The sequence below is a fragment of the Acinetobacter sp. 18QD2AZ41W genome (assembly GCF_009829025.1).
GTDB lineage: Bacteria > Pseudomonadota > Gammaproteobacteria > Pseudomonadales > Moraxellaceae > Acinetobacter > Acinetobacter pseudolwoffii.
This window is the reverse complement of record NZ_WURP01000007.1, coordinates 1-115,343: the sequence shown is the minus strand read 5'-3', so window position 1 is coordinate 115,343 and position 115,343 is coordinate 1. Positions and strand designations below refer to the sequence as shown.

At 40.6% G+C, this 115,343-nt stretch carries 99 protein-coding genes and 2 pseudogenes (1 of these 101 running past the window's edge); 41 read left to right on the top strand and 60 right to left on the bottom strand.

All coding sequences use genetic code 11. The features are described 5' to 3' along the window. On the bottom strand, window positions 1-25 hold the 5' end (the start) of the coding sequence (locus tag GVV58_RS11270) for a transposase (RefSeq protein ID WP_159516586.1). 404 nt of this gene lie to the left of the window's left edge; 25 of the gene's 429 nt are visible here — the first part of the coding sequence; it begins with the start codon at window positions 23-25; its stop codon lies beyond the left edge, outside the window. Between the two features lie 70 nt (window positions 26-95). On the opposite strand from GVV58_RS11270, the pseudogene GVV58_RS11265 reads away from it, so the two are divergent. Beyond that, a pseudogene (locus tag GVV58_RS11265) lies at window positions 96-335 on the top strand (transcriptional regulator); the annotation flags it as partial. Window positions 336-383: 48 nt separating this feature from the next. On the opposite strand, the gene GVV58_RS11260 reads toward GVV58_RS11265, so the two are convergent. Continuing rightward, the gene (locus tag GVV58_RS11260) at window positions 384-1,475 is read right to left on the bottom strand and encodes an ATP-binding protein (RefSeq protein ID WP_074383713.1); all 1,092 of its coding nucleotides are present in this window, start codon (window positions 1,473-1,475) and stop codon (window positions 384-386) included. A gap of 346 nt (window positions 1,476-1,821) precedes the next feature. Here GVV58_RS11260 and GVV58_RS11255 point away from each other — a divergent pair. Together GVV58_RS11255 and GVV58_RS11250 are read left to right on the top strand one after the other, a co-directional pair. Beyond that, window positions 1,822-2,011 (top strand): annotated as a pseudogene (locus GVV58_RS11255) (type II toxin-antitoxin system HipA family toxin); the annotation flags it as partial. Window positions 2,012-2,126: 115 nt separating this feature from the next. Next, window positions 2,127-2,363 (top strand): VF530 family protein, encoded by a 237-nt coding sequence (locus tag GVV58_RS11250; RefSeq protein ID WP_005173763.1) that lies wholly within the window; start codon window positions 2,127-2,129, stop codon window positions 2,361-2,363. A 269-nt stretch (window positions 2,364-2,632) separates the two neighbouring features. Here the strand turns inward: GVV58_RS11250 and GVV58_RS11245 are convergent, their stop codons facing one another. Continuing rightward, complete coding sequence (locus GVV58_RS11245) at window positions 2,633-4,333, bottom strand: NAD-dependent malic enzyme (protein WP_159516585.1); 1,701 nt, start codon at window positions 4,331-4,333, stop codon at window positions 2,633-2,635. Window positions 4,334-4,699: 366 nt separating this feature from the next. Here GVV58_RS11245 and GVV58_RS11240 point away from each other — a divergent pair, with 366 nt between their 5' ends. The 9 genes from GVV58_RS11240 (at window position 4,700) to glmS (ending at window position 14,654) form a co-directional block, all read left to right on the top strand. Then, window positions 4,700-5,662 (top strand): alpha/beta hydrolase, encoded by a 963-nt coding sequence (locus GVV58_RS11240; RefSeq protein ID WP_100535342.1) that lies wholly within the window; start codon window positions 4,700-4,702, stop codon window positions 5,660-5,662. Window positions 5,663-6,010: 348 nt separating this feature from the next. Then, window positions 6,011-7,522, top strand: a complete 1,512-nt coding sequence (locus tag GVV58_RS11235) for an aldehyde dehydrogenase family protein (RefSeq protein ID WP_005094691.1) — start codon at window positions 6,011-6,013, stop codon at window positions 7,520-7,522. 404 nt (window positions 7,523-7,926) lie between these two features. After that, entirely contained in the window at window positions 7,927-9,042 is a 1,116-nt protein-coding gene (ribBA, locus tag GVV58_RS11230; protein WP_004728811.1) for a bifunctional 3,4-dihydroxy-2-butanone-4-phosphate synthase/GTP cyclohydrolase II, read from the top strand. A gap of 18 nt (window positions 9,043-9,060) precedes the next feature. Next, window positions 9,061-9,531 (top strand): 6,7-dimethyl-8-ribityllumazine synthase, encoded by a 471-nt coding sequence (gene ribE, locus GVV58_RS11225; protein ID WP_044109358.1) that lies wholly within the window; start codon window positions 9,061-9,063, stop codon window positions 9,529-9,531. A gap of 4 nt (window positions 9,532-9,535) precedes the next feature. After that, the gene (nusB, locus tag GVV58_RS11220) at window positions 9,536-9,985 is read left to right on the top strand and encodes a transcription antitermination factor NusB (protein WP_004280924.1); all 450 of its coding nucleotides are present in this window, start codon (window positions 9,536-9,538) and stop codon (window positions 9,983-9,985) included. Between the two features lie 17 nt (window positions 9,986-10,002). Continuing rightward, entirely contained in the window at window positions 10,003-10,920 is a 918-nt protein-coding gene (gene thiL, locus GVV58_RS11215) for a thiamine-phosphate kinase (protein WP_159516584.1), read from the top strand. Next, a complete protein-coding gene (locus tag GVV58_RS11210; protein ID WP_159516583.1) occupies window positions 10,898-11,419 on the top strand; it encodes a phosphatidylglycerophosphatase A in 522 nt (173 codons plus the stop codon). Before thiL ends, GVV58_RS11210 begins: the two co-directional genes overlap by 23 nt. A gap of 20 nt (window positions 11,420-11,439) precedes the next feature. Continuing rightward, window positions 11,440-12,804 (top strand): bifunctional UDP-N-acetylglucosamine diphosphorylase/glucosamine-1-phosphate N-acetyltransferase GlmU, encoded by a 1,365-nt coding sequence (gene glmU, locus GVV58_RS11205; RefSeq protein ID WP_159516582.1) that lies wholly within the window; start codon window positions 11,440-11,442, stop codon window positions 12,802-12,804. Window positions 12,805-12,815: 11 nt separating this feature from the next. Next, window positions 12,816-14,654 carry a glutamine--fructose-6-phosphate transaminase (isomerizing) gene (glmS, locus tag GVV58_RS11200; RefSeq protein ID WP_159516581.1) on the top strand — a complete coding sequence of 613 codons (1,839 nt, stop codon included), beginning with the start codon at window positions 12,816-12,818 and terminating at the stop codon, window positions 14,652-14,654. Between the two features lie 602 nt (window positions 14,655-15,256). Here the strand turns inward: glmS and GVV58_RS11195 are convergent. Together GVV58_RS11195 and GVV58_RS11190 are read right to left on the bottom strand one after the other, a co-directional pair. Beyond that, window positions 15,257-15,745 carry a GNAT family N-acetyltransferase gene (locus GVV58_RS11195; RefSeq protein WP_159516580.1) on the bottom strand — a complete coding sequence of 163 codons (489 nt, stop codon included), beginning with the start codon at window positions 15,743-15,745 and terminating at the stop codon, window positions 15,257-15,259. Further along, complete coding sequence (locus GVV58_RS11190) at window positions 15,735-16,001, bottom strand: DUF1778 domain-containing protein (RefSeq protein WP_039890759.1); 267 nt, start codon at window positions 15,999-16,001, stop codon at window positions 15,735-15,737. The genes GVV58_RS11195 and GVV58_RS11190 overlap by 11 nt, the downstream gene beginning before the upstream one ends. 428 nt (window positions 16,002-16,429) lie before the next feature. On the opposite strand from GVV58_RS11190, the gene GVV58_RS11185 reads away from it, so the two are divergent. From GVV58_RS11185 to GVV58_RS11160, 6 genes are all read left to right on the top strand, one after another. Further along, window positions 16,430-17,233 (top strand): heteromeric transposase endonuclease subunit TnsA, encoded by an 804-nt coding sequence (locus GVV58_RS11185; RefSeq protein WP_060513852.1) that lies wholly within the window; start codon window positions 16,430-16,432, stop codon window positions 17,231-17,233. Beyond that, window positions 17,220-19,340, top strand: coding sequence for a Mu transposase C-terminal domain-containing protein (locus GVV58_RS11180; RefSeq protein WP_159516579.1), 2,121 nt, complete (start codon window positions 17,220-17,222; stop codon window positions 19,338-19,340). The genes GVV58_RS11185 and GVV58_RS11180 overlap by 14 nt, the downstream gene beginning before the upstream one ends. Beyond that, a complete protein-coding gene (locus GVV58_RS11175; protein WP_159516578.1) occupies window positions 19,337-21,019 on the top strand; it encodes an AAA family ATPase in 1,683 nt (560 codons plus the stop codon). Before GVV58_RS11180 ends, GVV58_RS11175 begins: the two co-directional genes overlap by 4 nt. A 26-nt stretch (window positions 21,020-21,045) precedes the next feature. Then, entirely contained in the window at window positions 21,046-22,587 is a 1,542-nt protein-coding gene (locus GVV58_RS11170) for a TnsD family Tn7-like transposition protein (protein WP_005268147.1), read from the top strand. After that, window positions 22,580-24,169, top strand: a complete 1,590-nt coding sequence (locus tag GVV58_RS11165) for a Tn7-like element transposition protein TnsE (protein ID WP_159516577.1) — start codon at window positions 22,580-22,582, stop codon at window positions 24,167-24,169. The genes GVV58_RS11170 and GVV58_RS11165 overlap by 8 nt, the downstream gene beginning before the upstream one ends. Before the next feature lie 196 nt (window positions 24,170-24,365). Continuing rightward, window positions 24,366-25,736 carry a phosphomannomutase CpsG gene (locus GVV58_RS11160; protein WP_159516576.1) on the top strand — a complete coding sequence of 457 codons (1,371 nt, stop codon included), beginning with the start codon at window positions 24,366-24,368 and terminating at the stop codon, window positions 25,734-25,736. A 79-nt stretch (window positions 25,737-25,815) separates the two neighbouring features. Here GVV58_RS11160 and galE read toward each other — a convergent pair whose 3' ends face one another. The 19 genes from galE to tviB all read right to left on the bottom strand — a co-directional run bounded on the left by galE (window position 25,816) and on the right by tviB (window position 47,672). After that, the gene (gene galE / locus GVV58_RS11155) at window positions 25,816-26,832 is read right to left on the bottom strand and encodes a UDP-glucose 4-epimerase GalE (protein ID WP_159516575.1); all 1,017 of its coding nucleotides are present in this window, start codon (window positions 26,830-26,832) and stop codon (window positions 25,816-25,818) included. Beyond that, on the bottom strand, window positions 26,825-28,492 hold the full coding sequence (gene pgi / locus GVV58_RS11150; RefSeq protein ID WP_159516574.1) for a glucose-6-phosphate isomerase: 1,668 nt from the start codon (window positions 28,490-28,492) through the stop codon (window positions 26,825-26,827). Before pgi ends, galE begins: the two co-directional genes overlap by 8 nt. Continuing rightward, a complete protein-coding gene (locus tag GVV58_RS11145) occupies window positions 28,492-29,748 on the bottom strand; it encodes a nucleotide sugar dehydrogenase (RefSeq protein WP_159516573.1) in 1,257 nt (418 codons plus the stop codon). Before GVV58_RS11145 ends, pgi begins: the two co-directional genes overlap by 1 nt. 25 nt (window positions 29,749-29,773) lie before the next feature. After that, window positions 29,774-30,649, bottom strand: coding sequence for a UTP--glucose-1-phosphate uridylyltransferase GalU (gene galU, locus GVV58_RS11140; protein ID WP_159516572.1), 876 nt, complete (start codon window positions 30,647-30,649; stop codon window positions 29,774-29,776). Window positions 30,650-30,661: 12 nt separating this feature from the next. After that, window positions 30,662-32,536: a nucleoside-diphosphate sugar epimerase/dehydratase gene (locus tag GVV58_RS11135; protein WP_159516571.1), complete on the bottom strand. Its 1,875-nt coding sequence runs from the start codon at window positions 32,534-32,536 to the stop codon at window positions 30,662-30,664. A gap of 130 nt (window positions 32,537-32,666) precedes the next feature. Further along, window positions 32,667-33,836: a DegT/DnrJ/EryC1/StrS aminotransferase family protein gene (locus tag GVV58_RS11130; protein WP_159516570.1), complete on the bottom strand. Its 1,170-nt coding sequence runs from the start codon at window positions 33,834-33,836 to the stop codon at window positions 32,667-32,669. A 282-nt stretch (window positions 33,837-34,118) separates the two neighbouring features. Beyond that, window positions 34,119-35,090, bottom strand: coding sequence for an ATP-grasp domain-containing protein (locus GVV58_RS11125; RefSeq protein WP_159516569.1), 972 nt, complete (start codon window positions 35,088-35,090; stop codon window positions 34,119-34,121). After that, a complete protein-coding gene (locus tag GVV58_RS11120; protein WP_159516568.1) occupies window positions 35,087-36,100 on the bottom strand; it encodes an NAD(P)-dependent oxidoreductase in 1,014 nt (337 codons plus the stop codon). Before GVV58_RS11120 ends, GVV58_RS11125 begins: the two co-directional genes overlap by 4 nt. Window positions 36,101-36,113: 13 nt before the next feature. Beyond that, window positions 36,114-37,304, bottom strand: a complete 1,191-nt coding sequence (locus GVV58_RS11115) for a diaminopimelate decarboxylase (RefSeq protein WP_159516567.1) — start codon at window positions 37,302-37,304, stop codon at window positions 36,114-36,116. A 1-nt stretch (window position 37,305) separates the two neighbouring features. Continuing rightward, window positions 37,306-37,908 (bottom strand): sugar transferase, encoded by a 603-nt coding sequence (locus GVV58_RS11110; RefSeq protein ID WP_159516566.1) that lies wholly within the window; start codon window positions 37,906-37,908, stop codon window positions 37,306-37,308. Window positions 37,909-37,988: 80 nt separating this feature from the next. After that, a complete protein-coding gene (locus GVV58_RS11105; RefSeq protein WP_159516565.1) occupies window positions 37,989-39,119 on the bottom strand; it encodes a glycosyltransferase family 4 protein in 1,131 nt (376 codons plus the stop codon). Then, complete coding sequence (locus GVV58_RS11100) at window positions 39,116-40,186, bottom strand: hypothetical protein (protein ID WP_159516590.1); 1,071 nt, start codon at window positions 40,184-40,186, stop codon at window positions 39,116-39,118. The genes GVV58_RS11105 and GVV58_RS11100 overlap by 4 nt, the downstream gene beginning before the upstream one ends. A gap of 10 nt (window positions 40,187-40,196) precedes the next feature. After that, window positions 40,197-41,354 carry a glycosyltransferase family 1 protein gene (locus GVV58_RS11095; protein WP_159516564.1) on the bottom strand — a complete coding sequence of 386 codons (1,158 nt, stop codon included), beginning with the start codon at window positions 41,352-41,354 and terminating at the stop codon, window positions 40,197-40,199. After that, window positions 41,351-42,412, bottom strand: coding sequence for a UDP-N-acetylglucosamine 2-epimerase (non-hydrolyzing) (wecB, locus tag GVV58_RS11090; RefSeq protein WP_159516563.1), 1,062 nt, complete (start codon window positions 42,410-42,412; stop codon window positions 41,351-41,353). The genes GVV58_RS11095 and wecB overlap by 4 nt, the downstream gene beginning before the upstream one ends. After that, on the bottom strand, window positions 42,409-43,713 hold the full coding sequence (locus tag GVV58_RS11085) for an oligosaccharide flippase family protein (protein WP_159516562.1): 1,305 nt from the start codon (window positions 43,711-43,713) through the stop codon (window positions 42,409-42,411). Before GVV58_RS11085 ends, wecB begins: the two co-directional genes overlap by 4 nt. Window positions 43,714-43,716: 3 nt before the next feature. Continuing rightward, window positions 43,717-44,802, bottom strand: coding sequence for a DegT/DnrJ/EryC1/StrS family aminotransferase (locus tag GVV58_RS11080; RefSeq protein ID WP_159516561.1), 1,086 nt, complete (start codon window positions 44,800-44,802; stop codon window positions 43,717-43,719). Beyond that, a complete protein-coding gene (gene wbpD / locus GVV58_RS11075; RefSeq protein ID WP_159516589.1) occupies window positions 44,799-45,386 on the bottom strand; it encodes a UDP-2-acetamido-3-amino-2,3-dideoxy-D-glucuronate N-acetyltransferase in 588 nt (195 codons plus the stop codon). Before wbpD ends, GVV58_RS11080 begins: the two co-directional genes overlap by 4 nt. Before the next feature lie 14 nt (window positions 45,387-45,400). Beyond that, on the bottom strand, window positions 45,401-46,345 hold the full coding sequence (locus GVV58_RS11070) for a Gfo/Idh/MocA family oxidoreductase (protein WP_159516560.1): 945 nt from the start codon (window positions 46,343-46,345) through the stop codon (window positions 45,401-45,403). A 28-nt stretch (window positions 46,346-46,373) separates the two neighbouring features. Beyond that, a complete protein-coding gene (tviB, locus tag GVV58_RS11065) occupies window positions 46,374-47,672 on the bottom strand; it encodes a Vi polysaccharide biosynthesis UDP-N-acetylglucosamine C-6 dehydrogenase TviB (RefSeq protein ID WP_159516559.1) in 1,299 nt (432 codons plus the stop codon). 299 nt (window positions 47,673-47,971) lie between these two features. On the opposite strand from tviB, the gene GVV58_RS11060 reads away from it, so the two are divergent. The 4 genes from GVV58_RS11060 (at window position 47,972) to GVV58_RS11045 (ending at window position 53,322) form a co-directional block, all read left to right on the top strand. Further along, window positions 47,972-49,075, top strand: coding sequence for a polysaccharide biosynthesis/export family protein (locus GVV58_RS11060; RefSeq protein WP_159516558.1), 1,104 nt, complete (start codon window positions 47,972-47,974; stop codon window positions 49,073-49,075). Beyond that, window positions 49,075-49,503, top strand: coding sequence for a low molecular weight protein-tyrosine-phosphatase (locus GVV58_RS11055; protein ID WP_159516557.1), 429 nt, complete (start codon window positions 49,075-49,077; stop codon window positions 49,501-49,503). The genes GVV58_RS11060 and GVV58_RS11055 overlap by 1 nt, the downstream gene beginning before the upstream one ends. A gap of 35 nt (window positions 49,504-49,538) precedes the next feature. Beyond that, the gene (locus GVV58_RS11050) at window positions 49,539-51,722 is read left to right on the top strand and encodes a polysaccharide biosynthesis tyrosine autokinase (RefSeq protein ID WP_159516556.1); all 2,184 of its coding nucleotides are present in this window, start codon (window positions 49,539-49,541) and stop codon (window positions 51,720-51,722) included. Between the two features lie 145 nt (window positions 51,723-51,867). Continuing rightward, complete coding sequence (locus GVV58_RS11045) at window positions 51,868-53,322, top strand: capsule assembly Wzi family protein (protein WP_159516555.1); 1,455 nt, start codon at window positions 51,868-51,870, stop codon at window positions 53,320-53,322. Window positions 53,323-53,857: 535 nt separating this feature from the next. Here GVV58_RS11045 and GVV58_RS11040 read toward each other — a convergent pair. The 12 genes from GVV58_RS11040 to rfbB form a co-directional block, all read right to left on the bottom strand. Next, complete coding sequence (locus tag GVV58_RS11040) at window positions 53,858-54,508, bottom strand: sugar transferase (protein ID WP_159516588.1); 651 nt, start codon at window positions 54,506-54,508, stop codon at window positions 53,858-53,860. Between the two features lie 925 nt (window positions 54,509-55,433). Next, on the bottom strand, window positions 55,434-56,387 hold the full coding sequence (locus GVV58_RS11035; RefSeq protein ID WP_159516554.1) for a GNAT family N-acetyltransferase: 954 nt from the start codon (window positions 56,385-56,387) through the stop codon (window positions 55,434-55,436). 81 nt (window positions 56,388-56,468) lie between these two features. Further along, on the bottom strand, window positions 56,469-57,623 hold the full coding sequence (locus GVV58_RS11030) for a glycosyltransferase family 4 protein (RefSeq protein ID WP_159516553.1): 1,155 nt from the start codon (window positions 57,621-57,623) through the stop codon (window positions 56,469-56,471). Further along, window positions 57,623-58,489 (bottom strand): glycosyltransferase family 2 protein, encoded by an 867-nt coding sequence (locus tag GVV58_RS11025; RefSeq protein ID WP_159516552.1) that lies wholly within the window; start codon window positions 58,487-58,489, stop codon window positions 57,623-57,625. Before GVV58_RS11025 ends, GVV58_RS11030 begins: the two co-directional genes overlap by 1 nt. Before the next feature lie 2 nt (window positions 58,490-58,491). Continuing rightward, entirely contained in the window at window positions 58,492-59,634 is a 1,143-nt protein-coding gene (locus tag GVV58_RS11020) for an O-antigen ligase family protein (RefSeq protein ID WP_159516551.1), read from the bottom strand. Between the two features lie 141 nt (window positions 59,635-59,775). After that, window positions 59,776-60,663 (bottom strand): glycosyltransferase, encoded by an 888-nt coding sequence (locus GVV58_RS11015; RefSeq protein WP_159516550.1) that lies wholly within the window; start codon window positions 60,661-60,663, stop codon window positions 59,776-59,778. Continuing rightward, a complete protein-coding gene (locus tag GVV58_RS11010; protein ID WP_159516549.1) occupies window positions 60,660-61,919 on the bottom strand; it encodes an O-antigen translocase in 1,260 nt (419 codons plus the stop codon). Before GVV58_RS11010 ends, GVV58_RS11015 begins: the two co-directional genes overlap by 4 nt. Continuing rightward, the gene (locus GVV58_RS11005) at window positions 61,920-63,035 is read right to left on the bottom strand and encodes a DegT/DnrJ/EryC1/StrS family aminotransferase (protein WP_100355444.1); all 1,116 of its coding nucleotides are present in this window, start codon (window positions 63,033-63,035) and stop codon (window positions 61,920-61,922) included. Between the two features lie 98 nt (window positions 63,036-63,133). Next, window positions 63,134-64,225 (bottom strand): acyltransferase, encoded by a 1,092-nt coding sequence (locus GVV58_RS11000; protein ID WP_100355479.1) that lies wholly within the window; start codon window positions 64,223-64,225, stop codon window positions 63,134-63,136. A gap of 114 nt (window positions 64,226-64,339) precedes the next feature. Then, window positions 64,340-64,756 carry an FdtA/QdtA family cupin domain-containing protein gene (locus tag GVV58_RS10995; protein ID WP_252721267.1) on the bottom strand — a complete coding sequence of 139 codons (417 nt, stop codon included), beginning with the start codon at window positions 64,754-64,756 and terminating at the stop codon, window positions 64,340-64,342. Between the two features lie 2 nt (window positions 64,757-64,758). Continuing rightward, window positions 64,759-65,634 carry a glucose-1-phosphate thymidylyltransferase RfbA gene (gene rfbA / locus GVV58_RS10990; RefSeq protein ID WP_100355445.1) on the bottom strand — a complete coding sequence of 292 codons (876 nt, stop codon included), beginning with the start codon at window positions 65,632-65,634 and terminating at the stop codon, window positions 64,759-64,761. Beyond that, window positions 65,634-66,698 carry a dTDP-glucose 4,6-dehydratase gene (gene rfbB / locus GVV58_RS10985; protein WP_100329659.1) on the bottom strand — a complete coding sequence of 355 codons (1,065 nt, stop codon included), beginning with the start codon at window positions 66,696-66,698 and terminating at the stop codon, window positions 65,634-65,636. Before rfbB ends, rfbA begins: the two co-directional genes overlap by 1 nt. Window positions 66,699-67,438: 740 nt before the next feature. Between rfbB and GVV58_RS10980 the strand changes: the two genes are divergently transcribed. The 11 genes from GVV58_RS10980 (at window position 67,439) to GVV58_RS10930 (ending at window position 77,796) form a co-directional block, all read left to right on the top strand. Beyond that, window positions 67,439-68,515: a polysaccharide biosynthesis/export family protein gene (locus GVV58_RS10980; protein ID WP_005173647.1), complete on the top strand. Its 1,077-nt coding sequence runs from the start codon at window positions 67,439-67,441 to the stop codon at window positions 68,513-68,515. A gap of 435 nt (window positions 68,516-68,950) precedes the next feature. After that, window positions 68,951-71,134 carry a polysaccharide biosynthesis tyrosine autokinase gene (locus GVV58_RS10975; RefSeq protein ID WP_159516548.1) on the top strand — a complete coding sequence of 728 codons (2,184 nt, stop codon included), beginning with the start codon at window positions 68,951-68,953 and terminating at the stop codon, window positions 71,132-71,134. Between the two features lie 165 nt (window positions 71,135-71,299). After that, window positions 71,300-72,004 carry an FKBP-type peptidyl-prolyl cis-trans isomerase gene (locus GVV58_RS10970; protein WP_005094756.1) on the top strand — a complete coding sequence of 235 codons (705 nt, stop codon included), beginning with the start codon at window positions 71,300-71,302 and terminating at the stop codon, window positions 72,002-72,004. 48 nt (window positions 72,005-72,052) lie between these two features. Further along, window positions 72,053-72,742, top strand: coding sequence for an FKBP-type peptidyl-prolyl cis-trans isomerase (locus tag GVV58_RS10965; protein ID WP_159516547.1), 690 nt, complete (start codon window positions 72,053-72,055; stop codon window positions 72,740-72,742). A 164-nt stretch (window positions 72,743-72,906) separates the two neighbouring features. Then, complete coding sequence (locus tag GVV58_RS10960; RefSeq protein WP_159516546.1) at window positions 72,907-73,641, top strand: dienelactone hydrolase family protein; 735 nt, start codon at window positions 72,907-72,909, stop codon at window positions 73,639-73,641. A 94-nt stretch (window positions 73,642-73,735) separates the two neighbouring features. Next, on the top strand, window positions 73,736-74,095 hold the full coding sequence (locus tag GVV58_RS10955; RefSeq protein ID WP_100329716.1) for an HIT family protein: 360 nt from the start codon (window positions 73,736-73,738) through the stop codon (window positions 74,093-74,095). 160 nt (window positions 74,096-74,255) lie between these two features. Beyond that, on the top strand, window positions 74,256-75,284 hold the full coding sequence (gene mutY / locus GVV58_RS10950; RefSeq protein ID WP_100355450.1) for an A/G-specific adenine glycosylase: 1,029 nt from the start codon (window positions 74,256-74,258) through the stop codon (window positions 75,282-75,284). Between the two features lie 69 nt (window positions 75,285-75,353). Next, complete coding sequence (locus GVV58_RS10945) at window positions 75,354-75,896, top strand: M23 family metallopeptidase (protein WP_171294123.1); 543 nt, start codon at window positions 75,354-75,356, stop codon at window positions 75,894-75,896. Between the two features lie 15 nt (window positions 75,897-75,911). Next, window positions 75,912-76,157 carry a hypothetical protein gene (locus tag GVV58_RS10940; protein WP_100329654.1) on the top strand — a complete coding sequence of 82 codons (246 nt, stop codon included), beginning with the start codon at window positions 75,912-75,914 and terminating at the stop codon, window positions 76,155-76,157. Between the two features lie 24 nt (window positions 76,158-76,181). Continuing rightward, window positions 76,182-76,763 (top strand): DNA-3-methyladenine glycosylase I, encoded by a 582-nt coding sequence (locus tag GVV58_RS10935; RefSeq protein WP_159516545.1) that lies wholly within the window; start codon window positions 76,182-76,184, stop codon window positions 76,761-76,763. 4 nt (window positions 76,764-76,767) lie between these two features. After that, window positions 76,768-77,796 (top strand): NAD(P)-dependent alcohol dehydrogenase, encoded by a 1,029-nt coding sequence (locus GVV58_RS10930; RefSeq protein WP_159516544.1) that lies wholly within the window; start codon window positions 76,768-76,770, stop codon window positions 77,794-77,796. A 50-nt stretch (window positions 77,797-77,846) separates the two neighbouring features. On the opposite strand, the gene GVV58_RS10925 is transcribed toward GVV58_RS10930, so the two are convergent. From GVV58_RS10925 to GVV58_RS10905, 5 genes are all read right to left on the bottom strand, one after another. After that, window positions 77,847-78,491, bottom strand: a complete 645-nt coding sequence (locus GVV58_RS10925) for an START domain-containing protein (RefSeq protein WP_159516543.1) — start codon at window positions 78,489-78,491, stop codon at window positions 77,847-77,849. A 56-nt stretch (window positions 78,492-78,547) separates the two neighbouring features. Continuing rightward, window positions 78,548-79,369: a 4-hydroxy-tetrahydrodipicolinate reductase gene (dapB, locus tag GVV58_RS10920; protein ID WP_005108275.1), complete on the bottom strand. Its 822-nt coding sequence runs from the start codon at window positions 79,367-79,369 to the stop codon at window positions 78,548-78,550. A 350-nt stretch (window positions 79,370-79,719) separates the two neighbouring features. After that, entirely contained in the window at window positions 79,720-79,917 is a 198-nt protein-coding gene (locus GVV58_RS10915; protein WP_159516542.1) for a hypothetical protein, read from the bottom strand. A gap of 69 nt (window positions 79,918-79,986) precedes the next feature. Continuing rightward, window positions 79,987-80,214 (bottom strand): hypothetical protein, encoded by a 228-nt coding sequence (locus tag GVV58_RS10910; RefSeq protein ID WP_159516541.1) that lies wholly within the window; start codon window positions 80,212-80,214, stop codon window positions 79,987-79,989. A 110-nt stretch (window positions 80,215-80,324) separates the two neighbouring features. After that, window positions 80,325-80,540 carry a cold-shock protein gene (locus GVV58_RS10905; RefSeq protein ID WP_004280856.1) on the bottom strand — a complete coding sequence of 72 codons (216 nt, stop codon included), beginning with the start codon at window positions 80,538-80,540 and terminating at the stop codon, window positions 80,325-80,327. Between the two features lie 635 nt (window positions 80,541-81,175). Between GVV58_RS10905 and GVV58_RS10900 the strand changes: the two genes are divergently transcribed. Further along, on the top strand, window positions 81,176-81,373 hold the full coding sequence (locus GVV58_RS10900) for a hypothetical protein (protein WP_159516540.1): 198 nt from the start codon (window positions 81,176-81,178) through the stop codon (window positions 81,371-81,373). 129 nt (window positions 81,374-81,502) lie between these two features. Here the strand turns inward: GVV58_RS10900 and dnaJ are convergent, their stop codons facing one another. The 4 genes from dnaJ to GVV58_RS10880 form a co-directional block, all read right to left on the bottom strand. Beyond that, the gene (dnaJ, locus tag GVV58_RS10895; RefSeq protein WP_005094779.1) at window positions 81,503-82,621 is read right to left on the bottom strand and encodes a molecular chaperone DnaJ; all 1,119 of its coding nucleotides are present in this window, start codon (window positions 82,619-82,621) and stop codon (window positions 81,503-81,505) included. A gap of 104 nt (window positions 82,622-82,725) precedes the next feature. Further along, entirely contained in the window at window positions 82,726-83,103 is a 378-nt protein-coding gene (locus tag GVV58_RS10890) for a hypothetical protein (protein WP_005245471.1), read from the bottom strand. Window positions 83,104-83,234: 131 nt separating this feature from the next. After that, window positions 83,235-86,372 carry an efflux RND transporter permease subunit gene (locus GVV58_RS10885; protein ID WP_159516539.1) on the bottom strand — a complete coding sequence of 1,046 codons (3,138 nt, stop codon included), beginning with the start codon at window positions 86,370-86,372 and terminating at the stop codon, window positions 83,235-83,237. A 2-nt stretch (window positions 86,373-86,374) separates the two neighbouring features. After that, on the bottom strand, window positions 86,375-87,478 hold the full coding sequence (locus GVV58_RS10880) for an efflux RND transporter periplasmic adaptor subunit (RefSeq protein WP_159516538.1): 1,104 nt from the start codon (window positions 87,476-87,478) through the stop codon (window positions 86,375-86,377). 148 nt (window positions 87,479-87,626) lie between these two features. Between GVV58_RS10880 and GVV58_RS10875 the strand changes: the two genes are divergently transcribed. From GVV58_RS10875 to GVV58_RS10865, 3 genes are all read left to right on the top strand, one after another. Further along, window positions 87,627-88,250, top strand: coding sequence for a TetR/AcrR family transcriptional regulator (locus GVV58_RS10875; protein WP_159516537.1), 624 nt, complete (start codon window positions 87,627-87,629; stop codon window positions 88,248-88,250). A 150-nt stretch (window positions 88,251-88,400) separates the two neighbouring features. Next, the gene (gene ppc, locus GVV58_RS10870; protein WP_159516536.1) at window positions 88,401-91,085 is read left to right on the top strand and encodes a phosphoenolpyruvate carboxylase; all 2,685 of its coding nucleotides are present in this window, start codon (window positions 88,401-88,403) and stop codon (window positions 91,083-91,085) included. Between the two features lie 296 nt (window positions 91,086-91,381). Then, window positions 91,382-92,677, top strand: coding sequence for a solute carrier family 23 protein (locus GVV58_RS10865; protein ID WP_159516535.1), 1,296 nt, complete (start codon window positions 91,382-91,384; stop codon window positions 92,675-92,677). A 266-nt stretch (window positions 92,678-92,943) separates the two neighbouring features. On the opposite strand, the gene GVV58_RS10860 is transcribed toward GVV58_RS10865, so the two are convergent. The 6 genes from GVV58_RS10860 to ilvD (GVV58_RS10835) form a co-directional block, all read right to left on the bottom strand. Further along, a complete protein-coding gene (locus GVV58_RS10860) occupies window positions 92,944-93,123 on the bottom strand; it encodes a hypothetical protein (protein WP_004280844.1) in 180 nt (59 codons plus the stop codon). Window positions 93,124-93,431: 308 nt separating this feature from the next. Next, window positions 93,432-93,719 (bottom strand): chorismate mutase, encoded by a 288-nt coding sequence (locus GVV58_RS10855; RefSeq protein ID WP_159516534.1) that lies wholly within the window; start codon window positions 93,717-93,719, stop codon window positions 93,432-93,434. Next, entirely contained in the window at window positions 93,700-95,022 is a 1,323-nt protein-coding gene (locus GVV58_RS10850; protein WP_159516533.1) for a hypothetical protein, read from the bottom strand. Before GVV58_RS10850 ends, GVV58_RS10855 begins: the two co-directional genes overlap by 20 nt. 150 nt (window positions 95,023-95,172) lie before the next feature. Continuing rightward, window positions 95,173-96,858, bottom strand: a complete 1,686-nt coding sequence (ilvD, locus tag GVV58_RS10845) for a dihydroxy-acid dehydratase (protein ID WP_159516532.1) — start codon at window positions 96,856-96,858, stop codon at window positions 95,173-95,175. Window positions 96,859-96,984: 126 nt separating this feature from the next. Beyond that, a complete protein-coding gene (locus tag GVV58_RS10840; RefSeq protein ID WP_159516531.1) occupies window positions 96,985-98,292 on the bottom strand; it encodes an RNA-guided endonuclease TnpB family protein in 1,308 nt (435 codons plus the stop codon). A gap of 196 nt (window positions 98,293-98,488) precedes the next feature. Next, window positions 98,489-100,318, bottom strand: coding sequence for a dihydroxy-acid dehydratase (gene ilvD, locus GVV58_RS10835; protein ID WP_159516530.1), 1,830 nt, complete (start codon window positions 100,316-100,318; stop codon window positions 98,489-98,491). 408 nt (window positions 100,319-100,726) lie between these two features. Here ilvD (GVV58_RS10835) and fmt point away from each other — a divergent pair, with 408 nt between their 5' ends. Then, window positions 100,727-101,689, top strand: coding sequence for a methionyl-tRNA formyltransferase (gene fmt / locus GVV58_RS10830; protein ID WP_100329643.1), 963 nt, complete (start codon window positions 100,727-100,729; stop codon window positions 101,687-101,689). Continuing rightward, complete coding sequence (rsmB, locus tag GVV58_RS10825) at window positions 101,686-102,993, top strand: 16S rRNA (cytosine(967)-C(5))-methyltransferase RsmB (protein WP_159516529.1); 1,308 nt, start codon at window positions 101,686-101,688, stop codon at window positions 102,991-102,993. Before fmt ends, rsmB begins: the two co-directional genes overlap by 4 nt. 84 nt (window positions 102,994-103,077) lie before the next feature. Here rsmB and zupT read toward each other — a convergent pair whose 3' ends face one another. The 4 genes from zupT to GVV58_RS10805 all read right to left on the bottom strand — a co-directional run bounded on the left by zupT (window position 103,078) and on the right by GVV58_RS10805 (window position 107,610). Beyond that, complete coding sequence (gene zupT / locus GVV58_RS10820; protein ID WP_159516528.1) at window positions 103,078-103,887, bottom strand: zinc transporter ZupT; 810 nt, start codon at window positions 103,885-103,887, stop codon at window positions 103,078-103,080. A 90-nt stretch (window positions 103,888-103,977) separates the two neighbouring features. Further along, window positions 103,978-104,088: a methionine/alanine import family NSS transporter small subunit gene (locus tag GVV58_RS10815; protein ID WP_005173576.1), complete on the bottom strand. Its 111-nt coding sequence runs from the start codon at window positions 104,086-104,088 to the stop codon at window positions 103,978-103,980. A 10-nt stretch (window positions 104,089-104,098) separates the two neighbouring features. Next, window positions 104,099-105,574, bottom strand: coding sequence for a sodium-dependent transporter (locus tag GVV58_RS10810; RefSeq protein WP_074383770.1), 1,476 nt, complete (start codon window positions 105,572-105,574; stop codon window positions 104,099-104,101). Between the two features lie 587 nt (window positions 105,575-106,161). Beyond that, window positions 106,162-107,610: an aldehyde dehydrogenase family protein gene (locus GVV58_RS10805; protein ID WP_159516527.1), complete on the bottom strand. Its 1,449-nt coding sequence runs from the start codon at window positions 107,608-107,610 to the stop codon at window positions 106,162-106,164. A gap of 135 nt (window positions 107,611-107,745) precedes the next feature. On the opposite strand from GVV58_RS10805, the gene GVV58_RS10800 reads away from it, so the two are divergent. Then, window positions 107,746-108,435, top strand: a complete 690-nt coding sequence (locus GVV58_RS10800) for a TIGR04219 family outer membrane beta-barrel protein (RefSeq protein WP_159516526.1) — start codon at window positions 107,746-107,748, stop codon at window positions 108,433-108,435. A 379-nt stretch (window positions 108,436-108,814) separates the two neighbouring features. Next, on the top strand, window positions 108,815-109,366 hold the full coding sequence (locus GVV58_RS10795) for a type 1 glutamine amidotransferase domain-containing protein (protein WP_159516525.1): 552 nt from the start codon (window positions 108,815-108,817) through the stop codon (window positions 109,364-109,366). Between the two features lie 45 nt (window positions 109,367-109,411). On the opposite strand, the gene GVV58_RS10790 is transcribed toward GVV58_RS10795, so the two are convergent. The 5 genes from GVV58_RS10790 to GVV58_RS10770 all read right to left on the bottom strand — a co-directional run bounded on the left by GVV58_RS10790 (window position 109,412) and on the right by GVV58_RS10770 (window position 115,109). Further along, window positions 109,412-109,735, bottom strand: coding sequence for an ankyrin repeat domain-containing protein (locus tag GVV58_RS10790; protein WP_159516524.1), 324 nt, complete (start codon window positions 109,733-109,735; stop codon window positions 109,412-109,414). 17 nt (window positions 109,736-109,752) lie between these two features. Continuing rightward, window positions 109,753-110,427: a hypothetical protein gene (locus GVV58_RS10785; protein ID WP_159516523.1), complete on the bottom strand. Its 675-nt coding sequence runs from the start codon at window positions 110,425-110,427 to the stop codon at window positions 109,753-109,755. 95 nt (window positions 110,428-110,522) lie between these two features. Next, on the bottom strand, window positions 110,523-111,872 hold the full coding sequence (locus tag GVV58_RS10780; protein WP_100535500.1) for an aromatic acid/H+ symport family MFS transporter: 1,350 nt from the start codon (window positions 111,870-111,872) through the stop codon (window positions 110,523-110,525). 336 nt (window positions 111,873-112,208) lie between these two features. Then, the gene (locus GVV58_RS10775; RefSeq protein ID WP_171255752.1) at window positions 112,209-113,573 is read right to left on the bottom strand and encodes an MFS transporter; all 1,365 of its coding nucleotides are present in this window, start codon (window positions 113,571-113,573) and stop codon (window positions 112,209-112,211) included. Window positions 113,574-113,861: 288 nt separating this feature from the next. Then, window positions 113,862-115,109: an esterase-like activity of phytase family protein gene (locus tag GVV58_RS10770; RefSeq protein WP_159516522.1), complete on the bottom strand. Its 1,248-nt coding sequence runs from the start codon at window positions 115,107-115,109 to the stop codon at window positions 113,862-113,864. Between the last annotated feature and the right edge of the window lie 234 nt (window positions 115,110-115,343).

Sequence of the window (115,343 nt, the reverse complement as noted above, 5' to 3'; positions counted from 1 at the left end):
TGTCTATAACTGTCTTTAAATCCATAAATAGGTGTCCACTTAAATTTTAGTGGACACTATCGCGGTATTAATGAGTTAGAAAAAGTGGGGCTCAGCGGACGCTTACCGGCATTTCAAGACAGCAGTACCAAAAACTGGAAAGTCAGGGCAATCCACGATTAGAGACCTTAGAAATTATCGCGGCAGGATTAAATGCTCAACTGATGCTCATTCCAGATGATAAAGTTCATTTAATCAGACAATTATTGAATGATGAAATTAAAATCACGATCGAAGATCAGGATGACTTAATGACCAACCCATGGAAGGGTCTTCTCGGAGATGAGGAATCATGAATCCTCTTAACGAGGTATTTTACCGGGTACTGACCATTATTAAAAAATTTATGCTTCATCCATAATCCATTCTTTAAAAAGAGCATCCTCGATTTCATAAGTACCATTTTCTGGTTTAAAAATAATTTGTTTTTTTGATAAAGAACGTAGGGCAGATTGAATACTTGATACTGCAATGCTGTCTACACCGATGGAGTCAGCAAGATGCTGTCTAAATTGAATACTATAAAGTTCAACTTGTGATTCAGCTATGGCTTTTAAGAGCAGCTGTTCTAATAACTTAAACTCTCCCCATAATCCTGAAAAGTCACGGTGCCCCATTGTATCGGCTATAAGCTGTTCCTTTGCAAAATCTATAGCCAGCATTGGGTTTAATGCTAAACGCTCAACCAATGACCTCACCAGTTGAGGACTTTGCTTCATATCTAAAAAAGCACACCATAAAATTTCTTTATCCAAACTACGTCCTGTTGTTTGATTAAATACATCTGCCAGATGATCTGTAAATGCTTTTGTTAGATTTGGAAAAGGTAAATTCTGCCCATAATGAAAAAATGGAGCACTACTCACAGAAAACATTTGTCTCAAGCCCTCTCGACTTGAACCAGTAAAAATTACCTTTATCGTTTCTTTATGCATATCTAAAGCAGTACGCAAACTGGCAATAGTTGTTTTATATTTTGAACTAGCTAAAGCCTGAATCTCATCAAGTAGCAATAAAATAGGTTTACCCTGCTGAGCCAGTTTTGTAATACTAGATAAAATACTGGAATTCACTTGCCCTTGTGCAAGAGTCACTTCGGCTTTTACACCTGCCACCTCTGTACTTAAAGAGCCAATATTTTTAATCCAATGATTGGCTTTACCAATCAAGCCATTTTGCTGTGAAAACTCATCAAGAGCTTTTACAAACTGTCCTTCACTATGCAGGCCTGCATCTAAAAAACTGAAATAAAAAACGCGCCATCCAAGCTGTTCTGCTAAGGGCGTAATATCTTTTCGTAAAAATTCAGTTTTCCCCATCCGGCGTGGGGCAAAAAAAGTCAGAGAACTAGCTAGTCCAGTCTCAAACATGCCTAAAATTTGTTTAGCTAGTTCTGTACGTGGAAAATGCCAAGGGTCATTGGAGATGCTACTCATTTTAATTACTCAGCAATGATTCTTTATTGCTATAGATTGTATTAGATTCCATTAGATTGTAAATGTCTAATTAGACTTCTTTAATCTAATAGGATCTAATCATCCAATAAAGCACCTTTGCACCGATCAACCGACACATTTTATAACTCCATTATTTTGTGGCTTAATAGCCACATCTGAACATAAGACCCAATATTATGGATTTAAGATTCAGAAAAACCTGAAGAAGTTGTTGCGTTTTATGTGAGAGGCTTCGTAAAGAACGACTTTATCTGGAAATAAATCCACGCTCAAAAAACTTAATGCTTACTATAATTGATGGGATGAATATTGGCTTTGGGGTACACTGGTCTCCTCAACAGCAATCACAGGTCGACCATTAATTGCCTTTGAATACAGTGCTGAAGCGATCCGTAAAGGTTTAGAACGCTCCTCGTACCTACTCCCATTAAGAAGGTGACCCATTAAGAAAAAACTTTCCTACACAGCACATGGGATTACCAAGTCATATATATGATGCCTCACCCGATTGCTGGGCGTGCTCCAGAATTTTGATGGTTATTCAGTCCATCATTACCTACATTCAAACGCTCTAGTTTTCCAATTAGCTCAGGTTATAATAATGGTCACCCAAAATACGATTGATCTATTATGAACACCCCCAATGACCCTTTACACGGCAAAAAACTTGCTGACATTTTGGATGAATTATTGGATTACTACGGTGGCTTTGAAGGTTTAAGTCGTAAAATTGAAATTAGATGTTTTTGCATAGACCCAAGTGTTAAATCATCATTGCGATTCTTGCGTACCACACCATGGGCACGTGAAAAAGTAGAAAGCTTATATTTGTACGTCTTACGCCAAAAGGCAAAACAGAAACCGTAGACCCAGGCTCCTCTCTTATCATCAAATTATACCAGTCAGTAAAATATTTTACATTAAATCATATATTTAAAATTAATATTATTTAATAAAATAAATCTCAGCGACTTTATCGAGATTGGAATCAGAGAGCTCGAGTCTCCTTTCCCGCTCCAGATTCAAAAAAGCCCTGATCGAAAGATCGGGGCTTTTTTTAGGCATTGCCTATTTTAACCAATAAACGCTGACCAGCCCAAAACGAGTGCTTAGTCAGAGTTTGTCTTCATTTAAAATTAGAAAGTGACCCGCTGATAATCACGATATTGCGGTGTCCAGAAATTATGCTCAATCGCTAACTGCAAGTCCTCAATACTTACTTTAGGCGCCACCCCATCCTCAATGGCAGCAAGGGCTACCTTTAATGCAATCTGCTTTGAAATAGACTGCAAATGATCGAGACTTGGCAATAAATCCGCTTGTGGGTCTTGCAACTTAGGCGAACAATCCGCCAGAGCATTACTAGAAGCCATCAGCATATTATCTGTAACACGCTTCGCACCCGAAGCAATCACCCCCAACCCAATTCCGGGGAAAATATAAGAATTATTGCATTGTGAAATATGATGGATTTTTTCCTGATAATTCACCGGTGCAAAGGGGCTACCTGTGGCAATCAGCGCTCTACCCTTAGTCCATTGCAAAATATCTGCCGGTACTGCTTCTACCTGTGAAGTCGGATTGGATAAAGGGAAAATAATTGGCTGCACGCTATTCTCAGCCATAGCTTCAACCACTTCCTGCGTGAATAATCCCGGTTGCCCCGAAACCCCAATCAGTACTGTTGGCTTGGCATGCTTCACGACATCTGTTAATGAAATCATGGCTTCAGCATCTGCCCAGCTTTCTACATGTTCAGCAGGCTGTGCTAATTTACGCTGAAAATTCAGTAAATTTGGCTGATTTTCAGTGATCAGACCAAAGCGGTCAACCATAAATATCCGTGCACGTGCTTCGCTATCGTTCAAGCCTTCCGCAATCATTTGTTTAACAATCTGTTCCGCAATCCCGCAACCAGCTGAACCGGCCCCCAGAAATGCCACCACCTGATCTTTCAACTGCTTGCCTGCTGCACGTGAAGCGGCAATTAAACTTCCGACCGAAACCGCAGCGGTTCCCTGAATATCATCATTAAAGCAGCAAATGCGATCACGGTATTTTTCCAGCAAAGGCATGGCATTTTTCTGCGCAAAGTCTTCAAACTGGATCAATGCATCCGGCCAGCGCTGCTGAATGGCCTGAATTACCATTTCGACAAAAGCATAGTATTCATCGCCGCTGATCCGCGGTTCACGCCAGCCCATATAAATTGGATCATTCAGCAATTGCTGATTATTGGTGCCGACATCGAGAGTGATCGGTAAGGTATACGCTGGGCTGATTCCACCACAGGCAGTATAGAGCGCCAATTTACCAATCGGAATCCCCATTCCGCCAATCCCCTGATCGCCTAAACCCAAAATGCGTTCGCCATCGGTAATCACAATCACTTTCACGTTCTTTTTATTAATATTGTGAATAATCTGCTCGATCTGATCGCGATCCGGATAGGAAATAAAGATCCCGCGATGACGGCGATAAATATCAGAAAAGCGCTGACATGCCTCCCCTACAGTCGGGGTATAAATAATCGGCATCATCTCGCTAAGGTGATTTTCAATCAGGTGATAAAACAGGGTTTCATTGGTATCCTGGATATTACGCAAATAAATATGCTTGTTGATATCACTATTAAAAGCACAATATTGCTGATAAGAGCGCTGACTCTGTTCCTCGATGGTCTCGGTCACATGAGGAATTAAACCATGCAAATTAAAGCTTCTACGCTCTTCTTCAGTAAATGCAGAACCTTTATTGAGTAACGGGAGTTCTAATAAGGTATTTCCGGCATAAGGAATATATAAAGGGCGTTTACTGTTCAAATTTTCTCTGGGCATTATTTAACTCTTCTAATCAATCCTCGGCACTTCGCCGAAAACAATGACATCACTATCGTTATTTTATATAGCCTATCCTGATTTTAGCCTTTTGGGGTATTTAGTAAATTGATAATACTTTTAGCAGGATTTTATAATCTGATAACGTAGCGTGATAGGAGAGATTTTGGTTAATTTTGTAATAAATTTCTTTTATCCATCAAAAATGCTTGTTCTATTTTAAAATCTCACTGATTTAAAATGGGTTATGGCCTATTTATATAGTGTTGATCTTTTTCATACTGCTAAGGCAGAAGATTGATTTGACAAAAAGTCAAAGCTCATCAAGGATAAAGTATAAATTCAATAATATAAATGAGTATAAAAATGAGTGAATTCCAGCCCCTTTATCAAGCTGATATTTTAGGCATCGGCTATGAGCAAGCCACCTTGAGCTTTCCAGATGACTATGAGGGCAAAGTTGTAGCAACCCTGATACGTAAAAAAGCAGCGCAGCCTACTCCTAAAGCAGTTTTGTATATTCACGGATTTATTGATTATTTTTTTCAGACTGAAATGGCGGAACGCTTTAATCAGCAGGGTTTTGATTTTTATGCGCTGGATTTAAGAAAATATGGCCGTTCGATTCTGCCGCATCAGAACTATTATAATGTGCATGAGCTGTCTGAATATGATGCAGAAATTAGCCAGGCACTGGATATTATCGCAAGCGAGGGCCATGATGCTGCCCTGCTCTGTGGTCATTCTACCGGCGGCCTCATCACCACATTGTACGCGGCACATCACCCTAATCATCGGTTAATCAAAGCACTCTGGGTCAACAGTCCATTTTATAACTTTAATATGAATCCGATAAAACGTGCGCTCGGCATCCCGCAGTTAAGCAAACTGGCAAAAAATTTTCCCGACCTTAAATTTCCGAGTGAGTTAAATAAATGGTATGCCACCAGTCTGCACAAGGATTTAAAAGGGGAATGGGACTTCAGTCTGGACTGGAAAAAGACCCGCTATCCAAGGGTACGGATCAGTTTTATTCGTGCCATCTATGAAGCACAAAAAGAAATTCATCGCGGCATCGAACTCGATATTCCGGTTCTGGTCATGCATTCGCATCAGACTTTATATCCCAAAAAATGGGGCAAGGCAGCGCAAACTAGTGATGTGATTTTGGGAGTTAAAGACATTCAGAAATATGCCAAAAAAATCAAAGCTGATGTCACGGTTCAAAGCATTCAGAATGGTTTACACGATCTGGTACTTTCAGACAAATCTGTACGTGAACAGGTTTATCAGCAGCTGTTTCAATGGCTCAACAGCAAAGGACTATAATGCTGGCAAACAGGAAAGATTATTTTAGGCTCCTGTTTTCTGTTAAGTGTTTTGATTGAATAAAATAGCCCTCTTGAATGTAATCCGCAACCATCAGAAATACATGAATCCTTCGATTTTTTTAAGCGCCAGTTAAATGCTTATTTCTTAGGATAAGCTTCGATTAAATATAAAATTTAATTCCTATACTTCATATTCCAAATGTTGTCTTTTGTAGCAAGCGTGTAATCAAAGCACCACCTGTCTTTTTCCCTCTTTATAGTAGAGCTGACTGCTGAAACTGTAGCATTTTCAATTGAGAAAATAGGGTCAGCGTGTACCAATAACAATCATATAAAGGAATAGATTATGCGTTATGCAGACCCCAATACTGACGGTGCAAAAATTCAATTTAAAGCCCAATACGACAACTTCATTGGCGGCGAATGGGTCGCTCCAGTTAAAGGCGAATACTTTGACAATATCTCTCCGGTAGATGGCAAAGTCTTTACCAAAGTGCCGCGCTCTTCTGTAGAAGACATTGAGTTGGCCTTGGATGCAGCGCACAAGGCCAAAGCACAGTGGAATACATCCTCAGCCACCACCCGTTCCAATATCCTGCTAAAAATTGCAGATCGTCTGGAACAAAATCTGGAACTGCTGGCGGTGGCAGAAACCTGGGACAACGGCAAGCCGATCCGTGAAACCTTAGCGGCCGATATTCCGCTATGTATTGATCATTTCCGTTATTTTGCCGGCTGTATCCGCGCTCAGGAAGGCGGCATTTCCGAGATTGATGAAGATACCATTGCCTACCATTTCCATGAACCATTGGGTGTGGTGGGTCAGATCATTCCGTGGAACTTCCCGATCCTGATGGCGGCCTGGAAACTCGCACCTGCCTTGGCAGCAGGCAACTGTATCGTGCTGAAACCTGCGGAACAAACCCCGGTCAGCATTTTAGTTTTAGCTGAACTGATTCAGGACATTTTGCCGCCGGGTGTACTGAATATTGTCAATGGTTATGGTATCGAAGTCGGTCGTCCACTCGCGACCAATCCGCGCATTGCCAAGATTGCCTTTACCGGTTCAACCGCAGTCGGTCAGCAAATCATGCAATACGCCACCGAGAATATTATTCCGGTAACACTGGAACTTGGCGGAAAGTCACCGAACCTGTTCTTTGCCGACATTATGGATCAGGAAGATGATTATCTGGACAAGGCACTGGAAGGCTTTGCCATGTTTGCTCTGAATCAGGGTGAAATCTGTACCTGTCCTTCTCGTGCCTTGGTGCAGGAAAGTATTGCCGATGAGTTTCTGGCGCGTGCGGTAGAACGGGTACAACGCATTAAAACCGGTCATCCACTCGATACCGACACCATGATTGGCGCACAAGCTTCGCAGGAACAGCAGGATAAAATCTTAGGCTGTATTGCCACTGGCCGCGAAGAGGGTGCGCAAATTCTGACCGGCGGTGAAGCACGTCAGGAAGTGGGACAAGGTTTTTATATTGAACCGACCATTTTCAAAGGCACCAATGACATGAAAACCTTTCAGGATGAAATCTTCGGGCCGGTGCTGGCGGTGGCGACATTTAAGGACTTTGATGATGCCATTAAAATCGCCAATGACACCATTTATGGTTTAGGAGCAGGCGTCTGGTCACGTTCAGCACACACCTCTTACCGTGCAGGACGCGCGATTCAAGCGGGTCGGGTCTGGACCAACTGTTATCATATTTATCCTGCACATGCGGCTTTCGGTGGCTATAAAAAATCAGGGATTGGCCGTGAGAATCACAGAATGATGCTGGATCATTATCAACAGACCAAAAACCTGCTGGTGAGTTATTCAACCAAACCGGCTGGTTTCTTCTAAGTATGAATTTTCTCAAAAGCGAACTGCGGTTCGCTTTTTTGTTTTATTCAAGTTTTTTAATATCTGGTAAATTTTTCTGCTCTTGATCGTTGACCAGCAAAATAAAAATCTGAAAATCACAAAAACAGGAATAAAACTGTATAAAAAACAAATTAATACTTTAACTTAGAAGGACTTCGCCTAAGTTTTTCATTTTTTATGCATTTTGACTGTTCAAAAAACCTGCATAAAGCCCTGGCTTTCATTTAAAGTCGGCTTTTCATGATTCCCAAGACTGTGTATAACATTGAACCACTATAGGGAAACTAATAAGCATAGGCAAAATTGCTTAAAAAGCGTTAGACTATGTACCCAATAATGTCATGATTCGGTCTGATCAAGATCAAAAAAGAAGGTGAAGGTTGATGCCGCTCAATACTGTTGAAGAGCTTGTAGCAGATATCCGTGCAGGAAAAATGGTCATCCTGATGGATGATGAAGATCGTGAAAATGAAGGCGACTTAGTGATTGCTGCCACGCACGTACGTCCTGAAGACATCAACTTCATGATCACCCATGCACGTGGTCTGGTCTGCCTGACTTTAAGCAAAGAGCGTTGCCAGCAGTTGAATCTGCCTTTGATGGTCGATGCAAACGGTGCCCAGCATGGAACCAATTTTACCCTGTCAATTGAAGCAGCCAAAGGTATTTCTACCGGGATCTCACCGGCTGAACGTGCGCACACGATTCAAACTGCGGTGGCTGCTCATGCCAAACCGGCAGATATTGTACAGCCAGGACACATCTTCCCGCTGATGGCGCAGCCGGGTGGCGTATTGCACCGTGCCGGGCATACCGAGGCAGGTTGTGATCTTTCTCGTTTAGCAGGACTGGAACCGGCTTCGGTGATTTGTGAAATCATCAATGAAGATGGCACCATGGCGCGCCGTCCGGATCTTGAAGTTTTTGCTGAAAAGCATGGTTTGAAAATTGGCACCATTGCCGACCTGATTCATTACCGCATGACCAATGAGCAAACGGTTGAGCGTCTCGATCATCAAAAACTCGACACCGAATACGGCACATTTGATTTATATCGTTATCGTGAACTGGGCAACCCGGATATTCATTTGGCCCTGGTCAAAGGCGAGCCTAAACAAGGCGTGACCACCGTTCGTGTACATGGTTTTAATCCGACCCGTGATTTGCTCAAACTGAAAAAACAGGACGGCGAACCGGCCTGGAATTTAGACCGTGCATTAAAAGAAATTTCCAATAGTGATCGTGGTGTACTGGTCTGGATTGGGCAACGTCATTTACAGGATTTGGGTCCAGCTTTAGATACCTTAAATACACCAAAAAATGTAAAATCAAATTCTGCACTGTCTCAGCAGTATCAGACCATTGGTGTCGGTGCACAAATTTTGCGTGATCTAGGCGTTGAAAAAATGAAGCTGCTCAGCTCTCCATTGCGCTTCAATGCACTATCAGGCTTTAACTTAGAAGTGGTGGAATACATCACCGCACAACAAACATCTTAAGAAATCATCGAGGTTGCTATGGCAGTTCGCCGTATTGAAGGTATGTTACATCTCGCGAACGAAGACCGTTATGCGATTTTAGTTGGTCGTTTTAACAGCTTTGTGGTTGAACATCTGTTAGAAGGTGCCATTGATACATTGAAACGTCATGGTGTATCAGAGGATAATATCACTGTTGTTCATGCCCCTGGTGCCTGGGAACTTCCTGTAGTTGCGAAAAAACTGGCAACTTCAGATCGTTTCGATGCCATCATCGCGCTTGGCGCCGTGATTCGTGGTAGCACGCCTCACTTCGATTTCGTTGCAGGCGAATGTGCCAAAGGTTTAGGCGTGGTTGGCCTGGACACTGGCTTACCTGTCATTAACGGTGTACTCACTACGGACAGTATTGAACAAGCGATTGAACGCTCTGGAACAAAAGCAGGCAATAAAGGTAGCGAAGCTGCCCTGACTGCGATTGAAATGGTTAACTTGTTAAAGGCTATTTAACGCTATGTCGCAAACACTTCAAGCAACTTATGCAGCAAAACGTAAAGCACGTCGCTTTGCTGTACAAGGAATTTATGAATGGCAAATGAGCCACAATCCGGTGCATGAGATTGAAGCACGTACGCGTGTGGAAAATGCCATGCACAAAGTGGATCTGAGCTATTATCATGAATTGTTGACTCAAGTGGTTGCCAATCATGAAGCATTGGATGCGCTCTTAATCCCGGTACTCGATCGCGAACTTTCAGCACTGGATGGTGTTGAACTTGCGACCCTTCGTCTTGGTGCATATGAACTCAAAGAACATCTTGAGATTCCATATCGCGTGGTTCTAGATGAAGCGATCGAGCTGGCTAAACATTTTGGCGGTGCCGATAGCCATAAATACATCAATGGTGTATTGGATCGTTTAGCGACAACTTTGCGTGCAGCAGAAAAACAGCAGTCTAACTAATAGCGTAGATTCGTTGTATGGCTGAATTTTCGATTATCGACACCTATTTCAATCGCAAGAATGCCAATTCTGTCGATCTGGGCGTCGGTGACGATTCAGCCTTGCTCACCCCTCCGCCTCAGCAACAACTGGTCATCTGTGCCGATACACTGGTTGCTGGACGACACTTTCCTCTCGATACAAATCCGCATGCCATTGGCTGGAAATCGGTTGCTGTTAATCTTTCCGATATTGCCGCGATGGGTGCAAAACCGCATAGTATTCTTCTGGCATTGAGCCTACCCCAAATTGATCATGACTGGCTCAAAGCCTTTAGTCAGGGTTTGTATGATTGCTGCGATCAATTTGGCGTGAGTTTAATCGGGGGTGATACCACCCAAAGTCCGCATCTCACTTTATCTGTGACAGCCTTAGGCTGGGTCGATATTGGCCAAGCGGTGCCACGCTCAGGTGCAAAACCAGGTGATCTGATCTGTGTCAGTGGAACTGTCGGCGATGCTGCTTTTGCCTTAAATCATTTAGGTCATCCGCTACAGAAACGTCTGGACTATCCGACGCCACGTTGTCAGCTCGGTGCCTCCTTAAAAGGTCTGGCACATAGCATGATTGATGTCTCGGATGGTTTGGCCCAAGATCTTGGACATATTCTCAAAGCCTCGCAAGTCGGTGCCAAGCTACAACTGGAACACTTACCGATCAGTCCTGCCCTGCAGGCCTTAAGCGAGGCACAAAAATGGCAGTATGCACTGGCAGGTGGTGATGACTATGAATTATGTTTTACAATAAGCCCGCAAAATTACGAAAAATTATTGCAAAAACAACTTGATGTTTCGATTAGTATAGTCGGCACAATTCAGCAGCAGCACGGCTTAACTTTTGAAAAAGATGGCGTAGATCATTTGCTTCAATTTAATGGGTATCAACATTTTGCATAAACCTGCGATCAATTTTAAAGCCATGTCATGGACCGACCGACTGATTGTGTTTATTGGCGTTGGCTTCGGCTCAGGACTGATGCCTAAAGCACCGGGGACCTTTGGTTCGGCCTTTGCACTTTTATTTATCCCGATTTGGCTGCATCTTGATTTTCTAAACAGTCTTTTTGCCATTGCCATCATGTCCCTGATTGGCATATATATCTGCGGGCATACTGCCAAGGTCATGGGCGTTCATGATGATGGCCGTATTGTCTGGGATGAATTCGCCGGACAATCCATCACATTTTTACCCCTGATCTATCTCGGCCAGATGAACTTTCTCTGGCTGCTGGTCGGTTTTGCGCTATTCAGATTATTTGATATCTGGAAACCGTGGCCGATTCGGGTCATTGACCGTCAGGTCGACGGCGGTTTTGGCATCATGCTGGATGACATCATTGCTGGCCTGTGGGCGGCTCTTTGTATTTTGATTTATTTTTACTTCACCGTGGCATAAGCCATATTTAGGATTAGAACATGTCAACGACTGTTATTATTCTTGCTGCAGGTAAAGGCACGCGCATGCGTTCAAGCTTACCGAAAGTATTACAACCGCTTGCAGGACGTCCTTTACTGGGTCATGTCATTGACACAGCAAAAAAATTAAACGCAGATAATATTATTACCATTTACGGGCACGGTGGCGAGCAGGTTCAAGCTGCTTTTACAGCGCAAAAAATTAAATGGGTTGAACAGAGCGAACAGCTGGGTACCGGTCATGCCGTACAAATGACTTTACCTGTCCTGCCCCAAGACGGCGTATCGTTGATTCTTTCTGGTGATGTACCCTGTATTAACCCGCTCACCTTGCAAAAATTACTCGATGCCACTGCAGAAACTGGCATTGGTCTGGTCACGCTCACCTTGCCAGATGCCAATGGTTATGGTCGCATCGTGCGTAAAAATGGTCAGATTCAGGCCATTGTTGAACATAAAGATGCAACGAACGAGCAACGTCAGATCCAAGAAATTAATACTGGCATTTATGCGGTCAGCAATGCCAAGTTGCATCAATGGCTGCCAAATTTAAGCAATGAGAATGTTCAGGGTGAATACTACCTGACCGATATTGTGGCGATGGCTCTGGCCGATGGTATGCAGGTTGCTTCGGTAGAACCTGAACAAGCCTTTGAAGTTGAAGGCGTAAATGACCGTGTGCAACTGGCAGCATTAGAACGTCAGTTTCAGGCATGTCAGGCCAAACAGCTGATGCAGCAAGGTGTGCATCTGATTGATCCGAGCCGTTTTGATTTGCGTGGTAATTTAACTGTCGGTCAAGATGTACAGATTGATATCAACGTGATTATCGAAGGTGATTGCGAGCTGGGCGACCATGTTGAAATTGGTGCCGGCTGTATCATCAAAAATACCAAAATTGCAGCTGGGACTAAAGTGCAGCCTTATAGCATTTTTGACAATGCTATCGTTGGTGAAGATACCCAGATTGGCCCTTTTGCACGACTGCGTCCGGGTGCGAAGCTTGCTGCCGAGGTGCATATCGGTAACTTTGTAGAAGTGAAAAATACCACAATTGGCGTAGGCTCTAAAGCCAACCACTTCACCTATCTCGGTGATGCTGAAATCGGTGCCGGTTCTAATATTGGTGCAGGGACTATTACCTGTAATTATGATGGTGCAAACAAATTTAAAACGATTATTGGTGATCAGGCCTTCATTGGTTCGAACAGTTCATTGGTTGCACCTGTGAGAATTGGCAACGGTGCCACAGTCGGTGCAGGCTCAACGATTACCCGTGATGTGGAAGACAATAGTTTGGCAGTAGAGCGCTCTAAGCAATTTGCCAAAGAAAACTATCCACGTCCGCAAAAAATCAAGAAATAAGGGGAACAAATATGTGTGGTATCGTTGGTGGCATTGCAGAACGTAGCATTACCAATATTTTGATCGAAGGCTTAAAACGCCTGGAATACCGTGGTTATGATTCAGCAGGTTTGGCACTGATTAACAACAGCCAAGTTCTACGCGAACGCCGTGTCGGTAAGGTCGCAAACCTTGAACAAGCTGTGAATGAATCACAGATTAGCGGTTCACTCGGTATCGCGCATACACGCTGGGCGACTCATGGCAAACCGACTGAAGAAAATGCCCATCCGCATATTTCTGAAAATGTGGCAGTGGTCCATAACGGAATTATCGAAAACTACCAAGAACTCAAAGATGATCTTGAAGCTTTGGGTTATGTGTTTACCTCACAGACCGATACTGAAGTGGTTGCCCATCTGATCAATGATGCGCTGAAATCTACCTCGAGCCTGTTAGAAGCTGTACGCCAAGTGGTTCCGCAACTGAAAGGTGCCTATGCACTCGGTATCTTACATACTGATCATCCGGATGAACTGATTACCGTACGTGAAGGTTCTCCGCTCGTCATTGGTGTCGGTATTGGTGAAAACTTTATCAGTTCTGACCAGCTGGCTCTGCTCCCGATTACCAACCGTTTTATTTATCTTGAAGAAGGTGATATTGCCCGTTTGACCCGTACCACAATTGAAGTCTTTGTCGATGGTCAACTGGTTGATCGTCCGGTCAAGGAACTGGATGCTGCGGTCAGCAATGCGTCTAAAGGTGAATACAAGCACTATATGCTCAAAGAAATTTATGAGCAGCCTGAAGCGATCAAACAGACCATTTCCCAAGCCTTAAATGGTAATGACTTGCGCGAAGACTTCCTTGCCAGTGCAGAACAGGACTTCGCAAAAATCCAGCAAATCCAGATTATTGCCTGTGGTACCAGTTATCATGCCGGCATGATTGCCAAATACTGGTTTGAACAGCTGATTGATCTGCCGTGTCAGGTCGAGATTGCCAGCGAATTCCGTTATCGTACGCCAGTCATTGTGAATCACACACTCTATGTGTGTATTTCCCAATCCGGTGAAACTGCCGATACCTTGGCTGCATTACGTGATACACAGAAACGTGCGGCGGCCAAAGGGCTAGACATCACTACGATGACTATCTGTAACGTAGCAACCTCTTCGATGGTGCGTGAAACTCAGCATAGTCTGTTGACGCTGGCAGGTCCTGAAATTGGTGTGGCTTCAACCAAAGCCTTTACCACCCAGCTTGCTGCATTGATGCTGTTGGTACTGAAAATCGGTTTTGTGAAAAATACTATTTCTACAGAACAAATGACGGAGATCACCACAGAGCTATGGCATATGCCTAAAGTGATTCTAGATACCTTGCGTCATGATGATGAAATTTTAGGTCTGTCTGAGCTGTTTGTTGAGAAGCAGCACTGCCTGTTCCTGGGCCGTGGTACCCACTTCCCGATCGCACTGGAAGGCGCACTCAAGCTGAAAGAAATTTCCTATATTCACGCTGAAGGTTATGCTGCAGGTGAACTGAAACACGGGCCATTGGCATTGGTTGACAATGACATGCCAGTGGTGATTCTGGCACCGCAAGATGACATGCTGGATAAGCTGAAATCCAATATGGAAGAAGTTCAGGCACGTGGTGGCGAACTGTTTGTCTTTGCCGATGAAAACAGCGGCATTAAAGCCAAAGAGCGTCAGCATGTGGTACATATTCCGGCAGTCAATGCAGTGCTGGCACCGATTGTATATAGCATCCCGGTGCAGTTACTGTCTTATCATGTGGCAGTGCTGCGTGGTACAGATGTCGATCAGCCACGTAATCTGGCAAAATCGGTTACGGTAGAATAATTAAAATTGAATCAGGGCTGGGGAACTGTGTTCGTATAATTAAGTTTGTACCAAATAATTAAGTTTAGATTTAATTATTTAAGTTTGGATATTAATGAAGTAAACGAACAAAACCCTACCCTGTAGACCCAGTGATTCTTCACCAAGTCTACAGGGTTTTTAATATAAATAAATTCAAATTAGAATCACACCAGAAATATAAAATTATTACTAATATATTCAAAGATATAGATATATAAAAATCTCACCCTAGATTCAAAAAGCATCCCTTTTGACCTCATCTTGAAAACATTTCATTTTTATTTAAAGTATGCTTCGCCTTTCTGAGCAAGAATTCGTATTTTAAAGTGGAAGAATCCAATACTTAATACAAACTTAATTTCATCTAAAATTCAGGATACCAAATTCTAATACAAACTTAATTTTAAAATTGAAAAACAATGAATAATATATATCAACAACTTATGATCAAAAATAAAACAAACTTAATTAAATTACCATAATTAGACGCAGTATTTGGTCATAAAGCAAAATAAGGGATAAGGAACTATGTGCAAACTCTGAATAAATCTATTAGCTATTCCTGTTACTAGCAACCCACCTTATTTAAAATGAGGTATTTCATTCACTGGATATATTAATGTTAATGGATTTGATGTTAATGAGATAAAGCCAAACCGCTGATAAAACTCCATAGCTTTTTGATCCTTAGCATGTATTACAACAAAATTAACACCAATAATTTGAGCAACTTTTGAAACTTGTTTAAGAGCATGTGCCAAAAGTACTTTTCCAACTCCTTGCCCCTGTGCAGCTTGATCAACGGCAAAGCGCCCCACAACCACACAAGGTAAGGGATAACGAGGTAATCGTTTAATGAGAACAGCATCAACCCCATCAAATCCTATAGAGGTACTTGATAGACAATAAAACCCCCTCACCTGTGCATCATCATCAATAGCAACATAGGTTTTACTTGTTCCTGATTTCTGATGTTGGGATGCGTATTGTTTTATGAACTTATTTAAATCATCTTGCCCACAATTAAATGATTTTTTCTGATGATGGGCTTGTAAAACCTCAATTTTCATCCAATAAACTCATTAAATTTTTCATCTCATCATTTGCAGGGCGCGGATTTTCAAGCAAATTCATTAACATATCACGATCAGCATTATTTACTTTTAACTCGTGATTAGATTTAAGTAATTCTTTTGCTCGTTCAAATGAGGATTGGATCATAAAGGAACTCACACTAAGACCCAATAAATTCGCAGCTTGCTCAATTACATTCTTTGCATCTACGGTTGAACGAACATTGATTCGTTCTGTTGCTAAGTTAGCCATATTTTCCACCAATTTGTACATCATAATGATGTACAAATTATAGCAGATTAAGGTAGTACTTTAAGATCCAAATTTACATATTTTGTTCTAAAATATTTGGAATAGAAAATAAGCATTTTACTATGAACCAGAATGAATGGTCGGGTTTGAGTCTGAATATGCAGTTGGTTTACATAAGAATATGCAACGATGTTTACTAAGATGTAATTTGAATACTTTTGCCTATCATCAACGTTTTTTAAACTCATCAATTGAGTATTAAAATACCATATTAATTATTAAGTTGCTGAATTAAATAAATAATTAAATAAAAATTATAAAATTTTGTTTGTATGTAAATATATTTAAGTTTGTATTTTTTTGCCAAATACAAAATTAACCTCCTTCAGATATGATTAATTATCCACCAAAATCCACAGGTCTTCTGTATGGCAAAAATTATAAAAAACTATGAGGAATTAGTAACAGAAGGGTATGGCCAGGGCCATGGACGCGATTATAAACCTTGTAAAACTGTTCAAAACTTCAGTTCAATTGGTCGCTCTCACAGAGTACAAGGCCGCGTGAGTAAACGTCTTCATCACTTATTTTCTGATCTAGAGCTATCTACCTTTTTACTGCTTGACTGGAATCAGAACGTTACAGATATTCGCGAACATTATCCTTTGGATATCTATGATCTTAACTCCATCTGTTCTCGTTTCCGAATGAAAAAAGTATCGGTTGACTATATACCTTTTACCCTATCTTCAGATTTTTTAGTTGATTTTGGTAAGTTTTCTATAGCCCTTGACACTCTTTACAGCAAGGATCTGAATAAAGCTCATGTTATTGAGTCATTAGAAATTAAACGTCGTTACTGGGAAGAAGAGCACAATACGCCGTTCAAACTGATTACTGAAAAAGACATTCCTGCTACGGTACTAGAGAACATTAAATGGCTGTATGTAGAAAAAAATGACCTTGAAATAACAAATCACATGATTGATCAAGCAGTTTATTTTATGGAAGAAATTAGCCAGTACCCTCAAAGCTCATTAATCCAATTTTGTAAGCATTCTGACCAAACTCAAAAAATGGGTATCGGAGCGACGCTCGCATTGTTTAGAAAATTATTTGCACTGCGAATACTTCAATTTAATCTAGAAATTTCGTATTTGGAGCTTAAACTCTCTGATATTCATGCAAGTAATTTGCTCCAGAATGAGAATACAGTCCATGCAACTAATTAATTCAGTTTACATCTTGAATTCAACACAATACCGAATACTCAAATTCTTACCGCAGTATACGGTATGGATTGCGATTGATAATAAAAATGCTTTTCCTGAACTCATTTTGTCTAAGGAACTTCAAACTCTCTCAGATGATCAAAGCCTGATACCAGCGCAAGATCCTTATGAATACTTAAAACGATTAAACTTGAGTGAAGATTCTATTCAACTCAAAAAAAGAGATGAAAACTTTTTAATTATTCAAGATTTAATTAATGATGAACAAGTTCTTATCAATACAAAAATCAGGACTGCAAAAATTAAAACTATACATCTAGAGAAAGAGGTATCAATTAATAAAATTCTACGACTCCTAAGACGCTACTGGCAGCGTGGTCAAACGATAAATGCTTTGGTACCGGACTATGAAAACTCAGGTGGAAAAGGCCAAAAAAGAGCTATAGGTGATAAAAAAATTGGCAGACCACGCATCTATGAATCGAATGAAGGTAAGAATATCACTGAACAGGTTGAATTATATTTTAAGAAAGCCATCGAAGAGTATTTAGTTCCTGTCAAAAAACAATCCATTAACGAAACTTATCTTCGGTTTAAAAATTTATTTTCTAAGCACTTTCATCAAGTGCAAGCCGCAGATATTCCAACCTATGCCCAATTCTATTATTTTTATAATAAGCGATATAGAAATAAGAACAATTCCAAGGAAATTCTGAAGAATCAGAAAACTCTGAAAGATCACAAACCTCTGACTTCAACAGCGACCAAGCAAGCAAATGGTCCTGGTGCACGTTATGAGATAGATTCAACAATCGCTGACATCTACCTTGTATCATCAAGGGATCCATCACAGATTATTGGCCGACCTACCGTATATATTGTTATCGATGTATTCAGCCGGATGATTACTGGGCTTTATGTCGGCATGGAAAACAGTTCCTTTAATACAGCCATACAATGCCTCAGCGTTGCAATCCAAGATAAAGTGACATTCTGTCAGAGTTATGGCTTGCAAATACAACCAGAAGACTGGCCTATTTATGGTTTACCTGGTGCCATACTTGCAGACCGCGGTGAACTAATTGGCTATCAAATTGAACTTCTTGAAAAAAACTTTTCTGTTCGTATTGAAAATGCGCCACCGTATCGAAGCGATGCCAAAGGTATTGTGGAGAGGGCTTTCGGACTCATTCAGTCACGCTTTAAATCCTACGAGAATATTGGTGTTGTTTCTGGATTCAAGGAAAAAAAGAAAGGCGGACATGATTATCGACTAGAAGCTTGTCTAACTCTGGAAGAGTTCAGAAAAATCATCTTAAGCTGCGTCTTTTTACGCAATAATTTTGATATTTTGACGAAATATGATCGTAGTGCCGATATGCCGACTGACCTGCCTTCTATCCCCCTTAAGCTCTGGCAGTGGGGTCTACAGCACCGTACTGGGATGTTAAGACAAGTGGATAACAAATCACTATATGTTGGCTTGTTACCTAGGACCGACGCCTCCTTAAGTGACAAGGGACTTAAAGTCAAAGGCTTACTCTATCAATGTCTGGAAATGCATCAACAAGGCTGGTTTATTCGTAACACGACCAAATCCCGCCCGAAAAAGTTGCGGATTGGTTTTGACCCATACTCAGTAAATACCATTTATGTTTTCTTTGATGAAAATAAGTTGGAATACTGGGAAGCGCACTTAAGTGATGCCTCACGTCAATATCAGCATCTGACCTGGTGGGAAGCTGAACAAATTCAAAAAGCAATCAAAACTGTTGAAAAACAACATTCACAACTAAAGTCCGTAGCCATCAGTGAATTGCAGGATTTTACTGACAAAATCATCCACACAGCACAGAGCCGGCAGGCTCAAGCAGGAGTTCACCAACTTTCTAAAGCACAACGTACTCGGGATATTCGTCAGAACAAACAAGAAGCAATTCAGGTGGAACGTGAGGAACATCTCCAAAATAGGTCCGTCAATTCTATCCGGACTATCCATCCCAACCAAGACAATCCTCCAACACCCCCATCTCACAGCAGCAATCTGGATTTGACCAGTCAACCAGACTTAATGAGACAATTATTTGAAGAGGACGATGAAGAATGAATAATAATGAACTCGCGGTCAACACATCGATAGAAGACATCTATGGGGATAATCCTCTCATTACTCAATTACCGCCCATTCTTGACACGAAGTCGGTTATTAAACACCTACGAGGGAAACTAAAATTTATTCCAGAGCAGCGTTTTTTGCCTCAACCAGAAAGAATTCATCTAATTGCTCAACTGCCTCATGATTTTTTCCAACCACTCACCAAACATCTATCCCTTGAACAAAAAATTTCTATCATGATCCGGCAAGGTTATGTGAGTAGAAACATCAATAATGGTGATCGACACAGGCATTTGCACGCGGCTTTTCAACAACTAGAACCTTCAAACGAAAGCTCTTACCGCTACGCTCCTCCAGAATCGACAGCCACTAGTATGTCTATTATAGGATGTTCTGGGAGTGGGAAAACGACCACGATGAACAAGATTTTGCGTTATTATCCGCAAGTGATTGAGCATAAAGAACTGGGGTTAAAGCAAATTGTTTATCTTAAAATTGATTGCCCGCATGACAGCTCTTTAAAAAACTTATGCTCAAACTTTTTTAGAGCAGTAGATTTAGCATTAGGAGATACTAACTTCGAGCATCGTTTTACCAGAAGCCGCTTAAATGTAAATGCCATGCTGCAGCAGATGAAAATCATCGCAAATAACTATTCAATTGGACTTTTAATCATTGATGAAATCCAGCATTTGAATACAAAAAAATCTGGTGGGGCCGAGATTATTCTTAATTTCTTTGTAACCTTGGTGAATGTCGCATCCATTCCGATCGTGATGATTGGGACACCCAAAGCCAATGAAATTTTGCAAGAAGACTTGAGATCAGCTAGACGCAGTGCAGGATTAGGCTCTTTAATCTGGGAACCTATGCGTAATGAAGCCCCTACCCCCGATCCTAGTACTCCCGATCAAATGATTATTTCTGAATGGCATACTTTTACAAATAAGCTATGGCAGTATCAGTGGGTTCAACAACCAGCTGAACTGACCGATGAATTAAGAGCCACTTGGTATTATTATACGCAAGGTATTCCGGATCTAGTGGTTAAGTTGTTCTGTCTGGTACAAATTCATGCAATCACCATCGGTCTGGAAAAAATCACCTCAGAATTATTTAAAAAAGTCTACGAAGAACAATTGCAGCCAGTCCACGATATTCTAGATGCACTGCGTTCAGGCAATCCTGCACGTATTGCACGGTATTCTGACCTCACTATCCCTCAAGTTCAAATTGAGGAGTATGTTGAACAACACCGTTTTAAAGCCGCATTAAAAACAGAAAAACAGCATAAAGATCTGGGACCGCATTATTCTACTTTAATAGGTATGCTGACAGTATTAGGTCATCCCGCCGCTACAATAGAACCGCATGTCACTTCTGCATTAAAAAAATATCCAAACGAAAACTTACAGGTACTCCTCCAGCATATTCTGGAAGTATTAGACAGCCCTGTAGCAGAAGATAAGTTTAAACAGCATCAAACCACGACTCCGGCAAGGAAGCCACGGACATCTCGTAAAGTCATGAAGCCGGAGGAATGGAAAAGTACTGAAGCCAATGACTTACGAGTTTTTTTCAGTCAGGCACAAGAACAGGAAGTAGATGTTTATGAGTTATTAAAATCATCTCACTATTTGTTTGATCCTACCCGTCCCATTTTGCATTAAGCAGAAAAAATGGAGGGTAAGGTATCATGATTTCAAATTTTCCAGCACCATATCCAAATGAATTGATTTACAGTGTGATTGCTCGTTATGCTGTTCACAATGGGATTCTGAGTCCAAAATATCTCACTGAAGAATTATTCAATAATAGGAACTTGACACCAACTTACGATTTACCTTCTCATCTAGACAGGGTGGCCAGTTACTTACCAGATCACTATGATGCGCTTATTTTAATCAACCAACACACCCTGTTACCAATTTACCAACCATTTCAACCTGATACAGTAATGCGTTATGCTGTGCAGGCATTGCGAGGTGAGCAGTATCAATCCCTGCATACCAAATTAGGAAAAAATGCATCGCGGATCAAAGCTGTGAGTTTTTTCCGGTTCTGCCCTCATTGCTGGCAAGAACAGATGCAGCAATACGGTGAAGTTTATTGGAAACGCAGCTGGCAGATTACTGGATACGAATATTGTACAAGGCATCAGCAATCTCTTTCTGTGAGTTCTATGTCTTGTAATGGGATAGACCGAAAATTCTATTTTGCTCATTTGAATGCACTGAAAGACTCTTCACAGCTTGTGTTTAATCCTCAAGACGTAAATCATCATATCGAGCTTGCAGGACTGATCGAAGAGCTACTCGCTCATTCAACATCCATTAGTGTGCAAGATTTTTCTACTTTATCAGATACTTATTTCCTTCTCTTAAAAGATAGAGATTTACTATTAAATCGCAAAAATATCAATTACGAAAAAGTCCGTCAGCTTGTTGTCGATTATTGGGGCGAAAGTTTTCTTCAATATTATCAATTAGGTGATCTGAGCTCTGAGAACTGCTGGCTCAAGAATATCTGTAGAAAACATCGTAAAGCATTTTCTTATCTTGAGCATCTCATCGTATTAAAGGCACTTGTTCCCGAACAAAGTCCTATTTATACATACCAACAGTATTTGGATCTAGCGACAGTAGGTATAGAGGAACAAGCCATTCCTGTCACTGTAAAACACAAGACTTACCAAGTCCTGTCAGATGATCAACTGAAATGGATACAATTGATTCAGGATATGTCAGTCAAACTAGCTCGTAAACATGATGGTGCACTGTACGCACGTTTATATCGCAATCATAAAGATTGGCTGTTACAAATCAATCAAACCGCTATCATGACACCACTCTCTCTACCCAAACCACGTGTCGATTGGAGTATTCGGGATCGTCAGTTTATGAAACAATTGATTAAAATACGTGATGAATTATTAGAAGACTTAGACTCCCCACAATGGACCAAAAAGTTTTTAATTAAACAACTCGGGCATGTCAGCCTAATTGAAAAAAACTGGCATTTTCTGCCGTTGACCAAAGCATTTTTGGAGCGCTACGCTGAGTCGGTGGATTGTTATCAAATACGTCGTCTGACACGAACATATATTCGTCAACAAACTGAGAATAAATACTATCCACCGAGTGTTTTTTTACGTGTATCAGGATTAAGTGAGCAGCGATTAACGCCAGAAGCACGTCGATTTTTTAATAATATTTGGGAAGAAATAAAAAATGAGTGATTGTTCAACCGACTTTTTACCAAAAGAGATGATTTACTATACTGCGACAAAAATTAGTCGACGCGGTCAAACTCGGTTTGATATTGATACTCATTTGTTTAACCCTATTATTAACCGTCCTATTCAACTTAAATTACCGATTGAGAGTGTTCTTCTATACCGCTATAGAACCCAAATTGATGCCTCTCCTACAAAATTATTCACTCACACACTTGAACATGTAAATTTCACAACATTTAGAACTATTATTTTACCGGAGGGTGAGGATCAAAAAATACATGAAGGCCGGATATGTTTTGAATTTAATTACTACTCAACAGTTTTAAAGAAAAATATTACTATTCAAATACCTAAGCTTATCTTGGCCCGCGATTTATTTTTCTCTCATCCTTATTTAATTCGGGCGGCACTTTTTGCAGAAAATTATTCAACCGATGTTTTAGTGGATAGAAATGATGAAAAGGCTATTCATATTAATATAGCAAAAAACAAAAAAATTATGAACGCAGATGTCTCTGATCCTCATTTTTTGAAGAAGCTCGCTTTAATTTTATTACAGCCTGATTTAAATAAAGCCTTCCTTAGTATTTATCAGAAAACAATTATTGATCAAAAAGGCGCTAAAAGTTTTAATTTTGACATGGAAGTGCCTGATCTTAAAAATATTGATCTAACGGTAGATGGAATTTATGATAAAGAAACAGGTATTTACAGAATTGAGCGCATTACATCTTTCAAAAATCTTGATACAGCTATCAACCGCCCTATTCAATTTCATTTCACTTCAAAAAAAATCATACAACAGGTCAAAAATGCTCAAGGGCAAGGTTCAAACAAACCAAAACCAGCGAGTCAACCTAAAGAGAAATTGAATAAAAATGCTGAGGCAGATATCGATAAACTACTGGCCAAGCTAAGAAACCTACCTGGAGAAATTTATACAATTGAAGAATTAAAAATTTCTTTAGAGACACCTCCTGCTAAAACTGTAGTACGTAAAAGACGAAAGCAAATGGATAAAGATCAAAATCAAGAAGAAGGATTTGCTGGTGGAGAAGGAGATATAGAGGGTACAGTGCCTGGATGTACAACTGAATCAGAAATTCAACTAGAGCGAGTCACTTATAAAGACTTGATTAAACTACTGGAACAAATTGAGAAAAAAGGATATAAAATCAAAGAAATAAAGAACTCACCTTTTAAAAAATATAAACGTTTCAGAGGGCATAAGTTTGCAAACAATCAATTACGCTACTTTTATGTCTATAAAATTTTAAACATAGAAAATAATCATCAATTTTATTTGTGTGAAATTGATACTTCAGATGGTAAAAAAAATATCTCTACCTTATTACTCCCATATGAAGAAAAAACTCAACGATTAATTGAGACAGATTTAGAAATATTAAATAATTCAATACTGTTTCAATCACTCAGTTGGCCTAAAAAGTTTCTATCTGAAATGAGAGGTATTACTGCAATAACTACAATTAATCATCCTTCAAAAAAGGAAGAGGTAGAAGATGTAAATTATTACGCTGACTGGGCGGAACGGATCTTGGCAAAGGTAAAATCGATATAAATTTCACTAAGAGCTAACATATAAAATAGCATGCTGAAGTACTAAACTTTAAAAATTAGATGAATAAGTACTTTATACACTTAAACAGCTATTTTTAAAGAAGATATAAAAGTTAAACAGTAACTTGGCATATAGGAACTATTTTCCTCCTATAATGATACTTCCTCACTTCTCAGGAATTATTTAGAGAATTCAGATGACAGAACTCACTTGTTTTAAAGCCTATGACATTCGCGGCAAACTTGGCACCGAGCTCAATGAAGAGATTGCCTATAAAATTGGCCGTGCTTATGGACAGATTTATCAACCTAAAACGGTGGTCATTGGCTGTGACATCCGGCTCAGCAGTGAAGGTTTAAAACAGGCCACCATTCACGGTTTAAATGATGCGGGTGTCAATGTTCTGGATCTGGGCATGACCGGCACGGAAGAAGTCTATTTTGGCGCCTTCCATCTGGATGTGCAAGGTGGTATTGAAATCACGGCCAGCCATAATCCGATGGACTATAATGGCATGAAACTGGTACGTGAAAATGCCCGTCCAATCAGTGCCGATACTGGTCTTAAAGAGATTCAGGCTTTAGCAGAATCAGATGAATTTATTGACGTCAGCAATAAAGGCAATACTGAAAAATACAATATTCTGCCTGAATTTGTAAATCACCTGATGAGCTATATTGATCCGGTAAAAATCCGTCCGATGAAACTGGTCATGAATGCCGGGAATGGTGCAGCAGGCCATGTGGTCGATGCGATTGAACAAAAATTTCAACAACTCAATATTCCGGTTGAATTTATCAAGATTCATCATGAAGCTGACGGCAATTTTCCGAACGGGATTCCCAACCCGATTTTAACTGAAAACCGTGATAGCACCCGTGATGCGGTCATTCAGCATGGCGCAGATATGGGCATTGCCTGGGATGGTGACTTTGACCGCTGCTTCCTGTTCGATGAAAAAGGCCAGTTTATTGAAGGCTATTATATTGTCGGCCTTCTGGCTCAAGCCTTCTTGCTAAAGCAATCTGGCGAAAAAATTGTACATGATCCACGTCTGGTCTGGAATACACTGGATATTGTAGAGCAATACCAAGGGATCACGGTTCAGTCAAAATCAGGTCACGCCTTTATTAAAGATGTGATGCGTGAGCATAATGCGGCCTATGGTGGGGAAATGAGTGCCCATCATTATTTCCGTGACTTTGCCTATTGCGATAGCGGCATGATTCCATGGTTACTGGCGATAGTAGTACTGTCTGAAACAGGAAAATCCTTATCTTCTCTGGTGGAGGAGATGATCGCCAAGTTCCCATGCAGTGGTGAAATCAACTTTAAAGTCGCCGATACCCAAGCAACCATCCAAAAACTTTTCGATCATTATGCCGATCAGCAGCCGGAGATCGATCAGACCGATGGGGTCAGCCTTAATTTTGGTGCATGGCGTTTTAATGTGCGTGCATCGAATACTGAACCGCTATTGCGTCTAAATATTGAAAGCCGTCGTGATCATAATCCACGACCAATGCAGGACTATGTCGATGAATTGACTCAGCTGATTCAGAGTTAATCTTCACGCATACAGCACAATAAAAATGGGAGCTGTTCATCAAAAGCTCCCGTTTTATATTTATATCGCTATAAAAATTTTAACGATAGCCATTCGGATTCTGCTTCTGCCAGTTCCAGCTGTCAGCGAGCATGTCCTCTAAACCATACTGAGGTTGCCAGCCCAACTCTTGGACTGCACGGGTATTGTCTGCAAAACAGGTGGCCACATCGCCTTCACGACGAGGGGCTAATTCAAATGCAATCGCAACACCATTCACCTGCTCAAACGTATCTTTAACTTGTAGAACCGAAATGCCATTACCTGTACCAATATTCCAGGCACGGCAACCTTGCGCAGTTAGACGATTATTGAGAGCACATAAGTGTGCATTGGCCAAGTCGACTACGTGTATATAATCGCGCACACCAGTCCCATCCACCGTGTCATAATCATGACCGAAAATAGATAGCTTTTCACGACGACCGACTGCCACTTGAGTCACAAAAGGCATCAGATTATTGGGAATACCTTGTGGATCTTCCCCAATCTGGCCACTTTTATGTGCACCGACCGGATTAAAATAACGTAATAAGGCAATCGACCAGCGCTGATCTGCCACAGCCATTTTTTCCAAAAGCTGCTCCACAATCAGCTTGGTATAGCCATAGTTATTGGTTGGCATGCCAGTTGGCATTTCTTCGTTTAAAGGTGAAGGATTATTATCACCATACACAGTAGCCGACGAACTAAATACCAGTTTAAAAACCTGAGCGCGCTGCATGGCCTGCACCAGGCTGATGGAACCGGCAATATTATTATCAAAATATGCCAGTGGAATCTGCTGGCTTTCTCCAACTGCTTTAAGCCCGGCAAAATGAATTACCGCATCAATACTATTTTGCTGAAAGACTTGATCCAGTAACTGGCCATCCCGGATATCCCCTTCAACAAAGGTCAGGCTTTTCCGGGTCAACTGTTGCACCCGATTCAAAGACTCAGCAGCGCTATTGCACAGATTATCTAAAACCACCACCTCATGGCCGGCATTTAATAACTCAACACAAGTATGCGAACCAATATAGCCTGCCCCACCGGTTACCAGAATTTTAGCCATGCTGCTTCCCTAATAAAATGTTAATTAAACCTTGAGTTGAACCATCCAGACCACCTAGCTCAGACTGTTCACCATTCAAAATAGGCAGCAACTGGTTGGCAATTTCCTTGCCTTTTTCCACGCCCCACTGGTCAAATGGGTTGATATTCCACAGCACCGATTGCACAAAGACCTTATGTTCATATAGAGCAATCAGCATACCCAGACTATAAGGATTTAGCTCTTGCATCAACAGCGTAGTGCTCGGTTGGTTGCCTTCATACTGTTTATAGGCCGGCAAGCTCTCTAATTCTTTTTGGTCCAAAGCCTCATTACCAAAGGCCAGTAAACGTGATTGCGCCAAGCAGTTAGACAGGGCCAAATGATGCTGTTCAATTAATGCTTCGGCACTGTCTGCATAGGTATATTGCTGACTGTTATAGCGCTTGACCGGCGCAATAAAGTCACAACTCACTGACTGCGTACCTTGATGGAGGAGCTGATAAAAGGCATGTTGCGCATTCGGTCCCACTTCGCCCCAAATAATCGGGCAGGTATCCAGCTGAACTTTTTCACCATCACGTTGAATCGACTTGCCGTTGGATTCCATTTCCAGCTGTTGCAAATAAGAAGCAAAATATTTTAATCGTCCATCATAAGGCAGGATGGCATGGGTCTGAATATCCAGAAAATTGTTATTCCATGCACCCAAGAGCCCCATCAACACCGGAATATTGCGCTCAAAAGGCTGATACTGAAAATGCTGATCTACTGCATAAGCACCGGCCAGCAGCTGCTTAAAACCTTCAATGCCGATACTCAGTGCAATCGGCAATCCGATACAGGACCACAGTGAATAGCGACCACCGACCCAGTCCCACAACAGTAGCTGGTTTTCCGGAGCAATTCCCCAGGCCGTCATTTTCTCCGGCTTGGTAGAAACTCCAATAAAATGATGCTTCAGAATATAGGGATGCTGACCCAAGGCCTTTTCTAACCACAAGCGTACTGTCTGGGCATTGGTCAGAGTATCAATCGTGCCAAATGATTTGGACGAAATAATAAATAGCGTGGTTTCCGGACGCAGTTGATGCAACAACTCGGACAGCTGACTGCCATCCATGGTCGAGACAAAATGCACACTGAGTGGCTGGGCAGACTGATATTTAAAATCAGATAAGGCATGCGTAACCATCAACGGCCCAAGATCTGAACCACCTACCCCAATATTGACCACATCCTGAATCACTTCACCAGTGGCACCACGACGCTGTCCGGCATGAATTTGTTCTACCAAGGCATACATACGCTCAAGTTGCGCATGCACATCAGCGGCCAGATCGGCATGTTGCTGATCCTGTGCCGGTAAGCGTAAGGCCCAATGCATGGCTGCACGCTGCTCAGTATAGTTGATTGCCTGAGTGGAAAATAAAGATCCGATCCAGGATCTGAGGTTCTGTGCATCCGCCCATTCAATCAGGCCGTGCATCACCTCGTCATTAATTCTGTGTTTGCTGTAATCGAATAGCAGTTGTTCAAACTGAATGGAATACTGGTTAAAGCGCTGAGGATCGGCAGCAAACAATTCTCGTAGATGCACCGCATCAAGTTGTTCTTTGCTCGAGGCGAGTTTTTGACACACAGTTTCAGTATTTAGATCTGGTTTAAGCTGACTTAACATTAACGTCCCACCCCAATATAATTAAAACCACGCGCCTTGATATAGGCCGGATCATACAGATTACGACCATCCAAAATCAGGGGATGCTGCATCAGTTTAATGAGGTGTGGATAATCTGGACTACCATACTGCTTCCAGGCAGTCATCAAACATAAGGCATCTGCCCCCTCAACTGCCTGATATTGATCTTCACACAGGATTAGATCCTGCCGTGTCCCATAGACTTTTTTAATATTGGCCAATGCTTGCGGATCATGCAGTTTGACCGTCACCCCTTGCGCCCATAATGCAGTGAGCATGGCATGCACTGGAGATTGCTGGATGCTCGGGGTATTTTCTTTAAAGGCTGCACCCCAAATCGCCACCACTTTTCCCTGTAAATCGCCACGGAAATAATTCCATAGTTTGCGGAACAGTAATTCTTTTTGTTGTTCGTTAATCTCCCAGACCTGTTCCAGTAACTGGTTTTTCACCCCTGAATCTGCTACTGCATGCGTCAAGGTGCGGATATCATGCGAGAAGTTCTCTCCACCAAAACCGACGCCCGGAAACAAATAGGCGGAACCAATCCGGTTATCCGCCGCCATGCCTTGGCGTACCTGTTCAATATCGATGCCGAGTTTTTCTGCCACGCTGGCCAGATCATTCATATAACTGATCCGGGTGGCCAGCATGCCGGAAATACTGAGTTTGGTAAATTCGGCATCCAGTACCGGCATAAACAGATACTGCTGCGCACGCGGAAATAAGGGACGTAACAGCTCTCTGATTTTAGCCTGTGTATCTGCATGATCACAGCCCACGATCAGCTGGGCGGCCTGAACAAAACTACGCAGGGCATTACCTTCCTGAATAATATCGGGCAGATAAATCCAGTCATCATTCGGCAGCAGTTGTTGAAAACGTTGGGTGCCATGCAAGCCAAAGGTCGAAGCATTAATCATCAGCTTCGGATGAGCAAAACAGGCATGCCGAAGGGTATCCAGCATCTGAAATGCCTGCTGCTCTTCGGTGGCGTTAAAACTAAAGAAAAAAACATCCTGATTAAAATCCAGATGCTGAAAATCACAACAGTTTAAAAAACCGGATTTTTCCTGTTTGTGCAGCAATGACTGCAAGGATTCATCCTGAAAATAAGTCCGGGCCGGCTCATCTGCACTGAAGCTGTTACACCACACCACCTGATGACCACATTCAGACAAAAGGGCCGAAATGACCCCGGAAAATAAGGTTTTCCCCAGTACTGCGACTTTCATAGTATTCCTTTGTTATTATTTTTTATTATAAAGCGAGTTCTTGGATCAACGCTTTAAACTCGTGACCGAGCTTGGGATGATCAACCCCATAATGTAATACAGCTTTAAGATAGCCGAGCTTGTTGCCACAGTCAAAAGTTTGACCTTTCATGCGATAAGCTTCCACTGCTTCAGTCTGCTGTAACATGGCAATCGCATCGGTGAGCTGAATTTCATTGCCTGCCCCGCGTGGTGTCTGTTCCAGAAGCTGCATGATTTTTGCCGGCAGGATATAACGCCCGACCACAGACAGATTCGATGGTGCAGTGCCGACTGCCGGTTTTTCAACAATCCCTTGCATGACAATGCTTTCGCCTTCGGCCGGAGATGCGGCCACATCGACAATCCCATATTGATCCACCAGATGTTCAGGCACTGCTTCCACCATGATTTGTGAGGCTTTAGATTGTGCATAACGCTGGATCATACGTGACAGGTCATTTTCCGTATCCTGATCTTTCACCAGCACATCTGGTAACAGCACTGCAAAATCATCATCACCAATCACGGCTTTGGCACATAATACCGCATGGCCCAAACCTAAAGGCTGAGGCTGACGTACACTAATCACACTCACGCCTGCAGGCAGAATCTCAGTAATTTCTTTAAGCAAGTCGGTTTTGTTTTTTTGCTCAAGGGTGGTTTCAAGCTCAAAGTTACGGTCAAAATAGTTTTCAATCGAGGCCTTGGAAGAGTGGGTCACCAGAATAATCTGTTCAATCCCGGCAGCGACTGCTTCACGAACCACATATTCAATCGCAGGGCGATCCACGACTGTCACCATCTCTTTCGGAATGGATTTACTGGCAGGTAAAAAACGGGTGCCGAGACCCGCCACAGGAAGAATTGCTTTCTTGATCATATCTATAAAAACCTAGTTCACTTTAATTTCATTACCGCGTACATAACCGTCGACATAATGTTCTAATTGTGCCAGTGCCCATTCAATATCGGACTGAGTCGCGCTAAGTTCATGCATACGGTTAAATACTGCCAGAATTTCTGCCAATGGATAATGTTTCTCGACAGATCGTAGAATACGCGTATGCGCGGTAATTTCTGTATTTTCTTCGTCAATCAGCAGTTCTTCATAAAGTTTTTCGCCTGGACGTAGCCCAGTATATTGAATTTCAATATCACCATTCGGGTCTTTATTATCTCTGACTTTGAGTCCGCTAAGGGCAATCATTTGACGAGCCAGATCCTGAATCCGTACTGGCTCGCCCATATCCAGCAGGAACACGTCGCCTCCTGTACCCAAAGCACCGGCCTGAATCACCAGCTGCGAGGCTTCCGGAATGGTCATAAAGAAACGGGTCACTTCGGGATCGGTCACCGTGATTGGCCCACCCTTGGCAATCTGCTGTTTAAACAGCGGTACCACCGAGCCCGAAGAACCCAGTACATTACCAAAGCGTACAATACTGATCTGGGTCTGATCTTGCGCTTCTGCCATGGCCTGACAATAAAGCTCTGCCATCCGCTTGGTCGCACCCATCACGTTGGTCGGACGTACCGCTTTATCGGTTGAAATCAGTACAAAGGTTTCGACGCCTTTTTTCACCGCAGCATTGACACTAAATGCCGTTCCCACCGCGTTATTTTTCAGGCCTGCTAATGGGTTACACTCCACCAGGGGTACATGTTTATAAGCCGCTGCATGATAAACGGTTTGTACGCCATATTGTTCAATCACCCGTTCCAGCTTGCGTTCATCCAGTACTGAGCCCAAGATTGGAATAATGTCACATGATGCTGTGAGACGTAATTCTTTATCAATACTATATAAAGCAAATTCTGTCAGTTCATAAATAATAATTTTGGCCGGCTGGTTTTTAATAATCTGGCGACAAAGCTCAGAACCAATTGAGCCACCTGCGCCTGTCACCATCACCACTTTATCTTGAATATTTTTGGCTAAAAGTTCTGCAACCGGAGGTACCGGATCGCGGCCCAGCAGGTCAATAATATCCACTTCCTGAATATCGGAAATTCGAATTTCACCATCGACCAGTTTAGTCAGGCCGGGAATCTCGGTAATTTTAAGATGCGCCGGTTCTAAAGATTTAACGATTTCACTTTTACGTATCCGCCCGACTGAGGGCAGTGCAATCAGAATTTCACTAATCTTTAATTTAGGGAAATATTTCAAGGCAATATCTGGTAAATAAACTTGAATCCCACCAATATTTTGGCCATTTAAAGACGGATCATCGTCAATAAATATAATCGGCACATGCTCATTGGAGCGATTTAAGGTGGCTGCCACCTGCTGCCCTGCATTCCCAGCGCCGTAAATCGCGATCCGCTTTTTAGGCACTCCGGCCTGTAAATAAGAACGCACGATAAAACGGATAAAACCTCGGCTAAACCAGACCCAGGCAAACATCATAAAGCCAAACATCAACGGGATGGATGTCGGAATAAAGGCATGGGTGCTATAAGCCAATAAATACAGGCCAATCACGGATAAGATCGTTGCCAAACCCAGTTTAACAATAAAAAATTCATTGAAGGTACGCACAATAAAGCGATATACACCGCAGAGAAATAGAGCCAATACAGCAATAGCACTGACCCAAACCGTACCAAAAGGAATATTCGGTACAACTTCTGCGCCGAGGTCAAACTGGCGGATGGCATAACACAGCCAGATTAGAACAGGGAAAATACAAAAGTCTAAAATGACTAAAAATGCGAGTTTTGCTGAACGTGGAGATTCGACTAAAGGCAGGATGATGGACTTCACGTGATATGTCTTCTCAATAGTACTTATAAGTTTCAATCCAATTTAGGTATTAGAATGACTAAATTGAAACTTGGGTAAATTTATCAAATGCACCTATTGGTGCATTCTACGTGATTGAATCATGATTAGATTATATGCGACTAATGATCTGCTGGATGGCAGATTCAGTTGTTTGAATATTATTTTCTGTTAATGTCGGATGGACCAAGAACATCAAACTGGTTTCACCGAGTTTTTGCGCATTTTGCAAACGCTGTGCCGGTCGCCATGCTGTACCATCAAAAGCATGCTCCAAATACACCTCGGAACAAGATCCACTAAAACATGGCACACCCAAGGCATTCATCTCTGCCATAATCCGGTCACGTGACCAGCCTTCAGGCAACCGATCTGTATTGACCTGCACATAACATTTATATGCGGCATGGACATACTCATCGGATGGGCGATGCACGCTAAAATATGGACTGTCTGCAAATGCAGCATAAATTTTTTCCATATTGGCCATGCGTTTTGCAGTCCACTCCGGCATCATTTTAAGCTGAATACGGCCAATTACTGCTTGCATTTCCATCATGCGCCAGTTGGTACCAAATGAATCATGTAACCAGCGGAATCCCGGTGGATGCTGCTTGTTATAGATGCTGTCAAAGTTCTTGCCATGGTCTTTATAAGACCACATTTTTTTCCACAGGGTTTCATCATTGGTGGTGACCATACCGCCTTCACCGCCCGTGGTCATAATTTTGTCCTGACAAAACGACCAGGCTGCGATATGACCGATGGAACCGGCCGACTTGCCTTTATATTTCGCACCATGTGCCTGTGCACAGTCTTCAATCACATACAGGCCTTTTTCCTGTGCCAATTGCATGATCGGATCCATATCACACATCCAGCCTGCCAGATGCACACAAATAATCGCTTTGGTATTTGGGGTCAGTACTGCTTCGATGGTTTCAGCAGAAATATTCTGTGAATCCAGCTCAACATCAGCAAAAATAGGATTTGCTCCAGCCGTCACAATGGAGCTTGCCGACGCTAAAAAGGTGCGTGAAGTGACAATCACGTCATCACCCGCGCCAATATTCAAGGCTTTGAGTGCAACATCTAAAGCGACAGTACCGTTGGTAAGTGCCACAGCATATTGAGTTTGCGCAAACTGGGCAAATTCTTTTTCAAACTCACGGCATTCTTGCCCTGTCCAGTAGTTGACTTTATTCGACAATAAAACCCGGGAAACCGCATCCGCTTCTTTCTGGGTAAAACTTGGCCATGGTTCAAATGCAGTATTTAACATGTTAATTCTCAAAAAGGTTTGAAGGGAATACTATTCACTATCAATATATTCGTGAAATTTATAAGATAATAGAAAATACAAGTTTCACAAAACTATTGCTTCAATCTATAAATTTTAAGTAACTAGATAATATTTAAAACACCTAATTAGCTTTTTAAAAAAGTAAAATTAAATATTACTATAAGACATATAGGTAACTAGATTTTTAAATATATGGCGTTGCAGCATGAGATATAAAGTATATTTATTACTTTTATATCTCTAAAAGTCTACAATATAATTTTAAAGTTCTGAAAGCTTTTTAATAACAACATCATCATACATCATCATTAAAATATCATCTTCATAATTACCAATAGACTCTAAATTTTTTTCACTATTAATATTATTTAAGATCAATTTATAAAAATCTACACCTGCTCCAAAAGCATGTAAATAGGCACCACCAAATCTTGGATTTATTTCAGATAGATAATATTTTCCATTCTTATAAAAAAAATCCATATCAAGAGGACCATAAAATTTGAAATTTGAAAGAATATTTTTGACTAACTCAAATAGTGCATGATCTTTAAATGAAATAGTTTTACTCGCACCTCCAATTTTTGTTTCTAACTTTTTTTTCGAAAATATAGAGACTACTTCATGGGATAAACAATCAACATAAACATCAGTATCTATATCATCACCATCCATATATTCTTGAATTATATAATCATGCTTACGCTCTAAAAATTTAGATTTTAACGTTATTAAATCTTCTATTCTTTCAGCACCAACGCTTGCACTACCAGTTTTGGGTTTAATAAAAACAGGAAAATTAATTTCATTTAATTTTAAATCTTTCTCAAACAGATCAATACAGTCATAAGTTGAAACAGTATTAATACCATTTGACTTTAGATATTTATACATTTCAAATTTATCAAAACATAATGTTGCTGTTTTATAATCTGGAACTAATGGTAAAATATTATGATCAGTAAATACATCTCTATTACGAGATATTATCTCTATTTCAGGATCAATTAAAGTTGTAATTGCTTTAATATTCTCACGCTTACAAATATCAAGCAAAAAATCTATATATCCTGGAGAGTCAACTCTTGGAGCAATAATTTTTTTATCTGCAAAGTGTAGAGCAGGTGCATATTCAGAGTTATCTGTAGCATAAATATTAACATGAGGATATTTCGATTTAAAATTTCTTAGAAGTGTTGCTCTTCTACCAACACTACAAAATAAAATATTCATTCTTCACCATCCAAACAAAAATCTTCTTTACGGCCCCATAACTGTGCAAAAGGCTCAGTTAGCATCTCATTTTTAAAATCTACAAGAGAATCAATATATGTATATTTTTGTATATAACCTAATTCTTTCTCTGTTTTAGATATATCAAGCTTGGCAAGCAAAGAGTTACTTTTTTCAGGCTTATAAACTTTATTTGATTTTTTATTAGCAGGCGAAAAAACTTGGATTATTCCATCAATTTGCTCTTCTAGTGAAACAGCTCTACCTCCTACATTATACATCCCACCAGGACCATCTGATTGAATACATTTTTCTACAATTTGAGTAAAATCTTTAATATAAACCATTTCTTTAGAGCGAGAAGGATCTCCCCATACTTCAATATCCAAAGATTTAGAGGCACGGTCCATTAGCATACGATATGGCATCATTTGCTTTTTGAAGTTTGAATAATGATATGCATTTGGGTGATAGTGATAAATAGTAAAAAATCGCAAATGAAATCTTAAAAAATTATATGTAGCAGAATAGTGATCAATTAGATCTACAGCAGCATTCTTTGCAATTGTATAAACAGAATGATCACCAGTTAATGGAAATTTTTTTGGATCATCAGCCAAAATTATATTATCTGTATTGTGTTTATCATATTGATCAAATGGTGTCTGAGGGAAAATAATTTTTTTACCAGCTGCCTTCACCATATAATCTAAAACATTTAATGTACCTAGTGTAATACTAGAAATTAATTTATCAGGCTCATAAGAATAGCGTGATGGTAATTCCCCAGCCAAATGAACTACAGCATAGATATTATTAGGTAAAACATTGAAGTCAGATTTATTTGTAATATCTACAGAATAGTACTTCATTCCTTTTGATTCAAAGAAACCATTATCAGACTTCCTAAAACCCACAGCATGAACATCATATCCTAAATTATTCAAATGTACTGAAGTATAAGCACCTAGATTACCTGTCGCACCAAATACTATTACTTTTTTTTTCATTTAAAAACACCTCTTACAAATTCTTTGTGTCGTAAATATCAAAGAAATCTTTAGCTTCCCAAAATTTTCGTATTAAACTATATCGACCATCTTTTATAAGATAAACACTGGGAAAAAAACGAATAAATAGTGGGGAAAGAGTCATAGTATATGCCCCGACTGATCTAAAGGTTATCTTATCACCAACCGAGAGTAATTTTTGATTATCTATTCTAAATAGTTTGTCATATTCTAAACAAGTCCCACCTGCTATTATTTGTGTATTCACACATGATTTAATAGTATCATTCGATAATAACAAAGAGTAAGAATAATTATTTTTTTTATAAAATGGATCAATATCATTACGCGACCCATCTATTGTAATCACATGAAAATCACGGATTTTTTTTACATCAATCACACTCGTTATAAAATCTAAACAAGATGCAACAATTGCATTACCTGGCTCAATAATTATAGTAGTTTTATCCAAATCGAAATAGAGTTCTAATTTTTGTGCTATTGATGAAAAATACTCATTGAAAGTTGGCTTATTTTCCATGATTCCATAGTATCCTCCACCAATATCAATATAATCTAAATGCAAATGATACTCTTTAGCAATTTTCCCTATATATTCACATATTTTACCATAAGCAAAGATAGATCGTGTAAGCGTCGTTCTATGAGCATGCAAACCACTTAATTTAATATTTTTATACGTATTAATTTTATCGATTGCTTCTTTAAACTCACCGCTTTCGACGGAAAAACCAAAACGACTATAGTCTTCATCTAATTTAGAATCTTCAGGAGATATAACAGCCAAATCAATATTAACACGTATACCTATATTAAATATTCTTCCTCTTGGTAATTCTCTCAACCACTCTATTTCATTTTTAGTTTCAATATTAACTATTGCACCACCCATAATAGCTTCTAAGAAAGTTTCTTTTGATTTTAAAGGTCCATTATATACAATCTTAGAAATATCGAATCCTACTAGTCTAGCTAACTCATATTCATCTTTTGAAACAACTTCAGCATAACCATTTTTTTCCATTACTTTATTCAAAATGTAGGGTAAAGAGTTTGTTTTTAACGAATAGCTTAGTATGCTATGCTTGAAATTATTAAATAATGACTCCTTAATATCATTAATACTTTTTTCTAAAATTTCATTATTTAAAACATATGCTGGTGTAGTTAAGCTTCTCATATTAATCCATAAAGTCTTCTGGGGTTACTGCTAACTCTATATGTGCAACATCTTTGCGCAATAAAACCTGTTTTGCCGTTTTTAAGATAATTAAAAAATCTGTTTTGAGTGAAACGTTCTCTACATACCAAATATCCATCTCGAATTTCTCTTTCCAAGTTACTTGATTGCGACCATTTATCTGTGCCCACCCTGTAATGCCTGGTTTGATATTATGTCTTTTTTTCTGCCTTTCAGTATAGAGGGGTAAATATTGTTCCAATAATGGTCTTGGTCCAACAATAGACATATCTCCTCTAATAATATTTAAGAGCTGTGGCATTTCATCTAAGGATGTTTTTCTTAAAAAACTTCCAAAAGGAGTAATCCTTTCACCCATAGGCAATAAATTGCCATCTTGATCTTTTTTTTCATTCATAGTTTTGAATTTTATAATTTTAAAAATTTTTTCCTGCTCTCCAGGTCTTTTTTGTAAAAAAAATGGAGTACCCTTATTTAAGTATGTAAGGACTATCATTATTAGAATAAAAATTGGGCTTAAAATAAAGAATCCTAGAAGTGCAATCCAAAAATCAAAAAAACGCTTAAAAAAGGATAAATACATCAGCACCACCAAAAATTAAATTTAAAATTTTACTACAATTGCCATATTGTGAAAAACAATTAATATATTTAAAGAATAATTCATATTCCTAAAAAATTAATTAACTTTTCATTTACTTTATGAGCATCAAATTTCTCTCTTGCAATTTGATAACTTGCTGCTCCCATTAAAGAAACCAGCTCAGGATGTTCAATAAAATAAATCATTTTTTCTGCCAAAGCTTCAGGATTCCATTTTGGCACTAAAAAACCATTTACTCCATCTTCTACTGTTTCCCTACAACCGGGAACATCAGTAGTGATAATTGCACGGCCAATTGCCATTGCTTCTTGTGTACTACGTGGAACACCTTCTCGGTAGGATGGTAATACAAAAATATGGTTTTCTGCTATCCAATCACACACATTACTGACGTGACCTGGATAGTGAATAATATTAGTTTGAATAAGTTGATGAAGTTCAGCTTCAGATAAGGCACCTAGATTTGCATGATCAATGGCACCGAGTACTGTAAACTCTGTTTCAGGATATTTTTCTTTTACCAGTTTTGCCGCCTGAACAAATTCATGTATTCCTTTTTCTTTCAATAAGCGGCCAATAAATAGAAATTTTATTGGGGAGTGAATATTATCCAAAGCCTGGAATGGATAATCTTTTAAATTTAGGCCAATACCTCCAAGAACTTCTACCTTTTTCACTTTGATCGCATGTTGTTGTAGTAAGTCTTTTGGATCATCAGGATTTAAAAAAATAAGCTGATCAAGTTGTGGTAATGCTATTTTATATAAAAAAACCTGTATCTTTTTTATGAGCTGAGTTTTTTTACTTAAGCCTTCTGGCTGCTCTGTAAATGTATAGCCTAAACCTTCGAGCATACCTATCACACGTGGTACTTGAGCTAATTTGGCTGCCAAAGTACCAAAAATGACAGGTTTTGAAAAATAAGAGAATACTAAATCAGGATTAATTTCTTTAATTTTTTTTGAGAGCCGATATGTTGCAACTATATCTGCGAGTGGGTTTAGTCCACCACGGTTGAGCGTATATGTAATTGGTGTAGCACCCAACTTTTCTATTTTTATCAGATCTTCTGCCGTATATTCAGACGTAAATGCATAGACTTGATGACCTTTTTTCAAGAGTGTACAAATTAAGTCTGCACGAAAGCCATAAAAGCTAGAAGCTACAGTTCCCACCATAATTACTTTCATTTATTCACTACCTGATACTTAATGTTTTCTTTAACTTTCAATATATAAAAAAAGCATATATAAACAACTAGATAATTATACATTCGCAAACGTACTGCTGTCCCCAAATTATCATTCCCAATTAACCATACACTTGCATATAATACAAAAAATATAATTAAAAAACGAACAAAGCTGTCGGCTAATTTTATATTTTTAACTAGATAAACCAACATAGCAAAGAAAGGAACCGTTTCAACTAAGAGTAAAATAACTGCAAAAGGATTAGTTACATATAGACCAAAGAGCTGTCCTAATGTACTTAGAATAAAATTAGGGATAAACATTACAGGATTAGAAAAGTCCAAACCCAATGTAGAGCCACCTTCACCTTCCTCAAAACCGGAGCGGTATTCTGTTAATCTTTCAAAAATGCCAATATAATTTGCTATAAATAATGCAAAAAAATACAAAATAGCAAAGAAAAAAATACGTTTTTTAGTAAACTTAATTTTCCATAAAAATAAAGACAGTAAAAATGCATAACCTAAATATGGGCGTAAAGCTAATAAGAAAAAGCCAAATACAAAGGCTAAAACATAAATAAAACTAAAAGATAAGAAGTTTTTTTGAGAAAGAGCTGTTTTGACAAGGAAACAAGAAATTAAAAAACTAAAAACCATAAATACATCGCGATAGACATCGAATGTATAGAAAAAAAGTGTCGGGTAAATTAAACAAATTAATAGACAATAAAGATAATATTTTTGGTTAAATTTAAAACTTAAATCAGACAATTTTGCCACTAGAAAGGGGATAAAAAATAAATTTAATAAAAGCAAAAAATAAGGAACAATTTCCCTAGAGTAAAGGCCAAAATTATTTAAATAATTAAGTAATACAGGCCATACATTTACTGCTTTATCATCAGATGTGGCATAAATTGCAAAGTTATGATAATAGTCTGAATCATTGCCTCCGCCTAAACCAAGAGAAAAATAATCATTCTTTATTAAATAATAGAAAGTGATTTTTATAAAAACCAAAGTAAATATACATAAAAGCAAGAGTTTGTTTGATATCTTCATATTCAAAATATCATTCCACGTATGAAGTTAAATACTTTTCTAAATCATTATACAAATTTCTAACAAGATAAGCTTTATCAATATAATTTGCCGACTCATTTGAAACTTCTAATTTTGTTGTATTTTCACATTGTTCCGCATACTTCAAAATCTCAGTAATTGAAGGAAGACCCACCTTATAAAATTTAAACTCACTTGGGAACACATCAACATGCCCTGAATAAACAGGTAAGCCAAAATTTAAATACTCTCTCACTTTTAATGTGCATGCTTCTTTCATATTTTTACGCTCTAGAGCAAATGAACCTAAGGCTATATTGCATTCACTAGATACCTGCTCAATAAATTTTTTGTCTTTAATACCATGTAATATTACCCGACTATCACCAATCGCATAAGTATAATCTTTAGGTAACAACTGGCCAATCAAGTGTAACTCAAACTGCTGATTATTGGTTTTCATATCCGCAAACAACAAATCCAGTCCATGCCATTCACTAAACTCAGATGCAATAAATAATATTTTTTTTTCTTTACTTGGATAGCAAAAATCGTTGGTTAAGTTATTTATATTTATTCCATTAGGAAATAAATATGATTTTTTCCCTAAACCATTAACTCTGCTCTTTTCATATTCAATAATTTCGTTAGTTACTCCAATTATTCCTCTTGAAGCCCTTATGCATAACTTCCCTATAATTTTTTCAGCAAAAAATCTAATTTTTCCAATAAATGATTTATTCATTTCTAACTCAGGCTCTTCCAAAGTATGATGTACTAAGAAAATAGGCTTTTTAGAAACCAATAAAAATAGAAGTTGAAAAATATCATGAACACTATAACGAATTAAAATTACATCAACATCTTTTTGCTTTAATAACCAAAGATAATACTCAATACGTATCATAAACCATGAAAATAATTTATATAAAAAACTCTTTAAATATTTACTATTAACATAATTTGCTTCTAAAATTACAGAAGATTTTAATTCTTGGCCTTTTGGAACAAAAAATTTAACCATCCAGTCGATTTTTAGGTTTTTTGCAGCAATTTCCTCCTCTTCCATCTGTTTAAGGATTCCCATTGAAGGGCTTAAAAGACACGCTGAATGTAATACTTTAATATTCTTTTTAGATAAGTCCTTTCTCATCGCAACCTTACTCATCTAATATCACTTAAAATATCTGTAATCAAAGTCGATGTTACTCCTGTACCATACAAATTTTTATTACTTATATGTTTATCTAAATTAAATATAATTCCATTTTTAATTACCTCTGCATTACATCCAACTAAAGTATTAAAACCTTGGTCAACTAATTCAATCCACTCCGTTTCTTCACGTAATGTTACACAATACTTACCATGAAAATATGCTTCTTTTTGGACACCCCCAGAATCTGTAACAATTAATTCACTATTAACTTCCAACCACACCATTTCTAAATATCCTACTGGCTCTACAATATGAATATTTTTTGAAATATCAAGTTTATATTCCTTTATTTTATTTACTGTTCTTGGATGTAACGGAAGAATGATATCCCTCTCAGAAGCACCTAATCCTCTAAATATTGCCGATAATCTACTAATATCATCTGTGTTTTCCGCTCTATGAATTGTACACAAAATAAATTTATCAACCTTTATATCCTCAAACCATTTAGGCTTAACCATTTTTTCTTTATAATAAAGAGATACATCATACATAATATCTCCAACAATAAAGATTTTTTCCTCACTTACTCCCTCATTTAATAAATTTTGTTTTGCAACTTTGCTAGGTACAAATAAATAGTCACTAATTTGATCAGTTAAAATACGATTAATTTCTTCTGGCATTTTTTTATTAAATGATCGCAATCCAGCTTCTACATGTGCGACTGGTATATGAAGTTTTGCTGCAGCTAATGCACCCGCTAGTGTAGAGTTAGTATCTCCATAGACTAGTACAATATCAGGCTTTTCAGTTAAGAGAATAGCCTCAATTTCCTCTAATTGTTGACCAGTCATTGCACCATGCGTTTTGCCCCCAGTTTGCAATAAATACTTTGGTTTAGGTATATTCATTTCTTCAAAAAATATATCTGACATATTTTGATCATAATGCTGACCTGTATGTACGATAATCTCTTTAATATTATCGACCTGTTCCAGCATCCGTGAGAATGCTGCAGCTTTAATAAATTGTGGCCTAGCACCTAGTACTGTTAAAATTTTCATACATCCACTCTTTTAAACTCTTTATCAGAGTCTTTGATAATTAAAAAAACTATAATTAAATATATACTGTAAAAAATGAATCCCGATAATGCATAATACTCAAAAATCAGATTATTCATAACTGTACTAAAAAGGTATAGCCCACCAACTCGAACAAGCAATCCAAAAAGTTGTAATATCAGTGCAACTTTTTGACGCCCTGTAATATGTAATGACATAGAAACAGGTGATACCAAGAGCTGCATAGCGAACCAAGGAAGCATCCATAACATCATTTCACCTGTACGTTGCCAAGTTTCACCAAATATAAATGGTACTATACTTGGTGCTAAAATACAGATGACAACAAGCGGTATAACCCCAATCTTTATCAACTGAAGCATACACTTATAAGTATATTGGGTTAACTCTCCACTATTATACATTTCTGACGCATGAGCTAAATAAACTTGAGCAACTGCTCCACCAATAAATCCTATTGGTATTGCCATAATTTGCATTGCTAACATCAAATATCCAGCTTCAGCATCTAAAGCCAGCGCAGCAATTAAAATAATAGGTAACTGAATAGCTGCTGAATTAGCTAAAGCCTCTAATGCAGAATATTTGGGAAATTTATTATTTTTTTTAAAAACTTGCTTCAATATATTTAAATTTAAGTTTTTAATAGGATGATATGCTTCCTTATAGAAACCTAATGCCAAGCTTTTAATACCTGAAGAAACTTTGATAATTTGCCCTATAATTAATCCAAATACAGAAAATCCCACTATCCCCATAATTATTTGTATAGATGAACCACTTATAGATTGCACCATTCGTGTTTTTGCAATTAAAGAAAAATTTTTTTTTCGAGTCATCCAATACTGTAATGAATTATATAAACCAGAAAAGAATACACCTATAGGGACTAACCAAATTAAACCTTCAAAATTTGGTTGCCTTAAAAGAAAAATAATATCTGAATGAAAAATCCAGATAATTAAGGCTATCAATAAACTAATTATGAGATTGCTTAATAGAGCAATTACAACCAAATGAATCGCTTCATTATTATCTTCTGCTATAGGAATCGCTATTTCAAAACGCAAACAACTAACTACAGAAAAAATTAATAATAAAGACGTATATATAGCAAATAGAGAAAACTCTTCTGGAGTATATAAACGCGTCAAGATTGGAAGTGCAAGGATCGCTATACCTTGAGCAAAAGCAGTACCTCCAACTAATACAGATACAGCTTTTAAAAAGCCTCCTTGAGCATTTAACTTGGTTTTAACTTTATCAAGAAGGCTTTTCACAACTTAGTTACTCAAAAGTGCCGCAACAATTTTTTCTTGAGCTTTTGATGTCAAATAAGGATGCATCGGTAAACTCATTACACGTTCAGCAACCGCATCACCAATAGGTAGGCTGGCATCCGCATTTGCAACTGCAGGCTGTTTATTCAATGGAATTGGATAATGCACGGCCGTTGGAATACCTCGTGCTTTCAATTTTTCCTGAACTTCACTACGGTGATCTACCTGAATCGTATATTGCGCCCAGGCACTTTGGTTATGTACTTCAATAAACGGCGTGGTTAAAATACCGGCTTGATTGAATAACTTTGTATAAGTATCCGCTACACGCTGCCGTGCCTGCATTTCATCATCCAAAATTGCTAGTTTTGGTAAAAGAATCGCAGCCTGTATTGTATCTAATCGACTATTCACCCCAACACGAATATGGTGATAACGACGATCTTGCCCATGACGTGCAATTTGACGAATCACTTTAGCCAGTTCTTCATCATTGGTAAAAATCGCGCCACCATCACCATAACAGCCTAAAGGCTTACTAGGGAAAAAGCTGGTACAAGCCACAGTACTCAGATTACAACTTTTTCGGCCTTTATAAGTTGCACCAAAACTTTGTGCAGCATCCTCGATCACAGGCAGATTATATTTAGCTGCAATAGCATTAATGGCATCAAAGTCAGCACATTGACCATATAAACTGACAGGAATAATCGCTTTAGTGCGGGGTGTAATAGCAGCCTCGAGCTTTTCTACATCCAGATTATATGTTTTAGGGTTTACATCCACATATACAGGTGTAGCACCCAATACCGCAACTGTTTCAGCTGTTGCAATATAGGTAAATCCTGGGGTGATTACTTCATCACCCGGGCCAATCCCAAATGCCATTTGTACAATTTGCAAAGCATCCGTACCATTGGCACAAGTAATACAGTATTTTGCACCCACATACGCTGCCAGTTTTTCTTCAAGTTCCTTAACTTCAGGACCAAGAATATATTGGCCATGTGTTAAGACATTCTGAATCCCTGCTTCAATCTTATCTTTAAGACGCGCTTGTTGTGCTTTTAAATCAATAAATTCAATCATACTGCAACCTGCTCTTTGGTTACAATCTTACCATTTAAGCGATACATTGCCCCTGTGTGTTCACACGCCACTTGGGCTTCACCTTCTAAAGGTAAATCTAATTGCTCACCAAACTCACTCATCCAGCCAATTTGTTTTGCAGGAACACCGACCATCAATGCATAGGCAGGTACATCTTTATTGACAACTGCACCAGCACCGACAAATGAATATTCACCAATCGTGACACCACAAACAATGGTACAGTTCGCGCCTAAAGTTGCGCCTTTTTTGACTAAGGTATTGCGGTATTGATCTTTCCGCTCAATTAAAGAACGTGGATTATAGACATTGGTAAAGACCATGCTTGGCCCACAAAACACCCCCTCTTCAAGAGTGACATTGTCATAAACCGAAACGTTATTTTGTACTTTACAATGATCGCCAATAACGACTTTATTGCCAACAAATACGTTTTGACCTAAAGATACACCTTGACCAATTTTGGCACCGCCACAGACATGGACAAAATGCCAAACACGAGAGTTCTCACCAATTTGAGCACCCTCATCCACAATTGCACTTTCATGTTGATAAAAACTCATCATGCTCTCTCTTTTTATTTTACTTTAGACAATAAAGGATGCGGATTTGCTGGATTTTCAACCAAAGGTGCAACACGAATCACTTCAACAGTCTCAATTGCAGCACGGTTTTCTTCAACCCCATACCCTTTACCATCTAGGATACGCTGGTAGCTTTGCGTATGAAGATCAGTAAAACCGCCTGAAAACTCAAGTTCTTCATTTTCAATGGTAATACTGCGGTAAGTGAGTTTTTCACCTTTTACGGCATTTGCAGGCAAGTTATTCGCATCAATCGACAAGAACCAGCGTACACGCGCACGTTCATATTCTAAATAACCTGATGCAGTTTTCTCATCACGATAATGCACTTCATTTTTTACAATTTTGCCAAAAATAAAATGCAGCATGTCATAAAAATGCACGCCAATATTAGTTGCCACACCACCCGATTTTTTATCTACACCTTTCCATGATTTTAAATACCATTTACCACGCGAGGTTAGATAGGTCAGATCTACATCAAAAACTTTACCTTCAGGTGCTGCTTGAACTTTGTCACGTAAAGCAATAATAGATGGGTGTAAACGTAGCTGTAAAATTGAATTTACTTTTGCACCATATTGTTTTTCGTATTCAGACAGTAAATTTAAATCATCTGAACTTAAAACCAGAGGTTTCTCACAAATCACATCAATCCCATTTTTTAATGCATATTTCATGTGGGGTGCATGCAAGTAGTTTGGTGAGCAAATAGCGACATAGTCTAGCTTTTCACCTTTAAGTTTCTGATCTTCAACATAAGCTTCAAATTCTTCAAATTCAGTAAAAAACTCAGCTTCTGGAAAATGACTGTCCATAATTCCAACAGAGTCATTAATATCCATTGCCACAGCTAAAGTATGACCTGTTTCTTTAATGGCTTTTAAATGACGAGGTGCGATATATCCTGCGGCACCAATCAGGGCAAATTTTTTCATATTTTTCACTTTTATATATCAATGAATCTTAGAGACGAAATACTGTAAAACCTTGAGCAGCCATATCATCTCGGCTAAACAGGCTTTTCACATCGGCTAATACTGGTTGTTCACTTTTTGTATAGGCACGTAGTTGTTCAGGACTTAAATTACGGAATTCATTATGTCCTACTGCCACGACCAAACTGTCTACCGGATGCTCAGCATCTACTTGAACCAGTTCAATTCCATACTCATGTTTAACTTCTTCAGCATCTGCCCAAGGATCGCATACTGCTACTTTTATGCCCCACTGATCAAACTCTTTAATCAGATCTATGATTTTACTGTTGCGAATGTCTGGACAGTTTTCCTTAAAGGTAATTCCTAGAACACCAACAGTAGCTTTCGTCACATCAATATTATTTTTGACCATTTTTTTAATCGTCGTACGAGCAACATAACGTGCCATATTGTCATTAATACGACGACCGGCCAAAATCACCTGAGGATGATAACCCACTTCTTCAGCTTTATGGGTGAGGTAGTATGGATCGACACCAATGCAATGGCCACCGACCAAACCTGGACGGAATGGCAAAAAGTTCCATTTGCTTCCTGCAGCTTCTAATACGTCCAAAGTATCAATTCCAAGACGTTCAAAAATAACTGATAACTCATTTACTAAAGCAATATTTAAATCGCGTTGCGTATTTTCAATCACTTTTGCTGCTTCAGCGACTTTAATACTGGTTGCTTTATGAGTTCCAGCAGTAATAATACTGTTATAAACAGCATCTACTAGGTCAGCCACTTCAGGAGTAGAACCTGAGGTGATTTTTTTAATTTTAGTTAAGGTATTTACTTTATCACCTGGATTAATCCGCTCTGGACTATAACCGGCAAAAAAGTCTTGATTAAACTTCAGCCCCGATACTTTTTCTAGCACAGGAATACAGATCTCTTCTGTTGCACCGGGATATACCGTTGATTCATAAACAACGATATCGCCAACTTTAAGTACCTTAGCAATCGTTTCACTGGCTTTTTGCAGCGGAGTAAGATCAGGACGATTCACCTGATCAATAGGTGTTGGTACAGTAACAATAAAAAAGTTACAGCTTTTTAAATCTTCTAAATTTGCTGAATAGCTAAGCTGATTTGCCTGTTTGAGTTCTTCTGGAGAAACTTCTAAGGTATGGTCTTGGCCACTTTTAAGTTCATCAATTCTTTTCTGATAGATATCAAAACCAATTACAGGTACTTTTTTCCCAAATTCAACCGCAAGTGGTAAGCCTACATAACCTAACCCAATCACCGCAATTTTTAAATCTGCAATAGATAGCATTTCAACGCCTTATTTATGTACTGTACTTATGAAGATTAAATCTTTCGGCAGGCATACTAGCAGAAAACCATGAAATTTCTATTATGATTTGTGCTCAAATCCTATTAAAAAATAGCATAGTGTATATTTTTTGTAAGAATTACTTATTTTATTTATAACTATTAAAATCATTTACATTTTTAATACCATTCAGCTTTATCATAAACCAGAAGATAGTTACAAATTGCTATGTATATGTTCAATAACTTGGGTAGAATAGCTTCAATTTTAAAATTTAAAAATAATCTTTGGGAAAACATGTGCGACACTTTCAACTAGCTGCTTTATTGGCATGTGGCATTGCTACTACAGGGTGTGCAGTCACCTCTGGTTTACAAACATATGACTTACCTAGCGAAGGCGTTTTTCAAACCGACCTCGGTACGACAGTCAATGTCATAAAACTCACTCAAGATTCTATGATGGCTGTTCAGCCTGCTGTACAGAATATTCAGCAACAATATGCCCATCTGTTTAACACACAGCATCGTAACTACAATCTGAGTCCAGGTGATATTTTATCGATTTATTTATGGGCTTATCCTGAACTCACCTCTCCTAGCAATAGTATTAGTAATGATCAAGCTGCTCAAGCCAGTGGTTTCCAAATCGATTCAGAAGGTTATATTCAGTTTCCCATTATTGGCCGTTATAAGGCCGCTGGGAAATCACTGACACAAGTCAATCGTGAATTACGCAGCCAATTATCACGTTACCTGAAAAACCCAGATGTGATTGCGCGAGTATTGTCTTATCAAGGCCAGCGTTACTCAGTACAAGGTAACGTAATGCAGGGCGGTCAATTTTACTTAAGTGATCAACCTGTGAGTGTTTATACTGCTTTAGGCATGGCAGGTGGTGTGAATGCACAACAAGGTGATAATGCCTCTATTACATTAGTACGCCAGGGACGTTCATATAGTTTAAATACCGTAGAACTGGAAAAAGCAGGGCTTTCACTGCATCACTTGTTGATCCAGCCAAATGACACGTTATATGTCAACAACCGTGAAAATCAAAAAATTTATGTGATGGGTGAGTCGGGTAAAAACCAATCTTTAGCATTGCGTGATCAAGGCATGAGCTTAAGTGATGTTTTAGGTGAAAGTCTCGGTCTTAATCCACTTTCTGCCAGTCGCAGTAAGGTTTATGTGGTGCGTAGTCAGCCCACGACTACTCACACTGAAGTCTACCAGATGGACTTGACCAGTATTGCTGATTTTGGTCTGGCCAATCAGTTTAAGATGCGCAGCAATGATATTGTGTATGTTGATGCCTCTGGCTTGGCGCGCTGGCAGCGTGTCGTCAACCAGATTATCCCATTCTCAAATGCTTTGTATAATTTAGACCGTTTGGGGAATTAATGAAAATCAATCATATTTTAGTGGTTTGTATTGGCAATATTTGTCGTAGCCCCATGGCAGAATACTTTTTAAAACAGCAATATCCGCATTTACAGATTGAGTCTGCGGGTATTGCGGGTGTGGTTGGACATGCAGCTGATGAAAAAGCCAGTCTATGCATGCAACGCTTTGAGATTGATATGAGTGCGCATATTGCAAAAAAACTCAATGCTGAGCTGATTAAAAAAGCTGACCTAGTTCTTGTGATGAGTCAGAATCAGCAAAAACATATAGAACAGACCTGGCCATTTGCTAAAGGTAAAACCTTTAGACTGGGGCATTGGCAAAGTAAAAATATTGCCGATCCTTATAAGCATGATCAAACATTTTTTGATGACACCTGTCAATTAATTCAAGACTGTATTGCTGACTGGAAAAAATATATTTAATTTTTTTAATATTTTCACTTTTTGATATTTAAATTATGAGCCAAACCGCCAACACCGAAGACACCATTGACTTAAAGGAATTGTTTTTTTCCTTGATTGCACAATGGAAACTGATTGCCCTATGCGTTACTTTAAGTTTGATCTGTGCCTTACTGTATTTAAGAACCACGCCAGATACCTATTCAGTAGATGCTATGGTACAAGTCGAAGACAGTAAAGGGACTTCGGCTGCATTATTGGGTGATTTATCCGGTATGATCGAACAAAAATCCCCTGCTCAAGCCGAAATTGAAATTTTAAAATCGCGTTTGGTGCTCGGTGAGGTCATTAACCATTTAAATTTAAATATTCGTGTATCTGGGACAGAAGACAGTTTCTGGAATCGGTTAATGGCTAAACATGAATACGACACCACGTATTCAGAAAAATCAGTATTGTTTCAAGACAATCGAAATAGTTTCGATATTCGCCAGTTTGATATCCCGCAATATTTCCAGGATAAAAACTTAATTTTAAGTTTTAAAGAAGGCAAATATAGCCTGACTGATGAGAAAACTGAACAAGTGGTTTTTTCTGCACCTCTAAACCAGATCAGTCAATCCTCATCTGAATACGGTCTTTGGAAAGTAGGTGTCTTTAGTCAAGACAGTTTCGATGCCACGTATAATATCCGAAAGCAAAGCTTGCCTGCTGCCATGCAGTCTTTGACCAGTAACTACTCAGTGGCTGAAAAAGGCAAGATGACCGGTGTATTAGGTCTTAACTATCAAGGCGAAGATAAACAGCACATTACTCAAGTCCTGAATGCCATTCTAGCTGCTTATAGCCAACAGAATATTGAACGTCGATCTGCAGAAACTGCGCAGACACTTAAATTCCTTGAAAATCAATTACCGGAATTAAAACAACAACTTGATGTTGCAGAGCGTGAATTCAACCGCTTCCGCCAACAAGCAAATACAGTGGATGTTACCAAAGAATCGGAATTATATTTAACCCAAAGCATTACTTTAGAGACACAAAAAATCCAGCTAGAGCAGCAGGTTGCAGAAGCTTCATCCAAATATATGGATGAACATCCGATGATGCAGCAAATGAATGCACAACTCGCTGCAATCAATAAAAAAATTGCAGAGCTAGACGGAACATTAAAACGTTTACCTGAACTACAGCGCCAGTATTTACAATTGTTCCGTGAAGTTGAAGTCAAACAGCAGCTATATACAGGCTTACTCAATTCATACCAGCAACTTCGTATTGCCAAAGCGGGTGAAATTGGCAATGTTCGTATCGTCGATACAGCAGTTGAGCCGATTAAACCGATTGCACCCAAAAAATTACAAATTCTGATTTTATCGATTTTTCTGGGAGGATTCCTCGGTACATTATTAGCACTGTTACGTAATATGATGCGTTCAGGCATTAAAGATGCCGCTCAGATTGAAAATGAGCTGGATCTACCAGTATATGCCACCGTGCCACGTTCTTTAACTCAAGCGAGTCGTAATAATCTGCTAAATAAGAGAAAAAATATTCCTATTCTTGCAGTGAAAGACAGCGGTGATATTGCAATTGAAAGCCTGCGTAGTATGCGCACCGCAATTCACTTTGCCTTAATGAATGCCAGCAATAATGTGATTGTATTGTCAGGCCCTGCCCCTGAGATTGGGAAATCTTTTATTACTGTTAACCTTGCAACCATTTTGGCGCAAGGTGGAAAACGGGTACTCGTCATTGACGGTGATATGCGTCGTGGTTATTTGCATAAATATTTCAATGCAGAAGTACAACCGGGTTTAGCAGAACTATTAAATCTTCAAAATAGCTATGAAGATGTTGTCCAAAACTCGACTGTAGAAAACCTGTTCTTTGTCACTCGCGGCAAGAGTCCAGTCAATCCATCTGAACTGTTAAGTACCGATAAATTCAAGGCTTTCCTGGATCAGGCATCTGCTCATTTTGATCACATCTTAATTGATACTCCACCAGTACTTGCTGTTACTGATGGTATTATTATTGCGCAATATGCAGGGGTCAATTTATTAATTGCCCGTCATGGAAAAACGCAAATTAAAGAACTTGAAATTACGGTGAATCGTTTTGAACAGGCCAATGTAAAAGTTAATGGCGTCATTCTGAATGACGTACAAAAAGGTGCAGCGGGTAGTTATGGTTATAATTATGCCTATGCCTATACTGCACATAAAGATAATGACTAATCTATTCTAAACTCAAATTTCACACTCTGTCTGAGCAGGGTGTGAAATTATCCTTCCTTACATTTATTGCAAATGATTGTTGTTGAAAAAATCAACTAAAAAACCTATCGTGGTTATAGTTTAAAAGTCCTGAGAATATACAAGAATGTTATCCAAAACACTGCTCGCTACCTTGGCATTAAGTTCTTCCCTCGCCTTTGCACAAGGCATCGTTTTAAATGACCAGAACTTACGTACCGATTTAAACTGGCTCAATCAGCAGGGTGTGATTCAAATGAGTACGTCGACTTGGCCCATCAGTGGTGATGAAATTCAACGTGCCCTTGCCCAAGCTAAAATCAACAATAATACTCAGCAAAAAGTCATTGATACTGTATTGGCACATTTGAATGCCAATAACCAGTCGCTCAAAGCATCATTATTTGCAGAAACTGATCAAAAGAATATTCCTCAAGCCTTTGGCGATCAGCAAAAAGCGCAATATCAGGCAGGTATCGAGCTAAATGCGGGTAACGAGAACTGGGATGCCAGAATTCGTGTGAATGCAGAAAAAGATCTACAGATTGACAATGATCAAGATCTTAATCTTGAAGGCTCATATATCGCTGGAAAATTATGGAATCAATGGCTGATTGCTGGACAGATCCCGACCTACTGGGGTTCTGCACATGATGGCAGTTTAATTCGTGGTGATGCCAGCCGCCCTGTCTATGGCGTGACGATGCAGCGTGCCGAACAGAATGCTTTTGTAAACAAATGGTTGGCCTGGATTGGGCCTTGGCAATATCAAGCTTTTGCAGGGCAGTTGCAGGATTATGATGCTGTGCCTGATGCCAAACTGATTGGTTTACGTGTCACTGCACAACCCTTGCCTTATTTAGAACTGGGTGCATCGCGTGCTATGCAATGGGGTGGTGAAGGTCGACCTGAAAGCCTGAGCTCACTTTGGGATGCTTTTGTTGGCAATAAAGACAATGGTGGTACAGGTGAACCTGATCCATCAAATCAAATTGCCGGTTTTGATGCACGCTTAAATCTACATCCCCTCGTGCAAGTCCCGATGGGTATCTATGCGCAATATGTCGGTGAAGATGAAGCAGGCGGCTTGCCGGCCAAAAAAATGTATTTGGCTGGAATCGATTATTCATCAAGTTATAACAATATGCCTTTCCAACTGTATACCGAATGGGCAGATACCCGTACCAATGGTAAAGCACAAGGCATTTCCTATAATCACACCAACTACACCGATGGTTTTTACCAGCATGGTTATCCCTTGGCGCATGCCATAGGTGGTGATGGTCAAATGCTGTCTGTAGGTGGCGATATTCGTTTGGATCATCTCAATCGTGTTAATACACGCATCCTATTTGCGAAATTTGATCAAGCAGCTAATCGACGTGATAGAGGCATTACTAATTTAGCTTTTCCAGCGCAGGATGAATTAAAAGCGCTAGATCTAACCTGGACACATTATCTACGCCCAGATATTCCACTTAAACTGAATGGGTGGGTGGGTGACTCTGATGTACACGGTAACGATGGCGGTGTATCAATTGGTATCGAATTCCCCTTAGAAAAGGGCTTATTTTCCTATTAAGACCTATTCAACACTCAAGTTCGGGTGATAGCGACAACTTTTCCATACCTTCCAAAATACTGATGAAACTGAAAATAAAAAAACCAGCACTTGCTGGTTTTTTTATTAAGTATCCGGTAATGCATCGAGCTACCCTACACCGACTGAACCAGTCTTTAAAAAAGTAATCGACCCCAGCCCGCTGATAAATCAGCTACTGATGAGAGAGGGATCAATAATCACCATACTTATCAACTCATATATGGCTCAGTAGCTTAGGACTGACTATACCTTTTATTAATCACTTGCGTCAGCATCAATTTTCTAACCTGAATGTCACATTGGTCTCAACCCACTTGTCATACACTTAGTATTTTTTGTAGAACTGTCAATCTAACATTCAGTTTTTCACTAGTACCTCATTCGATACCTGTAGCTGGAAGGCATAGGTGCATTATACTAATACTCGCTTATGCTCAAAATTGATAGTTTAGATATAATCTTGCAGTACTCCGCATTTGGCTTTCGTGAAAGTCTTATTTACCCATGCTTGGTGTTATTTCACCTCTTTTTTAAATAAGCTAGTGTCATGAATACTTTTTTTTGAAAACCGCGCAGCACCGACTTCTTGATCAGGAGCATTAATTCCCTCTTGGCTTAGCATTACCTTAGCAGTTTTAAACATAATTTTAAAATCAAACCAAATATTATACTGTTCAACATATTGCACATCTAATTCAAATTTTTCTTCCCAAGATAAATTGTTGCGTCCACTCACCTGAGCAAGCCCTGTCATACCCGGTTTTACCTCATGGCGTCGCATTTGTTCATCTGTATAATGTTCTAGAAACTCTTTCATTTGAGGGCGAGGCCCAACAATACTCATATCCCCTTTTAAAACATTAATCAGTTGAGGCATTTCGTCTAAGCTGGTTGAACGTATTTTCTGCCCAAATGATGTGATACGAAATTTATCAGGCAAAAGATTGCCATCTTTATCTACTGCATTTCTCATAGATCGGAACTTAATCATTTTAAATAATTTACCATTTTTACCTGGGCGTTCTTGGTAAAAGAAAATGGGAGAGCCTAAATTTTTCCGCACTTTATAGCTCATAATGATAAAAACTGGAAACAATACTAATAAAGCTATTAGTGCAATAACTATATCTACTATTCTTTTAGATAATTTTTCTTTAGTAAAAATATTAGAAAAAGAATAAAAATGAACATGAGGAAATAAAGATTTTTTTAAACTAAAATTCTTTTTATCCATATAATGCCAAGAGCTTTTCTTATCTTTTTCATTAACTCCATTCTTCTTTGAGGAAAATTGTATTATTCCATTCTTATGCCCCTGTATATTTTTAGAATATTTATTTGATAAACTATTATCTTTTTCAATAAATAAAGGCTTATGCCTTACAATATTGCTTCCTTCAACGTTTTTGATCTTATTTTTTTCTTTTTTTAGATCCATTAATAAACACCTCAATATGTCTATTTATCAATCATAACAATTATATTTTTTTAAAAGTAGAAATATGTTTATCAAAAAAATATCAACTAACAATTTATTATAGATTAATCTTTCTTTATTAAAAATAATCATACAACTAGGTTCTATGATATTTCACTTAATTGAGAAATTAAGACTTTAAGAAAATTTCAATTAAATAAACCACTTTAGAAATTATATCTTTTCATGAGCTTTTAATATATTTAATAAATAATTGTGAAAGTTACTATTTATTGAAAAAAAATCTATTTTTTAAATACAACACACCTCACACTAAAAAATATGTGACAAAATGTAAAATAGTTTTAAATAAGGTGAATTAATTCACCTTATTAATTAATTTTAAGCAAGTCTAAGCCAGATAAGTAAAAAGAAGGAATCTTATTCAATATGACATCTAAGATTTATATAAAAATCTTATTGATATTTCTACGAGATAAATCCAAAAAAATTGGACAGCTTTAAAAGTAAGCTATTTCATTTTTAGAATATTGATAGCCTTTATTATCAGTATAAAATACTAAAGAAAAAATAAAAAGAGGCAGAAAATTTACCTCTTATAAAGAGTTGATCTATGCTTCAAAGTAGAGGTATTTCTATATAAGTTCGGTCACTATATATCTATACTATAAAAATCATGCACAATCGCACGAGCACCAAAACTTTCTTTTTGATTAATCAGTCCTGTATTTAAAAACTTTCCTTCTTTTTCATTTGAGATACCGAAATCAAATATCTTAGTAGACTGCATATTTTTATTGATTAAAAAATCGATTAGAATATCTAAGGCTCTTTCTTCCCTTCCCTTATCATTACTGGCTAAATACTGTAAATGGACTACTTTCTCAGTTTCAAAAGTCACTGCTGCTGCAACAATCTGACTTTCAAAACAACATTTATAAGCCCTTATGTTATTAGGGAATCTACTTTTTAATAAATCTATTTCCGTTTCATTATGAACTGGCTTTTGATGATGATGTTGACCTAAGACTTCACGAATAACTTCCCAGACTATGCTTGGCTGTTCGACTTCTTCATAAGTTAATCCAGATTTTTTTGCTTTATTGATTGCCCATTTTTTAGATTTTGAATAGTAAATTTTTTCCTGTAAGTTAATAGAAGTACTAATATCCCGACGATAGAGCCTTGCTTCATTTAGAAATAAAGCATATAAATCCTCTTGAGCAGGATAATGATGATAAATATTAGGTATGCATTTATATATAATTTTTTTAATATAATTTTCTTTTAAAAAACCTTTTAACTGAGAAAAAAGACTTAACATATCAATAGCACGACAATCCCTATCAATCAAAAAACCACCAAATGTTAAACCTTGATGACTATAAAAAATATTATCTTTAATATTTCCAGGCAATAAAGCCACGATTTTATCTTTATCATTTTTAAACATTAAAGAAAAGTCTTCAAATCGATCAGAATGGTAGTCCATAAAATTCCGATTAAACATGAAATGATAATTTTTACAATTTAATAAAAACTCATTCCATACCTCTTTATCAGAATCTTCATATTTTTTTATTTGAAAACTTACAGCTTCTTTCACCGTAATCTCCTTTTATCATTATAAATTTTTATAAGGTATAAAATTTAAATAATATTTTTAAAAATCATTATTAAAAAAACCTTAAGACTTATCAATTCCTAGCATTTTGGATAATCTATAATTGATCAAATCTGCATTAAAATTTTTTTTAGCATATAAAAATCCTTGATATCCCATCTTATTTACTTGTTCAGGATGCTCTATAAAATAAATCATTTTTTCCACTAATGCAGCTATATCCCATTTTGGAATCAAAAAACCAGTCACCCCATCTACTACAGTCTCATTACAGCCTGGAACATCAGTGGTAATCACTGGGCGTCCTATAGCCATCGCTTCTTGTGTGCTGCGAGGAACCCCCTCTCTATAATAGGAGGGTAATACAAAAACCGCACTCTCACGTATTCGTTGATCTACATCTTTAACGAAGCCCGCATATTCTATAATTCCTGTTTCTATCAATTGATCTAATTCTGTCTGCTTTAAGCCGGTTGGGTTTTCGGGATCTAGTCCCCCTATAATTTTAAATTTTATGTCAGGATATTTTTTTTTAATTACTTTAGCAGCTTCTAAATATTCAAATATACCCTTTTCAGCAATTAACCTGGCAATAAAGATAAAAGATAATCTTTTTTGATCATCCCATTTCGTATAAACATAGTCATTTAAATTAAGACCAATAGGTCCCAAAACTTCAATTGCATTCTGTTTATGCGGAAGATTATAACGATGAACGAGATCTTTAGGATCATCGCGATTTAGAAAAATAATTTTATCTAAGTATGGAAATGCAAGCCGATATAAAGAGATTTGTACAAAGCGTATGAATTTAGCCTTCAAACTTTGACCATTTTTATGAATGGTAAAAGGAGAGCCTAAGCCTTCAATCATGCCATAGATATAAGGAACTTTATTCTTATAAGCAGCCAAAGTTGCATAAATAACGGGTTTTGTTGAATATGAAAATACAATATCAGGTTGAATTTCCTTTATTTTCTGAGTCAGCTGATAAGTTGAATATAGATCAGCTAATGGATTTAACCCTCCACGACTAAGTTGATAGGTTACAAGAGTAACTCCTAAATTTTCTATTTTATCCAACCAGTCATTGCTATATTCAGACACGAAAGCATAAACATGATAATTCTGGGCTAAACAGGACAAAATGAAATCTTTACGAAAGCCATAAAGATTAGATGCAGTGGTTCCAATTATAATAATTTTTTTATTTATCATTATTTTAATCGTCCTATAAGTTCTAATTGTGAAGCATAAGAAATTTTATCCTCGTCTGAAACAGTGGTCATCCTGCGCTTATGTAAAATATGCATTAAATTCAAAAAACTTAATATTTTTACAATCATTTTTTTTATTTCAAATTTCAATACAATCTTATTTTTGTCTATATCAGAAATAACATTATTATAATATTTTTTGATCACTTCAATTTGAGTATTATAACCACGAATCATTTTTTCTTTTTTTACATTTTCTACTTCTCTATAAAAATATAAGGGTTCTTGCATAACCACATAATTGAAATCATTTTTTATCGCTGCCGAGAGCCATAATTCATAATCTTCCGCTAGACAGTTATTAACTTGATAGGGATTTCTTTTACACCACACCTTTCGTGCAAGCAGTGAAGGATGTAATAAATTGGTCAGGCCTTGCAAAATTTCTTTGGGTTGCATTTGATGATTAGAATAAATTCTTTTCCCTAAAATTTCATTTTTATTTCCAATCGAATACAAGCTGGTTACCACTAAATCAATCTCTGGATTTTCAGTTAAGACTTTTATCTGTTTTTCCAGCCGGTCTACTGCCATTAAATCATCAGCATCCATACGTGCAATAATGTCATATTGTGCTTCATTAATAATTTGATTTAAGCGATAAGGTAATCTTCTATTGCATCCATCAGCAATGATACGAATCCGAGGATCGACAAATGATTGGGCTATCTCTAAAGACCGGTCTGTTGATCCATCATCTACCAATATCAATTCCCAATTTTGAAAAGTTTGAGCTAATACAGATTTAATCGCATCTTCCAAGTATTTTTCTGCATTAAAAAATGGAATTCCTATAGAAATATACATATTTATTCTTCCTTCTTATTATTTGAAAATAGTAAAAAAGCCGCCAATAAAAACCAGAAAATAAGTGTTCTTGCACTATAAGTGGTAAACCCATATAACATTGGCCCTAATAATATCATTTTATTTGAAAGTGAAAGTTTCTTGAATATTTGATATAAAAATATTAAAAATAAGAATATGCCTACAATTCCATAATAAAATAAGATCCCTAACCAGGTTGAATGAATTTCATTGCCTGTGGGGTTATATAACCAGTAAGCTCCTTGCCCAGCCCCAAAAATCAAATATTGAGGATAATCAAAGAAACTAAAAAGACCGCGTCCTTCTACTTGGCTATCTCTTTGATCTAATCCTTCTATAAATCGTAATACAACATTATCAAAAACCCCCATATTATATAAAAAGTAGCTTAAAACACCAAAAAAAACCAAGGTCCCAAAGAATACAAATATTCTTTTATTCAAATCTCCTTTTTGACTAAAAATAAATCCTAACGTTAACATTAAGAATCCAATTGAAGCAGATCTTGACATGGTCAATAAAATCAAAAATAAGGCCAAAGAATAAACGATTATTTTTTTAAAGTTGCTTCCAGAAATATATAAATAAATTGCACAGGTACTGAGTACCCAAAATGCCATTTGATTAGGATCATTAAAAAGACCATTGTATCGTGGGTCAAAATCATAACGACCTAAGTTACTTGCCCAGATAATAATTTCGATGACATAGGAGAAAGGAATAAGAAATAAGAGTTTTTCATGGAAAAAATTAATCTGAACCTGATTCAGGTTCATCATTAATAAAAAGAATAATAAATTGAAGACCCAGTAAATAGTTGACATCATATAACTGGAATCTAGGACGATTAAATACCAGGCAAAATTTACACAAATTGCATAGGCGACAAACAATAAAATTGTATTAGAGTATTCAATATTTATTGAAGAACTTTTGTTAAATAATAATAAAATAGCTCCCATAATAAAAATGTGACTAAACTGAGGAATCCCACTTGACCAAAAATAAAACTGAGATAAAAAAAATGAAAACAATACAAGATATATAACCACTTTATCTCTTATATTGCTATCACTTAAAAAAATAATGTTATTTTTTGAATTACTTTCATTTAAAATAATCATTATCCATTCCTTTTATATTATCTAATGCCTAAAAAAAAGCAAAAGAACTGATTAATATTTCATATTGTTTTTTTTGTTTAAAATTTTTAAAAACTATTAATATTTTTTTAAATTAACAATATTTATCAAACTTACTTTTTATTAAAACTCTTTTTTAATAAATAACCAGTAAAAAAATCTGAAAAAATCATATGTCAAAATTTCAGATGGATATTCTCTCAAAATTCCCAGCATTTTTTCTAATGATTTATTTTTGGATATTAATCCTAGTTCAAACGCATTTATCCATAACGCTCTTTTTTTTGCTTTATTAAAAAGTATATGATTTTGGTACTCATTTAAAATCATCATTCTTGAATCATGCATGAGAGAGGTTTGCTTATGCATATTATTATCATGTAGCCTGTATTTGGCAAACAGGACAGGAAGATAACATAACTCCCCTTCTTGTGCTAAAAGCAACCACATATACCAGTCTTCGATTTTTACCTTAGCATTATAACCACCGATTTTTTTCAAAGCTTTTGAGCGAATCAGTTGTGTAGTCGCAGGTAACTCATGCTCTAACAATAAAATTTGTTCAAAAGTATAGTTTTTTCTTTTTTTAATTCTATTTTTTACCTGATTAGAATCATGATCAATAACTGATATTCCTCCAAACACTGCAATACAATTTTTATTCTGGTTTAAAAATTCGGATTGTATTTTTATTTTATCTTCCAAGATTATATCATCAGAAGCGAGAGAAGAAAAATATTCTCCTTGCGCCCATTCTAGTGCTTCATTCAAAGTTGCACTCAAACCCTTATTGGGTCGATGCCTAAATTCAAACCGGGTAAATCGTTTTTCACATCGTGGAACCAGTTCTTGTATTTTTTCTACTGAAGAATCTGTAGATCCATCATCAATGACAATTAACTCAATATTCTGATAAGACTGGTTAATGACACTCTGGATACTATCACACACAAATTTTTCATGATTATAACTTGGTATAATGACAGAAACTAAAGCTTGGCCATTTATCATATTATCTCTCTTTGTTTTAATGATTTAAATATAAAAAAACTGATGACGACCCAATACATCCCATAATTTATGAAGTGGGCCATTGAAACACCTTCAAATCCAAAAAGCTGGGTACATACATAGGTCAAAGCAATAAGAGACAAGGTAAATATAATCTCTGTAGAGATGTACAGTTTGGTCATGGCTTTGCTTAGCATCAAATAAGCCAGTATCCAGCTTCCTATTTTTAATGCATCCCCCATCATTTGCCAAAAGAACAGGCTCTGCATGGGTGCGAAAGATGGACTGAATAAGACCTTGATAATCCAGTCACGCAACACAAAAATGACTACTCCGCCTGCCACAGCCAGTGGAAAAAGAAACTTATAGCCTAAATAAACTTCTTTCTTAATTTCATCAATCATCTTGAGTTCTGACAAGCGCGGTAAGTAATAGACTCCCAATGTTGTTGTAACCAGCATCAGGTATACGGTGCTTAGACGGATCATGGCTTCCCAGTAACCGGCATACGCCAGGCCAAATTCCTGACTTAAATAGGCTCGAATTAAGATTTGCGATAAAGGCACACAGATCGCACTGACCAATGCCATCCAGATAAAAGAAGTAAGTTTTTTAGTAATTTCTAAGTCTATTTTTCCAAACAGAGAGGAAAACTTAAACCAGTCCGCTCGATAACACAGAAATAACGTCACTATAAACGCAATAGATTGATAAATAGATAATGCAATTAAGGCACCATATAAATGTAATTTTATTGCTAAAATACTCGTAACAATAAGCGCAAATAAACTACCCGCAATATTGGCAAGTACCAGCTTTAATATTTCTTTTTTGCCATTGAGTATCGCTAAAAACAGGGTATTAAAATTAAAGAATAATAAAAATACTGCAAACCATACAAAAACTGTTTGATATTCAAGTGTATGAAATATATAAAGTGATAGCTGCCTTTGGAAAATTAAAATTAAAAATGCGAACATCAGACTAAATACAAAAACAATACTGCCTGCTGTTTTCCAGATTGCACGTTGTTTGCTTTCATCTTCATGATATTCAGCAGTATATTTAATGACTGCGGTATTAATTGCACTACCCGCAAAAGTAGTCACCATTTGAATAAAATTTTGGAATTGACCTAAAGCTGCATATCCAGTCGGCCCCAGATATACAGCCAGAATTTTATTCAGTACAAACAGGGTTATGGTCTTAATCAGGACCGCCACCCCATTCAGTACACTGGTCTTAAGTAAATTCATCTATATTTGAAAACCATTACATAACTGAACAACTTGCTTTGCTTCATCCATGGATAAAGTAGGCCCTATCGGCAAGCTCAAGACCTGCGCATGAATTTGTTCTGAAATTGGTAAGTTTAAGTTATTCCATGCTTTATAAGCTTGCTGCTTATGGGGCGGAATCGGATAATGAATCAATGTCTGTACCCCATGCTCTGCCAAATATTTTTGTAATTTCTCCCGATATCTGGTCCGGATCACAAATAAATGCCAAACATGCTGCATATCAGTTGCGGTATTTATACTTTTAAGTGGAAGCACAATAGCTGGATTCTGAATTTCTTTTAAATAGAGATCTGCAATCTGACGACGATGCTGGTTCTCCTGATCTAAAAATGGCAGTTTTACATTCAGGATAGCCGCCTGAATTTCATCAAGGCGACTATTTACTCCCATGACCAGATTTTTATATTTTTCATGTGAGCCATAATTACGTATAGCCTTAAGCATATGGGCCAATTCAGCATCATTGGTGGTAATTGCCCCGGCATCACCCAGCGCACCCAGGTTTTTTCCTGGATAAAAACTGAAGCCTGAGGCATCTCCCCAATTCCCTGCTTTTTTACCCTCGATTTCAGCGCCATGGGCTTGTGCCGAATCCTCTAAAACCAGTAAATTATGTTTCTTGGCAATCGCCATAATTTCTGGCATGGCAGCAAGCTGTCCATATAAATGGACAGGCAAAATTGCCTTTGTTTTGATGGTAATCGCGGCTTCAATTTTTTTAACATCAATATTGAACGTATGGATATCCGGTTCGACTAATACCGGTTTCAGATGATTCTGTGAAATTGCCAAAATACTTGCAATATAGGTATTTGAAGGTACGATCACTTCATCGCCTTCATTCAGTTTACCCAGTTCTTTCCATGCACGCAGGGTCAGAATTAGAGCATCCAATCCATTGGCGACCCCTATGGCATACTCTGTACCACAATAATTCGCAAAATTTCGTTCAAAATCCTCTAACTCTTTGCCACAGATATACCAACCAGAATCAATGACCTGTGTACAAGCTGCTATAAGTTTGTCACGGTATTGAGCATTTATTGCTTTTAGCTCAAGAAAAGGTATCATTCTTATCAATCCCGTATAAAAAATTTTTATTCATTTTTTTTAATTTCACATTTATCAAAACTAATCTCTTGATATGAATTAAAGTGAAAACCCCAATATTATTTATTCAGTTCATAATTCTTAGATTTAAAACTTGGCTCTAATAAAAATTTCTTCATCTTTCTATTTAGAGGCTTTTCAATATATTTATACATTATAAAGCTGGCTATTAAAGTCACAATAAATATAATCAATGAAAACAACATTAAATCCATATCAAATAAAAACATCTTTTTTATATAATTTAAAACTTGTATTTCCAAAACATGAAGCAAATAAAAACAAAAACTGATTTCTCCCGCCAAAACCATATATTTATTTGATAGAAACTTGGTAATAATACTTTTTTCATTAACAACATGAGACAATGCAAAAACAAGAATGATGGTGGCCATAGGTAACCAATAATAAATTGAGTATCTATAACTGATATCTATCTTGCTATGAAATACAAAGAATAAGACAAAAAGTAAAATCGCTCCTGATTCAAATACAAAAGTAGGTATCTTCACTTTAGAATAATTAACTTTTATTTTCTCATAAAGATCAAACAGGATAATACCAAGTAAAAAATCTGAAAAACGTACCCATGGTGAAATGTACAACCAATAGTGATTCTGGTTTTTATCAAGCTGCATATTCAAAACCAGAATACCTATAAGATAAAAAATAAATATATAGCTTCTTATTTTTTCAGAAATTAAAAATGCAAATGGAAAAAGTAAATAGAAGAACAATTCATCGGAAATGCTCCAGGATGGAGAGTTTAATGAAAAATGAATATTTTCTTCTAAAAAAAAGCTTTGTATTAGAAAAATGTGTTGAATTAAGTATTCCCATCCTTGTCCAGACTGGCTAAAGGTCAACAGAAGTACAATTGCCGTAGTTGCTATATGTACTGGATATACTCTTGCTAAACGAGAAATATAAAACTCTTTTTTTGAAATATTTCCTCTAAAAAATTTTTCTTTATAGTTATAGGATAAAATAAATCCGCTTAATATAAAGAAAAAACTGACGCCTAAAAATCCTTCGTCAAAAATACTGTTAAAAATATTTGCATAATGCGTGTCATTTTTTAAAAAGGCCAAATGACTAAGAAAAACAAATAGCGCAAAAAACATACGCAATGATGTAAGCGGCTTAATCATCTCATACATCTCCTTCATATTTATTATTATTTAAAATTCTATTTTCTGAAGTCTCTTGAGTAACAAAGCCATCATACTTGTGAATTATTTTTCTTAATTTTATGATCTAATTGTCTATGCAATAAAAGTTTTATCTGCTTCTTTTAAAAACTGGTTGTAATTACGGATATAGTCACTTTCATCATAATAATCGCTTGCCAATACCAACAATATGCAATCTTCAGAAAAATCATGCATTTCATGCCAAACCATGGGCGGAATTAATAATCCTTTATTGGGCTGACTTACGCACACTTCTTGTTTTTCTTTACTGTTATCCATTAATATTTTACAGCTGCCTTGAATACAAAACCCAATTTGTTGAAGCTCTTTATGTGCATGAAACCCGCGAGGAACATCAGGCTGAGCGCCAAAAATATAGTAGAGCCTCTGTATATGAAAGGGAATATTCCGATTGGCTTCAGCGACCACCAAACTGCCACGATGATCTCCCAGATTAGGTAAATCAATCCATTCAATAAGATTCATCATGATTACCCCACCAAAGAAATCAGATATTGACCATAGCCATTTTTACTCATCGTTTGACCAATGGCTAACACTTGTTCTTTGCTTAACCAGCTATTATTCATTGCAATTTCTTCTAGACAGGCAACTTTATAACCTTGACGCTTTTCAAGGGTTTCCACAAATTGAGCTGCCTCAAGTAGACTTCCCTGTGTACCTGTATCTAACCAGGCAAAGCCACGTCCCAGCAATTCAACATTTAAATCACCACGTTCCAGATATGCCTGGTTAATGGAGGTAATTTCCAGTTCACCTCGCTCAGAAGGTTGTACTTGTTTGGCAATCTGAATCACATCATTGTCATAAAAATACAGACCCGTTACAGCAAAGTTAGATTTAGGTTTTTCCGGTTTTTCTTCAATTGAAATAGCACGTTGCTGTTGATCAAATTCCACCACCCCAAAGCGTTCAGGATCTTTTACCTGATAGCCAAAAACAGTGGCTCCTTTTTGACGTTCAGCAGCCTGACGCAGCATGGGGGTAAAACCTTGCCCATAAAAGATATTATCGCCGAGCACTAAGCACACATTACTTTGCCCAATAAACTCTTCACCCAGAATAAAGGCTTGTGCCAAACCATCAGGTCGAGGCTGAATCGCATAACTCAGCTGCATGCCAAATTGTGAACCATCACCTAATAATCGCTTAAACCCATCAATATCTTCCGGGGTACTGATGACAAGAACCTCCTGAATACCGGCTAACATCAACACAGATAATGGGTAATAAACCATGGGTTTATCATAAATCGGAAGTAACTGTTTCGAGATTCCTTTAGTGATTGGATGCAAGCGTGTGCCCGAACCACCTGCTAAAATAATCCCCTTTGTTGATCTTGACATTAGACTGCCTCCCCTAAACGTTCACGCTGATAAGAACCATCCTGAACGCGACGGCACCATTGCAGATTATCCAGATACCACTGCACAGTTTTACGAATACCGGTCTCGAAGGACTCTTGTGGTTTCCAGCCAAGTTCACGCTCAATTTTTGAAGCATCAATGGCATAACGTAAATCATGACCAGGCCGATCACTGACGAAGCTAATCAGGCTTTCATATATTTGGCCATTGAGTCGTGGCTTAAGTTCATCCAAGATGGCACAAATGGTTTTAACCACATCAATATTCTGTTTTTCATTATGCCCCCCAATATTATAGGTTTCACCGACCCTGCCTTTGGTCGCAACCTGATATAAAGCACGGGCATGATCTTCTACAAAAAGCCAATCCCGAATCTGCTGACCATTGCCATAAACAGGTAAGGATTTTCCATCCAGCGCATTTAAGATGATCAAAGGAATCAGTTTTTCAGGAAAATGATAAGGCCCGTAATTATTTGAACAGTTCGTAACCACGACCGGCAAACCATAGGTTCGATGCCAAGCACGCACTAAATGATCCGAGCTGGCTTTACTTGCCGAGTAAGGTGAACTTGGCAAATAAGCTGTGGCTTCAGTAAATAAGTCGGTTGTCCCCTCTAAATCCCCATAGACTTCATCTGTTGAAATATGATGAAATTTAAATTTAGACTTTTTGATTTCACCCGAATTTTGCCAATATTTTCGTGCGACCTCCAAGAGTGTATATGTACCCACAATATTGGTGCTGATAAATTCAGCTGGACCATCGATCGATCGATCCACATGAGACTCTGCTGCCAAATGCATGACGATATCTGGCTGAAATTCTGAAAATAATCGTGTTAAAGATACATGATCACAAATATCAGTTTGAGCAAATTGATAACGGGGATGAGCTGATATAGAAATTAATGACTCCAAGTTACCTGCATAAGTTAACTTATCAACATTTAAAACATGATGTTCAGTCGCTTTGATGATATGCCGGACGGTAGCAGATCCAATAAAACCAGCTCCACCAGTCACTAATATTTTTTTCACCATTCCCAGTATTCCTTTTATTTTTATTTTACTTTTCAAATATTTTTTTAATTCATTGATGCCTTCTGGCATAGATATTCTTATTTGATTATTTATAACATATATTAATTTTATTCAACACACCACCTATAAAAATCTTATTCTCAAATATAGTTACATTTTATGGATAAGTATTTTTCTTATACCACTTACCCAATACTTTATAATTATTGTTTTTTTAAAACACTTTTCAACCAATAAAAATCAGCTTAAGCTTTACAACTACTGATATATTACTTTCAATTAATAAGAGATTATTAATTAACACTTCATTTATATAATCTAGCTAATGCCGAATAAATATATGTGAAATTTAATAAAAATAGAATCTAAAAAACCTTTAAAGTATACATAAATAATATGAAAATACTTTCATTATTACTAAGCTTTTGTTTTGTATAGTTATAATATGACAATCACCTTAATCTGCAAGCAATAAAATTTATAAACAATCCGTTTTGCCTGAATAAACTAAGCAATACTTATATCTCTACACCTTAATTTAATGGAAGTTTTAGATACTTTTTTTAATAAATGTTATTGATCTATTTTAATTCAAACGTATACTTAGAACTAAAAATAAGTATAGACAAGCTATATAATTTGTTATAACTTTTAGATGTTAATCACATAAACCATGTTAAAAAAATTAATAATTACGAATAAATACTAATTTTAAATATATAAAAATAAAGGGGTTTCAAGTGAACAATAGACACCTTATAGGCGTTTTAACCTTAAGCCTATCATTAGTCGGATGTGCAGCAACATCTGGCTTTCAAACCTATGATTTACCAGATGAAGGAATTTATCAAACCGAACTGGGAACTCAAGTTAATCTGGTAAAATTGACTCAGGACAATCTACCTGCAGTGCAGTCAGCCCAAACTCAAAACCTGAATCATTACGCACCTTTATTTCAGCATGAAATGCAGGATTATCGTTTGAATCCAGGTGATATTTTATCCTTTCAATTATGGGCCTACCCGGAAATTAGTGCAGTTCCAACAGCAACTGATAATACCAATGGTTATCAAATTGACCGAAATGGTTATATCCATTTTCCATTAATTGGACGCTATAAAACAGTAGGGAAAACCCTTCCGGAGGTTAATCGGGAAGTACGCCGACTATTAATTCCTTATTTAAACAATCCAGATGTGGTGGTGAGAGTACTTTCTTATCAAGGGCAGCGTTATTCAGTGGTGGGTAATGTGAAATCAGCTGGGCAGTTTTATTTGTCTGATCAACCCGTGAGCGTTTATACAGCACTGGGTCTGGCCGGCGGCATTAACGAGCAAGGTAACTCTAGCTCTATTCAATTGGTGCGTCAGGGTGTGGCCTATGACCTCAATACAATTGCATTAGAAAAGGCAGGATATTCATTACATAAGCTGTTAATTCAACCCAATGACACCCTGTATATCAGTCCTCGTGAAAATCAGAAAATCTATGTCATGGGTGAAGCAGGCACGAATACCCCCTTACCCATACGTGACCAAGGGATGACTCTCGCGGATGTTCTCGGTGAAAGTGAAGGGATTAATCCCTATTCAGCCAGTGCTAGTCGCATTTACGTCTTACGTGACAATTCAAATAACCAAATGACTGAAATATATCATTTAAGTTTAAAAAATCTTGGAGATTTTGGCTTGGCCAAAAAGTTCAAAATGCACAGCAATGATATTGTCTATGTAGATGCCACAGGCCTGACTCGTTGGGAACGAGTGGTTAGCCAGATTCTTCCATTTTCAAATGTTGCTGGTACAGCTATACGCTAGCAGGTAGTTCAGCTATGCATATTAAAAAGATTTTGGGGAGCTGTTTTGAAAATATTAACCATCGATTAATGACTGAATGTTTATTAACGAGATCTGCCCGTATTTGTAGATTAAATCTATAAATATAGATGGCTGAAGTAATGCTCAGCGCTGATCACAACACAGCATTTTTTACGTAATAGCATGGGATCTGCCTGCAACTCCATGTAGTTCAACACTAAATATGAAGCAGATTGAATAAAAATAATCTTATCCTGATCATCATAAAAATATCTGGGTTTACCAGACTAGATTTTTTTTGAGGGAACAATAAAGCCAGCATATTTGGGATTCATTTTTGCAGGGGCAGCAGGTCTTTGATGAAGTTCTGTAATTTAATTCAACACGACGTCATCGACTGGAAAAATCACTTTTAAACTTTTAGAAAGCAAAATTATGAACAAAAATAACAATACCGAAAATATGATTGACCTAAAAGGGGTGTTATTTTCCTTGTTTGCGCAATGGAAACTTATCCTCGTATGTGCCTTGCTCAGCGTGCTTGCTGTCCTGCTCTATTTACGCACTGTAGCGATTAATTATAAGGTCGATGCCATCGTCCAAGTCGAAGAAAGTAGAGGTGCCTCAGCTGCTTTATTGGGTAACCTTTCAAGTGTCATTGGACAAATGTCTTCATCTAATGCTGAAGTTGAGGTATTAAAATCACGCAATATTCTGGAATCAGTAATTAATCGCTTAAATTTGGATCTTCAGATTGCCAGTACTGAAGACACTTTTGTTCAGCGACTATTTCAAGGTGTAAATTATCAAACCGAATATCAACCTGAAACTGTGCGCTTTAAAGAGGGTCAAAAAAGCTTCGACATTCGACAGTTTGAAGTTCCTGCCGCCTATTTGGATAAAAATCTGCTACTGCAATTTCAACAACAGGGTTTTAGTCTGATCAATCCTGTGACAGAAGAAACCATTTTCAAGGGTGCACTGAACCAGCCAGTACAATTCAAGACTGCGCAGGGCGACTGGAAAATCGCGATCTTTACTCAGGATCCGCTAGATAGCAGTTATCAGGTGAAAAAGCTCTCTTTGCCCTCAGCGATTGATTCTATTCTTGCCAATTATTCAATTGTAGAAAAAGGCGAACTTAGCGGGATTTTGCAGCTTCGCTATCAAGGTCATGACAAACAGCACATCACCAAAGTTCTGAATACTATTTTGGCAATTTATAGCCAAAATAATATTACCCGTCGTTCGGCAGAAACTGCTCAGACCCTCGCTTTCTTGGATGCTCAATTACCGGATTTAAGAAAACAGCTGGATGATGCAGAGCGGGTCTTTAACCAATTCCGTCAACAGCATAATACTGTCGACATCACCCGGGAGTCAGAATTATATTTAAATCAGAGTGTGACTTTAGAAACACAACGAGCTCTACTCGAACAGAGACAGGCGGAAATAGGCGCCAAATATGCAGCAGCACATCCGACCATGCGAGAAGTTACTGCTCAACTTCGTGTGATTAATGGCAAGATTCGTGAGCTCAATACCACACTTAAAAATCTTCCAGAAATACAACGCCAGTATTTACAACTGTCTCGTGAAGTCGAAGTCAAACAACAACTGTATACCAATTTGGTCAATTCCTACCAACAACTGCGAATTGCCAAAGCCGGCGAGATTGGCAATGTACATGTTATTGATACTGCGCTTGAACCGATTGACGTGATTAAACAGAAACAGCCATTAATTCTGTTCTTAACTTTTTGCTTCGGTACTTTCTTGGGAATTCTGGTGGCATTATTCCGCAATATGTTCCGTTCTGGAGTGAAAGATAGTAGCCAAATAGAATACCAGCTGGATCTTCCCGTCTATGCCAATATTGCACACTCCCCTGTTCAGAAACCGGGACTGAAACTGCTGAAAAAGAAAAAACTGCCTTTCTTATTAGCCCTTAAACATAGTGATGATATGGCGATCGAAAGCTTGCGCAGCATCCGGACAGCAAGCCATTTCGCTCTGTCTCAGGCCAAAAATAATATTATTATGATCTCGGGTCCAGCGCCTAGAGTTGGAAAATCATTTGTTTCCAGCAATCTGGCAGTCATCATGGCAGAAAAACATAAACGCGTATTGATCATTGATGCGGACTTGCGTCGTGGTCATATACACAAATATTTTGATTTGGATAATCAATATGGATTAACTGAATACCTGAATGAGCAAATTACCTTGGAACAGATGGTGCAAAGCACCAATGTAGCAAACCTCAGCGTCATCACCTGTGGTGAAAATCCAGTCAATCCATCCGAACTTCTCAATTCGGTACGGTTTCAGGAATTACTGCAACACCTGACGCCACACTATGATCATATTATAATTGATACGCCTCCTGTCCTGGCGGTCACGGATGCGATCATCGTGTCCCGATATGTCGGACTCAATCTGGTGGTGGCCCGCTATGCAAAAACACAAATGAAGGAATTGGCACTGACAGTGAACCGTTTTAAACAAGCGGGGAGTACCGTAAATGGCTTCATCCTGAATGATATCCAGCGTTCAGCAGGTGGTAGTTATAGCTATGATTATACTTATAGCTATAAAACCAAAACAAAAACCAGTTGATCTTTTTGAATAAAAAAACCAGCCATTGCTGGTTTTTTTATTTTTTTAAAGCTCTACCAAACTGCGATATTTGCTTGCTAAAAAACCACCCATTCTGCAAGATTTCTCAAAATTTTCTGCTAAGATGGAATGAACCTCAACGATAACATTAGATTGGAATAATACATGAGCAAGGCCTTACCGATTGCTGTCGCTGTTCTTCTAGGCGGTGCCGCGCTAGTACCTGTTTACTATGCAACTCAAAACCCAGCTGCTCAAACGACTAAAGCATCTAAAGATGCCTCTGCTGTTTCTAAAATCAGCTATGCTCTCGGTTATGAAGTGGCTCATCAAACCCCACCTGAACTCGATATTAATAGCTTTGTGACAGGCGTACGTGAAGGACATGCGCGTACTGAACCGGCGTATACTGAAGAAGAATTACAGGCAGCTTACGAACAGTTTCAGAAAGAAATGCAGCAAAAGCAACTCGATAGCACTAAACAGGCACAAGCATCGAGTGACAGTTTCCTGACCGAAAATGCCAAAAAAGCGGGTGTAAAAACCACAGCTTCCGGTTTGCAATACCTAGTGACCAAAGAAGGCACGGGCAAACAGCCGGCTGCTTCTTCAATCGTGAAAGTCCATTACACCGGCAAACTGGTGGATGGTACTGTATTTGACAGTTCGGTTGAACGTGGCGAGCCGATTGAGTTTCCACTCAATCAAGTGATTCCAGGCTGGACTGAAGGCCTGCAACTGATGAAAGAAGGCGGTAAAGCGACCCTGTATATCCCATCTCAACTTGGTTATGGTGAACAAGGCGTGCCAGGGACGATTCCTCCACACAGTACTTTGATTTTTGATGTGGAACTCATTGAAGTCAAATAATCTATAAATAAGGAGAGCAATGCGCTCTCCTTTATTTTGAGAATAAATATGAAAATACAAATAAGTTTGATGGTTTTACTGCTAAGTTCTGGCAATCTGCTTGCCAAAGATGTGACCAATAAAAGCCCGGAAGCTGAACAGGTCGGTTATAGCTTTGGTTATCTGATGGGGAAAAGTAATGCCGACTCTTTGCAAGGGATTGATCTGGACGCTTTCAGTGCCGGTTTAAAAGCTGCTGCTGCCGGAAAACAGTCCACTTTAACTGAAGAAGACATGGCTCGAGCGCTGACCCAGTTTAAACGTCAAAGTGAAGCCAAAGAGCTGATTGAATTAAAACAAAAAGCTGAAGAAAACACCAAAATCGGTCAGGCTTTTCTGACAGAAAATGCCAAAAAAGCAGGGATAAAAACGACTAAATCTGGCCTGCAATATCAGATTCTTCAGGAAGGCAAAGGCAAATCGCCAAAAGCCGATAGCAATGTCCGCGTACATTATGAAGGCCGTTTGATTGATGGTACGGTTTTTGATAGTTCAATTGCCCGCAATCAGCCTGTGGTCTTCCGTACCACCCAAGTGATTACCGGTTGGACTGAAGGCCTGCAACTGATGAAAGAAGGTGCCAAATACCGCTTCTTCATTCCTGCAGAACTGGCCTATGGACAAATTGGTTCAGGTGATGTGATTGAGCCAAACAGTACCTTAATTTTTGATGTGGAATTACTGGAAATTATGAAGTAATCAATACTGTTTTTTTTAAATATTCAATCAGAGAGGCGCGATAGCGGCCTCTCTTTTTTATATGGATGAAGCATAATTAATCGAATGTTTTCATGTCACATTCAGATCAGTTTTGCTATGTTATATGTTAATTAAACGGTTCAACAAGAATAGAGGACGTCAGCATGGCAGCAATCAAGACCCGTGAAATTCATTATACTGCGCCGGATGGCAGCGCATTGATTGGCTATTTTGCCGCTCCAGAAACAGATGCACCCCTTGCAGGTGTGCTGGTCGCACCAGAATGGTGGGGTCGTAATGAATATACCGAACAGCGCGCTCGCGAACTTGCAGAACATGGCTATGCGGCCTTGGCGATTGACATGTATGGTGACAAAAAAGTGACCACCCATTCTGATCAGGCCTACCAGTGGATGATGCAGACCTTTGAAGATCCGGACACCATCGTTGATCGTGCGACAGCAGCTTTAAATACCTTGGCAGCACAGGATGAAGTCAATGCAGAGAAACTTGCTGCCATCGGTTTTTGTTACGGCGGTAAAGTAGTGCTGGATGTGGCGCGTGCCAATGCCCCTTTAAAAGCAGTGACCACCTTCCACGGGACACTTGCTGCCAAAGCACCGGCTCAAGAAGGTCAAGTTCAGGCCGAAATTCTAGTCTTGCACGGTGAGCTAGACAGCATGGTCACCTTAGATGATGTCGCCAGTTTCCGTGAAGAAATGCATGCGGCCAACGTCGAGCATGAGGTGATTGTCTTTGAAGATGCCAAACATGGCTTTAGCAACCCGCTCGCCGACGAACGGGCCAACGCCAATGGCGTGGATCTTGGTTACAATGCTGAAGCGGAACAAAAAAGCTTGGCGGCGATGTATGCCTTATTGGAACGTCATTTGGCTTAAATAGATATAAGTGCTCGACTTGAAATCAAGCTGAGCACTTTAAAGAATTATTGAAGAAAAGAACGATAAATCCTACCAGAGGAGAATGCTGACTATGGCTGAAACCAACTGCCCTTACTGTAACTATGACGAATATGATGTCATTGCTAAAAATGATTATGGTGTGGTGCTGCCTGAACCGAATTCATTATCCGAAGGTCACTGTGTAGTGATTCCACTCCGGCATGTGGCTTCATTTTTTGAAGTGACGGACAAAGAACGTAAAAGCCTGATGTCTTTGCTGGAACAGGCACGTAATGAGCTCAATTTACGTTACCAGCCCACCGGTTTCCATGTCGGTTTTATTGATGGCGAAGTGTTTCAGGAAAAGGTCGAACATCTGCATATTCATATTATTCCGCGCTATAAAGACAAAGTATTGAAGCTGGATGAACGCTGGGGGATTAGCGACTAAATCTTTGCTGTTTTAAAATAAATGCTCTTCGGAGCATTTATTTTTTGTGTTATTAAGCCGATATCCATACACACTACTCCGCAGTTTTTATCTACTTTTCACATTTCAGGCCTGCCGATTCCGCTATAATGGCTGCTGCTTATTCGGTTGCTATTTATCCATGTTTGTATTTTCAGATGCCCTGTTAGAATGGTTTGATGTGCATGGTCGTCATGACTTGCCCTGGCAGGTGACAGATGATCCCTACAAAGTCTGGGTCTCTGAAATCATGTTGCAACAAACCCAGGTCAAAACTGTGCTGCAATATTATGAACGCTTTATTCAGCGTTTTCCGACCGTTCAGGACTTGGGTCAAGCCTCTTGGGATGAGGTTGCACCTTACTGGGCAGGACTGGGCTATTATGCCCGTGCCCGTAACCTGCACAAAGCTGCCGGCATGGTGACAGCACAGCAGCAGTTTCCTCAAACCCTGGAACAATGGATTGCCTTGCCGGGGATCGGCCGTTCCACCGCTGGTGCCTTAATGTCACTGGGTTTACGCCAATACGGCGTGATCATGGATGGCAATGTCAAACGGGTCTTGTCGCGTTTCTTCGCGATTGAAGATGATCTGTCCAAACCTATCCATGAACGTGCCTTATGGCAACTGGCCGAAGAATTATGTCCGGTCGAACGTAATCATGACTATACCCAGGCGATTATGGATCTCGGTGCTACGGTCTGCACTCCGAAAAAACCTCTGTGCCTATACTGTCCGATGCAGCAACATTGCAAAGCGCATCAGCAAGGTCTGGAAAATGAATTACCATTCAAGAAAGCCAAAAAACCGGTGCCAGTGCGCTCAGCACAAGTATTATTGATTCAGTCCTCTAATGAATGGCTGTGGCAACAACGACCCAACAGTGGCCTGTGGGGCGGACTCTGGTGTTTGCCAATTATTGAAAATGCCCATGAATTCGAACAGCAATGTCAGCAGCTTGGCCTAAAAAATATCCTCAAAAAAGTCCAGATCAGCCATAGTTTCACCCACTTCACCTGGCAGCTTGAAGCAACCGTTTTCGCAGTGGATCAGGATCAGCAGGAACATCTGGCGATTGAACTGCAAAGCAACTGGATGCGTCCAGAGACAGCCATTGATTGCGGTCTGCCGACAGCAATGAAAAAATTGATCTCTGCCGTTAACCTATGACATAGTCTGGACAAAGCATCATATCGATCAGCTCAGAATGAGCATTGCCAATATTTAAGGATGAATAACGTGCGCCAATACCTTGCTTTGACCTGGGTGGCTTTGATTGCCATATTACTGACCGCCTGTAGCAGTACGCCGAAACAACCTTCTTCTGCACAGTTAAATCCGCTACTGGTACAAAAACTGCAAAATAAGCGAATGCCTTCTTCACTGCCCATCCCGGTGGCACGTGTACAGGCACGTGAATTACAGGATACTTGGGGGGCGTCGCGCAGTCGCGGACGTTTGCATGAGGGCATTGACATCATGGCTCCACGTGGAACCAAAGTCTTTAGTGCCACAGAAGGTCTGATTGCAGATTTACGCAATAACAATTTGGGTGGTAAAGTAGTCTGGATTCTCGGTCCGGGCGGCTCCTGGCATTATTATGCACATCTGGATGGACATAAACGCGGCCTGAAAGTGGGTGATCCTGTCAAAAAAGGCCAGCTCATCGGCTATGTGGGCAATAGCGGTAATGCCCGACATACTGCACCACATCTGCATTATGGTATTTATTTACAGGGCAAGGGACGCGGTGTGGTCAACCCCTACCCCTATTTACGTTAATTTTAGGATATTTACATGTCAGAAACGTTGATCAATCGTCTGGTAGAATTTGCTGAATCAGGCAATCAACAAAAAATCGTACTGAATGGTCAAAGCTATCAGGGCTGGGTGATGGAAATTACCGAAGAGGCGCTGCTGATCAGTACCGGTTATGCCGACAAAAGTGGTAAAGACATGTGGATTCAATTTAGCGATCTGGATCAGGCTGAACTGTCTTACTGGGATAATCAGCAAGATCAATGGGCTGTGTTTAAATTATAAAACTATAAAAATAAGGAGCATGGCATGACTCTACAACGCTGTGGCTGGTGCTCCAATGATCCGCTGTATATCACCTATCATGATCAGGAATGGGGACAAACCCTGCTGGATGAAAATCGCCTGTTTGAAATGCTGTGTCTGGAAGGACAGCAGGCCGGTCTAGCCTGGATTACCGTACTCAGAAAACGTGAAGCGTATCGTGAACATTTTTTTCAATATTCCATTCAGTCGATTGCAGCACTTACAGATCAACAACTCGAACTCAAGCTTAAGGATGCCCGCCTGATCCGTCATCGTGGCAAACTGCATGCCATTCGCGAGAATGCTCAAGCATGGCTCAAGCTGCAACAGCAAGGCATCAATGTAGGGCAATGGCTTTGGTCTTTTGCCCAACAACCCCGACTGAATAATGATGTTGCGGATTATCGTCAGGCAGCGGCACAGACTATCGAAAGCCAGATCATGTCAAGAGCCTTAAAAAAGGCCGGTTTTAAATTTGTTGGACCCACCATTTGCTATGCCTTTATGCAGGCCGTTGGTATGGTCGATGATCACGAAAATCATTGTCACTTTAAAACAAGATCTTCTCATTCAAATAAGAGCTGAATTTATGTCGAATAATATTATCCACACTTATGCTGCAATGTCAGCAGGTGCTGCACTCGAACCCTATCAATTCGATGCCGGCGAACTACAGCCACATCAAGTCGAAGTCAAAGTAGAATACTGTGGTCTGTGTCATTCTGATATTTCAATCCTCAATAATGACTGGGGTTCATCCGTTTATCCGGTCGTGGCTGGACACGAGATTATCGGCATCATCACGCAACTGGGTGGCGAAGCCAAAGGCCTGAAAGTGGGACAACGGGTTGGCATTGGCTGGACTGCGGAAAGCTGCCAGTATTGCGATCCGTGTATTTCAGGTCAGCAGGTACTCTGTACTGGCGGCCAAGTGGCGACTATTGTCGGACATGCCGGTGGTTTCGCCGACAAGGTCCGTGCTGGCTGGCAATGGGTCATTCCCCTGCCTGAAGATCTGGATCCTGAAAGTGCCGGCCCTTTACTCTGTGGCGGGATTACCGTATTCGATCCGATTCTGAAACACCAGATTCAGGCCATTCATCATGTTGGCGTAATTGGCATTGGTGGTTTAGGACATATGGCCATCAAGCTGCTGAAAGCCTGGGGCTGTGAAATTACTGCCTTCACCTCGAACCTGGATAAAACTGATGAACTGAAAGCCATGGGCGCTGACCATGTAGTGAACAGTCGTGATGTCGCTGCATTAAAAGCCCAGCGTGGCAAGTTTGATTTATTACTGAGTACTGTCAATGTCACCTTGAACTGGCAGGCTTATCTGGCAACTTTGGCACCGAATGGCACTGTGCATATGCTGGGTTTACCACTTGAGCCGATGCAGATTCCGGCTGGCATGCTGATTGGTGGAGCCAAGTCAGTTACCGGTTCACCGACAGGTTCGCCGGCGGCATTACGTCAGTTACTCCAATTTGCTGCACGTAAAAATATTGCTCCGCAAATTGAAGTCTTCCCGATGTCACAGCTGAATCAAGCAATTGAACATCTGCATTCGGGTAAAGCCCGCTACCGGATTGTACTTAAAGCAGATTTTGAAGCTTAAACTCTGCCTGTTTCAATCTGTCAAAAAGACCCAGCAATTGGGTCTTTTTTTTATTGCAATACTTCCGGCAAAACTGCAAGGCCTGCAGGCTTGGCCAGCTCTGCTTTCATCTTTTGTAGCATCTGATAAGGCTGTTGCTGCACGAACATATTTACAAAAGTTAAGGGAATCGAGCCTTCCGGATTGGCATAACCATAGGTAGAGACCTTAACCTTATTATTAGCCAGTTTCTGAAAAGTCCAGTCGCCCTGATAATCGGTTAAACGCACATAATCCGGGTTTAAAGGATAGCCACTTTGGATGGCTTTATTCTTGATGGTGATCTGGCCATTGGCTTCCTTGATCATCTTGCCCTGCACAATCAGGTCACGGTCTTTTAAGGGAAATGGAAAATCCAGCACCATATACAGGGTAAAGTCACCTTTTTTATCATCACGGGACAGGATCTTGATGCTATCCATATAGGGAACCCACTGTACTGCATGCTCAACATTCAAAATGAGGGACACGGCATTTTCAAGCGGTGCAGTATAGGTCGTTTCAGCTTTATAGAGAAAAACCGGGTTTTGTTCATTCTGGTAGGTCCAGACCTTGATATTGTTTTTATGAATACTGAGTTTAGGCGTCCCGACAGGCTTGGCCTGCGCAATGGCACCAAGCGCCACTGCACAGAGCAGGAAAATCATTTTTTGCATTTTTTATTCGTCTTATTTTAGTTTTAGATTTTTTTATAAATGATTTTGACTCGGTTTTAAACCTGAATATCGTTAAAACCGAGCACGTCCTTCATATCATATTTACGCGCTTCACGGCCTACGACCCAAGCCGCAGCACGTACCGCACCAGAAGCAAAGTTCATGCGATTGGTGGCTTTATGGGTAATTTCCACACGTTCCCCATCGGCAATAAACATCGCGGTATGTTCACCGACAATATCGCCACCACGAATGGTCTGGAAGCCAATGCTCTTACGCTCACGCGGACCGGTATGACCTTCACGGCAATATATCGCATCTTCTTTCAGGTCACGACCCAAAGTTTCCGCAATCGCCTCACCCCACATCAAAGCTGTACCCGATGGCGCATCTACTTTGTGACGGTGATGTGCTTCAATCACTTCAATATCAACCGTGTCACCAAACACTTTAGATGCCAGTTCAAGCAGTTTGATCGAAACGTTCACACCCACTGAATAATTCGCTGCATAAACTACAGGAGTTTCCGTGGCAGATTCCTCCAAATAGGCTTTTTGCTCGTCATTCATACCGGTGGTACCAATCACGATTGCGACCCCTGCTTCACGGCAGATTTTAAGATGATTGACGGTCGCTGCTGGCGCAGTGAAATCGATCACGACATCACAGTCTTTGACTACATCGGTAAGGCTACCCACGACCTTAACACCTGTTGCGCCAATTCCGGCAAGTTCGCCAGCATCAGCACCTAATAGTGTACTTTCAGGGCGTTCTACTGCAGCCGCCAATTGATAACCTGCTTCATGCACAGCCTGAATAAGGATACGCCCCATACGACCGCCTGCACCTAAGATCCCAATGCGTGGTGTAGCTGACATAACATAGTCCTGATGTTGATCCAAAATTGCTCTTACTATAGCAAAACTGCGGAATAACACTAAGATGCATTGCATAAAAATCAATGAAAATACTAAAAGAGTGAAACCACTGATATTGATAAGTGTTTCAATCCGGTCTTTGGAATTATGGGCTAGATCTCATCCAGGTCGTCGGATATGGATCAATAGCACGCATGAACGTAACCGTCTTCAAAAAGCAGCTTTCAAATCAGATGAAGAACATTCAAGCTTCGGGGGCAGATTAGGATCGTCTAGAGTTTTTATTGTCTTTCAATTCAGCTCGGCTTATCTCTCATTGAAGCGACGAACCTGAGTCACTTAGGGATCATCTATACAATTTTGAAAATTTTTCCACTTAAGGTACTTTGAAAGCACATTTCAAAACTGGGACGAATATCCTCACCATCTACAGTGATATGTTTTATATTGGAATGAGATTGTGTTTTAGAAAAATGATGATCGACTGTTGCTTGAATAGCGTGTTGAGCCCCAAACTGATCCTTCACATTGATACTTTTTTTAAGCATATCTATACCTTTAATAATAGTTAAAGTGGCAAAATATCCACTAAAAATTGATGTTTCTTAATTTTATCTTTAAATAACTTTATGATTTAGCCTAAATAATTGATTTAGAGAAGTATAGAAGGTACGGCCATCTAAGTTTAAATCTACCTCAACTCCAGGTGAAAGAAGAACTCTTTTACCCACTTCAATTCTTTTTAAACCCTGACGTGTATTTTGCATTTTATTGAGAGGAATTAACGAAACAATAATTTCAGTACCATTTTTAGATTTTGCAATTAAATCATTTATTTTTAACAACTTGAATTCTGTTTTTCTAAAGATTTTTCCAATTTGGAAAATAACTTAAAATTAAATTTGAACGATAAAAAAAGCACTTATTAAGTGCTTTTTTTACTGTTTATTCTTGCTTAGATAGCAACAATATTTACAGCATTCGGTCCTTTTTGACCTTGAGCTACACTGAATTCAACCAGTTGGCCTTCCATTAAGGTTTTAAAACCTGAACTGGCGATTTCGCTGAAATGAGCAAAAACATCTGGACCTGATTCTTGTTGAATAAAACCAAAACCTTTAGTTTCGTTGAACCACTTTACAGTACCTTTAACAACATTTGAGTTTGACATAATATATCCTACTAATTTTTTAATAATTTTTAGTCATTTTATAGACTGATTATAACTTTGAAATAATAAAGAATGAGACTTAAAATCTGAAAAAAACGAAGGATTATGACTAAAACTGCGATACTTAAAGAAGATTTACCGAAACAAGACTTTTTTCTAGTTAAGTTAACTATACACGAAAAGTTTAATTAATCAAGTTTTCTTATATATATATTTATTTTATTTATTAAAAAAATAAAATTTTAAAAATTTATAGTGATTTCAATAAGATTAAGCTTTCATTGTCATGATAACAAAATAAGAGTAATCTGTTGTACTGGTAAATTTGATAAGTAATGAATGCGATTATATAGCTCTGTAATAACAATATTGGCCTTTTTAATTTCGGGAATGATGCTTTTTTCTCACTTACAAAATATCTATCACCTTCCAAATTTGGACTCATACTTTCTATTTAGATAGTCAAATATAAAAACAGAAACCGCTTTTTAGGCGGTTTTTATATTTGTTAAATAAAATCTTGTTATCCCAATAGAACAAAGCATATATCTATTTGTATTTTTATCGATCATTCAATCAAAATATAGAGGAGACTCGAGTTTAAAATACGCCCCTCATTTTGTAAGGAGTAGATTTTGAAAAAAGCACTGTTCATATTACTGGTTGGTCTGTCTAGTCATACATATAGCGCATGGAATATAGATGAAAATGGTTTATATCATTCTAATTTTTGTCGTGCTGGATATTATTGGCAAATTGTAAGTTGGAATTTTACTGGTACTGCTTGTTATATGCCAATGCATGGTCTGTGGGGAAAACGTGTAGTCGAATAAATTAAAATACTTAGTACTTGATATACTGATTTTTTGGACACCTTTTAAGGTGTCTTTTTTTATCAAACACACTAGTTTTTATACGAAATAAAAAAGGACGCCTCAGCGTCCTTTTTTACTTTCACTCAATTAATCAAACAAACGATCAAAGAATGATTTTTTCTTTGGTGAGGACTTGCTGTCTTCCCCATCCATGGTTTCTTGCAGTTCTTTTAACAGTTCACGTTGACGTGCACTTAAATTCACTGGAGTTTCCACCACAATACGGCACAGCAAGTCACCTTGCATGCTGGTACGTACCGGTTTAACACCCTTACCACGTAAGCGGAACAGTTTACCCGTTTGCGTACCTTCAGGAATTTTCAGACTAACACGGCCATCTAGCGTAGGAATCTGAACTTCCTTACCTAAGGCTGCATCAGCAATCGATACCGGCACATCCATATACAGGTCAGCGCCATCACGCTGGAAGATTTCATGCTCACGCACCACCACTTCTACATACAAGTCACCTGACTGGCCGTCACGGATCGCTTCACCCTTACCGGTCAAGCGTACGCGGTCGCCATTGTCCACACCCGCAGGAATAGTGACTTCCAGAGTTTGCTGACGATCCGACACACCTGAACCATGACATTTATTACATGGGTTCTTGATGATCTTGCCCTGACCACGACAGGTACTACAAGTTTGCTGTACCGAGAAGAAACCTTGCTGCATGCGCACTTGACCAGCACCATGACAGGTACGGCAGGTTTCTACATCGTTTGGATTTTTTGAACCCTTACCATCACAGGCATCACATGGTGCCGGTGCAGTAAAAGTAATGGTTTTCTTGACGCCCTTGACCGCTTCTTCCAGGGTCAATTCCATCACATAGCGTAAGTCCGAACCACGGCGCGCACGTTGCTGGCCACGACCACCGCCGCCACCGAAGGCACCACCGAAAATATCACCGAACTGGCTGAAAATGTCTTCTGCGCTGAAACCACCACCGAAGCCGCCACCGCCGCCCATACCCCCTTCAAAGGCCTGATGGCCCATACGGTCGTACATGCTGCGCTTTTCACCATCAGAGAGCACTTCATAGGCTTCTGCTGCTTCTTTGAATTTATCTTCAGCTTCAGCATTGTCCGGGTTACGGTCTGGATGATATTTCATCGCCAACTTACGGTAGGCTTTTTTGATTTCATCATCACTAGCGGTTTTAGCGACGCCCAAAACCTCATAATAATCACGTTTAGCCATGTCTGGCGATGCTCCTCACGGAATTTTGTTTAATATTCAACTGAGGTCTGAAATTGGGGTCAAACCGAGTTTTACAAGGGGAAATATGAAAAAAATTATACGCTTTAGAACACAGCTTTGTTTTGAGAGAATTTATGGATGCCTTTAAACCAGGCATTGATCAGGAAAATAAAGGCAATAAAGCTGAAAATTACCCCGGTCACCACACAGGCTTTGACCCATAGCTGGCTGTCCCAGGCAAAGAAAAATAGGGGAATAAACCACAGCGCAGCGAAAATCGCCAAAATGGTATAAATCACGATATTGCGCATGATCCACAGTGCCTGTGCCTGTAACCAGACTTCAGCATAATCAACTTGAGTGACTTTACGTGCGAACCAGTAAGCCAATAGTCCACTAAACAGGGTAAATAAGGCCAAAAACATGAAGACATAAGCCATCGCTACGGAACGTCGCATCTTGGTTAATGTATCTTGAGTCATGTTTGGTTCAACCTCGTTACCGTATTGGCAGCTCGGCCAATGCAGCAATTACTTATTTTTTTAAATTATAAAAATCTCAGGTGCTACTATATTGAAAATTTCCAAATTTCGCACCTGAAATTATGACAAATTTAAACAGAATTTAAACTTTTTTTCACTTTAAACCACTGTGCATATAAGGCAGGCAGAAAAAACAGGGTTAATAGTGTTGCTACAATCAAACCGCCCATAATCGCCACTGCCATCGGCCCGAAAAAAATACTGCGGGATAAGGGAATCATGGCCAGCACCGCAGCCAGTGCGGTCAATACGATCGGACGACAACGGCGTACCGTGGCATTGATGATGGCATCCCACTGCGACTCTCCGGCCTGAATATCCTGCTCAATCTGGTCAATCAGAATCAGCGAGTTGCGCATGATCATTCCGGATAAAGCAATCGTCCCGAGCATCGCAACAAAACCGAAAGGTTTATTGAAAATTAACAGGAATAACACCACTCCGATAATGCCCAAAGGCGCGGTCAGGAACACAATAAAGGCCCGTGAGATGCTCTTGAGCTGAATCATCAGCAAGGTCATCACTACCGCAAGGAATAAAGGCATGCCAGCATTAACCGAGTTCTGCCCACGAGCCGATTCTTCCACCGTCCCGCCCACTTGCAGCAGATAGCCATTCGGCAGCTCTGCCCGGATTTTTTCCAATGGCTCTTTGAGTTCATTGACCACAGTAGCGGGCTGCAGTTTGCTACGAATGTCGGCACGCACGGTAATGGTCGGCAAGCGGTTACGATGCCAGATCAGACCTTCTTCAAAGCTGTATTCAATTTTGGCAAGCTGCGCTAAAGGTACCGATGTACCGGTTGCGGTCGGAACAGCCAGACTGGCTAAAGATGCTACCTCCACCCGTTCAGCCTGAGCACCACGTAAACGGATTTCAATCAGTTCACGTTTTTCCCGATACTGATCAATGCCGGCCCCTAAAATCGAGCTATTGAGTACATTGGCCAGTTCACTGCTGCTCACCCCAAGCTGACGGACACGATCCTGATCAATTTGCAATTTGATGACTTTGCTCGGCTCGCCCCAGTCCAGATGTACATTGGTGGTATTCGGATTTTCTCCCACGGTGGCTGCAACTTTCTGCGCCCATTCACGGACTAATCCTAGGTCTTCACCCGACACCCGGAATTGTAGTGGATAACCCACAGGCGGGCCATTTTCCAGCAAGGACACCCGGGTACGCACTTCTGGCAATAACTTTCGAATCTGGTCACTTAAGGATTTGCGGATTTCATTACGGTCTTCCAGCGAGGAAGCCAATACCACAAACTGGGCAAAGCTGGTTTGCGGCAACTGCTGATCGAGCGGTAAATAGAAACGCGGCGATCCCATCCCAATATAAGCCACATAGTTATCAATACCCTCTTGTTTCGATAAAAAGGCTTCGACTTTTTTTACTGCAGCTTCAGTGGCTTTCAGTGATGCACCTTCCTCAAGTTTGAGATCCACCAGAATTTCAGCCCGGTTCGAGGGCGGGAAAAACTGCTGCGGCACCAACTTAAACATCAGAATCGACAGGATAAAAATTCCGACCGTGGCAGCAATGACAGTTTTACGATAGGACACACAGGCATTGACCCAACGGCGAAAGCCCTGATAAAACCGGGTTTGATAAGGGTCATAATGTTCGCCGGCATGATGCACAATCGGCTGAGGTTCTGGCTGTCTGCGCAGACGTGCCCAAAGACGCTGGTACCACGGTGCTTTCTGAATTAAATCTTTGTTGAAATCCGGCAGAAGTTTATCGCCTAAGTATGGGACAAACAGTACCGCGGCAATCCAAGACACCAGCAATGCGATGGTCACTACCTGGAAAATCGAACGGGTATATTCCCCGGTACTCGATGCTGCAGTGGCAATTGGCAGGAAACCGGCAGCGGTAATCAGAGTCCCGGTCAGCATCGGAAAAGCGGTGGTGCGCCAGGCATGCCCGGCCGCCTGTAAACGGCTATAACCCTGCTCCATTTTAATCGCCATCATTTCAATCGCGATAATGGCATCATCGACCAAAAGACCCAGGGCCAGAATCAGGGCTCCCAAGGAAATTTTATGCAGTCCGACATCAAACAGCTGCATACCGGCAAAGGTCATGGCCAGCACCAGTGGAATCGAGAAAGCCACCACCAGACCGGTCCGGAAACCGAGCGAGAAAAAACTGACCAGCAATACGATAATCACCGCTTCTGCCAGCACTTTCATAAATTCGTTAATGCTGCGTTTGACCGCCACCGGCTGGTCCGAGACTTTTTGCAGCTCCATGCCAAGTGGCAGGGCTTTTTGCAGGCGGGCGAATTCCTGTTCTAGATTTTTACCCAAGGCAATGATGTCCCCACCCTTGCGCATCGATACAGCAATACCAATGCCGTTTTCGCCCATAAAGCGCATCTGGGGCTGCGCCGGATCACTAAAGCCACGATAGACTTCTGCGACATCCCCCAGCTGAATGGTTTTGCCATTGACCAGCAGCGGCATCTGTCTTAACTCTTCAACACTGTTTAATGCACCACTGACCCGCACCTGAATCCGGTCTGAACTGGTTTCAAAAAAACCGGACTGGGTGGTGGCATTTTGCTGCTGCAGGGCTTGCTGAATCGCCATGACTGGAACGCCCAGCTGAATGGCCTTGGTATTGGAAATCTCAATCCAGATTTTCTGGTCTTGCAGGCCAATCAGCTCAACTTTGGCAACATCTTTGACCCGTTGCAATTGCAGCTGTAAGCGGTCGGCGTATTCCTTGAGGGTCGCATAGTCAAAATCTTTACCCTTGAGCACATAAATATTGCCAAAGGTATCGCCGAATTCATCATTAAAGAACGGACCTTGTACCCCTTGTGGCAATTCATGCCGGATATCGCCCACCTTCTTGCGCACGTTATACCAGACATCAGCGACATCTTTCGAAGCCAGGGAATCCTTGGCAACAAAAGTCACCATGGATTCACCCGGACGCGAATAGGCCATGATGCGGTCATACTGTCCCGTGGTCATCAGTTCCTTTTCAATCCGGTCAGTGACCTGTAGGGATACTTCTTTGGCACTGGCACCCGGCCAATAGGTCTGGATCACCATGACTTTAAAGGTAAAAGGTGGATCTTCACTTTGTGACAGTTTGGAATAAGAGACGATGCCGATCAGACCGAGCAGGATCATGAAATACAGCACCAGACCTTTATTTTTTAAAGCCCATTCCGACAGGTTAAAGTTCATGCTTAACTCCCTGCCTGAATGGTCACACGACGGTTTTCACGATCAATCGGATTGATTTTTTGCTGGTTACGCAGCAGATGTACGCCGCCAATCACCACATAGTCTTCCGGCTTGAGGCCACTGAATACAGGAACACTGTCCCGGCCATAGGCACCGAGCTGGACCGGGACTTTACGTAAGGTATGATCCGGCTGGACCACCATGACATAAGCCTGCTGATCCGTTGCCGAGACACTGGATAGCGGCACACTGAGCATATTATCGCGGCTGTGCTGAAAAAATACCCGGGCACTTTGTCCCAGCTGGATCTGGCCATTGCCTTCACGTAAGGAAACTTTAACCCTGAAGGTACGCGACTGGTCCGCTGCCGGTGAAATCTCGCGGACAATGGCGGCAAATTTTTCTTCAGGTTTGGACCATAAGGTGACTAGGGCCGCTTGCCCCACCCTGATTTCAGCAATCGCCTGTTCCGGTACGCCAATCACCACTTCACGTTCGCCGGCAATCGCCAGTTCATACGCCGCCTGCCCGGCAGCGACCACCTGTCCTGTTTCAATATTGCGTGCCGTGATCACGCCGTTTCTGGTGGCAATCAGCTGGTTATAAGCAGTCTGGTTTTTAGCGGTATCATAGTTGGATTGTGCCTGCTTCAGATTTGACATGGCGGTCTTGTACTGATTTTCGATCGCATCATATTGTGAGCGGCTCACGGCATTGGATGGCAATAACTGCTTGAAACGTTGTAATTCATCCTGAGCAATCTTAGTGGCAGACTGCGCGCTTTCCAGCTGGGCACGTGCTACATTCAGCTGCAGCTGGGCATCTTTGACATCCAGAGTTGCCAGGACTTGCCCGACTTTGACCTGGTTACCCACATCGGCGAAGCGCTGGGTCACCTGTCCAGCCACCCGAAATGCCAGCGCCGTTTGCTGGCGCGCCTGCACATCACCAGCATAACTTTTTAATTCATGCCGTGAAGAGGTGGGTGTGGCCACCATGACAAAGGGAACTTCCTGTTCTGCTGCAGCAGTATCTTTGCTGCACCCGCTTAAGGTCACGCTGCAAAGCACCACCATGCCAGCCAATACGCTGTAAATCCTGCTCATCTTATTCGCTCTTATCTGATCGTCTTTTTTAGGGCAAACTATGCTGATATATTGAATTGCTTGTTTTTTAATTAATATACCACCCGGTACACTAATTACAACTCAAGCTTCAAAGCAATGACCGTGGTGACTTTTTTTGGAAAAAATTGTGCAAATACCTGTAGGACGACCCAAGGATCTGGAAAAGCGTCAGCGCATCCTGAGTGTGGCCAAAGCGCTGTTTTTAGCGCATGGCTATCATGCCTCCAGCATGAACCAGATTGCACGTGAGGCAGGTGTAACCAAGCTGACGGTGTATAATCATTTTCAGGACAAGGCGACCCTGTTTAGCTGTGCGATTGAGGATACCTGTGAAGCCATTCTGCATGAACATCCTCAGCTCTTGCAGCCAAGCAGTGACTTTGCGCAGGAGTTTTATCAGGCCTGTCAGCGCGCTTTAAATATTATTCATTTACCGGAAGCGATCAAGCTGGACCTGCTACTGATGGAACTGGCCTCGCAGCAAAGTCCTCTGGCAGAACAGTTTTATCAGGCCTCGCATGCCAAACTGGAGGCGGTCTGGCATGATTTCTTTGCGCTGGCGCAGCACTACCAGTTTATTCAGGTCGATCGACCCGAGAAACAGACCGAACTGATCGTGTCCCTATTGACCGGAACACGTCATCAAAAAATCCTGCTCGGACTTACAGCTCCGCCCTCCAGTACAGAACAGCAGCAGATCATTAGTCAGGCGATTGAGCTGTTTATGCTGAAATACGGAATATCTGGCTAAATCCCTTCTGATCGCTTGAGTGCTGGCGACAGGATACTGGCTAAAATTTGCTAAAAAATCCACAAAATATCTGCAACTTTTGTCTGTAAAGGACTTGGATTGTCCTACAGTCGCGGTATAGTCAAAGCAAGCATTTAAGGGAATATAAAAATGATTCAACAAATTGATGCACCACTACGCGAAGACGTACGCTTACTGGGTAATTTGCTGGGGGAAACCTTAAAATTACATGCGGGGCAGGATTTGTTTAATCAGATTGAGCAGATTCGTGCTTTATCTAAAGGCGCACGTGATGGACAGGTCGAAGCAGAAAAACAGCTAGAACAATTATTTTTGAGTCTGGAAGATGCGGAAATCCTGCCCCTAACCCGTGCCTTTACCCATTTTTTGAACTTTGCCAATATTGCCGAACAATATCATGTGGTGCGTCGTCGCCGTCAAAGCGAATTCGATGACACGGCAGAATCCCCTAATCCTCTGGTACCGTTATTTGAAAAATTTAAACAGCAGGAGATTTCTGTCGACACGCTGTACCAGCAAATCTGTGAATTAAAAATTGAACTGGTACTGACCGCGCATCCAACAGAAGTCAGCCGCCGCACCCTGATCCAGAAATATGATGGTATCAATAATGCCCTGTCCAAATTCGACCAGCAGAAACTCACGCCGCGTGAACGTCAGGCGGTGTTGGCAGATCTGAAACAGCTGATTAGCTCGGCCTGGCAAACCGATGAAATCCGTCAGCATCGCCCGACCCCGATCGATGAGGCCAAATGGGGCTTTACTACCATTGAACAGACCTTGTGGAATGCGGTTCCGAAATTTATCCGGGAATTAAATGGCATGGTCGAACAACAATGCGGCCAGAACTTGCCCTTAGATATTGCACCGGTACGTTTTGCTTCCTGGATGGGCGGTGACCGCGATGGCAACCCGAATGTTACCCATAATGTGACGCAAGAAGTGTTATGGCTGTCACGCTGGAAAGCTGCCGATCTGTATTTACGCGATATTGAGAACCTGCGCTGGGAACTCTCCATTCAGCAATGTAGTACGGAAATCTCCGAGGCATTGGGTCTGGATCATCCGGAACCCTACCGTGAATATTTACGTGACACCCGTAGCCGCCTGAAAGCGACCCGACACTGGCTGGCAGAAAAATTAAAGGGCAATGATGCCGATGATAGTTTAGTCATTAAAAGTAAAGATGAGCTATTACAGCCACTATTGACCTGCTATCACTCCTTAATGCACTGCAATCTGGCTGAAATTGCCAATGGCAGCCTGCTGGACTTTATTTACCGGGTCAACAGCTTTGGAATTGAGTTACTGAAACTGGATATTCGTCAGGAATCAGGACGTCACCGTCAGGCGATCTCGGCGATTACCGAATATTTAGGGCTGGGAAATTTTGAAACCTGGACCGAACAGGCACGTCAAAACTTTTTACTGCAAGAATTGCAAAGCAAACGTCCCTTGCTCCCAAAACATCTGAATGAACCAGCCGGCAGTCTGATTCAGCACCCGGATGTACAGGAAGTCTTTGCCACCATGCGCACCCTGGCAGAACAGCCGAGCGAGTCTCTGGGTGCCTATATTATTTCCATGGCGGAATATCCAAGTGATGTGCTGGCGGTATTGCTTCTACAAAAAGAAGCGGGTATCAAGCACGCCTTACGAGTGGTACCACTGTTTGAAACCCTCAAAGATCTGGACGGTGCAGCCGAGACCATGTCGACCCTGTTCAATATGCACTGGTACAAACAGCATATTCAGGGCAAGCATGAAGTGATGATTGGCTATTCGGATTCAGCCAAGGACGCCGGTTTTATGTCGGCCAACTGGGCGCAGTACCGTGCCCAGGAAGAACTGACGACGATTGCCCAGCAACATGGCGTTCAGCTGACCCTGTTTCATGGCCGTGGCGGTTCGATCAGCCGTGGCGGTGCGCCAACCCAGCAAGCCTTGTTCTCACAGCCACCGGGGTCGATTTCAGGCACGATTCGGGTGACTGAACAGGGCGAAATGATCCGCTTTAAATTCGGACTGGAAGAAATTGCCCTGCAGAATCTGGAAATTTATACTGCTGCGACCTTAGAAGCAACCTTGCTCCCGCCACCCGAGCCGAAACAGGAATGGCGCGACCTGATGCATCAAATGACCGAACTCTCGGTTCAGGTCTATCGCCAGACCGTGCGGGAAAACCCGCACTTTGTCAAATACCTGCGCACTGTCACTCCGGAACTTGAACTGCAAATGCTGCCGCTGGGGTCACGGCCGGCGAAACGTAAAGTCAGTGGCGGGATTGAGTCCTTGCGTGCGATTCCGTGGGTATTTGCCTGGACCCAGATTCGTCTGATGTTACCTGCCTGGCTGGGTACCGGTGCCGCGCTGAATAAAGTACTGGATCAGGGGCAACGGGCGGTACTCGATGAGATGCTGGCAGAGTGGCCATATTTTCAGACCCTGATTGATATGCTGGAAATGGTGCTGTCCAAAGCCGATGCACATGTGGCCTTGTACTATGAATCACATCTGACCCAAGATGAAGATCTCAAAGTACTCGGCACAGAGCTGCGCCAGCGTTTGCAGGATGCTGTACAGACCTTACTGACGTTAAAGGGTGAATCCAAATTGCTCAGCAGCAACGGCGTCCTGGATCAATCCATGAAAGTCCGTAAACCGTATTTGTTGCCACTACATTTGCTGCAAGCCGAACTGATGAAACGTCGCCGTCTCTATCTGCAACAGCAGCAAGCTGAAAATACCCCGGTGGATCATGCCCTGATGGTCAGTATTGCCGGAATTGCTGCGGGTTTACGCAATACCGGTTAATCCAAACAGACTGTTTAAAAGCACATCTTCGCGATGTGCTTTTTTATTGAGCAGTCAATAGCCAAGAAATATTTTATTTTATATAGTAAATCAGATTTATTTATACATAGCCCTATTGATTATAAGAAATTAATCTACTGATTTCACTTTAGTTTTAACTCAAAATTCTTTTACCACCCGGTAAAATATTAAATAAAGTCATAGAATTAATTTGAACAAAAATTTTGTTTAAGTGATTAAATCTTCTAAAGAACAAGAGTATGATGTGCACAATTTATCTTTCGAGTGCTCATTTTATGTCCAGTTGGTTTCCCAAATGGCGCCCTTATGAGGGCAGCATCGATGCACGCCCAGTAGGTACCGCAGAGTATTTGCCACCCGCACAAACGGTCGTTTTGGGTGTACAACATGCTTTTGCCATGTTTGGTGCGACTGTACTGGCACCTTTTTTAATGGGCTTTGACCCTAACCTTGCCATTTTAATGTCAGGGATTTGTACCATCCTGTTCTTTCTGATTACCGGTGGCCGGGTTCCAAGTTATTTAGGTTCAAGCTTTGCCTTTATTGGTGTGGTCATCGCGGCAACCGGTTATGCCGGTGGTGGTGGACTCAACCCCAATATTGGTGTCGCAGCCGGCGGTATTATTGCCTGTGGTATCTTCTATGCCCTGATGGGTTTTCTGGTCATGGCGACCGGCACGCGCTGGATTGAAAAGCTGATGCCACCGGTGGTGACCGGTGCCGTAGTGATGATCATTGGTCTAAACCTGGCGCCGGTGACGGTAAAAAGCGTGATGGGCAACACCTTTAATATGTGGATGTCTCTGGTTACCGTCATGTGTATGGGCTCAATTGCCGTCTTTACCAAGGGTCTGCTACAACGCCTGCTATTATTGGTGGGGCTGTTATTGGCTTATCTGATCTATTTCGTGCTCAGCAATGTTATGGGTTATGGCACTGCGATCAATTTCCTGCCCATTCAGCAAGCCGCCTGGTTCGGGTTACCGACCTTCCACGCACCGACTTTTGAAGTCAATGCCATGTTGATCATTGCACCGATTGCACTGATTTTGGTGGCTGAAAATCTGGGACATATCAAAGCAGTAGGCGCGATGACCGGAGAGAATCTGGATCCGCATATTGGGAAGGCCTTTGTTGCAGATGGTGTTGCAACCACTCTGGCAGGCGGTGTGGGTGCGCCGGGTATGACCACCTATGGTGAAAACATTGGTGTAATGGCCGTAACACGGGTTTACTCGACCATCATCTTTGCAGTCGCGGGTGTCTTTGCTGTGTTCCTGGGTTTATCGCCTAAGTTTGGTGCGGTGATTCATACTATTCCAACGGCGATTCTGACCGGTGCTTCGATTATAGTCTTTGGTTTGATTACTATTGCTGGTGCCAAAATCTGGATTGAGAACAAGGTCGATTTTTCGCAGAACAAGAACCTGATGGTGGCTGCGGTGACCATTATTTTAGGTACGGGTGATTTTGCCCTGACTTTTGGTAGCTTCAATCTGGGTGGTATTGGTACGGCAACGTTTGCAGCCCTGTTCTTAAACTGGTTCTTCAGTCTGGTCGATAAAAAATAAAATTCAGCGATGACTGGGCACAGCCTGTTGCAAGCAAAAAGACCGAACATATATGTTCGGTCTTTTTTGTAGCCTAAAACAGTCTGTCTAGAATGAACTGTTTTAAGTGACTGGCAATTGATTCACGTTGGCTTATTTCTGTTTTTTAAGCGCTTGCTTCAGTTGCTTCAATTTGCCTTTATGTTTTGAAATCTTTTTCAAACGTGCTTTGATTTCTTGCTTTAAAGATTTAACTTGCTTAGCCATGGTATTACTCCCTAGTAAGGCTATTCGTTAGGCTTGTGTTGTTTCACAAAACCACGAATAAATTTTCTTAATTCACGAGCAGCACTAGTATCCAGTTCTTCGCAGAGACGAATAAATTCATCACGCTCCGTACTCTGAATACGAATTAAAAGTTGTCCATCTTTCTTGCCTGTCTTTATTTTTTTGATTTGCTCGCTCATTGCTTATCTCTCCAAAATAAAGACTACTTTGCAAAAGATGTATATACAATATATATACTTTTTAAATTAAATCAAACTTACATTGTAAAAATATTTAATAAAATCAATTTCTTTTTTTTACCATAATTTCTATAAAACCGTGCAAAGCCCGTCCAGGCAAGGCTTTAGGCACTTGGCTGAATGGGCTTTTTATGGATAAATTATTTTTGCAAAAAGGCGATGTTGTGCTTAAAAATCGCCATGGCTACAGCAAGATCTCCTGCATAGCTTGAAGATCGTCCGGCGTAGTTGAACTGAAATGAGCCCGTTTAAGGACGAAACTCTTTCAGTTCACGTTGAATAAAGTATTGGAACATTTCACGGTATAGATGTTCAATAAACTCCTGATCGAGGCCCTGCTTTTGCGCCAATGCCCTAACATTTTCTACAATCTGTTCCATACGTTCTGGTGACTGCAAATCGGTTTCGGTTTTTTTGAAACGGGTGGTTTGATCAACATAAAATTGACGCGCAGCGATCAGCTCAACTAAAGCTGTATCAATGGCATCGATCTGTTGACGTGCATATTCTAGTGATTCAGCTTTGATCTTTTCCATGTTTTTTCAGTTCACTTTCAGTTTGATTATTACTCTTATACTTTTCTTCTAACACATTACTGAAAATACTTTCAATCATCCAGACCCGATATAAGCTATTAAATGTATAACTTTGATCATCTATCCGCAGTTCCAGTACCGGAAAGTTCGGCTGCGACTTCATTTCACAGAGCATATCATTGTCCTGCAGCTTCACCAGAATATCGTCCTGGGTCAGATCTACAATATTTAACTGTTGCTGCAAAAGTTTGAAATGGGGTGCATAAGACAGGTCTTCACCACGGGTCCAGACGGCCTGCAAGATCTGGTACATCGCCTCAATCCGCTGCTCCTCGGGACAGCTATAAAATAACTGTGCGATTGGCGCAATCGCCTGCTCGGTCGGTCGGCAAAACGGGGTAAATTCTACGTCCGTCCGTTTGGATAAACGTGTGGCCAGACTCCAGTCAAACTCATCCCGGCCACGATAGGACAAGGGATAGACATTCAACTGGATATTATAATAATCCGCCAGTTCTTCCTTGATATAGGCCAGCAAAAGCCAGGAGATCGGATCTTCCAGCGCGATATACAAGTCCAGTTCCGGATCCATCGACTGGATCTCGTTCAGCTCTTCAGCATCACTGATCAGATGCTCACGCCATTCAATGTGATCGATCATAAAAATCGGATTACCGGTCAGCAGTTTTTGCTGCTCCAGACGCCGGGTCAGACGCAACAGGTCATCGACTGCCTGATACTGGCGTCCGCCTAAATTAAAATAGCTGGCCAAAACCGGAGTCTGGTCAAAAATGCGTTCGGGAAAATCCTGTGGCTGATGATGGCGGCTGGCCATGGCATATAAGGTACGTAATTTTCCGGTCTGTTTTTGCCAGAGCATATGAAATACATCTTCCAGCAGATACAGGAAATCCTGCCCGCGCAGCGGGGTGCGCCGTAAAATCAGTTCCGCCTGTTGCAAGGCTTCAGCGCTTGGCAATTCTGGCGTGTCATGAAAACTGAAACGATGCTGTTTCGACAAGATCTTGGCATCATTAATCGTGTAATGCTGCCATTCCTCAAAAGACATCTGATTGGGGGGTTCTGCATGCGCACTGGAAATCATCACTTTCAGCGGCTTGAGCTGCGGACTTAAAATTTCTTCGAGCTGGGGCAACTGCTGTACCGCTAGATAGCTGTATACATCATCCAGTCTTAAATGGATACTCAGCCCATCTTGAATAGATAACACCGTTTGACGGATTGGTTTCTGGTAAAACCAACTCGATCGGATTGGATCAAACCAACGGCGTAACAGGGACATGAGATCGGCCTCGACAAGAATGACAGTGCGCAGCTCGACAAAGCTCAATCTGCGCAGAATAATCTATTTTTAAGATCGCAGAGCCAAAGCCCTGCATGGTGTAAAAACTTATATCAAGTCATAAGCAAATGTTCAATGTTTAACAATGGATTAGAGCTCAAGATTCAGGTCAGTGACTGCCCCGGTTTCTGCACCTGAGGTCAGTTTGGCGAATTTGGCCAGAGCGCCGTGGGTATAGTTCGGTTTTGGTTTGATCCAGACCGCTTGACGTGCTGCAATCTCCGGCTCATCCACATGCCAGGTCATTTCCCGGGTTTCCGCATTAATTGAAATCTGGTCACCATTTTGTACCAGACCAATCGGGCCGCCATCATAAGCTTCGGGGGTGACATGACCAATCACAAAACCGTGACTGCCACCCGAGAAGCGTCCGTCAGTAATTAAAGCCACCGAAGCGCCTAAGCCCTTCCCGATAATCGCAGAGGTCGGTTTCAGCATTTCTGGCATTCCCGGGCCACCTTTGGGACCAACGCCACGAATCACCACCACTTCACCCGGCTGGACTTCGCCATCCAGAATACCGCGCATGGCGCCCTGCTCACCTTCAAACACGCGAGCTGGGCCAGCAAAATGCAGTCCTTCCTTACCGGTAATTTTGGCGACCGCGCCCTTCGGTGACAGATTGCCTTTTAGAATCACCAGATGTGAGTCTTTTTTCACTGGCGCATCAAAAGGCAGAATAATCTGCTGGCCTTCCGGATAGTCCTGCACATCGGCCAGATTTTCTGCCAGCGTCTTACCTGTGACCGTCAGACATGAGCCATCCAGCATGCCGGCATCCAGCATGCGCTTCATCAGTGGTTGAATGCCGCCAATCGCAATCAGTTCTGACATCAGATATTTACCTGATGGACGCACGTCGGCCACCACCGGAATATCTTTACCAATCCGCACGAAATCATCCAGACTCAATTCCACTCCTGCGGTATGTGCCATGGCTAAAAGATGCAGTACACCATTGGTCGAACCACCCAGCGCAATCAAGACTTTAATCGAGTTTTCAAAGGCGGCTTTGGTCATGATGTCGCGCGGCTTAATATCCAGTCGCAACAGGTTCATCACCGCTTCACCGGCCCGGGCACAGTCAATTTGCTTGTCTTCCGATACCGCTTCCTGTGCCGAAGAGCCCGGCAGGCTCATACCTAAAGCTTCAATCGCAGAGGCCATCGAGTTGGCCGTGTACATACCGCCACACGAACCCGGACCTGGCAAGGAAACCTCTTCAATATGCTTGACCTGAATCGCGTTGATTTCACCTTTGGCATATTGACCCACCGCTTCAAACACTGAAATCATGTCGGTATGACCTTCACCCGGTTTGATGGTTCCGCCATAAATAAACAGCCCCGGACGGTTGAGGCGCGCCAATCCCATGATACAACCGGGCATGTTTTTGTCACAGCCACCAATGGCAATCACACCATCATAAGCCTGACAGCCGACCACGGTTTCAATCGAATCTGCGATCACTTCCCGTGACAGCAGGGAATATTTCATGCCTTCGGTGCCATTGGAAATGCCATCTGAAATGGTAATGGTATTAAAGATAATGCCCTTGCCACCCGCCGCACTCACGCCCTGCTCTACGGTTCTGGCCAGACCATCAATATGCATATTACAAGGCGTGACATTGGCCCAGGTCGAAGCAATGCCGATAAATGGCCGGTTAAAATCGGCATCCTGAAAACCGGTGGCACGCATCATGGAACGCGCCGGTGCATTTTCAATACCTTCATAAACGGGGGCAGAATGCTCGCGGATATTATCTTTACTCATTATTCTCTTCCTGGGCGATGACCGATTTTAAGCGTCGGTCTTGGACAATTTATTTTAAGATCATTGTTTGACATACTCCCACCACTTTCACTTTATTCAAGTGGGGGATTCTAAAAGCATCAGCTCTTAGGTGACTTCCTCACGGATTTCGCTTGCTTTCTGCTTCATCGGGCGACCTTTACCGCATCCACCCTCCACAGACAAAACGGTGTGTCCCACCGCCAAAATATTACGAGAAGCGTTAATATCCGCATTCTCGCTAAAGCCACACGCAACACATTCAAAATGTGCCTGAGTAAGCCTATTTTCTTTTGCAACATGACCGCAGGAGCTACACGTTTGACTTGTGTATTTCGGGTCAATCTTAACGAGTAAACCACCTCGCCATTGTTGTTTGTACTCCAATATATCAACAAGCATTGACCAACCTTGATCTAGGATTGCCTTGTTTAAGCCCGACTTGGCTTTGACATTCTTTCCTTTTTTCTCGATTGTGCCACTTGCTGACTTCGACATATTGGCTACTTTTAAGTCCTCAACTACGATCATTGCGTGGTTTTTGCTGAGAGTTGTCGTGACTTTATGTAGGTAGTCATGCCGAATATTAGCAATATGATAATGTAGCTTGTTAATTGTGGTGTTCAACTTTTTCCAATTTTCACTAAACTTCAATTTTTTGCTCAACTTACGTTGAAGTTTAGCTAATTTAATTTGGTTGGTTTTAAAACTGTTCTTTGGGTTAAATACCTCACCCTCAGATGTTGTGACTAATTTCTTGACACCTAAATCAACACCAACTGCGGTTTTGGATGGATGTACTGGATTTTCCAATAACTCTTTTTCACTGCCAAATGAAATATACCAATGACCTGATCTCTTACTGATTGTCACATTCTTAATTGTGCCTAGAATATCTTGTGATTTTCTAAATTTCACAAATCCTATGCCATTTGGCAGCTTAACTCGATTACCCTCAATTCGACAATATTTATCAAATTGCACCAATCTAATTGAATCGTAACCATCTGATTTTTTCTTAAATCTAGGCATCAGTGGGCGTAACTGGATTTCAGAACCATCAGTGAGTTTGAGGAATTTGGGCTTGCGTGGTTTACGCTTATTTTCTTTTAATCTTGTATGTTCTTTTGCATTGAAAAACCTTGTCCAAGCCGAAGCCAGATCACGAATTTTTTGCTGTAGGGAAACAGCATTAGAATGATTTGCTAAAAAAGCATATTCAGGATTCTTTTTAAGACTGGTGATTTTATTCACCAAATTGGTTGCATTGATAAATTCATTCTTTGCAAACATTTCAAATGACACAACTAAAATTTGATTCCAAACAAAACGCGCAGAACCAACAAGATTGTTTAAAATAACCTCTTGCTCTTCATTAGGCTCAAGCCTAAATTTATACGCCTTGTTGATTTTCATTTTTTTTAAAACTTATTTAAATACAATGTTATATTTCTTTTATTTTAACATAAAAACGAATTAAAGCTAAATTAAAAAACTTACGAAATTCACCTCCACCCTGACTGTCGGGTGGAGTCCTCTTTCATTTTAAGATAGTTTCTTGTATAAAAAAGCACCCCATCTGGAGTGCTATTTAAATCTGTAAAATTACAGCTTAGATATCACGTACCGCACCTTTCGCCGCACTGGTGGCATGCATTGCATAGGCTTTCAGCGCTTTAGATACTTTACGTGGACGTTCCTTTGCAGGCTTCCAACCTTTGGCTTCTTGTACTTCACGGCGTGCTGCCAATACATCTTCAGCAACGGCTAAATGAATGCTACGGTTTGGAATATCAATTTCGATACGGTCGCCATCTTCAACCAGGGCAATTGTGCCGCCTTCAGCTGCTTCTGGGGAAACGTGACCAATGGAAAGACCTGAAGAACCACCAGAGAAACGACCATCAGTGACAAGTGCACAGTCTTTACCTAAACCTTTCGATTTTAAGTAGCTGGTTGGGTACAACATTTCTTGCATGCCTGGACCACCCTGTGGACCTTCATAACGGATCAGCACCACATCACCTGCCACGATTTTCCCACCAAGAATGGCTTCAACTGCATCATCCTGGCTTTCAAATACACGTGCTGTGCCGTTGAATTTCAAGATAGAGTCATCTACACCCGCAGTTTTGACGATACAACCATCCAGTGCGATATTGCCATAAAGGACGGCTAAACCACCATCTTGCGAGAAGGCATGTTCAACATTACGAATCACACCATTTTCACGGTCACCATCTAAACGGGTGTAGTAACGATCTTGTGAGAATGCAGTTTGTGTTGGTACACCGCCCGGTGCTGATTTAAAGAAGTTATACACCTCTTCATTTTCAGTACGGATAATATCCCACTTGTCTAAAGCATCTTTTAAGGTCGCTTCATGTACGGTAGGTACAGAGGTATCGAGTAAGCCGCCACGGTCTAATTCACCGAGGATTGACATAATGCCGCCGGCACGGTGAATATCTTCCATGTGAACATTTTTAACCGCAGGTGCAACTTTACATAGCACTGGCACTTTACGCGATAAACGATCAATGTCGTCCATGGTGAAGTCAACTTCTGCTTCGTGTGCAGCAGCCAATAAATGAAGAACCGTGTTGGTTGACCCCCCCATCGCGATATCTAAAGTCATGGCATTTTCATACGATGCTTTGGTTGCAACATTACGCGGCAATACGCTGTAATCATTTTGCTCATAATGACGCTTGGTGATTTCCACAATCAACTGACCTGCACGCTCGAATAATTTCTTACGGTTGGCATGTGTTGCCAGCGTAGAGCCATTACCCGGTAAAGATAAACCAAGCGCTTCGGTTAAGCAGTTCATGGAGTTGGCCGTGAACATTCCTGAACATGAACCACAGGTTGGACATGCAGAACGTTCATAGGCTTTGACTTCTTCGTCAGTATAGTTGTCATCAGCAGCCACGATCATCGCATCAACAAGGTCAATCGCCTGTTCATTACCACGGATTTGGACTTTACCCGCTTCCATCGGGCCACCAGAGACAAATACCACGGGAATGTTCAGGCGCATCGCAGCCATCAACATGCCCGGGGTGATTTTGTCACAGTTTGAGATACACACCATGGCATCAGCGCAATGCGCATTGACCATGTATTCAACTGAGTCTGCAATCAGGTCACGCGAAGGCAATGAATACAGCATGCCGTCATGACCCATCGCGATGCCGTCATCGACTGCAATGGTATTAAATTCTTTTGCCACACCGCCTGACGCTTCAATTTGACGTGCCACCAGCTGCCCCAGGTCTTTGAGATGCACATGACCCGGTACAAACTGGGTGAACGAGTTCACCACCGCAATAATCGGCTTACCGAAATCTTCATCTTTCATTCCGGTAGCACGCCATAAACCGCGTGCGCCAGCCATATTTCTTCCGTGTGTCGATGTTTTTGAACGATAGTCAGGCATTTTATATTTCCAACAAAGTTTGAGCTTGAAATGAACCGGACAGATCCACTCTGGCTAAATCATACTGACAATAAGCTTAAATCAGTTAAATTTTACACCTATCATACTACAAGCCCTTGTTTTACAAGATGACCCTTTGGTTGTAGATGCAGGCAAAAATGTCTATAGAGAGGTCGTAATGATCTGACGATAAAAATTTCTTGATGAAATCTACTATACCGTCATCATCATCAGGACAATACAAAACTTTCATGAATAATTTTTACAATTTGCATGAGTTTTTTTTATATAAAAATTCCACTGAAATTCAAGCACTCACCGGTCTTATTCAATAAGTTTTTGCAACGATTAGGCTGAAATTTGGCTTTTGGCTTATAATACGCTTTAAGTTTATTTGGAATTTCATGTGTGAAGATCATATTTGCAGGCACACCAGAATTTGCAGCGACTGCATTGGCTGCGCTGCTCAAAACCGAGCATGAAATTGTGGCGGTGTATACCCAGCCTGACCGCAAGGCCGGACGCGGACAAAAACTCACGGCATCTGCGGTCAAGCAGTTGGCGCTTGAACACAATATTCCAGTGTACCAACCGCTTCATTTCAAATCTTCGACTGAAGAAGGTCTGGCAGCGCAAGCAGAACTCAAAGCCTTAAATGCAGATGTGATGGTGGTGGCGGCCTATGGCCTGATCCTGCCACAAGTGGTTCTGGATACACCAAAATATGGTTGCCTGAATATTCATGGTTCCCTGTTGCCACGCTGGCGCGGTGCAGCCCCGATTCAGCGCGCGATTGCTACTGGCGATACCGAAACCGGTGTGACCATTATGAAAATGGCAGCCGGTCTGGATACCGGAGACATGCTGTACAAAACTATCTGCCCAATTACCGCCGAAGATACCTCTGCCAGCCTGCATGACAAACTGGCGCTACAGGGCGCTGAAGCGACGCTAAAGGTTTTAGAATCGGAACAGACCTTGCAGCACTATTTAGCACAGCGTGAAGTGCAAGATGACAGCCTGACGGTCTATGCACATAAACTGTCTAAAGCAGAAGCGCAAATTGACTGGACACAAGCTGCGGCAGAGATTGACCGTAATATCCGCGCTTTTAATCCTTGGCCGGTAGCCTTTACCCCGCTGGATGACACAAACAATTTACGCATCTGGAACTCATCACTTTCTACGCACAACGCAAGCACTGCTCTGCCTGGTGAAGTGATTGCCCTGGATAAAGACGGCGTACATGTGATGTGTGGTGATCAGAGCGCCATTTGCATCACCAATCTGCAATGGCCGGGCGGCAAAGCCCTGAATGCTGTTCAAATTAATCAAACTCAAAAACTATCGCTAGGATATAAATTCACATGAGCCAAATTCAATCATCAGCTAAAAACTTGAATTTGCGCGCGCAAGTTGTCAAAACACTCTTGGCTGTACAAAATGGCCAATCACTTGCTTCAGTACTCAATCAACATATCAATATCGTGTCTGAACGTGACCGTGGTTTATATCACGAGTTAACCTTGGGCTGTTTACGTCAGTGGCATGGCCTGAAAGCCATTACCCTGCCGTTATTAACTAAACCCCTTGATAACCAGGCCCTAGAAAGCTGCTTATATTTGGGTTTATATCAGATTCTATGTACCCGCATTCCGGCACATGCCGCCATTTCAGAAACCGTGACTGCCGCCAAACAGCTGGGCTTTGAACCTTTAAGTGGTCTGGTCAATGCGGTGTTACGTCGTGTTTCACGTGAAACAGAAGAATTTGATCTGGCTTTAAATCAGGCACATGGCCTGCCAAGCTGGTTATTCAAACGTTTAAAGAAAGACTGGCCGGAACAGCTGGCTGAACTGTCGCACGAGTTAAAACAGATTGCACCGCTGACCTTGCGTGTTAATGTCAATCAGGTTAGCCGTGATGAATATCTGGAAATTCTGGAAGAAGAAGGCTATGAAGCACGTGCTTGCAGCCTGTCTGAAGTCGGGATTGTACTGGAACAGAATGTGCATATTCCAAACCTGCCGGGCTATGAAGCCGGCGGCTTCTCGGTTCAGGATGAACACGCCCAGCTATGTGCAACCTTAATAACTGATCTGGAAGGTAAAGTTGTAGTGGATGCCTGCGCTGCACCGGGTGGTAAGACTGCGCATATTCTGGAAAAGTATAGCCCGAAAAAGCTTTATGCAATTGATCAGGATGCGAAACGTTTGGTTCGCGTGGCAGAAAATCTGGAACGCTTACTGTTAACCGATTATGCCGAAGTTGAAATTATTGCAGCCGATGCCATCAGCTGGACAGCGCCTGAACCGGTTGATTGTATTGTGCTGGATGCACCATGTTCTGCGATTGGTGTGATCCGCCGTCATCCGGATATCCGTTTGCTGCGTCATTCTACAGATATTCCGCAAACCGTCGCGCTGCAAAAGCAGATTCTGGAAAATATGTGGCAGCAGCTAAAAGTCGGCGGCACCTTGCTCTACATTACCTGTTCGATTCTGAAAGCGGAAAATGAACAGCAAATGGTCGAGTTTTTTGCCCAGCATGCCGATGCCAAGGAAATCAAGATCGAAGCCGATTGGGGCATCGAACAGATACATGGTCGTCAGTTGTTGCCGAAAGCAGATCAAGGCGATGGCTTCTTCTATTGTCGTATTGAAAAGATCGCATAAATCATCATTTTTAAAGTCGGAAAAGGTAGCTTCGGCTGCCTTTTTTATTGCATGCTTTATTGCATGGCCGACTTGTAACAGGACTTACTGAATAAACTTAAAGATCACCAGACTGGTTGCCAGTGCAGCCATGCCACTCACCAGTCCATAGACGGTTTCATGTCCTTCGGCATAACGTTTTGCCGTCGGCAATAACTCATCCAGTGCCAGATAGACCATCACCCCGCCAATCAGGCCAAACACCAGACCATATACCGTATCGCTCATATAAGGCGCCAGAATAAAATAGCCCAAGGCAGCACCCAAAGGTTCAGCCAGTCCCGACACCAGACTGGCCCAGAGCGCATAATCTTTGCGTCCGGTCGCCATATACACTGGCAAGGCAATTGCCACACCTTCCGGGATATTATGAATCGCAATTGCCACCGCCAAAGGCGCACCCAAGGCAGGACTTTCCAGCGTGGCAAAAAAGGTCGCCAGACCTTCTGGCAGGTTATGTGCGCTAATGGCGAATAAAGTCAGCATGCCGGTACGCAATAGTTGCGGTGAACTGACGCCCTCACTGGCATGCGTTTCAACAGTTTCATGCGGATTTGGCACAAAATGATCCAGCAATAACACCAGAATCACGCCCAACAAAAATGCAAAGGTGCCAAAGGCAAAACCGGTTTTTTCATCAAAAGCCAGACTAAAGGAGGCAATCGATTTATTCAGAATTTCGGTTAAAGAAACATAGATCATGGCGCCCGCGGCAAAGGCCAGACCAAAGGCCAGCAGACGGAAATTGGGTTTTTTTAAGAAGAGTATCAGTCCTCCACCCACTACGGTGGCAAGCCCAGCGAACAAGGTCACGGCAAAGGCTGTATAGACTTGTCCATCTGAAACGGAAATCATGCCAAATCGTCAGCCATTAAAAAAGTCATTATCACCATAGATGATAATGACTTTCGTTTACAGTAAAACAGTAGGTTTATGTGAAGATTTTTAGTCTTCTGGTTCTTCTGGATTTTTTGCCAGATGAATCACGGACAGTACCAGACCACCCCACAATAAAACGATAGAGATGATCATCATCACCAGTGCAGATGTATTCATAGTCGCTCTCCTAGCTATGACGGTCTTTGACCAGACTAAACAGAATGGCGCCCAGAATAAAGAATGCCATGACACCTCCACCCACCATCCACAGGGTGCTGGCAGCATAGCCACCATAACCTTCTGCCATGATCGATTTCAGGGTCAGACCCAATGCCATTAATAAGGACAACGGCGTGATGACGGTCAGCATGAAGTTCCAGCTGCGACCAAGTTTCACGCTGGCAAACTGATTCACATGGCCTTCCAGCTGCTTCATCAATGGACGACGGAACCACGACAACAGAATAATGGAGATCAAACCACCACCGACAATACCGATATTATTGGCAAAGTAGTCAATAATGTCGACAAAGGTAATCGCACTATGGGTCGAGAACATCAAGGTAGAAATCACCGCTGAACCACCGGCAATAATCGTGACTGACTTGTTCTTCGACCAGCCCAGTTTGTCCTGGAATGCGGCAATCGGAACTTGCAGGATACTGACCATCGAGGTAATACCGGCAACGGTCAATGAAGCAAAGAACAGGAAGCCAAACAGGTCACCGCCTGCACCTAAACTGGAAATGATTTTCGGGAAAGCAATAAAGGCCAGACCAATACCGCCAGATACAACATCTTCAACATTTGCACCTGCGCTGAAGGCCATAAAACCAAGCGCTGCAAATACACCAATACCCGCCAGAATTTCAAAGGATGAGTTGGCCAGTGCCACCACGATCCCAGAACCGGTCAAGTTGGTTTTGCGTTTCAAATAAGAGGCATAGGTCAACATAATCCCAAAGCCCACCGACAGTGAGAAGAAGATATGACCAAATGCGGCCAGCCAGACTTTATAGTTGCTCATGGCCTCCCAGTTCGGCGTAAAGAAAGCATTTAAGCCGTCGACTGCACCCGGTAAGCGTACTGCCTGAATCACCAGAATAGAGAATAAAATTACCAGAAGTGGCATAAAGATTTTATTCGCCAGTTCCACTCCACGGCGTACCCCACCGTAAAGAATCAGCATCACCGCAGCCCAAACAACCACCAGACCAAAAAACAGGACAGGAACAAAACCTAAACTTAAACCTTCACCATTTTGCAGATAAGTGTTGAAAAAGAAGTCCTGGGTATCTGTGCCCCACTGCTGCCCAAAGGAATAGAACATATAACTGCCGGCCCAGGACAAGACGCTGGCATAATAAATCCCGATGATCAGGGTCACCATCACCTGCCACCACCCCAAGGATTCGGCATTCATGAGTTTTTTATAGGCCATGGGTGGTGCTTTACGGAACTTGTGTCCGACCGCATAGTCTAAAAACAATAAAGGCAAACCTGCTGCAAAAATCGCAATCAGGTAAGGGATCAGGAATGCCCCACCCCCATTTTCATAAGCCACATAAGGGAAACGCCAGATATTTCCCAAGCCAACGGCGGAACCAATGGCTGCAATAATGAATCCTGATCGTGCAGACCAATTCTCACGAGTTTCTGTCATAGAACACCTAAACTTTAAACCCCTTCAGATGCTGCTTGTTATGGTTATAGCGCAAGCAAATAAAGAAGCATTTCAATTATTTTGGGTGTTTGGATTAGAGCTGCACCTTTTGGGCGTCGAATTCTAATGTACAAACAGGTCAGCAGGTCTTACATCTTGCTTAAAGTCTGATCGAAAAGCTGACCTTGTAGATGGTTCAACAATACTGACTTTTTTAAATTTTTTCTGTAAATTCTGCTGAAAATATTCGTTATTTATAATCTATTCGAATTAAGCGTTCAATAATTCTGCGAAATAAGCCAGATTAAACAAGTTATATATTGACAAACTTTTTGGAATATATTTTTTCTTAAGTTTTACTACAGGGTCGCTGTTTTAAAAAATGTATTGCAAGACTCTAATCCAGCATCTGTTTTTAGATCATTATTGGACGATGAAACAGCTTATAGTAAGGCGCGTGACCAAGCTGTGATATGGGAAATCAAAGTCTCTCATGGAACTTTAACCTCTTTAAAAACCGGCTCAGATATCACAAGCAGATTTAAAAACCAGCCACCTGTGATATCGAAGCGATGAATATTCTGAACTTAGGCTTTAATCACCAGCATGCGCTCTTCCTGCATGTCGCGAATGGCTGACTGAATCCCTTCACGGCCCAGACCTGAATCTTTAACCCCGCCATAAGGCATGTTATCGACTCGGAAAGATGGAATATCATTGATGATGACACCGCCCACATGCAGATGATCCCAGGCATACAGCATCTTGTTCAGATTCTGGGTATAGACCCCAGCTTGCAAGCCAAAACGGCTACGATTGATACAGGCAATCCCCGCTTCAAAATCAGGATAAGGTTCAATCATCGCCACCGGACCAAAGACTTCATCACGGTAAATTTCCAGATTATGATCCACGTTTTCCAATAAAGTCGGTGCGAACATCACGCCATCCAGCTCACCACCTGCCAGAATTCTGGCATCCTTTTTCACGGCTTTTTCCAGCCATTTTTTCAGGCGTTTGGCTTCTGCTTCCTTGATCATCGGGCCGACCAAAGTTGTGCTCAGATTTGGATCGGTGGCTTTCAGATGTTTGAGTTTTGCAAGCAGTTTATCTCTGACTTCGGCATAAATATCCTGATGCACCAGAATGCGCTGTACACTGATACAGACCTGCCCGGCATGACCATAAGCACCGCCAACCAGACGGGTAATCAAGGCATCATTAATTTCGGTATCCGGCTCGATCATGACTGCGGCATTACCGCCCAGCTCCAGAACCACTTTTTTGCGGCCAGCACGCGCTTTCATATCCCAACCCACCACATCGGAACCGGTAAAACTGAGTAATTTAAAACGGTCATCGGTGACCAGCACATCGGCCAGCTCGCGCGGACAGGGTAAAACTGAAAATGCGCCTTTCGGCAAATCGGTTTCCGCCAGAATCTCGGCAATTTTCAAGGCAGAAATCGGCGTCAGACTGGCGGGTTTCAACACGAAAGGACAACCGGCAGCAATCGCCGGTGCAATTTTGTGGGCGGTCAGATTTAAGGGAAAATTAAAAGGGCTGATTAAAGACACTGCGCCAATCGGCACCTGCTTAACCATACCCTGATACCCCGATGCTGCCGTGGTTACAGCCAAAGGCAGCATACGTCCCTGATCGATTTGAGTCACGGCATCTGCGGCAATTTGAAAGGTATTAATCAGACGCTCGACTTCGGCTTCTGCCGCTTTGCGCGGTTTACCGCCTTCTGCAATCAGAATTTCAGTCAGTTCTTCACGAATTTCATGAAAACGGCGCACACAATGCAGTAGAATTTTCTGTTTTTGAAAGGGTTCTAAAGCCGCCATCTCTGCCTCGGTGTCTAGGGCAGACTGAATGGCCTGCTCCAGACTTTTGGCATCGGCCAAAGCGACACGTGCATAGGGTGCTTGCGTATATTTATGTTTAACCTCTAGCCATTCTCCGGTCTGAACCGCCTGACCAGCCACATAGAATGAATAGTCTTTACACTGTTGTACTGCTGTAGATCGCATTTTTTAGTCCTTCAAAATCCCAGGATATACATTTTTGAAATTCTCTATATCATGCACTTGCTGATAAATATTAAGAAGATGTTTTTAAGTAACCAGACACGCTCAATTTTAATAAAGCTTTAGGGACTCACTGTCATGCAGACAAAAATACTCGCCATATTATTCTTCAGTTTTGGATTAAGCACGCTCAGTCATGCAGATTTCATCGGGGCAAAAGCCGATCTCAGCTACTGGAATTTTAACGGTTATAGCGAAAATAGCAGTATGAAACATGGTCTGGATCGACAAGGTACGGCGCAGCTGTCCGTGGCTTTTGAACATCCGATTCCGCTTTTACCGAATGCCAAAATCAAATATGTCAATCTGGACAGCAACAGCGAACAAAGCACTCCGATCAATGCCTCAGAAATCGAACTGAAGAATATTGACTATATTCTGTATTACGAATTACTGGATACCGTGGTACATGCCGATGTAGGCGCAGGCTTAAGCAATCTGGAGGGTACGGTAAAAAACCTGAATACCGAGGCTTTCACGCAATACGATCTGGATGAATACACTCCACTGCTCTATGCAACTGCAGGGGTTAAATTGCCATTTACCGGACTGAGTGCCAAAGCAGAAGCCGTTTACAGTCATGGCAGCGATAGTAAAAAGACCGATGTACAGGCTGAGTTACAATATGATTTTATTGATAATCTGCTGGTCGATGTCGGTGCCAAAATCGGTTATCGCATGATGACGGTAGATTTTCAACAGGATCAACGTCCAGATTTACAGCTGGAATTTAAAGGCCCGTATATTGGCTTAGATGTACATTTTTGATGCCAAGAATTCAGCAGCTGGTCGTGCTCAATTTCTCTGCGTTCATGTAAGTCAAAGCGTACAACAATAAGCGCAATCTGCTGCTGGTACAAAATCTGCTTGTGTATTACTTTAGACACATAGAGAGCAGGATGCTCCGAAAACCTAAAAACAACAAGAATAAGCAAGCATCAGGACGTGAGGTACGACAGGAGTTATACCTAAATCACGAGATACGGAAAAAGCCCCAACAGGATGTTGGGGCTTTTTTTCTGCTATTTCTTTTTCTGTGCATTGTTTTATTTATCTTTGCTTAACAGTTCCGAGTTAAAACTCCAACATTGTAAAAATCGGCTTGTTGTTAAGCTAAAAATCCTCACATTTTTTGGGAACAGCAATCATGGTAAAAAAGGTCCTCTTTATTACATCCAATCAAGGTATTGAACATGATGAACTGACTGAGCCTTTAAATTTTTTAAAGTCCAAAGGTTTTGAAGTGATTCATGCTGCAGAAAAAAATGAAGATGTAGCCACTGTCAAAGGTGATACCAAAGCTGCTACCCAATATACGCCTGATACCAGTTTCGACCATGTCGACCTGAATGATTATGATCTGTTGGTGATTCCAGGTGGTACAGTCAACGCAGATACTTTAAGAATTAATCAGGATGCCCAGAAAATTATTCAGCACTTTGCCGACAATCACAAACCGATTGCGGCGATTTGTCACGGGCCATGGGCCTTAATTGATGCAGATCGAATTAAAGACAAGAATCTGACCTCGTATAAAAGCATCAAGCTGGATCTGGAAAATGCCGGCGGAAAATGGGTCGATGAAGAAGTGCATCGCTGTAATACCGGCGACTGGGTACTGATTACTTCACGGAATCCGGATGATCTTCCGGCCTTTAATGAAGCCATTTTAAAAGAACTTGAAGGCGATGCTGCCTAAGTTCCTACCATAAAAAGAACCTCATGATTGAGGTTCTTTTTAAATTTAGATACCACCGGCCAGACTTTTCAGATAAGCCACAACATCTTTATTGCCGGCCATTTCTGCCAGTTCTAGTGCCGTATGTGGACTGCGATGGGCAATATCTGCACCTTTGCTAACCAGAAGCTTGACTACGTCTAGATGATCATTTTCAGCAGCGGCCTGTAAAGCACTATAGCCTTCTTCGTCGGCAGAGTTAACGTCCAGACCTTCCTGTAAGCCTTGCTCGACCTGTTCAACATCGCCTAAAGAAGCCCAGTACACCAGTTCAGGAAGATGTAATTCGTCATCATCTTCAGGGATTGGGGAGAATGAGTCGAATTGCATAGAATCTACCTCAAGATTTATTTTAAGTCTGAGGGTATAAAAGCATATCCATTATAACTAATCCAATCCATGTGCAAAAAATTTCCTAATGATTTAACTGACTCAATATTAGCTGTAGGACCCATTAAAAAACTAGAGAAAACATTTCTTTTATTATTTTCTTTATATTCATGGATATACCATACACCCTGTATATGTTTTCTTTGAATATTGCCTTGTTCATCTTTTCTATGTAATAGACGACTTATTTCTTGGTAAATAAAATCTTGATCATGAAAATCATTTCTTTCATTTAGAAGAACTAATATCCCTGTGCAATCATCTTTTCCTATAGCTTTTTTAGTTTCAGAGATTTGTTTATCTGCTGATGAAAGAAGTGATCGCAAATTTCGAGAGGCATAATCACATAATTTATTTCTAATAAAATTAGGATCTTTATGTTTTTGGATCAACTCTTCAATATGTACAGTCCCAAAAAATTCTGGGAAATCCTGATCTTTATCTACTTGATCATTTGTAAAGTCATTAATTGTACTCTGTCTATCTTTTTCTAAAAATTTGACTTCCAAAATCCATGAGCGCTCAAAAGCAAAATAATCTGCCTTACGCCCTATAAATTTAATATCCTGTATATCATCTATCGATTCATATTCAGAATCCGCAAACTTCTTAAAACGATCATTTAGGTTCATTTATTTATCACTTTTTTAATATTTTTAAAATTTATCATTTAATGATAATAATAAAAAAGCCCCCTTTCGGAGGCTTCTTATTTAAAAACTTAGCTTTAAGCTTTAGACACTGCTGGCTCAATTGCACCAATCTTTTCAGATTCATTGTCATGCATGATTAACGCAACCGCAATTGCAGTAATCAGAACCGGTAAGCCGACTGCCATAAAGTTGAAGTAAGCAGGCAGGTTCATACCAAGCAGACCACCAATCAGGATCGGCCCTACAATCGCGCCCATACGACCAATCGCAGAAGACCAGCCAATGCCTGTCGAACGTACCGCAAGCGGGTAGAACTGCGCAACATAGCTATATAGCAACATTTGTGAACCAATCGACGCTGCACCCGCCAGAAACACCAGGATGTAAAGTAAGAATTGGTTAGATGCGAAGCCCATTGAGCTCATCACAATCGCACCCATCATACCGAGGAACATCAGAACCGGTTTCAAGTGGAAACGATCCGCCAGAATACCGCCACCGACAATACCCACAACCGCACCAACGTTCATCACCATCATGAACATCAAGCTGTTGTCCATAGAATAGCCAGCTGCCATCATTAACTTCGGTAACCAGCTACTAAGCGCATACATGGTTAACAGACAAGTGAAGAACGCGACCCAGAACAGTAAAGTATTGACCGCACGACCACGACGGAACAAGCTCACCACGTTTGCTGCTTCAGGCACATTTTCCTGTGGCAGGGTAAGCGTTGTATTCTCGGTAACCGTTAGATTTGGTGCCAGACGACGTACGATTTGACGTGCTTCAGCCTGCTTGTTTTGCTTCACAATAAATGCCAGCGATTCAGGCAAAAATTTCCAGATCACTGGTAATAAAAATAATGGAATACCCGCGATAAAGAACATGATTTCCCAACCAAAACTTGGGGTAAACCATGAACCCAACAACGCAGCCATTACACCACCGACGGCATAACCACTAAACATGGTGGTTACCAAGGTACTGCGCATTTTTTGTGGCGCATATTCCGAAGTCAATGCCACCAGATTCGGCATGACCCCACCAATACCCAGACCGGCAAGAAAACGTAAAATACCGAATTCGGTTGGATTTGAGGCAAAGCCACCCGCAAAAGTTAAACCACTGAATAATACAATACAGATCATGATCACTTTCTTACGACCGATCTTGTCCGCGAGGGAACCGAAGATCATCGCACCAAACATCATGCCAGCCAGTGCGGTACTTGCAAGCATGCCCGCTTGCACTGCACTTAAGCCCCAGTCTTGCATCAGTAAGGGTAAAACCACACCATTGATTGCTAAATCGTAGCCATCAAATAAGATAATAAGTAAACACCAAGCAACTACATTGAAGTGGAAAGGCGTGAATTTCGCATTATCGACTACAGAATTTACATCTATTTTTTCCGTTGTCATCGTTCTCATCTCCCATGAGTACTTGTCCATAACATCTTTGTTGAAGATTGAAGGCAATCTTCAATGTCAGGCAATATACGCAAGCGGGATTTAAGGCACAATAAGACTAATTGATATTCTGCTATGACAAATGTAATGCCATTTATTTGCGTGATATGTCACATTATTATTAAAATTAAATTTTAAGCCATTAATAATAATGACTTTAATTTAAGCAGAATTTGTAGATTTTTTAGCTCAATCACTTTTTTTGAGTGGTTTTATTTCATACTAAAGATATAAAAAACCCCTTCAGACAAAGGGGTTTTTTAAACTGAATGAATCTATGAGGATCGTTTAAATTTTGGCTGCTTTTAATTGTTTCACCTGAACGCGACCGGGTTGTGGTTGACGAATCATTGAAATAGCGATGATACCAATAATACCCGGCATGGCAACCGCGATGAAATTCCATTTATGTGGTAATTCCATACCCAGCAGCATACCAATCACAATTGGACCCACAATTGCACCTGTACGCCCCACAGCAGAAGCCCAACCAATACCGGTAGAACGTACTGCAACAGGATAGTATTGAGCAACATAGCTATATAACAAGATACTGGTACCAATAGATGAAGCACCTGCTAAACTGACAAGTAAATAAATAACAGGTGTTGGAGAGTTAAAGCCTAAACCAACCAGAGACAGTACACCCACAGTTAACATACTAATAAGAACAGGTTTAAAGTCAAAACGGTCTGCCAGAATACCACCGCTAATGGTTCCGATCACGGCACCAATATTCAGTGCTAATAAGAACATTAAACTGCTGCCTAAAGAATATCCCGCAGCCATCATGAGTTTTGGCAGCCAACTTCCAAGTGCATAAAGCATGAGCAAGCACATAAAGAAAGCAATCCAGAATAAGAATGTTCCCATTGCACGATTTTCTGTAAATAACGCTTTTACTGATGCACTTTGTGTCTGATCGCCTGTGGCTAGAACCAGTTCAGTGTCTGCTCGTACGTCTGCAGTTGGCTCAACTCGTTTTATAAAATGACGTGCCTCATTCATTTTTTGTTCTTTAACCAAGAAAGTTAGAGACTCAGGTAAGAACTTCCAAAACAATGGAACAAAAAGTAAGGGAATACCTGCAATGAAGAACATAATTTCCCAACCAAAACTTGGGGTAAACCATGTACCACATAATGCAGCCATAATCCCGCCTACGGCATAACCACTAAACATGGTGGTTACAAGTGTACTTTTTAAACGTTTAGGCGCATATTCAGAGGTTAAAGCAACCAGGTTAGGTAATACTCCGCCTATGCCCAAGCCGGCAATAAAACGTAAAATACCAAACTCTGTTGGAGTGGTGGTAAATCCACCCAAAAATGTAAAAGCACTAAATAAAGTGACACAAATTAAAATCACTTTTTTACGACCGATTTTGTCTGCAAGCATCCCAAACAGCATGGCACCAAACATCATGCCGGCTAGTGCTGTACTGGCAAGCATGCCTGCTTCAACAGCACTCATGCCCCACTCCTGCATCAGTAGAGGCAGAACGACACCGTTAATTGCTAAATCATACCCGTCAAATAGAACAATAAACAAACACCACAATACAATGCTTAAGTGAAATTTATTGAATTTTGCCTGATCAATCACATCATTCACACTAACCGTATTTGCTGCCATTTTCGTGTTTTCTACCATTTTTACTCACCTCCTGTGAGTTATTATTCGTTGTTTTCAGCACGACACATGCCACTAACTCTTATTTATTATTTTTAATGATTCTTATCGCCATGTTCGTGCAACAACTTAGTTCAACACAGCTAATTTTCAGGCAATATGCGACTAAAGTCTTAAGCTTTGCTCAAAATTCTAAACCCATGCGTCCAGTTTTTAATGATTTCTTAACAATTCAAGCTACTTCTTCGATATAAAAATCCCTGAGTTCTCAGACTCAGGGAACGTTTTAAAATTGAGAAAAAACTGAAATTAATATAATGCTTGAGCTAATCGGATTTGAATAATTTCATTATCATCTGCCAGATTTCGATTACGACCACTTGAACCGGGAAAGTTATTGTCATTCAAGACGGTAATTAAATCAGGCCCTTCAATAATAATGTCTTCAATGGTCTGAAATGGAAAACCAAAGCGCTGACCGGTGGCAAGATCTCCCGGACGTACCGGACCATAAAGTAAATCTGGATTGGCCAGATCCATTAAATTAACCAGTTCTTCACGTGCGACAGACTCACCGGACTGATTCAATCTGACCTTGATTAATTTTTTATAGCCGCCCAGATTATTTTCACTGTCATCACGTTCAATAATCACACCTTCTTTGGCACTAAATAACTGAAAATCACCAATTGCAGAGGCTTTCGAAGCCAACTCAAAATAATAGAAATTTCCAGTATAAACTTTCTTTTCCAGATCAAATTCTGAAATGATTAGTTGTGGCGTCGTGGCATTTAATAAAGGTTTTTCAAGTAAAGGATATAAATAGCGACCATTGAGGGAAATTGCCATACCTTCAAAGCCCCCACTCCGCTGTACCAAAGGTTCAATATAACCGGTAGTCCCCTTGTTTAGCTGATTTTGTGGAGATCTGAGTTCAGTTCCAGCTTCTAATGGATGCGCTAAAGCAATCGGCGGACTTTTTAATATTCCATCTGCACTAAAATGTAATAAATAAGGGCCAAATTCATCTCCAATCCAGATATCGCCATTGGGCGCGCGCTGCATAGATTCCGGATCAAAGTCAGCACCTGTCAATAAACGCTCTTGAGTATTCTGATGGACAATTTCAAAAGGAATCAGTTTGTTCGGATCACGAAGCTGAATATAAGATAAATGTTTGACAGTTGCTGTACCGCCCGCCTTGGTTCTGAAAGCGCTAGAAAGATGATGCAAACGCAATAAATAATCAGAAGAATTATCTTGCGAGCCAAAGCCATTATCCGACATCACCAGATAAGTTCCATCCGGCTGCTTTAATGCAGCAGAAAAACCCTGTACAGGCTGGCCTGAAAATGGAGGAAAAATACCATTTGCCCCACGTACATCTCGTCCTGAATCAGGGCCTTTTGCATAGGTCTCTACATCCAGTTTGGCAAAAGACACCAAAGTTGGTTCAGTTACGCTTTCGATGGGCTGAAGGGTTTTATCATCGGATTCATTGCATGCCGTCAGAGCGAATACAGAGACCGCCAGCAAACTTAAAGAAATTTTTCTCATACATCTATTCATCTTTTTATAAAGTCGACATCTTATTTAATACAGTGTGAATGACAGGACAGTTGCGATGAGATGAAGTTTTAAGGACAGTTTTATCTTAATAATTATAAAACCCCCACACAAAAAAACACCCCCTGCATAAGCAGGGGGTGTTTCGAATAATGAGCTGGCGATGACTTACTCTCACATGGGTAACCCCACACTACCATCAGCGCAAAGAGGTTTCACTTCTGA

Bases quoted from the DNA above. Each gene is read 5' to 3' on its own strand.
- GVV58_RS11260 (WP_074383713.1), bottom strand. From the start codon at position 1,475: ATGAGTAGCATCTCCAATGACCCTTGGCATTTTCCACGTACAGAACTA.
- GVV58_RS11250 (WP_005173763.1), top strand. From the start codon at position 2,127: ATGAACACCCCCAATGACCCTTTACACGGCAAAAAACTTGCTGACATT.
- GVV58_RS11245 (WP_159516585.1), bottom strand. From the start codon at position 4,333: ATGCCCAGAGAAAATTTGAACAGTAAACGCCCTTTATATATTCCTTAT.
- GVV58_RS11240 (WP_100535342.1), top strand. From the start codon at position 4,700: ATGAGTGAATTCCAGCCCCTTTATCAAGCTGATATTTTAGGCATCGGC.
- GVV58_RS11235 (WP_005094691.1), top strand. From the start codon at position 6,011: ATGCGTTATGCAGACCCCAATACTGACGGTGCAAAAATTCAATTTAAA.
- ribBA (WP_004728811.1), top strand. From the start codon at position 7,927: ATGCCGCTCAATACTGTTGAAGAGCTTGTAGCAGATATCCGTGCAGGA.
- ribE (WP_044109358.1), top strand. From the start codon at position 9,061: ATGGCAGTTCGCCGTATTGAAGGTATGTTACATCTCGCGAACGAAGAC.
- nusB (WP_004280924.1), top strand. From the start codon at position 9,536: ATGTCGCAAACACTTCAAGCAACTTATGCAGCAAAACGTAAAGCACGT.
- thiL (WP_159516584.1), top strand. From the start codon at position 10,003: ATGGCTGAATTTTCGATTATCGACACCTATTTCAATCGCAAGAATGCC.
- GVV58_RS11210 (WP_159516583.1), top strand. From the start codon at position 10,898: ATGGGTATCAACATTTTGCATAAACCTGCGATCAATTTTAAAGCCATG.
- glmU (WP_159516582.1), top strand. From the start codon at position 11,440: ATGTCAACGACTGTTATTATTCTTGCTGCAGGTAAAGGCACGCGCATG.
- glmS (WP_159516581.1), top strand. From the start codon at position 12,816: ATGTGTGGTATCGTTGGTGGCATTGCAGAACGTAGCATTACCAATATT.
- GVV58_RS11195 (WP_159516580.1), bottom strand. From the start codon at position 15,745: ATGAAAATTGAGGTTTTACAAGCCCATCATCAGAAAAAATCATTTAAT.
- GVV58_RS11190 (WP_039890759.1), bottom strand. From the start codon at position 16,001: ATGGCTAACTTAGCAACAGAACGAATCAATGTTCGTTCAACCGTAGAT.
- GVV58_RS11185 (WP_060513852.1), top strand. From the start codon at position 16,430: ATGGCAAAAATTATAAAAAACTATGAGGAATTAGTAACAGAAGGGTAT.
- GVV58_RS11180 (WP_159516579.1), top strand. From the start codon at position 17,220: ATGCAACTAATTAATTCAGTTTACATCTTGAATTCAACACAATACCGA.
- GVV58_RS11175 (WP_159516578.1), top strand. From the start codon at position 19,337: ATGAATAATAATGAACTCGCGGTCAACACATCGATAGAAGACATCTAT.
- GVV58_RS11170 (WP_005268147.1), top strand. From the start codon at position 21,046: ATGATTTCAAATTTTCCAGCACCATATCCAAATGAATTGATTTACAGT.
- GVV58_RS11165 (WP_159516577.1), top strand. From the start codon at position 22,580: ATGAGTGATTGTTCAACCGACTTTTTACCAAAAGAGATGATTTACTAT.
- GVV58_RS11160 (WP_159516576.1), top strand. From the start codon at position 24,366: ATGACAGAACTCACTTGTTTTAAAGCCTATGACATTCGCGGCAAACTT.
- galE (WP_159516575.1), bottom strand. From the start codon at position 26,832: ATGGCTAAAATTCTGGTAACCGGTGGGGCAGGCTATATTGGTTCGCAT.
- pgi (WP_159516574.1), bottom strand. From the start codon at position 28,492: ATGTTAAGTCAGCTTAAACCAGATCTAAATACTGAAACTGTGTGTCAA.
- GVV58_RS11145 (WP_159516573.1), bottom strand. From the start codon at position 29,748: ATGAAAGTCGCAGTACTGGGGAAAACCTTATTTTCCGGGGTCATTTCG.
- galU (WP_159516572.1), bottom strand. From the start codon at position 30,649: ATGATCAAGAAAGCAATTCTTCCTGTGGCGGGTCTCGGCACCCGTTTT.
- GVV58_RS11130 (WP_159516570.1), bottom strand. From the start codon at position 33,836: ATGTTAAATACTGCATTTGAACCATGGCCAAGTTTTACCCAGAAAGAA.
- GVV58_RS11125 (WP_159516569.1), bottom strand. From the start codon at position 35,090: ATGAATATTTTATTTTGTAGTGTTGGTAGAAGAGCAACACTTCTAAGA.
- GVV58_RS11120 (WP_159516568.1), bottom strand. From the start codon at position 36,100: ATGAAAAAAAAAGTAATAGTATTTGGTGCGACAGGTAATCTAGGTGCT.
- GVV58_RS11115 (WP_159516567.1), bottom strand. From the start codon at position 37,304: ATGAGAAGCTTAACTACACCAGCATATGTTTTAAATAATGAAATTTTA.
- GVV58_RS11110 (WP_159516566.1), bottom strand. From the start codon at position 37,908: ATGTATTTATCCTTTTTTAAGCGTTTTTTTGATTTTTGGATTGCACTT.
- GVV58_RS11105 (WP_159516565.1), bottom strand. From the start codon at position 39,119: ATGAAAGTAATTATGGTGGGAACTGTAGCTTCTAGCTTTTATGGCTTT.
- GVV58_RS11100 (WP_159516590.1), bottom strand. From the start codon at position 40,186: ATGAAGATATCAAACAAACTCTTGCTTTTATGTATATTTACTTTGGTT.
- GVV58_RS11095 (WP_159516564.1), bottom strand. From the start codon at position 41,354: ATGAGTAAGGTTGCGATGAGAAAGGACTTATCTAAAAAGAATATTAAA.
- wecB (WP_159516563.1), bottom strand. From the start codon at position 42,412: ATGAAAATTTTAACAGTACTAGGTGCTAGGCCACAATTTATTAAAGCT.
- GVV58_RS11080 (WP_159516561.1), bottom strand. From the start codon at position 44,802: ATGATTGAATTTATTGATTTAAAAGCACAACAAGCGCGTCTTAAAGAT.
- wbpD (WP_159516589.1), bottom strand. From the start codon at position 45,386: ATGAGTTTTTATCAACATGAAAGTGCAATTGTGGATGAGGGTGCTCAA.
- GVV58_RS11070 (WP_159516560.1), bottom strand. From the start codon at position 46,345: ATGAAAAAATTTGCCCTGATTGGTGCCGCAGGATATATCGCACCTCGT.
- tviB (WP_159516559.1), bottom strand. From the start codon at position 47,672: ATGCTATCTATTGCAGATTTAAAAATTGCGGTGATTGGGTTAGGTTAT.
- GVV58_RS11055 (WP_159516557.1), top strand. From the start codon at position 49,075: ATGAAAATCAATCATATTTTAGTGGTTTGTATTGGCAATATTTGTCGT.
- GVV58_RS11050 (WP_159516556.1), top strand. From the start codon at position 49,539: ATGAGCCAAACCGCCAACACCGAAGACACCATTGACTTAAAGGAATTG.
- GVV58_RS11045 (WP_159516555.1), top strand. From the start codon at position 51,868: ATGTTATCCAAAACACTGCTCGCTACCTTGGCATTAAGTTCTTCCCTC.
- GVV58_RS11030 (WP_159516553.1), bottom strand. From the start codon at position 57,623: ATGATAAATAAAAAAATTATTATAATTGGAACCACTGCATCTAATCTT.
- GVV58_RS11025 (WP_159516552.1), bottom strand. From the start codon at position 58,489: ATGTATATTTCTATAGGAATTCCATTTTTTAATGCAGAAAAATACTTG.
- GVV58_RS11020 (WP_159516551.1), bottom strand. From the start codon at position 59,634: ATGATTATTTTAAATGAAAGTAATTCAAAAAATAACATTATTTTTTTA.
- GVV58_RS11015 (WP_159516550.1), bottom strand. From the start codon at position 60,663: ATGATAAATGGCCAAGCTTTAGTTTCTGTCATTATACCAAGTTATAAT.
- GVV58_RS11010 (WP_159516549.1), bottom strand. From the start codon at position 61,919: ATGAATTTACTTAAGACCAGTGTACTGAATGGGGTGGCGGTCCTGATT.
- GVV58_RS11005 (WP_100355444.1), bottom strand. From the start codon at position 63,035: ATGATACCTTTTCTTGAGCTAAAAGCAATAAATGCTCAATACCGTGAC.
- GVV58_RS11000 (WP_100355479.1), bottom strand. From the start codon at position 64,225: ATGATTAAGCCGCTTACATCATTGCGTATGTTTTTTGCGCTATTTGTT.
- GVV58_RS10995 (WP_252721267.1), bottom strand. From the start codon at position 64,756: ATGATGAATCTTATTGAATGGATTGATTTACCTAATCTGGGAGATCAT.
- rfbA (WP_100355445.1), bottom strand. From the start codon at position 65,634: ATGTCAAGATCAACAAAGGGGATTATTTTAGCAGGTGGTTCGGGCACA.
- rfbB (WP_100329659.1), bottom strand. From the start codon at position 66,698: ATGGTGAAAAAAATATTAGTGACTGGTGGAGCTGGTTTTATTGGATCT.
- GVV58_RS10975 (WP_159516548.1), top strand. From the start codon at position 68,951: ATGAACAAAAATAACAATACCGAAAATATGATTGACCTAAAAGGGGTG.
- GVV58_RS10970 (WP_005094756.1), top strand. From the start codon at position 71,300: ATGAGCAAGGCCTTACCGATTGCTGTCGCTGTTCTTCTAGGCGGTGCC.
- GVV58_RS10965 (WP_159516547.1), top strand. From the start codon at position 72,053: ATGAAAATACAAATAAGTTTGATGGTTTTACTGCTAAGTTCTGGCAAT.
- GVV58_RS10960 (WP_159516546.1), top strand. From the start codon at position 72,907: ATGGCAGCAATCAAGACCCGTGAAATTCATTATACTGCGCCGGATGGC.
- GVV58_RS10955 (WP_100329716.1), top strand. From the start codon at position 73,736: ATGGCTGAAACCAACTGCCCTTACTGTAACTATGACGAATATGATGTC.
- mutY (WP_100355450.1), top strand. From the start codon at position 74,256: ATGTTTGTATTTTCAGATGCCCTGTTAGAATGGTTTGATGTGCATGGT.
- GVV58_RS10940 (WP_100329654.1), top strand. From the start codon at position 75,912: ATGTCAGAAACGTTGATCAATCGTCTGGTAGAATTTGCTGAATCAGGC.
- GVV58_RS10935 (WP_159516545.1), top strand. From the start codon at position 76,182: ATGACTCTACAACGCTGTGGCTGGTGCTCCAATGATCCGCTGTATATC.
- GVV58_RS10930 (WP_159516544.1), top strand. From the start codon at position 76,768: ATGTCGAATAATATTATCCACACTTATGCTGCAATGTCAGCAGGTGCT.
- GVV58_RS10925 (WP_159516543.1), bottom strand. From the start codon at position 78,491: ATGCAAAAAATGATTTTCCTGCTCTGTGCAGTGGCGCTTGGTGCCATT.
- dapB (WP_005108275.1), bottom strand. From the start codon at position 79,369: ATGTCAGCTACACCACGCATTGGGATCTTAGGTGCAGGCGGTCGTATG.
- GVV58_RS10915 (WP_159516542.1), bottom strand. From the start codon at position 79,917: ATGCTTAAAAAAAGTATCAATGTGAAGGATCAGTTTGGGGCTCAACAC.
- GVV58_RS10905 (WP_004280856.1), bottom strand. From the start codon at position 80,540: ATGTCAAACTCAAATGTTGTTAAAGGTACTGTAAAGTGGTTCAACGAA.
- dnaJ (WP_005094779.1), bottom strand. From the start codon at position 82,621: ATGGCTAAACGTGATTATTATGAGGTTTTGGGCGTCGCTAAAACCGCT.
- GVV58_RS10890 (WP_005245471.1), bottom strand. From the start codon at position 83,103: ATGACTCAAGATACATTAACCAAGATGCGACGTTCCGTAGCGATGGCT.
- GVV58_RS10885 (WP_159516539.1), bottom strand. From the start codon at position 86,372: ATGAACTTTAACCTGTCGGAATGGGCTTTAAAAAATAAAGGTCTGGTG.
- GVV58_RS10880 (WP_159516538.1), bottom strand. From the start codon at position 87,478: ATGAGCAGGATTTACAGCGTATTGGCTGGCATGGTGGTGCTTTGCAGC.
- ppc (WP_159516536.1), top strand. From the start codon at position 88,401: ATGATTCAACAAATTGATGCACCACTACGCGAAGACGTACGCTTACTG.
- GVV58_RS10865 (WP_159516535.1), top strand. From the start codon at position 91,382: ATGTCCAGTTGGTTTCCCAAATGGCGCCCTTATGAGGGCAGCATCGAT.
- GVV58_RS10860 (WP_004280844.1), bottom strand. From the start codon at position 93,123: ATGAGCGAGCAAATCAAAAAAATAAAGACAGGCAAGAAAGATGGACAA.
- GVV58_RS10855 (WP_159516534.1), bottom strand. From the start codon at position 93,719: ATGGAAAAGATCAAAGCTGAATCACTAGAATATGCACGTCAACAGATC.
- GVV58_RS10850 (WP_159516533.1), bottom strand. From the start codon at position 95,022: ATGTCCCTGTTACGCCGTTGGTTTGATCCAATCCGATCGAGTTGGTTT.
- ilvD (WP_159516532.1), bottom strand. From the start codon at position 96,858: ATGAGTAAAGATAATATCCGCGAGCATTCTGCCCCCGTTTATGAAGGT.
- GVV58_RS10840 (WP_159516531.1), bottom strand. From the start codon at position 98,292: ATGAAAATCAACAAGGCGTATAAATTTAGGCTTGAGCCTAATGAAGAG.
- ilvD (WP_159516530.1), bottom strand. From the start codon at position 100,318: ATGCCTGACTATCGTTCAAAAACATCGACACACGGAAGAAATATGGCT.
- rsmB (WP_159516529.1), top strand. From the start codon at position 101,686: ATGAGCCAAATTCAATCATCAGCTAAAAACTTGAATTTGCGCGCGCAA.
- zupT (WP_159516528.1), bottom strand. From the start codon at position 103,887: ATGATTTCCGTTTCAGATGGACAAGTCTATACAGCCTTTGCCGTGACC.
- GVV58_RS10815 (WP_005173576.1), bottom strand. From the start codon at position 104,088: ATGAATACATCTGCACTGGTGATGATGATCATCTCTATCGTTTTATTG.
- GVV58_RS10810 (WP_074383770.1), bottom strand. From the start codon at position 105,574: ATGACAGAAACTCGTGAGAATTGGTCTGCACGATCAGGATTCATTATT.
- GVV58_RS10805 (WP_159516527.1), bottom strand. From the start codon at position 107,610: ATGCGATCTACAGCAGTACAACAGTGTAAAGACTATTCATTCTATGTG.
- GVV58_RS10800 (WP_159516526.1), top strand. From the start codon at position 107,746: ATGCAGACAAAAATACTCGCCATATTATTCTTCAGTTTTGGATTAAGC.
- GVV58_RS10795 (WP_159516525.1), top strand. From the start codon at position 108,815: ATGGTAAAAAAGGTCCTCTTTATTACATCCAATCAAGGTATTGAACAT.
- GVV58_RS10790 (WP_159516524.1), bottom strand. From the start codon at position 109,735: ATGCAATTCGACTCATTCTCCCCAATCCCTGAAGATGATGACGAATTA.
- GVV58_RS10785 (WP_159516523.1), bottom strand. From the start codon at position 110,427: ATGAACCTAAATGATCGTTTTAAGAAGTTTGCGGATTCTGAATATGAA.
- GVV58_RS10780 (WP_100535500.1), bottom strand. From the start codon at position 111,872: ATGACAACGGAAAAAATAGATGTAAATTCTGTAGTCGATAATGCGAAA.
- GVV58_RS10775 (WP_171255752.1), bottom strand. From the start codon at position 113,573: ATGGTAGAAAACACGAAAATGGCAGCAAATACGGTTAGTGTGAATGAT.
- GVV58_RS10770 (WP_159516522.1), bottom strand. From the start codon at position 115,109: ATGAGAAAAATTTCTTTAAGTTTGCTGGCGGTCTCTGTATTCGCTCTG.